The sequence below is a fragment of the Rhizobium sp. 05L429 genome, assembly GCF_056397645.1.
This window is the reverse complement of sequence record NZ_JBFTNV010000013.1, coordinates 115,343-215,214: the sequence shown is the minus strand read 5'-3', so window position 1 is coordinate 215,214 and position 99,872 is coordinate 115,343. Positions and strand designations below refer to the sequence as shown.

At 60.6% G+C, this 99,872-nt stretch carries 86 protein-coding genes and 1 pseudogene (1 of these 87 cut by a window edge); 39 read left to right on the top strand and 48 right to left on the bottom strand.

Features of this window, described 5'->3' with window-relative positions:
* The 9 genes from AC1DNW_RS16360 to AC1DNW_RS16320 all read left to right on the top strand — a co-directional run.
* The coding region (locus AC1DNW_RS16360; protein ID WP_477853608.1) for an LLM class flavin-dependent oxidoreductase at window positions 1-646 on the top strand (646 nt) is incomplete at its 5' end.
* 23 nt (window positions 647-669) lie between these two features.
* Window positions 670-2,019 carry an LLM class flavin-dependent oxidoreductase gene (locus tag AC1DNW_RS16355; RefSeq protein WP_477853606.1) on the top strand — a complete coding sequence of 450 codons (1,350 nt, stop codon included), beginning with the start codon at window positions 670-672 and terminating at the stop codon, window positions 2,017-2,019.
* 18 nt (window positions 2,020-2,037) lie between these two features.
* Window positions 2,038-3,237: a M20 aminoacylase family protein gene (locus AC1DNW_RS16350; protein WP_477853604.1), complete on the top strand. Its 1,200-nt coding sequence runs from the start codon at window positions 2,038-2,040 to the stop codon at window positions 3,235-3,237.
* On the top strand, window positions 3,234-3,791 hold the full coding sequence (locus tag AC1DNW_RS16345; protein ID WP_477853602.1) for a GNAT family N-acetyltransferase: 558 nt from the start codon (window positions 3,234-3,236) through the stop codon (window positions 3,789-3,791). Before AC1DNW_RS16350 ends, AC1DNW_RS16345 begins: the two co-directional genes overlap by 4 nt.
* Window positions 3,792-3,829: 38 nt before the next feature.
* Complete coding sequence (locus AC1DNW_RS16340) at window positions 3,830-5,611, top strand: amino acid ABC transporter permease/ATP-binding protein (protein WP_477853600.1); 1,782 nt, start codon at window positions 3,830-3,832, stop codon at window positions 5,609-5,611.
* Between the two features lie 93 nt (window positions 5,612-5,704).
* Window positions 5,705-6,649 carry an ABC transporter substrate-binding protein gene (locus tag AC1DNW_RS16335; protein ID WP_477853598.1) on the top strand — a complete coding sequence of 315 codons (945 nt, stop codon included), beginning with the start codon at window positions 5,705-5,707 and terminating at the stop codon, window positions 6,647-6,649.
* 99 nt (window positions 6,650-6,748) lie between these two features.
* Window positions 6,749-7,663 carry an ABC transporter substrate-binding protein gene (locus AC1DNW_RS16330; RefSeq protein ID WP_477853619.1) on the top strand — a complete coding sequence of 305 codons (915 nt, stop codon included), beginning with the start codon at window positions 6,749-6,751 and terminating at the stop codon, window positions 7,661-7,663.
* Window positions 7,664-7,674: 11 nt separating this feature from the next.
* The gene (locus AC1DNW_RS16325) at window positions 7,675-8,706 is read left to right on the top strand and encodes an LLM class flavin-dependent oxidoreductase (RefSeq protein WP_477853596.1); all 1,032 of its coding nucleotides are present in this window, start codon (window positions 7,675-7,677) and stop codon (window positions 8,704-8,706) included.
* Between the two features lie 141 nt (window positions 8,707-8,847).
* Window positions 8,848-9,444 carry a DsbA family protein gene (locus AC1DNW_RS16320; RefSeq protein ID WP_113307493.1) on the top strand — a complete coding sequence of 199 codons (597 nt, stop codon included), beginning with the start codon at window positions 8,848-8,850 and terminating at the stop codon, window positions 9,442-9,444.
* A 271-nt stretch (window positions 9,445-9,715) separates the two neighbouring features.
* Here AC1DNW_RS16320 and AC1DNW_RS16315 read toward each other — a convergent pair whose 3' ends face one another.
* The 8 genes from AC1DNW_RS16315 to AC1DNW_RS16280 form a co-directional block, all read right to left on the bottom strand.
* A complete protein-coding gene (locus AC1DNW_RS16315; RefSeq protein WP_477853595.1) occupies window positions 9,716-13,009 on the bottom strand; it encodes a GH36-type glycosyl hydrolase domain-containing protein in 3,294 nt (1,097 codons plus the stop codon).
* A 169-nt stretch (window positions 13,010-13,178) separates the two neighbouring features.
* Window positions 13,179-14,654: a siroheme synthase CysG gene (gene cysG, locus AC1DNW_RS16310; protein ID WP_477853591.1), complete on the bottom strand. Its 1,476-nt coding sequence runs from the start codon at window positions 14,652-14,654 to the stop codon at window positions 13,179-13,181.
* Window positions 14,626-17,283 (bottom strand): nitrate reductase, encoded by a 2,658-nt coding sequence (locus AC1DNW_RS16305; protein WP_477853618.1) that lies wholly within the window; start codon window positions 17,281-17,283, stop codon window positions 14,626-14,628. Before AC1DNW_RS16305 ends, cysG begins: the two co-directional genes overlap by 29 nt.
* Window positions 17,283-17,612 carry a nitrite reductase small subunit NirD gene (gene nirD / locus AC1DNW_RS16300; RefSeq protein ID WP_113296612.1) on the bottom strand — a complete coding sequence of 110 codons (330 nt, stop codon included), beginning with the start codon at window positions 17,610-17,612 and terminating at the stop codon, window positions 17,283-17,285. The genes AC1DNW_RS16305 and nirD overlap by 1 nt, the downstream gene beginning before the upstream one ends.
* Before the next feature lie 11 nt (window positions 17,613-17,623).
* On the bottom strand, window positions 17,624-20,074 hold the full coding sequence (gene nirB, locus AC1DNW_RS16295; protein ID WP_477853589.1) for a nitrite reductase large subunit NirB: 2,451 nt from the start codon (window positions 20,072-20,074) through the stop codon (window positions 17,624-17,626).
* Between the two features lie 16 nt (window positions 20,075-20,090).
* Complete coding sequence (locus AC1DNW_RS16290; RefSeq protein ID WP_113507103.1) at window positions 20,091-21,332, bottom strand: MFS transporter; 1,242 nt, start codon at window positions 21,330-21,332, stop codon at window positions 20,091-20,093.
* A gap of 452 nt (window positions 21,333-21,784) precedes the next feature.
* On the bottom strand, window positions 21,785-23,062 hold the full coding sequence (locus AC1DNW_RS16285) for a CmpA/NrtA family ABC transporter substrate-binding protein (protein ID WP_477853588.1): 1,278 nt from the start codon (window positions 23,060-23,062) through the stop codon (window positions 21,785-21,787).
* Window positions 23,063-23,105: 43 nt separating this feature from the next.
* Window positions 23,106-23,693 (bottom strand): ANTAR domain-containing response regulator, encoded by a 588-nt coding sequence (locus tag AC1DNW_RS16280; protein ID WP_477853586.1) that lies wholly within the window; start codon window positions 23,691-23,693, stop codon window positions 23,106-23,108.
* A gap of 249 nt (window positions 23,694-23,942) precedes the next feature.
* On the opposite strand from AC1DNW_RS16280, the gene AC1DNW_RS16275 reads away from it, so the two are divergent.
* Window positions 23,943-26,246 (top strand): FdhF/YdeP family oxidoreductase, encoded by a 2,304-nt coding sequence (locus tag AC1DNW_RS16275; RefSeq protein WP_477853584.1) that lies wholly within the window; start codon window positions 23,943-23,945, stop codon window positions 26,244-26,246.
* On the opposite strand, the gene AC1DNW_RS16270 is transcribed toward AC1DNW_RS16275, so the two are convergent.
* Complete coding sequence (locus AC1DNW_RS16270) at window positions 26,218-27,252, bottom strand: LacI family DNA-binding transcriptional regulator (protein ID WP_477853582.1); 1,035 nt, start codon at window positions 27,250-27,252, stop codon at window positions 26,218-26,220. The two genes, AC1DNW_RS16275 and AC1DNW_RS16270, sit on opposite strands and share 29 nt — an antisense overlap.
* Window positions 27,253-27,486: 234 nt before the next feature.
* Here AC1DNW_RS16270 and AC1DNW_RS16265 point away from each other — a divergent pair, with 234 nt between their 5' ends.
* The 4 genes from AC1DNW_RS16265 to AC1DNW_RS16250 all read left to right on the top strand — a co-directional run bounded on the left by AC1DNW_RS16265 (window position 27,487) and on the right by AC1DNW_RS16250 (window position 32,215).
* Complete coding sequence (locus AC1DNW_RS16265) at window positions 27,487-28,626, top strand: sugar ABC transporter substrate-binding protein (protein WP_477853580.1); 1,140 nt, start codon at window positions 27,487-27,489, stop codon at window positions 28,624-28,626.
* A 78-nt stretch (window positions 28,627-28,704) separates the two neighbouring features.
* Complete coding sequence (locus tag AC1DNW_RS16260; protein ID WP_477853579.1) at window positions 28,705-30,243, top strand: sugar ABC transporter ATP-binding protein; 1,539 nt, start codon at window positions 28,705-28,707, stop codon at window positions 30,241-30,243.
* Window positions 30,240-31,235: an ABC transporter permease gene (locus tag AC1DNW_RS16255; protein WP_477853578.1), complete on the top strand. Its 996-nt coding sequence runs from the start codon at window positions 30,240-30,242 to the stop codon at window positions 31,233-31,235. Before AC1DNW_RS16260 ends, AC1DNW_RS16255 begins: the two co-directional genes overlap by 4 nt.
* Complete coding sequence (locus tag AC1DNW_RS16250) at window positions 31,232-32,215, top strand: ABC transporter permease (protein WP_113296602.1); 984 nt, start codon at window positions 31,232-31,234, stop codon at window positions 32,213-32,215. The genes AC1DNW_RS16255 and AC1DNW_RS16250 overlap by 4 nt, the downstream gene beginning before the upstream one ends.
* Window positions 32,216-32,221: 6 nt before the next feature.
* On the opposite strand, the pseudogene AC1DNW_RS16245 reads toward AC1DNW_RS16250, so the two are convergent.
* A pseudogene (locus tag AC1DNW_RS16245) lies at window positions 32,222-32,494 on the bottom strand (RpiB/LacA/LacB family sugar-phosphate isomerase); the annotation flags it as partial.
* Window positions 32,495-32,749: 255 nt separating this feature from the next.
* On the opposite strand from AC1DNW_RS16245, the gene AC1DNW_RS16240 reads away from it, so the two are divergent.
* From AC1DNW_RS16240 to dhaL (AC1DNW_RS16205), 8 genes are all read left to right on the top strand, one after another.
* Window positions 32,750-34,228 (top strand): sugar ABC transporter ATP-binding protein, encoded by a 1,479-nt coding sequence (locus AC1DNW_RS16240; protein WP_477853576.1) that lies wholly within the window; start codon window positions 32,750-32,752, stop codon window positions 34,226-34,228.
* Window positions 34,197-35,273: an ABC transporter permease gene (locus AC1DNW_RS16235; RefSeq protein WP_477853574.1), complete on the top strand. Its 1,077-nt coding sequence runs from the start codon at window positions 34,197-34,199 to the stop codon at window positions 35,271-35,273. The genes AC1DNW_RS16240 and AC1DNW_RS16235 overlap by 32 nt, the downstream gene beginning before the upstream one ends.
* Window positions 35,274-35,368: 95 nt before the next feature.
* A complete protein-coding gene (locus AC1DNW_RS16230) occupies window positions 35,369-36,355 on the top strand; it encodes a substrate-binding domain-containing protein (RefSeq protein ID WP_477853573.1) in 987 nt (328 codons plus the stop codon).
* Between the two features lie 59 nt (window positions 36,356-36,414).
* Complete coding sequence (locus AC1DNW_RS16225) at window positions 36,415-37,185, top strand: SDR family oxidoreductase (protein WP_113296599.1); 771 nt, start codon at window positions 36,415-36,417, stop codon at window positions 37,183-37,185.
* A 22-nt stretch (window positions 37,186-37,207) separates the two neighbouring features.
* Window positions 37,208-38,203: a dihydroxyacetone kinase subunit DhaK gene (locus AC1DNW_RS16220; protein WP_477853571.1), complete on the top strand. Its 996-nt coding sequence runs from the start codon at window positions 37,208-37,210 to the stop codon at window positions 38,201-38,203.
* Window positions 38,204-38,217: 14 nt separating this feature from the next.
* On the top strand, window positions 38,218-38,865 hold the full coding sequence (gene dhaL / locus AC1DNW_RS16215) for a dihydroxyacetone kinase subunit DhaL (protein ID WP_477853570.1): 648 nt from the start codon (window positions 38,218-38,220) through the stop codon (window positions 38,863-38,865).
* Between the two features lie 151 nt (window positions 38,866-39,016).
* Entirely contained in the window at window positions 39,017-41,107 is a 2,091-nt protein-coding gene (locus AC1DNW_RS16210; RefSeq protein WP_477853568.1) for a bifunctional sugar-binding transcriptional regulator/dihydroxyacetone kinase subunit DhaK, read from the top strand.
* 56 nt (window positions 41,108-41,163) lie between these two features.
* Window positions 41,164-41,820: a dihydroxyacetone kinase subunit DhaL gene (dhaL, locus tag AC1DNW_RS16205; protein WP_113507091.1), complete on the top strand. Its 657-nt coding sequence runs from the start codon at window positions 41,164-41,166 to the stop codon at window positions 41,818-41,820.
* A 32-nt stretch (window positions 41,821-41,852) separates the two neighbouring features.
* Here dhaL (AC1DNW_RS16205) and AC1DNW_RS16200 read toward each other — a convergent pair whose 3' ends face one another.
* Together AC1DNW_RS16200 and AC1DNW_RS16195 are read right to left on the bottom strand one after the other, a co-directional pair.
* Window positions 41,853-42,611, bottom strand: a complete 759-nt coding sequence (locus tag AC1DNW_RS16200; RefSeq protein ID WP_113507090.1) for an alpha/beta hydrolase — start codon at window positions 42,609-42,611, stop codon at window positions 41,853-41,855.
* A gap of 42 nt (window positions 42,612-42,653) precedes the next feature.
* Complete coding sequence (locus tag AC1DNW_RS16195) at window positions 42,654-44,429, bottom strand: cytochrome c biogenesis protein DipZ (RefSeq protein ID WP_113507089.1); 1,776 nt, start codon at window positions 44,427-44,429, stop codon at window positions 42,654-42,656.
* Between the two features lie 231 nt (window positions 44,430-44,660).
* On the opposite strand from AC1DNW_RS16195, the gene AC1DNW_RS16190 reads away from it, so the two are divergent.
* The 5 genes from AC1DNW_RS16190 (at window position 44,661) to AC1DNW_RS16170 (ending at window position 48,986) form a co-directional block, all read left to right on the top strand.
* Window positions 44,661-45,032: a DUF488 family protein, N3 subclade gene (locus AC1DNW_RS16190; RefSeq protein ID WP_113507088.1), complete on the top strand. Its 372-nt coding sequence runs from the start codon at window positions 44,661-44,663 to the stop codon at window positions 45,030-45,032.
* A gap of 137 nt (window positions 45,033-45,169) precedes the next feature.
* The gene (locus AC1DNW_RS16185) at window positions 45,170-46,210 is read left to right on the top strand and encodes an alpha/beta fold hydrolase (RefSeq protein WP_477853566.1); all 1,041 of its coding nucleotides are present in this window, start codon (window positions 45,170-45,172) and stop codon (window positions 46,208-46,210) included.
* Between the two features lie 137 nt (window positions 46,211-46,347).
* A complete protein-coding gene (locus AC1DNW_RS16180; protein WP_113296591.1) occupies window positions 46,348-47,088 on the top strand; it encodes a response regulator in 741 nt (246 codons plus the stop codon).
* Complete coding sequence (locus tag AC1DNW_RS16175) at window positions 47,085-48,410, top strand: sensor histidine kinase (protein ID WP_113507087.1); 1,326 nt, start codon at window positions 47,085-47,087, stop codon at window positions 48,408-48,410. Before AC1DNW_RS16180 ends, AC1DNW_RS16175 begins: the two co-directional genes overlap by 4 nt.
* A 159-nt stretch (window positions 48,411-48,569) precedes the next feature.
* Window positions 48,570-48,986: an organic hydroperoxide resistance protein gene (locus AC1DNW_RS16170; protein ID WP_113296589.1), complete on the top strand. Its 417-nt coding sequence runs from the start codon at window positions 48,570-48,572 to the stop codon at window positions 48,984-48,986.
* Between the two features lie 296 nt (window positions 48,987-49,282).
* On the opposite strand, the gene AC1DNW_RS16165 is transcribed toward AC1DNW_RS16170, so the two are convergent.
* The 15 genes from AC1DNW_RS16165 to AC1DNW_RS16095 all read right to left on the bottom strand — a co-directional run bounded on the left by AC1DNW_RS16165 (window position 49,283) and on the right by AC1DNW_RS16095 (window position 63,037).
* Entirely contained in the window at window positions 49,283-50,242 is a 960-nt protein-coding gene (locus tag AC1DNW_RS16165; RefSeq protein ID WP_113296588.1) for a trypsin-like peptidase domain-containing protein, read from the bottom strand.
* Between the two features lie 142 nt (window positions 50,243-50,384).
* Entirely contained in the window at window positions 50,385-51,197 is an 813-nt protein-coding gene (locus AC1DNW_RS16160) for a PfkB family carbohydrate kinase (RefSeq protein ID WP_477853563.1), read from the bottom strand.
* A 30-nt stretch (window positions 51,198-51,227) separates the two neighbouring features.
* A complete protein-coding gene (gene phnE / locus AC1DNW_RS16155; RefSeq protein WP_477853561.1) occupies window positions 51,228-52,082 on the bottom strand; it encodes a phosphonate ABC transporter, permease protein PhnE in 855 nt (284 codons plus the stop codon).
* Window positions 52,083-52,085: 3 nt separating this feature from the next.
* Window positions 52,086-53,006 (bottom strand): phosphonate ABC transporter, permease protein PhnE, encoded by a 921-nt coding sequence (gene phnE, locus AC1DNW_RS16150; protein ID WP_477853559.1) that lies wholly within the window; start codon window positions 53,004-53,006, stop codon window positions 52,086-52,088.
* 62 nt (window positions 53,007-53,068) lie between these two features.
* A complete protein-coding gene (phnD, locus tag AC1DNW_RS16145; RefSeq protein ID WP_477853558.1) occupies window positions 53,069-53,983 on the bottom strand; it encodes a phosphonate ABC transporter substrate-binding protein in 915 nt (304 codons plus the stop codon).
* Window positions 53,984-54,038: 55 nt separating this feature from the next.
* Complete coding sequence (phnC, locus tag AC1DNW_RS16140; protein ID WP_477853556.1) at window positions 54,039-54,860, bottom strand: phosphonate ABC transporter ATP-binding protein; 822 nt, start codon at window positions 54,858-54,860, stop codon at window positions 54,039-54,041.
* Between the two features lie 217 nt (window positions 54,861-55,077).
* Window positions 55,078-56,250, bottom strand: a complete 1,173-nt coding sequence (locus AC1DNW_RS16135; protein ID WP_477853555.1) for an alpha-D-ribose 1-methylphosphonate 5-triphosphate diphosphatase — start codon at window positions 56,248-56,250, stop codon at window positions 55,078-55,080.
* Complete coding sequence (locus tag AC1DNW_RS16130) at window positions 56,237-56,977, bottom strand: phosphonate C-P lyase system protein PhnL (RefSeq protein WP_477853616.1); 741 nt, start codon at window positions 56,975-56,977, stop codon at window positions 56,237-56,239. Before AC1DNW_RS16130 ends, AC1DNW_RS16135 begins: the two co-directional genes overlap by 14 nt.
* A gap of 21 nt (window positions 56,978-56,998) precedes the next feature.
* Window positions 56,999-57,832: an ATP-binding cassette domain-containing protein gene (locus AC1DNW_RS16125; protein WP_477853553.1), complete on the bottom strand. Its 834-nt coding sequence runs from the start codon at window positions 57,830-57,832 to the stop codon at window positions 56,999-57,001.
* The gene (locus tag AC1DNW_RS16120) at window positions 57,829-58,743 is read right to left on the bottom strand and encodes an alpha-D-ribose 1-methylphosphonate 5-phosphate C-P-lyase PhnJ (protein ID WP_113296580.1); all 915 of its coding nucleotides are present in this window, start codon (window positions 58,741-58,743) and stop codon (window positions 57,829-57,831) included. Before AC1DNW_RS16120 ends, AC1DNW_RS16125 begins: the two co-directional genes overlap by 4 nt.
* Window positions 58,740-59,822 carry a carbon-phosphorus lyase complex subunit PhnI gene (locus tag AC1DNW_RS16115; RefSeq protein WP_477853551.1) on the bottom strand — a complete coding sequence of 361 codons (1,083 nt, stop codon included), beginning with the start codon at window positions 59,820-59,822 and terminating at the stop codon, window positions 58,740-58,742. The genes AC1DNW_RS16120 and AC1DNW_RS16115 overlap by 4 nt, the downstream gene beginning before the upstream one ends.
* A complete protein-coding gene (gene phnH, locus AC1DNW_RS16110; protein WP_477853549.1) occupies window positions 59,822-60,367 on the bottom strand; it encodes a phosphonate C-P lyase system protein PhnH in 546 nt (181 codons plus the stop codon). The genes AC1DNW_RS16115 and phnH overlap by 1 nt, the downstream gene beginning before the upstream one ends.
* Window positions 60,367-60,825: a phosphonate C-P lyase system protein PhnG gene (locus AC1DNW_RS16105; RefSeq protein WP_477853547.1), complete on the bottom strand. Its 459-nt coding sequence runs from the start codon at window positions 60,823-60,825 to the stop codon at window positions 60,367-60,369. The genes phnH and AC1DNW_RS16105 overlap by 1 nt, the downstream gene beginning before the upstream one ends.
* Window positions 60,818-61,606 (bottom strand): phosphonate metabolism transcriptional regulator PhnF, encoded by a 789-nt coding sequence (phnF, locus tag AC1DNW_RS16100; RefSeq protein ID WP_477853545.1) that lies wholly within the window; start codon window positions 61,604-61,606, stop codon window positions 60,818-60,820. The genes AC1DNW_RS16105 and phnF overlap by 8 nt, the downstream gene beginning before the upstream one ends.
* 285 nt (window positions 61,607-61,891) lie before the next feature.
* Window positions 61,892-63,037 (bottom strand): M24 family metallopeptidase, encoded by a 1,146-nt coding sequence (locus AC1DNW_RS16095; RefSeq protein WP_477853544.1) that lies wholly within the window; start codon window positions 63,035-63,037, stop codon window positions 61,892-61,894.
* Window positions 63,038-63,133: 96 nt separating this feature from the next.
* Here AC1DNW_RS16095 and AC1DNW_RS16090 point away from each other — a divergent pair, with 96 nt between their 5' ends.
* A complete protein-coding gene (locus tag AC1DNW_RS16090; protein ID WP_477853542.1) occupies window positions 63,134-64,432 on the top strand; it encodes an alpha/beta fold hydrolase in 1,299 nt (432 codons plus the stop codon).
* Window positions 64,433-64,465: 33 nt separating this feature from the next.
* On the opposite strand, the gene AC1DNW_RS16085 is transcribed toward AC1DNW_RS16090, so the two are convergent.
* The 5 genes from AC1DNW_RS16085 to AC1DNW_RS16065 all read right to left on the bottom strand — a co-directional run bounded on the left by AC1DNW_RS16085 (window position 64,466) and on the right by AC1DNW_RS16065 (window position 70,650).
* Entirely contained in the window at window positions 64,466-65,563 is a 1,098-nt protein-coding gene (locus tag AC1DNW_RS16085; RefSeq protein WP_113507074.1) for a sn-glycerol-3-phosphate ABC transporter ATP-binding protein UgpC, read from the bottom strand.
* A gap of 10 nt (window positions 65,564-65,573) precedes the next feature.
* Window positions 65,574-67,505 carry a glycoside hydrolase family 127 protein gene (locus AC1DNW_RS16080; RefSeq protein ID WP_477853540.1) on the bottom strand — a complete coding sequence of 644 codons (1,932 nt, stop codon included), beginning with the start codon at window positions 67,503-67,505 and terminating at the stop codon, window positions 65,574-65,576.
* A 29-nt stretch (window positions 67,506-67,534) separates the two neighbouring features.
* Complete coding sequence (locus tag AC1DNW_RS16075) at window positions 67,535-68,404, bottom strand: carbohydrate ABC transporter permease (protein WP_113296571.1); 870 nt, start codon at window positions 68,402-68,404, stop codon at window positions 67,535-67,537.
* On the bottom strand, window positions 68,404-69,324 hold the full coding sequence (locus tag AC1DNW_RS16070) for a carbohydrate ABC transporter permease (RefSeq protein ID WP_477853538.1): 921 nt from the start codon (window positions 69,322-69,324) through the stop codon (window positions 68,404-68,406). Before AC1DNW_RS16070 ends, AC1DNW_RS16075 begins: the two co-directional genes overlap by 1 nt.
* An 81-nt stretch (window positions 69,325-69,405) precedes the next feature.
* The gene (locus AC1DNW_RS16065) at window positions 69,406-70,650 is read right to left on the bottom strand and encodes an ABC transporter substrate-binding protein (RefSeq protein WP_477853536.1); all 1,245 of its coding nucleotides are present in this window, start codon (window positions 70,648-70,650) and stop codon (window positions 69,406-69,408) included.
* A 168-nt stretch (window positions 70,651-70,818) separates the two neighbouring features.
* Here AC1DNW_RS16065 and AC1DNW_RS16060 point away from each other — a divergent pair, with 168 nt between their 5' ends.
* Entirely contained in the window at window positions 70,819-71,838 is a 1,020-nt protein-coding gene (locus AC1DNW_RS16060; RefSeq protein WP_477853534.1) for a LacI family DNA-binding transcriptional regulator, read from the top strand.
* 56 nt (window positions 71,839-71,894) lie between these two features.
* Here the strand turns inward: AC1DNW_RS16060 and AC1DNW_RS16055 are convergent, their stop codons facing one another.
* Window positions 71,895-73,085, bottom strand: a complete 1,191-nt coding sequence (locus tag AC1DNW_RS16055) for an MFS transporter (protein ID WP_477853532.1) — start codon at window positions 73,083-73,085, stop codon at window positions 71,895-71,897.
* A gap of 259 nt (window positions 73,086-73,344) precedes the next feature.
* On the opposite strand from AC1DNW_RS16055, the gene AC1DNW_RS16050 reads away from it, so the two are divergent.
* Entirely contained in the window at window positions 73,345-73,758 is a 414-nt protein-coding gene (locus AC1DNW_RS16050; protein WP_113296567.1) for a cupin domain-containing protein, read from the top strand.
* 815 nt (window positions 73,759-74,573) lie between these two features.
* Window positions 74,574-76,802 carry a methyl-accepting chemotaxis protein gene (locus AC1DNW_RS16045; RefSeq protein ID WP_113307539.1) on the top strand — a complete coding sequence of 743 codons (2,229 nt, stop codon included), beginning with the start codon at window positions 74,574-74,576 and terminating at the stop codon, window positions 76,800-76,802.
* 75 nt (window positions 76,803-76,877) lie between these two features.
* On the opposite strand, the gene AC1DNW_RS16040 is transcribed toward AC1DNW_RS16045, so the two are convergent.
* The 9 genes from AC1DNW_RS16040 to melA form a co-directional block, all read right to left on the bottom strand.
* Window positions 76,878-77,948, bottom strand: a complete 1,071-nt coding sequence (locus AC1DNW_RS16040; RefSeq protein ID WP_477853530.1) for an ABC transporter ATP-binding protein — start codon at window positions 77,946-77,948, stop codon at window positions 76,878-76,880.
* Between the two features lie 71 nt (window positions 77,949-78,019).
* The gene (locus tag AC1DNW_RS16035) at window positions 78,020-79,321 is read right to left on the bottom strand and encodes a D-tagatose-bisphosphate aldolase, class II, non-catalytic subunit (protein WP_477853528.1); all 1,302 of its coding nucleotides are present in this window, start codon (window positions 79,319-79,321) and stop codon (window positions 78,020-78,022) included.
* Complete coding sequence (locus tag AC1DNW_RS16030) at window positions 79,318-80,274, bottom strand: SIS domain-containing protein (protein WP_113307542.1); 957 nt, start codon at window positions 80,272-80,274, stop codon at window positions 79,318-79,320. Before AC1DNW_RS16030 ends, AC1DNW_RS16035 begins: the two co-directional genes overlap by 4 nt.
* Window positions 80,275-80,285: 11 nt before the next feature.
* Window positions 80,286-81,143 (bottom strand): carbohydrate ABC transporter permease, encoded by an 858-nt coding sequence (locus tag AC1DNW_RS16025; protein WP_113307543.1) that lies wholly within the window; start codon window positions 81,141-81,143, stop codon window positions 80,286-80,288.
* Window positions 81,143-82,060, bottom strand: a complete 918-nt coding sequence (locus AC1DNW_RS16020; RefSeq protein WP_477853526.1) for a carbohydrate ABC transporter permease — start codon at window positions 82,058-82,060, stop codon at window positions 81,143-81,145. Before AC1DNW_RS16020 ends, AC1DNW_RS16025 begins: the two co-directional genes overlap by 1 nt.
* On the bottom strand, window positions 82,057-83,313 hold the full coding sequence (locus tag AC1DNW_RS16015; protein WP_477853524.1) for an ABC transporter substrate-binding protein: 1,257 nt from the start codon (window positions 83,311-83,313) through the stop codon (window positions 82,057-82,059). Before AC1DNW_RS16015 ends, AC1DNW_RS16020 begins: the two co-directional genes overlap by 4 nt.
* Before the next feature lie 24 nt (window positions 83,314-83,337).
* A complete protein-coding gene (locus AC1DNW_RS16010; protein WP_477853522.1) occupies window positions 83,338-84,300 on the bottom strand; it encodes an N-acetylglucosamine kinase in 963 nt (320 codons plus the stop codon).
* The gene (locus AC1DNW_RS16005) at window positions 84,297-85,091 is read right to left on the bottom strand and encodes a DeoR/GlpR family DNA-binding transcription regulator (protein ID WP_113296557.1); all 795 of its coding nucleotides are present in this window, start codon (window positions 85,089-85,091) and stop codon (window positions 84,297-84,299) included. The genes AC1DNW_RS16010 and AC1DNW_RS16005 overlap by 4 nt, the downstream gene beginning before the upstream one ends.
* Window positions 85,092-85,281: 190 nt before the next feature.
* Window positions 85,282-86,598 (bottom strand): alpha-galactosidase, encoded by a 1,317-nt coding sequence (gene melA, locus AC1DNW_RS16000; RefSeq protein WP_477853520.1) that lies wholly within the window; start codon window positions 86,596-86,598, stop codon window positions 85,282-85,284.
* A gap of 103 nt (window positions 86,599-86,701) precedes the next feature.
* Here melA and AC1DNW_RS15995 point away from each other — a divergent pair, with 103 nt between their 5' ends.
* From AC1DNW_RS15995 to AC1DNW_RS15965, 7 genes are all read left to right on the top strand, one after another.
* Complete coding sequence (locus AC1DNW_RS15995) at window positions 86,702-87,556, top strand: helix-turn-helix domain-containing protein (RefSeq protein WP_477853518.1); 855 nt, start codon at window positions 86,702-86,704, stop codon at window positions 87,554-87,556.
* A gap of 119 nt (window positions 87,557-87,675) precedes the next feature.
* Entirely contained in the window at window positions 87,676-88,749 is a 1,074-nt protein-coding gene (locus AC1DNW_RS15990; RefSeq protein WP_477853516.1) for an Ldh family oxidoreductase, read from the top strand.
* 109 nt (window positions 88,750-88,858) lie between these two features.
* Entirely contained in the window at window positions 88,859-89,617 is a 759-nt protein-coding gene (locus tag AC1DNW_RS15985; protein WP_113307551.1) for a FadR/GntR family transcriptional regulator, read from the top strand.
* A gap of 23 nt (window positions 89,618-89,640) precedes the next feature.
* Window positions 89,641-90,615 carry a sialic acid TRAP transporter substrate-binding protein SiaP gene (locus AC1DNW_RS15980; protein WP_477853515.1) on the top strand — a complete coding sequence of 325 codons (975 nt, stop codon included), beginning with the start codon at window positions 89,641-89,643 and terminating at the stop codon, window positions 90,613-90,615.
* 64 nt (window positions 90,616-90,679) lie between these two features.
* Window positions 90,680-91,252, top strand: coding sequence for a TRAP transporter small permease (locus AC1DNW_RS15975; protein ID WP_113296551.1), 573 nt, complete (start codon window positions 90,680-90,682; stop codon window positions 91,250-91,252).
* Window positions 91,253-91,256: 4 nt separating this feature from the next.
* The gene (locus AC1DNW_RS15970; RefSeq protein ID WP_477853513.1) at window positions 91,257-92,663 is read left to right on the top strand and encodes a TRAP transporter large permease; all 1,407 of its coding nucleotides are present in this window, start codon (window positions 91,257-91,259) and stop codon (window positions 92,661-92,663) included.
* Between the two features lie 9 nt (window positions 92,664-92,672).
* Window positions 92,673-93,716 carry an L-idonate 5-dehydrogenase gene (locus tag AC1DNW_RS15965; protein WP_477853511.1) on the top strand — a complete coding sequence of 348 codons (1,044 nt, stop codon included), beginning with the start codon at window positions 92,673-92,675 and terminating at the stop codon, window positions 93,714-93,716.
* Here the strand turns inward: AC1DNW_RS15965 and AC1DNW_RS15960 are convergent.
* The 5 genes from AC1DNW_RS15960 to AC1DNW_RS15940 all read right to left on the bottom strand — a co-directional run bounded on the left by AC1DNW_RS15960 (window position 93,713) and on the right by AC1DNW_RS15940 (window position 98,526).
* Window positions 93,713-94,474, bottom strand: a complete 762-nt coding sequence (locus AC1DNW_RS15960) for an SDR family NAD(P)-dependent oxidoreductase (protein WP_477853509.1) — start codon at window positions 94,472-94,474, stop codon at window positions 93,713-93,715. The genes AC1DNW_RS15965 and AC1DNW_RS15960 overlap by 4 nt on opposite strands.
* A 13-nt stretch (window positions 94,475-94,487) precedes the next feature.
* On the bottom strand, window positions 94,488-95,300 hold the full coding sequence (locus tag AC1DNW_RS15955) for an ABC transporter permease (RefSeq protein WP_477853507.1): 813 nt from the start codon (window positions 95,298-95,300) through the stop codon (window positions 94,488-94,490).
* Window positions 95,300-96,166, bottom strand: a complete 867-nt coding sequence (locus AC1DNW_RS15950) for an ABC transporter permease (protein ID WP_115037314.1) — start codon at window positions 96,164-96,166, stop codon at window positions 95,300-95,302. The genes AC1DNW_RS15955 and AC1DNW_RS15950 overlap by 1 nt, the downstream gene beginning before the upstream one ends.
* A gap of 82 nt (window positions 96,167-96,248) precedes the next feature.
* Complete coding sequence (locus AC1DNW_RS15945) at window positions 96,249-97,412, bottom strand: polyamine ABC transporter substrate-binding protein (protein WP_113296545.1); 1,164 nt, start codon at window positions 97,410-97,412, stop codon at window positions 96,249-96,251.
* Between the two features lie 22 nt (window positions 97,413-97,434).
* Window positions 97,435-98,526, bottom strand: coding sequence for an ABC transporter ATP-binding protein (locus tag AC1DNW_RS15940; RefSeq protein ID WP_113296544.1), 1,092 nt, complete (start codon window positions 98,524-98,526; stop codon window positions 97,435-97,437).
* Window positions 98,527-98,716: 190 nt separating this feature from the next.
* Here AC1DNW_RS15940 and AC1DNW_RS15935 point away from each other — a divergent pair, with 190 nt between their 5' ends.
* The gene (locus AC1DNW_RS15935) at window positions 98,717-99,520 is read left to right on the top strand and encodes a helix-turn-helix domain-containing protein (protein ID WP_113296543.1); all 804 of its coding nucleotides are present in this window, start codon (window positions 98,717-98,719) and stop codon (window positions 99,518-99,520) included.
* 29 nt (window positions 99,521-99,549) lie between these two features.
* On the opposite strand, the gene AC1DNW_RS15930 is transcribed toward AC1DNW_RS15935, so the two are convergent.
* A protein-coding gene (locus AC1DNW_RS15930) for a fatty acid desaturase family protein (protein ID WP_113296542.1) crosses the window boundary here: on the bottom strand, window positions 99,550-99,872 show its 3' end. It continues 703 nt past the right edge of the window; only the last 323 of its 1,026 coding nucleotides appear in the window; its start codon lies beyond the right edge, outside the window — the gene reads right to left on this strand; its stop codon occupies window positions 99,550-99,552.

Sequence of the window (99,872 nt, the reverse complement as noted above, 5' to 3'; positions counted from 1 at the left end):
GTCGACACGGGCTCTGCAGGCAGCCTTCGATCCTGAAAGAAAGCCGGATTTCGCCGTCCAGCTTTCCGACATCAACACCTATCTCGCCGCCGATCCCAATTACGAGGGMGCGCAGGCGACACCTTTTCCGCCGACAGCACCCGAGCGTTTCCTTCTTGGCGCAAGCGTCGAGAGCGCAGTGCTGGCCGCCGAGAAGGGCTGGGGGCTGGTATTCGCCGGCCATCTCAACGGCGATCCGGAAAACCTGCGCAAGACCTTCGAAGCCTATGAACGCGCCTCCGGTGGCAAGAAGCCGATCCTGGCGCTCGCTGCCTTCGCAGCAGATAGCGAGGAGCAGGCCCGCGAGCGCGTCGGCAATCTGCGCATCGTCAAGATTTTTCTGCCCAACGGCCAGACCGTGAATGTCGGCAGCGAAGAACAGGCGGCCGAATTCGCAAGGCAGGCCGGTGTCACGGATTATCGCACCGAGGAAAAGGTGCCGAGCGTGCTGCACGGCACGGCCGCTCAGATCCGCAAGGAATTGGACGAGTTGCACCACCGCTACGGGGTCAAGGAATTCGTTCTCGATACACCGGCGCTCGCCGCTTCAGAGCGGCTCTCTTCAATCGAACTGCTCGCCAAGGAACGGCTTTCCCTCGCAGCCTGACCATCCCCAGGAGGATTGAACCCATGGCCAAGAAGAAAATCACTTTCGGTATCATGCTGCAGGGCCCAGGCGGCCATATGAATGCCTGGAAACATCCAAGCGGCCCGGCTGATGCCAGCACCAATTTCGAGTTTTTCGTCAAAACCGCGCGCAAGGCCGAAGAGGCCGGCATTGCATTCGCCTTCGTTGCCGATGGTCTCTATATCAACGAACAGTCGATCCCGCACTTCCTCAACCGGTTCGAGCCGCTGACGATCCTTGCAGCCCTTGCTGCCTCCACATCGAAGATCGGTCTGGTTGGCACGGTTTCCACGTCCTACAGCGATCCCTTCACGATCGCCCGCCAGTTTGCCTCCATCGACCTCGTCAGCGGCGGCCGCGCCGGTTGGAACGCCGTGACTTCGCCGCTCGAAGGGTCGGGCCGCAATTACKGGCGCGAGCATCCCGAGCACGAGCTGCGTTACGAGATCGCCGAGGAATATATCGACGCCATCAAGGGTCTATGGGATTCCTGGGATGACGATGCCTTCGTGCGTGACCGCGAGAGCGGCGTCTATGCCGACAAGAGCAAGCTGCACCGGCTGAACCACAAGGGGCGTTTCTTCCGCATCGAAGGGCCGCTCAATATTGGCCGGTCGAAACAGGGCCAGCCGGTCGTCTTTCAGGCTGGCGCTTCCGATTCCGGTATCCGGCTTGCCGGCAAACATGCCGATGCGGTCTTCACCAATGGCGGGCCGATCGAGGAAGCGCAGGCTTTTTACAAGCAGCTCAAGCAGAGCGCGATCGCGCAGGGACGCCGGGCCGCAGAGATCGGCGTCTATCCCGGCATCGGCCCGATCGTTGGTGTAACAGCGGAGGAGGCGGAAGCCAAATATCAGGCGATCCGCAACCTCGTCACCATCGAAGAGGCGCTTCTCTATCTCGGCCGCTTCTTCGACCATCACGATTTCAGCGCCTATCCGCTCGACGAACCGTTCCCTGACATTGGCGATATCGGCCGCAACAATTTCCGCGCCACGACCGACCGGATTAAGAAGACGGCGCGCGAGAAGGGGCTGACCCTCCGGGATGTCGCGCTCGACAGCGCAACGCCGCGCACCGCTTTCATCGGCACCGCTGAGCACATCGCAGACGAGATCATTCGCTGGACCGACGGCGAGGCCGCTGACGGTTTCATCCTCGGTTTCCCCGTGATCGCCGAAGGCTTCGACGATTTCGTGAAATACGTTCTGCCGATCTTGGAAGAGCGCGGCTATTTCGATCCGGTCCTCAAGGGAGAGACATTGCGCGACCACCTCGGCCTGCCGTTCCGCGAGAGCCGATATGCGGGTGGCGACGAGGCTATCGAACATGGAAAGGCCGTCGGCGCATAACGCGCCGCGGACGTTTCCATGAATGTCATCACCAAGACTTCGCGCAGTCATGATCGGATCGAGGTAGGAATTGCCGCCTATCTCGACGAGTTCATCGCGCTTCGCCACGACCTTCATCAATATCCGGAGCTCGCTTTTCAGGAGCGCCGGACGAGCAAGCTCGTGGCCTCGCACCTTTCCTCCTGGGGCTATGGGGTGGCGACGGGCATTGCCGGTACCGGCATCGTCGCCACCCTGGTCCGCGGGAATGGCAAGCGGACTATCGGCATTCGCGCCGACATGGACGCGCTGCCGATCGAAGAAGCGACCAGCCTCTCCTATGCCAGCAGCAATCCCGGCGTGATGCACGCCTGCGGTCATGATGGCCATACGACGATCCTGCTTGCTGCCGCGCGTTACCTTGCGGAAAGCGGTAATTTCAGCGGCACCTTGCGGCTGATCTTCCAGCCGGCCGAAGAGATCGGCGCCGGCGCTCGCAAGATGATTTCCGAAGGGCTGTTCGAACGCTTCCCGGTCGATGCGGTTTTCGGCCTGCACAATTGGCCGGCCGTGCCTGCAGGCCACTTCGGTTTCGTCGCCGATGCCGCCATGGCGTCCGTCGATCAGGCTGTCATTCGCATCATCGGCAAGGGTGGTCATGGCGCCGAGCCGCATCGCGCCGTTGATCCCATCCTCGCCTCGGCCTCCTTCATCACGGCGTTGCAGAGCATCGTTTCGCGCAATGTCGATCCGCAGGATATGGCCGTCGTCACCGTCGGCTCCATCCATGCTGGGTCAGCGTCGAACGTCATTCCGGAAAGCGTCGAGCTGAAACTCACGATGCGTGCCTTCAGCCAGGCGGTGCGTGACAAGCTCCAGGAACGCGTGCCGGCGCTTGCCCGAGCCCAGGCCGAGAGCTTCGGGGCAACGGCTGAGGTCGACTACCGGCTGGGTTTTCCGGCGCTCATCAACCATCGCGTTGAGACAGCCTTTGCCCGCGATGTCGCGCTCTCCTCCTTCGAGCCGGAAAGCGTTGAAGCGGGGTTCCGACCGCGCACGGCGAGCGAGGATTTCGCCTTCATGTTGCAGGAGAAGCCGGGCAGCTACCTCTTCGTCGGCAATGGCGACAGCGCGCCCCTTCACAGCGCCCACTACGATTTCAACGACGCGATCATTGCGCCGGCCGCCCGCTACTGGGTTCGGCTCGCTGAAACCTTCCTCACTGACGATAACGGGTGACGAACGACATGAGCGATACGTTTCTTTACACCAGTCCTCTCGATCCCCGCGCCAAGCCGCTGATCGACGAGCTGATCCACGAATATGACAGCCGCTACGGCAACTATTTCAGCGAAGAGGGTGCCGCGGCCGAACTCAGTCGCTATCCGCCCGAGGCTTTCGCCCCGCCTGTCGGAAATTTCGTGCTGCTCGTGCGCGACGGCGAGACGATCGGTGGTGGAGCTTTCAAATATTACGACGAGCAGACGGCCGAGTTCAAACGCATCTGGACGCGCTCCGATCTGCGCAGGCAAGGCCTTGCCCGCAAGGTGCTCGTGGAGCTTGAGGTGCAGGCGGCCCGACAGGGCTATCAGCGGGTCTACCTGACGACTGGCTTTCGCCAGCCTGAGGCCGTCGGCCTCTACCTCAACTACGGCTACACGGCACTCTTCGACCCCAAGGTCGACCCGGAAATCTACAAGACGCTGCCTTTCGAGAAGGACATCCGTCACCTCGCACCGCAGCTGTCGGCCAATACCGATCAACCGCCGCTGCAGGCTGCAGCGGGTCGCTGAGCTCAGGCAAAAAACACTCCACAACAAGGGGAAACACGATGGCATTGACGAGTGACTATGCCGGCATCGACACCGGCAGCAGCAGGGCAGGCGATCATGCGCAGCAGGACTACTCGCGATTGAGGATCGTCCCGGCGCGGCATCCCGGCCGGCTTGCCGGCAGCGTATTCGCCGCTGTCGTCATTGCCGCAGTGCTCTATTCGACCTTTACCAATCCGCGCTGGGGCTGGGATGTCTTTGCCGAATGGTTTTTCGCAGCGCCGGTTCTTGCTGGTCTAGGGCGCACGCTGCTTCTGACGCTGCTTGCGACAGTTTCCGGCTCTATCCTCGGAACCGCGCTGGCGCTTGCCCGCGTCTCGAAATCGCCGCTGCTGTCTGGACTCTCATGGGGTTATATCTGGCTGCTGCGGTCGATCCCCGTCATCGTTCTGCTCCTGGTGCTGAACAATCTCGGCTATCTCTATGAGACCATTACCCTCGGCGTACCATTCACCGGCACTGTCCTTTTCGAATATCCGACGACACAGTTGCTGACGCCCTTTGCTGCGGCGTTCCTCGGCCTCACGCTCAATCAGTCGGCTTTTTTCGCCGAGATCGTCCGTGGCGGCATCCTGTCCGTCGATCAGGGGCAGCTCGAAGCGGCGTCGGCCCTCGGTCTGCCGCGTCGCCGCCAGGCCTTTCGTATCGTGTTGCCGCAGGCCATGCGGTCGATCCTGCCAACTGGTTTCAACGAGATCATCGGCCTGACCAAGGCCACCTCCATGGTCTATGTGCTGGCCCTGCCGGAACTGTTCTACACGGTGCAGGTGATCTACCGCCGTAATCTCGAAGTCATTCCGCTGCTGATGGTGGCGACGGTCTGGTATCTCGTCATCATGACGGTTCTGTCGATCGCCCAGCACTATATCGAGCGCTATTTCTCGAAAGGCGCGCTGCGCAACCCGAAGCCATTGCCGTTCCAGGCTTTCTTCCAGCGTTTCAACCGTCCGCTACCTGCAGTTACACCATCGAGCGTACCAGTCCGCACCTCCGGTTTCCGGGATGCAGCGGTGCTGCGATCCGGCGGTGCGGTCCGTATCCACGGCATTTCCAAAAGCTTTGGCTCTCTAAAGGTGCTCGACGGCATCGACCTGACCCTGCCGGCAGGCAGCGTCACCGCCATCCTGGGCCCCTCCGGCTCCGGAAAATCCACGCTGCTGCGCGCCATCAATCACCTGGAGCGCGTCGATAGTGGTTTCATCTCGGTCGATGGCGATCTCGTCGGCTACGAGCAGAAGGGTGACGTGCTCTACGAACTCAAGGAAAAAGACATTCTGAAGCGTCGTGCCGACATCGGCATGGTCTTCCAGAGCTTCAATCTCTTCCCGCATCTGACTGTGTTCGAAAACCTCATCGAGGCGCCGATCCAGGTCCGCGGCGTCAACCGCGAGGACGCCATCCAGCTTGCGCAGGAATTGCTTGCCCGCGTCGGCCTCAGCGACAAGATCAACGCCTATCCGCGTCAGCTTTCCGGTGGCCAGCAGCAGCGCGTCGCCATCGCCCGTGCGCTGGCACTGCGCCCGAAGGTGCTGCTGTTCGACGAGCCGACCTCAGCGCTCGATCCGGAACTTGTCGGCGAAGTTCTCGATGTCATCAAGGAGCTGGCGCGTACCGGCACGACCCTGGTGATTGTTACCCACGAAATCGGTTTTGCCCGCGAGGTCGCCGATACTGTCGTCTTCATGGACGGCGGTCATATCCTCGAAGCCGGTTCGCCGGCCCGCATCTTCAACGAAGCGGAACATCCCCGAACCCGAGAATTCCTCGCCAAGGTCCTCTGAATAGGAGGGCAGGGCGCCAGCAGATCCCGGCCGCGACGGGCGTCCGGAGGGCATGGAAACAACAACAACCCTAAGATGAAGTGGAGAAGGAAAATGGCATTCAGAAATAGAGCCAATTACCTGCTAGCCGGTGTCGTCGCCTTGGCGACACTCGGTCTCGGCACGGCGCAGGCCGCTGAAAAGTTCAATCTCAGCCCGGATACGTCCAACCGCGTACGCGCTGAAAAGGACGAGACGGCCATCAAGGTCATCGCGCCGAACTTCAAGTTCGTCGAACCGGGCAAGTTCACCGTTGCCGTCAATGCCTGGGATCCGCCGATTGCCACCTATGCATCGGATGCTGCGACCGTGGTCGGCGCCGATCCGGATCTGGCGCAGCTACTCGCCGATTCCTTCGGCCTTGAGCTGAACCTCGTTTCAGTCGCTTGGGCTGACTGGCCGCTCGGCGTCTCCTCCGGCAAGTATGATGCGGTCATTTCCAACGTGACGGTCACCGAAGAGCGCAAGGAGAAGTTCGATTTCTCTACCTATCGCAAGGACGTGCTCGGCTTTTATGTGAAGTCCGACAGCAAGATCACCGAGATCAAGGAACCGAAGGACGTCGCCGGTCTCAAGGTGATTACGGGTGCTGGCACCAACCAGGAAAAGATCATCCTGGAATGGGATCGGCAGAATGTTGCCGCCGGCCTGAAGCCGATCGAGGTTCAGTATTATGACGACCGCGCCGCAGCCGACCTGGCGCTGCAGTCCGGTCGCGCCGATATCGAGTTCAATCCGAACGCGACCCAGGCCTACAGCTCTTCCATCAAGGGACACACCAAGCTTGTCGGCATCGTCTMCGGCGGCTGGCCGCTGACGGCTGAAATCGCCGTCACGACGAAGAAGGGCGGCGGCCTTGCGGATGCCGTCACCGTCGCCGTCAACGATCTCATCAAGAACGGAAAGTACGGCGAAGTGCTGAAGCACTGGAGCCTGAACGCAGAAGCCATCGACGAAGCAAAGACCAACCCGCCGGGGCTGCCGAAGAGCGGTTCATAAAGGATGGTCTGACGGACCGGCGTTGGAGGTCGCGCCGGTCCGTCCTCGTTTTCATATATTTTGGAGAGTTCTGTTGTGACGATATTTTCCAGACTGCGMATCACATCGATTGCCACCATTGCCTCGCTGGCAGCCTGCTATGCAGGCATTGCCACGGCTGATGAGTTCGACCTGAGCCCCGAGCAGCCCAACCGCGTGCACGCGCAACGCAACGAGGCGGCGATCGCGTCCATTCCGAAGAATTTCAAGTTCGTCTCGCCCGGCAAATTCACGATTGCGGTCAGCCCCGGCGGGCCGCCGCTCGCCACCTACGCGACAGATGCCAGGACGGTCGTCGGCGCAGACCCCGATTATGCCAGTGCCATCGCCGAAAGCCTCGGGCTGCAGCTTGAGATCGTCCCGGTTGCCTGGATCGACTGGCCGCTCGGCCTGACCTCGGGCAAATATGATGCTGTCATTTCCAATGTCGGCGTGACCGAGCAGCGCAAGGAGAAGTTCGATTTCTCCACCTACCGGAAAGGCCTTCACGGCTTCTTCGTCAAGGCGGACAGCCCGGTGAGCTCGATCAAGGAGCCGAAGGATGCGGCGGGACTGCGCTTCATCGTCGGTGCCGGCACCAATCAGGAACGCATCCTGCTGAAATGGAGCGACGAGGATGTCGCCGCCGGTCTCAAGCCTCTCGAGCTGCAATATTATGACGATGAGGCGGCAAGCCTGCTGGCGCTGCGCTCGGGTCGCGCCGACGTCATCGTCCAGCCGCATGCGCAGCTCGTCTATATCGCCGCGCGCGACAAGAACCTCAAGCGGGTCGGAACGCTGAGCGCTGGCTGGCCCGATCGCTCCGATGTCGCGATCACCACCCGCAAGGGAAGCGGCATTGCCGATACGCTGACGCTCGCCACAAACGGCCTGATCAAGGATGGAACCTATGCAAAGATCCTTGAGCACTGGCAGCTCTCGGAAGAGGCGCTGCCGGCCTCCGAGACGAACCCGCCCGGCCTGCCGAAATTCTGAGTGAGGACAAGATGAGCGGCAATACGCTTTCGATCAGCCATATCGGCTTTCTGACACCCGGAAACTATTCGGATGACGACCCGCTCCCCGGCCTCGAAAAGACATTGCAGCTTCTTGGCTTCGGCGAGGAGCTGGGTTTTGAAAGTGCCTGGGCTCGCCAGCGGCATCTGGAGCCCGGCATCTCCTCCGCGACTGCCTTTCTGGCGGCCGCCACCCAGCGAACCAGCCGTATCGAGCTCGGCACCGCTGTCATTCCGATCGGTTACGAAAGTCCGTATCGGCTGGCAGAGGATCTTTCGACGGTCGACGTTCTGTCAAAGGGAAGGCTGAATGTTGGCCTGAGCGCCGGACGTCCGCTGCATGCCGACCTCATCGGTCCGCTTGCCTTCGACGGCGACTGGCAGAACCATGATTTCTCGCATGAACGCGTGCTGCGCTTCGCCAGCAATCTGAAGGGAACCTATCTCGGCGACGAGAACACCTTCATCAAGACGCCGTTCGGCCCGCAACGCCCGAGGCTGCATCCCTATGCGAGAGGCCTGATCGACCGCATCTGGTATGGCGGCGGCTCGCTGCGCTCGGCCGCCTGGGCCGGGCAGAACGGGTTCAACCTGCTGATCGGCAATGTCACGACCGGCGAGGAGACCGACGATTTCTTTATCGCCCAGTCCCGTCAGCTGGTCGTCTACCGTGCCGCTGGCGGAGCCGATCGACGTGTAGCGCTCGGCCGTGTCATCGTGCCCTTCGACAGTGCCGATGCGGCCACCCGCAGGCGATATGCCGATTATGCCGCCGGGCGTCATGAGCGCACGCTTTCCCCGCAAGGTGAGCGGCGCACCCTTTTTGCCAGCGATCTCGTTGGTACATCGGAGCAGATTCTCGAGCGTCTCCATGCCGATCCCATCCTGCCGCATGTCAGCGAGCTCAGGCTGGAATTGCCCTATGAATTCGAACATGACGAATATCGCCAGATCCTGCATGACTTTGTCACGCATATCGCGCCTGAACTCGGCTGGCAGACAAAGGTCCTTCGGGTGGCCTGATGCGTGATATTGCTATGCGAGTCGCTTGAAAGAACCGAACGAGCAGGTGCATCAATAGCATGTCCCCATCGGCCTTGAATCGAGTGCTGCATTCGACCGCAGCCTCAGTGCGACAAACATCGGAATTGTAGGAATCTCTCCGTGACCAGATTAGTCGAATATTTCATTTCCATAAGCTCACCCTGGTCGTATATCGGGCTGGATGCCTTTGCCGAGCTTGCCGAAAAAAACGATGTGAGCATCAAGCCGTATCTGACGACGGTCGTTGAAGAAAACGGCGGGATTTTCTCTCGCAACCGGCCGGAAATCCGCCGAGCCTACTGGGTCCGGGATCTCAAGCGCTGGGCGGGTGTCCGCGGCAAGACCCTGATCCTCGAAAACCGGCCTGAACTCAGCGATCCAACGCCGGCTTCCTTCTTCGTCATCGCCGCCTATCTCGACCGCCAGGACTGGATCGGCGTGACACGTGCCCTGCAGCATGCCTTCTGGAGCGAGGCAAAGGATATCGGCAGGCCCCATATCCGCGAAGCGATCGTCAATGCGGCCGGTTTCGATGGAGCGGCCTTGCTGCGGCGGCAGGGCGACGGCGATGTTCAGCAGAAATGGGCGGCAGATCGTATTCACGCACGCGAAAGAGGCGTCTTCGGCTTTCCGACCTTTGCCTATGAAGACGAGCTCTACTGGGGACAGGACAACTTGCCCTTCCTCGAGCGCCATCTTCACGGCGACAGGCCGTAAAAAGCCGTCATTCGAACAGCGCGCTTCCGTCGCCGGTAAAACTCTCTCCGGCGGCGAGATCGATCCTGTGTTTTCCAAAGCCGCCGCTGACCGTCTCACCGGACGCAGCGTTCTTTCCGAGCACAGGATCGTGGAGCTCGGCGACAAGCGGAAGTCTATTCGCCGCCGCATCATGCTGGAAGGCGACGTGCCGAGCCCGTCGCACATTCCACCTGGCTGCAGCTTTTCGCTAGCCCTGATCCGATTCTAGTCGCCTGCGCAAAGCCGTCCTTTAATCTTTGCGCTTCGGCGTGTTGGACACAGCGTTCAGCCGGCGCCACGGTGCGTGATCCGTCTTGATCGTGACCAACGCCGAAGATGGCAGAAGCGGCAGCCGCTTGCGCCGTCCGAAGCGGCGTTTGAAGCCAAGTATGTTTTCGACAAAGCTGCGGGCGTAGAGGCCGGGGCCGCTGGAATAGATGCGCCAGCCGCCGTCGACGGCGATCTCGCCCTTTTTGACCTGCTGCCAGTTGCTCGCGGCCTGATAGCGATCCGGGAAGGCGACATCACTGCTGCTGAAATAGGTATTGCGCTGGCGCAGAGATGCTTGCGGCAGGGCATCCGTGACAGCGATCGGATTGACGAGGCCGATCGCCCTCCAGAGGGCTTTTGCATCGTCGGCTATGGCCAGCGTTTCGCAGTAGCGTAGATGCGCATGCACATACATCAGACCGATTTCGCGGCCGAAAAAGGACGAGGATTCGGCGCGGCGGAAGAGTGTTTCCGGGCCGCCTGCATAGGTCGCAGGCTTCTCCATCAGGCGCACGCCATCGGGGAAGAGCAGGTGCTTTTCGATCAGCTTCATATGCTCTTGCCGTTGCCCCGGCGTAAAGAGCTTGCCGAGCATCGCCTGTGTCATCGAGATCAGCGAGTAATGCAGCCCGGTGCGTTGGTCGTCGGGATGCAGCAGCAGTTCGACCCCGTCATGGGTGGGATCGAAGATGCCGTAGCCGGCAACCACGCCGTCGCGGATCAGATGCTTGTTGAAGTCGCGCCGCATGGCGGTTGCGATCTTCCGCAGCGCTGTTGCGCCATCCCCCTTGCCGACGCGGCGCAGGATGGCGGAGTAACGCACGACCTGCTCGTAGAGCAGGGAAACTGTCCAGCTGCTCACCATCCAGTCGCGCAGATGGGGATCGGCTGGCTGCAGGGAATCGTTCCAGTCACCTTCGCCATAGCGGATCAGATGCGTGCCCGGGATGAAGCGTTCGCGCACCGTATCGAGGAGCTTTTCGACATGGATGGCGATCGTATCAGCCGGCGCTTTGCCCATCGTCTTGTCGTCGCGCCAGGCGACTTTCTCCTCAAGGATGACAAGATCGCCGGTCGCTTCGATATAGTCGCATAGTGCCTTGAGCGGCCAGACGACGATGTCGCCGTGGCTGTCGCCGGAGCGGATGTTGGAATAGGGCTCCAGCATGAACCATTGCGGCCAGTCGCCTTTTTGCAGGGACTGCTCGCTGAAGACCGTCTTCACGACTTCTTTGGCTTCGCGATCATGCTCATAAGCGAGCAGGAATTCAATCGGCCCCTGGCAGGCATCTCGGGTACCCCAGGCCGCGCCCGTATATTGCTCAAGCCCGTGCGGAACACTCAAATGCACGATGGCGTCATGCGCCAGCCAGGGAAGGATCGTCGCATGCGCCACGGCTTCGGCTCTTGGCTTGTCGAGCGTCAGGCCGCGGATAGTATCGCGCCAGAAACGTGACGCCGGTGCCAGCATCTCTTCTTGCGTCACGCCGCCTGCATAGCGATCTGCCAGACGTTTGGCCTCCGCCTTGTCCGTCATCGAGCCGACGACGGTGAAGGACAGCGATCGTGTTTCCTTGGACCGCACCGCAATGAAGGCGCCGTTGCGGGCGACGCCATCCTCATAGAGAAGCTCGTCGCCGCCGATCGCCTCAACGGCATCGGGTGTGGAGCTCACCAGCCAATAGCTTGCATCGGGAAAACGCTCACCCCAGAGCCAATGCGGGTCCGGACGAAAGAGGATGCGCTTGGCATCGTCGTCGAATTCGACATGACCGCTCGTATCATATTCCCGTTCGCCGAGGACGAGGTGACCGAAAACCAGGAAACGGCAGGGCTTGCCTTCCACGGAGACCGCCCACTGCATGGCAGGATCCTCGCCGGGGGCCGTGGCCATCACGGTGATGGTGCGGTCGGCAAGGCGATAGATCCAGCGGCAGTCGCTAAGCCCCATCTCGAAGATCGAGGGCACGGCGAGAAGCTGCCAGCCCTGGCCGACATCGACAAGGATGCGCAGCCCGGTGGTGCGCGTCAAATTGTAGGGGTCGCGGGAGACGGAAAGCAGCTTGTGGAAGGATGTATTGCCGATCGTCAGTTGCGCGGCAAAGATGCCCTGCATCCAGCAGGTCGATGCCAGCGTGACATCGTCGAGCAGCATGTTCTGGCCGCTGCGGATGATCGCTCCATGGCGCCGCGCGACCTGTAGCTCCTTTTCCCGTAGCACGATATGCCGGTTGAGAGCCCCCTCGGGCACGAAGAAGGAGAGGAGCTGTCCGTCGACGCGTTCTTCGAGGATGCGGTCAGGATAGAGGCCGGCGAGCGCCTTGTCGCCGAGCGTTTCCACCGTCAACAGCGCAGCATTCTGCAGGATGCTGCGCGGAGGCGTTTTCTCCGCCGGACCAGCCGCCTTCTTCTCGGCGGTGGTCAGATGGTCGAGGCGGGAAAGATCCGCATCGCTTGATGCTGCCTGGTGATCGTTGAGGAACAGGCCGAAGAAGCTGGCCGTCACGCCCTCGGATGAAACGGAAAGCGGCTTCGACTGAAGGGCAGGGCAGGCCATCTCATGCTGCCGGCGCTGGCTTGGCAGGTCGCTGCCGAAGGGGCCGACGAGAAGATCGTTACTGCGAGCGGCTGATTGCACCAGCTGGATTGCATCTGTGGCATAGGCAGCCACACCTTCCAGGCAGCCCTGTGCGAGCCACGGAATGCGTCCGCCACCTTGCTTGAGGTTCTGCCGGTTCATCACCACCAGTCCGAAAGCCGGATGCTCGGCGATGTGATGATCCACATATTGCGAGGCATAAGCCTCGCTGTTCATCAGGAAACCACGATCGCCGAGGCCGACATCCTGAACCAGCACAAGATCGGCCGGCAGCTTATCCTCGCCGGCATGGGTGAGCGTGACATGCCAGAACCAAGTCGCCTCGGAGGGGGCGAGCACGAGGCTGACGTGATAACGGATTTCCCCAGCTTCACCGCTCCAGGTAAAGCCCGTTTCGTGGTGGCCGAAGCGGCCCTTTGCCCGCGGTCCGACGATTTCAGCGAMGACAGGCTCCTTGCCGCCGAGCCGCAGGTAGAGACGTCCRACGCCGCCGGAAAGCGGCGATCCCTGGATCTGGTTGATCTGCACAGATCCGAGACTATCGGCATAATCGATGGAAAAGAGCGTGCCGTTCGGTAGCGCGGATATGGAGAGGCCGGAGCCGTTTGCGATTGTCAGAAGGCCGAGGTCGTCGCGGCGGGGCATCTGCAATTTGCGATTCAGTCTCGAGGGCATGTGAGATCTCGTGTCGCCTAAAAGGGAATCGAAGAATGACGCAAAATGATTGAGGGAAATATTATCTGTTGTCACTGGTGAGATCGTGTCGCGCAGACTGTTTACCGCAGTCCGGATTGCCGAACTGCCGCTCTTCATCCTTTTTTGGGCTAAAAAGGCTCTTACGCCGCTATGCCCTGGCCGCAGCTGGCAGATGGTCTTCTGCTGCTAGACAGCAAGCGGAAAAAACCTCTCCGACACCGATCAGCACTGGCCGGTCGAAGCCCATATCGACCATGGCGATAGCGAGATCTTCCAGATTGCCGCTCCACCGCCTCTCGTCGGCACTGGCGACCGAGCTGACAATAACGACGGGCGTCTTTGTGTCGAGGCCGGCTTCGATAAGTCTGTTCTGTATGGCGCCGGCGGTTCTTCCGCCCATGTAGAAGACCGTCGTCTTTTTCCGATCGGCAAGGGCGTGCCAGTCGATCGTCTCAGGCAGCTCGCCATGACGCGAATGCCCGGTGACGAACTGGACGGCCTGAGCATGATCGCGGTGGGTCAAGGAAACACCGAGCCGTGACGCCATAGCGCTTGCCGCCGTGATGCCAGGGATGACATCGACCGGAATATCATGCTGTTTCAGATAGGCGATCTCCTCGCCGGCGCGGCCGAAGATCATCGGATCGCCGGATTTCAGCCGGGCAACGTTCTTGCCGGCCTTGGCGAAAGTCAACATCATCTCGTTGATGTCTTCCTGCCGGCAGCTCGTGCGCCCGCCGCGCTTGCCAACCAATAGACGTTTGGCCTCACGCCGCGCCAGTTCCAGAACTTCGTCCGACACCAGATCATCGAACAGGATGACATCGGCGGCTTGTAATGCCCGCACGGCCTTCAGCGTCAGATATTCCGCATCGCCGGGACCGGCGCCGACAAGCGTCACTCGTCCGACGGGGCGCGCCTGAGCCTGCCCTTTCATCTCCGCAAGCAGATCGCGGGCGCTTGTCTGCGTCGGTTCAGCTCCGAAAGCGCGATCGACAAAACGCTCCCAGAAGGCGCGGCGCTCAGCGCCGGGCTTCAGACGAAGGGCAATCTCTTCGCGCAATGACTGGGCAAGGGTCGCCCAGGATTTCAGGGATGTCGGCAGCAGCGTCTCGATGCGGCGGCGAATGGCCTGGGCGAGAATGGGGGCGGCGCCATCGGTCGAGATCGACACCACGACGGGCGAGCGGTTGACGATGGAACCGAACTGGAACTGGCAAAAAGCCGGTTTGTCGATCACATTGACGGGAACGCCGGCTCGGCGCGCGGCCTCGAAGAACTCCCGGGCTTCGGCCTCGTCATCGCAGTCCGCTATGGCAAGCGCCGCGCCTGCAAGAACATCCTCGTGCCATGCCATTGGACGGTGGATGAGCGCGCCTTCTGGATGTGGGGAGCCGCGCTCAATGAGGGTGGCACAGACCTCGCTCAGTTGCTCTGCATGGATCTCGACTCTCGCCCCGCAGGCGGCCAGCAGTTCCGCCTTCCAGGCGCAGGCATCCGAACCGCCGGCGACGATCACCCGCTGGCCGGCAAGCGACCAGAAGACCGGCAGCTTGGCGAGCGGCGCCATGCGGGCCGGCGCCCGGTCGGCAACATCATTCGGCAGCGTCTGCAACACAGGCATTGATGATCCCTCTGATTTCAGCGCGGCAGGAGCCGCAATTGGTGCCGKCCTTCAGTTCGCTGCCGATCGCCTCGACACTGCGGCAGCCGGAACGGACGGCGGCGACGATCTGGTTGACGCCGACGCTGAAGCAGGAACAGACGGTGGCCCCTGGATCCGGCATGTCAGCGCCCGGCCTGCCGGCAATGATCGCAAACCGGCGGCGCAGATTGCTGTGATCTGCAGTCAGCTGCGAGACTGCCCAGTTGCGTGCGACAGCAACCGGCTCCTTTGCAAGGAAGAGCGCGGCAAGCAGCCTTTCTCCGTCGAAGAAGGCGATGCGCCGGTCGCCCGATTGCTGGTCGGCATAACCCAAGGGCTCGATATGGTCGGCAATACCGAAGCTTTTTCGGCACCACGCCGTCCAGTCTGCGATGCTGTCACGGAACGCGATCTCCAGTCGCCAGCCGCCATCGGCCTTGGCAAGTGCCCAATAGTCCGCATCGAGCACATCAGGCTTTGTCACGCTGACAGCGAAACCATAAGTGGCAGCGCGATAGCGGCTGACGGCAACCGCGACATTCTTCGAGGCGGGCTGGCCGGAAACCGGATCCGTTGCGGGTTTGACGACAGCGCCGATCCGCCCCCCAGCGGAGTTCTGATCGCTCCAGTGCATGGGCACGAAAACGCTGCCGCGTGCCTGCCGGTCGGTCACAAGCGCGCGGATGATGGCCTTGCCGTAGGCGCTTTCGACCTGCACGAGGGCGGCACCAGCCACGCCAAGCTCGATCGCGTCGCGCGGGTGGATCTCGGCGAAGGGCTCGGCGATATGGGATGACAGCCGCGCGCTCTTTCCCGTGCGCGTCATCGTGTGCCACTGGTCGCGGATCCGGCCGGTATTCAGCGTGAAGGGATAGGCCGCATCTGTCCTGTTGGTTGCCGGCGCTTCGACGGCGATGAAGCGCGCCTTGCGATCGGGATGGAAGAAACCGCCCTCGGCGAAGAACCGCGTTTCCTTTTTCTCCGTTCCGGAAGGTTGCGGCCACTGGAACGGCTTCAGCGCATCATAGGTGGGGGGCTGTATTTCGGCATAGGCGCCGATGTCGAAGTCGCGGCTGCCATCATTCTCGAAGGCGGACAGAGCGGCATGCTCAGCGAAGATGGCGGCCGGCGATGGGTAGTCGAAAGCTTCAGTAAAACCCATCCTGCGGCTGACTTCTGCCATCTGCCACCAGTCGGCGCGTGCTTCCCCCGGCACGCTCAGGAAGGGGCGCTGCCTGGATATGCGGCGTTCCGAATTGGTGACAGTCCCTTCCTTCTCACCCCAGCCGAGGGAGGGGAGCAACACATGCGCGTGTCGTGTCGTATCGGTCTCGCGCAACATGTCCGACACGACGACGAAGGGGCAGGCGGCAATCGCTGCCTCGACCCTGATGGCATTGGGCATTGAAACGACGGGATTGGTCGCCATGATCCAGAGCGCCTTGACATGACCCGCCTCGACGGCTCCGAACAGATCGACGGCCTTCAGGCCGGGTTTGCTGGCAAGATCAGGCGCATTCCAGAAGCGCTGCACCCGGTCGCGATCCCCAGCGTTTTCGATGGCCATATGGGCGGCCAGCATATTTGCGAGGCCGCCGACTTCGCGCCCGCCCATGGCATTCGGCTGGCCGGTCAGCGAAAACGGTCCCATGCCGGGTCGACCGATGCGACCCGTCGCCAGGTGGCAATTGATGATGGCATTGACCTTGTCGGTACCGGAAGCCGACTGGTTGACGCCCTGGCTGTAGCAGGTGACCACCCTTTCGGTGGCTTCAAACAACCGGAAGAATTCTCTCACCTGCATTGCCGGCAGGCCGGTGCGATCGAGCAGATCGTCAGTTGTCAATGTGGAAGCAGCGGCAAAGGTCGCGCCGAAACCTTCCGTATGAGCGCCGATGTAGTTCTGGTCGATGGCCGGGCTTGCCGCGAGATGGGCGAGCAGTCCCATGAAAAGCGCCACATCGCCATCGGGTCGGATGGCGAGATGCAGGTCAGCGATATCGCAGGTCATCGTTCTGCGCGGATCGATGACGACGATCTTCAGGCCCGGTCGGGCAGCCTTGGCAGCCGCCAGCCGCTGGTAGACGACAGGATGGCACCAGGCAAGGTTAGAGCCGGTCAGGACGACGAGATCGGCGAGTTCCAGATCCTCGTAGAGGCCCGGCACGGTATCCGAGCCAAAGGCGCGMCGATGGCCGGCGACCGACGAGGACATGCAGAGGCGCGAATTGGTATCGATATTGGCTGAGCCGATGAAACCCTTCATCAGCTTGTTGGCGACGTAATAATCCTCGGTCAGCAACTGGCCCGACACATAGAAGGCGACGGAGTCCGGCCCGTGTTCGGCGATAGTTTCCGAAAAGCGCTGCGCTACGAGATCGAGAGCCTCATCCCATTCCGCCTGCTTGCCGTCGATTTCCGGATGGAGCAGACGCCCATCCAGATCGATCGTTTCGGCGAGCGCCGAACCCTTGGAGCAGAGCCGGCCGAAATTGGCCGGATGCTCGGGGTCGCCCTTCACGGTCATAGCGCCGGCATCGTCCACCTTGGCGATCACGCCGCAGCCGACGCCGCAATAAGGACAGGTGGTCTTGACCTCTGCTCCCATCATTCCGCCGCCATCATCAGGCTTTCGAGCGCGATATAGAGCGTGCCGCCCTCGTTCTTGAGCGGGATCGTGCGCACCGTGCCGTTATCGGCACCGAGCGCCTTGCCGGTCTCCAGCGAAATCACCCAGTTGTGCAGCGGGCACGTGACGGCATTGCCGTGCACGATGCCTTCAGAAAGCGGTCCGCCCTTGTGCGGGCAGCGGTTTTCGATCGCATAGACTTCATGCTCGCTCGTACGAAAGACGGCGATATTCATCTGCGGGGTCTTCACGCAGCGGGAGCCGCGTAGCGGAATATCGGAAATGTCGCCGATCGGGTGCCAGTTCATGATGGTTCTCCTCACTCGGCCGCCTGATTGAAGCCGATGGTTGCCATCGGCCGGAACTCGTGCTTGTCCTTGCCTGAGACACGCTCCGACCAGGGATCGACCTGTGCGAATTTCTGGGAAAAGACGAAGCGCTCGTAATAGGCCTGGCGCTTTTCATGGTCTTCCATGATCTGCCGGCGGATCTCGTCAAGGCCGATACGCTTGGCCCATTTGTAGATGCGCTCCAGGTAACGGCCCTGTTCGCGGTACATCTGGGTCAGTGCCACGATATGTTCGAGCGCTTCGTCCTCGGTCTTGACGAGGCCGAGTATCTCGGTGCCCTTGATGTCCAGGCCTGCGGCGCCGGCAAAATGGATCTCGAAGCCGGAATCCACGCAGATGACGCCGACATCCTTGCAGGTCGCTTCCGCACAGTTTCGCGGACATCCGGAGACTGCCATCTTCAGCTTGGCCGGTGTCCAGGAGCCCCACATGAATTTCTCGATGCGGATGCCGAGCCCTGTCGAATCCTGGGTGCCGAAGCGGCACCAGTCGGAGCCGACGCAGGTCTTCACCGTGCGCAGACCCTTGGCGTAGGCCTGGCCGGAGACGAAGCCGGCCTTGCCGAGATCTGCCCAGACAGCGGGCAGGTCTTCCTTCTCGACGCCGAGCAGATCTATGCGCTGGCCGCCCGTGACCTTGACCATCGGAATGGCGAACTTGTCGACCACGTCGGCGATGGCGCGCAGTTCGCCGGAATTGGTTACTCCGCCCCACATGCGCGGCACGACGGAATAGGTACCATCCTTCTGGATGTTGGCGTGGACGCGTTCATTGATGAAGCGCGACTGATAGTCGTCGGCATATTCGTCCGGCCAGTCACAGACGAGGTAATAGTTGAGCGCGGGGCGACATTTGGCACAGCCGCCCGACGTCTTCCATTCCAGTTCCTGCATGACGGCGGGAATGGTCTTCAGCGTCTTCGCCTTGATGAGGCGGCGCACGTCGTCATGGCCGAGTTCAGTGCAGTTGCACATCGGCTGCACGGCCTGCGGATTATAGGCATCACCCAGCGTCAAGGACATGAGCTGCTCGACAAGGCCGGTGCAGGAGCCGCAGGAGGCGGAGGCCTTCGTGTGAGCACGCACGTCATCGAGCGATGTCAGTCCCTTGGCCGAGATCGTGGACGTGATCTTGCCTTTACAGACGCCGTTGCAGCCGCAGATTTCCGCATCATCCGGCAAGGCTGCAACGGCCGCCATAGGGTCCAGCGGGGATCCTCCCTGATAGGCCTGGCCGAAGATCAATGTGTCGCGCATTTCGGAGATGTCGACGGCCTTTTTCTTGAGGTCGTTGAACCAGGCGCCGTCCGAGGTTTCGCCATAAAGCACCGTGCCGATGATGCGGTTGTCCTTCAGAACAAGGCGCTTGTAGATTCCTGCAGTCGCATCGCGCAGTACGATTTCCTGCCGGTCGTCGCCGTCGGCGAAATCGCCGATCGAGTAGAGTTCGATGCCGGTAACCTTGAGCTTCGTCGGCGTGTCGGAATGTTTAAAGGCCGGCTTCGTGTCGTCGGACAGATGGGCGGCGGCCACGCGGGCCATCTCGTAGAGCGGCGCGACGAGGCCATAGACCATGCCACCCACCTCGGCGCATTCTCCGAGCGCGTAGATATCGCCATCCGATGTCTGCATGCCGGCATCGACGACGATGCCGCGGTTGACGGCAAGTCCGGCGTCCTTGGCAAGATTGACATTCGGTCGAATGCCGACAGCCATGACGACAAGCGTGGCGGGAATGATCGTGCCGTTGTCGAGCTCGATACCCTCCACTTTGCCGTCGCCGATGATCGCCTTGGTATTGGCCTTGCAGATCACCTTGATGCCACGTTCCTCGACGGCTTTCTGCAGCAGGTAGCCGGCAGCGGGATCAAGCTGGCGCTCCATCAGCGTTGGCATGACGTGCAGTACGGTGACATCCATGCCGCGCTGGGCAAGGCCGGCGGCTGCTTCGAGCCCGAGCAGACCACCGCCGATGACGATTGCCTTTTCGCGCGACTGGGCCGCCAGCAGCATGGCCTGAACGTCGTCGAGATSACGGTAGGTGATGACGCCCGGCAGATCCTTGCCGGGAACAGGGATAATGAAGGGCACTGATCCGGTTGCGATCACCAGCTTGTCGTAGCCTTCGGTGACGCCGTGGTCGGAGGTGACGGTCTTGGCGACGCGATCGATGTTGATGATCTTGTGGCCCTTGTACAGCGTGATGCCGTGCTTGATGTACCAGCCGTCGCCGTGAATGATGATCTGTTCGTAGTCCTTTTCTCCTGACAGGACAGGCGAGAGCATGATGCGGTCGTAATTGACGCGCGGCTCGGCGTTGAAGATCGTAACTTCATAGCGGCCCGGCGCCTGTTCCAAGAGGTGCTCCAGCATGCGCCCAGGCGCCATGCCATTGCCGATGATGACGAGTTTTTCGGTCATATTTACAGGTCCTTGGTCAGGTTGCAGCCACGGGCGCGGAGTGCCCCTGGCGTGACAATTGCTTTACGGACAGGTGCATCCAGATCAGCGAGATCGCGACGATCGCGAAAAGCAGCAGGAAGCAGCTCGACCAAAGGCCGGTCATGTCCTTGAGGAGGCCAAAGGCGATCGGAAGGATGAAGCCGCCAAGCCCGCCCATCATCCCGACGATGCCGCCGACGGCTCCGACGCTTTCGGGATAGTAGGCCGGAATGTGCTTGTAGACGGCAGCCTTGCCGAGGCTCATGAAGAAGCCGAGCACGAAGATGACGACGATGAAAATGACAGGCGTGATGGTAGCAGACGGCAGTGAAAGAATGAGGGTGGCCACGGCCGATACGGCAAACATCGCATACATAACGCTGCGCGCACCCTTCTTGTCCGACAGCACGCCGCCGAAGGCTCGGAAGATGCTGCCCGGGATGGAGTAGGCGGCTGCGACCATGCCTGCAGTTTCCAGGTTGAAGCCATAGACGCCGACCAGATAGCGCGGCAGCCACAAGGACAGGGCGACGAACCCGCCGAAGGCGAAGAAATAGTAGAGCGAGAAGCGCCAGACCTGAACGTTCTGCAGCGGCGCGAATTCCTGGGCAAGGCTCTTGGAAGCAACGCCACGTTCGCGGCGAAGACGGAAGGCCGGATCATCGGTCGTGGTGAACCAGAAGACGATTGCCATCAACGCCAGACAGACGGCCCAGATCTCTGCGACCGCCTGCCAGCCCCAGGCGAGCAGAACGAACGGGGCCGCGAATTTGGTCACGGCCGCGCCGACATTGCCCGCGCCGAAGATGCCAAGCGCCGTTCCCTGCTTCTCCGCCGGGAAGAAGGGCGAGACGTAGGCGACGCCAACCGCGAAGGATCCGCCGGCAAGCCCGACACCGAGGCCGGCGATCAGCATCTGCGAGTAGGTGTGGGCGTAGGAAAGCAGAAAGGTCGCCAATGCGGCGGCAAGCATCGTCAGCGTATAAACAAGACGGCCGCCGTAGCGTCCCGTCCAGATGCCGAGAACGATACGCACGAGCGAACCGGTCAGCACCGGGGTGCCGACCAGCAATCCGAACTCGGCTTCGTTCAGGTTGAGTTCCTGCTTGATGCGGATGCCGATGATCGCAAAGATCGTCCAGACGGCAAAACAGAGAGTGAAGGCGACCGTGGAGATCCACAGTGCTTTGGCTGGTTCGCCGGCGGACATGGGCTGCGCTTTCTCGATGACAGACATGGCTTCTCCGTGGCCCGACAAGGTCGTGCCGATCTATCGCTGGGGGTTAAAACAAAAAGCCGCTGGTCAGGACGCGCATGCACGAGGTGCGCGAAATATCCTGATCAGCGGCTTTGCTGGTGGCGCCCGCCGTTGGACGCCGAATTCATGGCCTTCTGGCCCATCTGCCTCAAGCAATCCGTATGCAGATGCCAAGAGGTAACTCTGTGTCTCTGATGAGCGCCTATCGCGCACATCCTGCCCCGATCGCCCTTGACCAGTGCAGTTTTAGTCTTGCAAGCGGCGTGCCAGTTTGTTCAAGCTACTGCAGGTTATTGAAATAAAAGGAAATTACTTCGACCTACACCCGATGCTGCTTTTGGAAGCACGAAATCGCTCTGCAAAACTTTTGTGCGATTGCTCAGTCGCGGGTCGRAAATGCTGCAAGYGATTTATGCAATGCAGCAGTTCTGTCAGGTCTCATCAGCGTGCGGAATGAAGGGCAAGGCGCTCTTCACGGCAAAGCCCGCAATATAATCCGGCAGTTTCGATGGGTCGAAAACATGGCCGTCCATGAAACGGTCGTCTTCGTCCGCGCCTTCGATGCGCACGTCGGCATCAATGGGTGCGCTCCCCTCGCCAAGGGCGGTGCGGTAAAGGTCCGGGCGATAGGCGGAGGCGGCTGCGCGTGCGGGGTTTAGACCGAGTTCGGCCTGACCCCAGCGGATCATCTGGCTGTAGATCCAGAGTGCCTGGCTCGTGCGAGGATAATTGGCAAAGCCCGAATGGAACATGAAGTAATTATCGATGATGCGCCGGTTCCCCTTTGCATCGAGGCTGAACTCGCCGGCCAGCACATGACGGATGATGTGAACCGGGGCTGCGATGTAGCGGGCATCCGCGAGGGCCTCGGCAAGCGCATCGTGGTTTTCCGGCCGGTCGCACCAGCGCGCCGCTGCGTCGAGAGCAACGATCAGCCGGGAGACTGTTTCCGGATGGCTGTCCGCCCATTCCGGGCGCATGCCGATCACCTTTTCCGGTGCAGATGGCCAGATATCCTGTTTGGCAGCGACGATACGCCCGACACCGCGCTCCGACGCCACCATGTTCCAGGGTGCGCCGACGCAAAATCCGTCGATGCCGCCGGCAGCCAGCGCATCCGACGTCAGCGGCGGCGGCACGACGACGAGTTTGACGTCCTTGTCCGGATCGATGCCCCCGGCGGCGAGCCAGTAGCGGAATTCGTAATTATGCGAGGAAAAGGGATAGGTGACGCCGAAGGTGGGCAACGGCTCTCCGCGCGCTCTCATCTCTGCCAGCACCTTTGCGAGCGCCCTGGCATTTTCTAGTGCATTCGCGGTCTCGGAAAGATCGGCGGCATCCCGCATTCTATCGAACAGGCGGGTCGAAAGCGTGATCGCATTTCCGCCGCGCCCGAGAGAAAAGGGCGTGATCGTCGGCGATGGATTGGAGCCGAGGCCGAGCATGGAGGCGACAGGCATCGGCGAGAGCATGTGGGCGATATCGAACTGCCGGAAGGCGAGGCGGTCGCGAACATTGGCCCAGGAGACATCCTTGACGAGGTCGAGCGTCAGGCCCTCCCGCTGCGCGAAGCCGAATTCTGCGGCAACTATCAGCACAGAGGCATCGACAAGCGGAATGAAGCCGGCCCTCAGTGTTCTCTGGCCTTCGCCATTGAGACGCGCGGGGGCCGGCAGACCGGCGCCGGGATCAAGGTTTTTCGTCATCATATTCACTCCGGCTTTCTCCGGACATCAGCACGCGAGGCCGCCATCACATCAAAAGCCCTGCCGCGGTGACGACGCTCTGGGCGATGTCGGACATCTTCTTTTTCTCGTTCATCGCCGTCTGGCGCAGCAGTGCAAATGCCTCTTCCTCTGACAGGCCGCGCATCTTCATCAAAATGCCCTTGGCGCGCTCCACCACTTTGCGTTCCTCGAGAGCCGATTTGGMATCGGCAAGTTCGCGCTGTAGCCGGCTGAAGGCATTGAAGCGGCTGACCGCCATATCAAGAATGGGTTTGACGCGCTCCTTCTTCAACCCGTCAACGATGTAAGCCGAGACGCCTGCATCCACTGCGGCCTCGATGGAGGCCGTGTCTGAACGGTCGACAAACATGGCGATCGGCCTGCCGACAGTGCGCGTCAGTTGAAATAGATGCTCCATCATGTCGCGATTGGGGTTTTCGATATCAATGATGATGACATCGGGCCGCAGTGTATCGATGATTCTCGCCACGCCTTGAACTTCGTGGATGACCGTCACGCGCGCATGACCAGCCTCCCGCAGCCCCTCTTCGATGATGGAGGCGCGAATGGTGTTTTCATCGATCACAAGAATGGTCAGGTCGAGCCGGCTCATGCGCTATTTATGACGCAACGCAGCAAAGCGGACAAGCTTAAAAGGCAATTTATTAGGCATTTTGTAAAAATGACTAAATAATGGTCTTGTTGCTTTATATATGTGCAGCCGCCTGATTTCCCCGGGGTTTCGAAAGAGATCGCGGCATCCATGCGCCTTGCCGTTGGCTGCGCTACCTATGCCTGAGTATAATGCACCGCCCGGCCGCGCACTGTTATCGTCCGGCTGTCTCGAAGACGGAGAGCTGACATGAGCGACAAGCGTCCTGATGGTGTTGAGGAATACGGGCATCCCGCGGGCGGCTGGGATGCTCTGAAAGCGGTGGCGAAAACGCTGAAGCATCAGCAGATCGTCGCGCAGGGCAGCACGACCCTGCTCAAGGCAAACCAGCCGGACGGATTCGACTGTCCTGGCTGCGCCTGGCCCGATCCGAAGCACACCTCGTCCTTCGAATTCTGCGAAAATGGTGCAAAGGCGATCACATGGGAATCGACTGCCCGCCGTGTCGCGCCGGAATTCTTTGCCGAACATACGGTCTCGGAGCTTTGGGAATGGATCGATCACAAGCTCGAAGACCAGGGTCGGCTGACGCACCCGCTGAAATACAACGGTACCACGGATAAATACGAAGCCATCGAATGGGATGACGCCTTCAACTTGATCGGCGCAGAGCTGAACAAGCTCGCCAGCCCGGACGAGGCTGAGTTCTATACTTCCGGCCGTGCTTCGAACGAAGCTGCATTCCTCTACCAGCTTTTTGTACGCGCCTATGGCACCAACAACTTCCCCGACTGTTCGAACATGTGCCATGAGGCAACGAGCGTCGGGCTGCCGTTGTCGCTTGGTGTCGGCAAGGGCACGGTGACACTTGAGGATTTCGATCATGCCGATGCCATCTTCAGCTTCGGCCACAATCCCGGAACGAACCATCCGCGCATGATGACGACCTTGCATGAGGCATCGCGCCGCGGCGTGCCCATCATCGTCTTCAATCCGCTGAAGGAGCGGGCGCTCGAGCGTTTCGCGGCGCCGCAAAATCCGGTGGAGATGGTGACCTTTTCCTCGACACGCATCGCATCGGCCTATCACCAGCTCCGCACCGGTGGCGACCTCGCAGCTCTCAAGGGTCTGATGAAACTGATCTTCGAGCGCGATGAGGCCGATCTTGTCGCTGGTGGCGAGGGCGTTCTGGACAGGGCCTTTATCGCCGAACACACTGTCGGCATCGATGCCCTGAAAGAGGATCTCGCCGCCGCGCGATGGGCCGATATCCTCAGTGTCTCCGGTCTCACCATGGAAGCGCTGAACAGCGCCGTCGATGTCTATCTCAGCGCCCGCAATGTCATCCTCTGTTACGGCATGGGCATCACCCAGCACGCGAACGGAACGGCGAATGTCCAGCAGCTTGCCAATTTCCTGATGCTGCGCGGCAATGTCGGCCGCCCCGGCGCCGGTCTCTGCCCTCTGCGTGGTCATTCCAACGTTCAGGGCGACCGGACTGTCGGCATTACCGAAATTCCGAACAAAGCGCTGCTCGACGGCATGGAACGCGCCTTTGGTTTCCGTCCCCCTGCAGAGAAGGGCCATAATGCGGTCGAGGCCATCGAGGCGATCGCTGCCGGCAAATCGAAGGCGCTGATCTGCCTCGGCGGCAATCTGGCTGTCGCCATGTCCGATCCTGACGTCACCTTCAAGGCCATGCGCAAGCTCGATCTCGCCGTCCATATCGCGACCAAGCTCAACCGCTCGCATCTCTTGATGGCAAAGACCTCGATCATCCTTCCCTGCCTCGGACGAACAGACCTTGACACGCAGRCATCAGGGCCGCAGTCGGTGACGGTCGAAGATTCCATGTCGATGGTGCACGCCTCGCGCGGCTTCCTGAAGCCGCCGGGTGAGTTATTGAAGTCTGAGCCGGCCGTCATCGCAGGCATTGCAATGGCCACATTGGGCACAAAATATAGCATCGACTGGAGCGGGTTGATCTCCAATTACGACCGCATCCGCGACAAGATAGAATTGGTGTTCCCGGACTTTCACGAATTCAATAGCCGTGTCCGCGTTCGCGGCGGCTTCCGGCTCGATGTTCCCGCTTCTTACCGCGTCTGGAAGACGGCGAGCGGAAAGGCAACCTTCCTCGTCGCCCCCGGTCTCGACGAAGATCCTCGCCTGAAGGACCCGACGACACTGGTGCTGACGACGCTGCGCAGCCACGACCAATACAACACGACGGTCTACGGCCTCGACGATCGCTATCGCGGTATCTTCGGCCGCCGTGATGTCATCTTCATGAGCGGTCAGGATCTTGCTGAACGGGGCCTGCGTGACGGAGACCGGATCGATATCCGCTCAGCCACCCGCAACGGGGGTGGGAAAACCGTCATCGGTTTCACGGTTGTCGAGTATAATATCCCCTTCGGTTCGGTGGCCGGCTATTATCCGGAAATGAATGCGGTGATCGCGCTCGATCACTATGACCGCAAGTCGGGCACGCCGAGCTACAAGGGGGTTCCGGTCACGATCTCTAAGAGCGAGGCCCAAGCTGCTGCCTGATGGTTATGCCTGTACTTTCGCGGGCGATGACTTCGAAGCCAAGATCGATCTGGCTCGGCGGCTGGCGGCTCGTCGAATTGAGGGCCGCCAGTACCTTTTCGGCGGCAAGTTTGCCCGTCTCGAAACGCCTCGTCACGATCGACGAGAGGGAGGGTGACGCACAGGCAGAAAATTCCAGATCATGAAAACCGATGATGGCGATATCGTCAGGCACGCGGATGCCGCGCTTGCGGCACTCCTGCATGGCGCCGAGCGCCACGTTGTCGTCGGTGCAGAAGATCGCTTCCGGGCGGTCGCCACGTTCATGCATCAGGGCCAGGAGATCGGAGCCGAGCGCAACCGAGCTGTGCCGCGGTCGCTGGGTGACGATCTCAAGGTTCTCCAGGCCCGCTTCCTGCATTGCCAGGCGATAGCCGTCGAAGCGGGACTGGGAACGATGGTCGAGATTGCCCGCCAGAAAGGCAATACGCTTGAAGCCGCGGTCGATGAGATGCTGCGTTGCCGCCTGCCCAGCGCGATCTTGCAGCATGCCGATATTGAGGTCGATCGGATCCGGCGACAACTCGAATGTCTCGACAACGGGCAAATGCGCCCGCATCAGAAGCTGATGGGCAAGCGGTGTATGATGAATGCCGGCGATGATGATCGCTTCGACCCGTTGGCCGAGCAGTACCTTGACGGCATTTTCCTCTTCCTGCTCGGAATACCGGCTGTTGACGACGATGACCTGAAAGCCCGCCCCGACAAGCACGTCATGCAGAGCAAAGAGATATTCGGCAAAGATGACGTTATAGAGCGTCGGCACAATGACGCCGATTGCGTGCGTGCGCGACGAGGCAAGCCGGCTGGCCGCAATATTCGGCACATAGCCGAGTTCCTGGACGGCGGCATTGACACGCCGCCGCAGCGCTTCCGAGACCGCGTCGGGCTTGCGAAGTACGCGTGAAACTGTGATCGGGCTGACGCCGGCCAAAGTTGCCACATCGTCCAAAGTTACTCTTCGCATGTGCTCTCGCTCTATACAACAAAGTCGTGCGGATCTGTAATTTATCTCGCAGTTGCGAAATATTGTTCTTTGAATTTGCAGTTGACAGCGCTAGCAAATCCGATTTGACAGCGCTGTCAACTATGTTACGCTAAAATTGCACCGGAAAGGATGGGATGGAACCTTCCGGGAATCAGCATGCCAATAAGACTTTGTGGAGAGGCGGCTCGGTCCGCCCGAGGGAGGAGATATTCAATGCTCAAGGTGAAGAAAGCGAAAATGGCACGTGTCGCCGCGTTTTCGGCGTCGGCGTTTGCTCTGCTCTGCAGCACGGCCATGGCGGAGCCAAAGGTCGTGTCCGGCCCCGCCGCCGATCCGAATTGCATGGTTCCGTGGTCGGCCGAAACCCAGTTCTTGCAATATCCGAAGAAGGATGGTCGTTACCGCATCGCGCTTGCCAACGGCTATATCGCCAACACCTGGCGCATCCAGATGGTGCAAACGGCAAAGGCCTACGCTGCCCAGCCGGATGTCGCCGCCAAACTCAAAGAATTCAAGGTTGTGTCGACCGGCGAGGACGTTCCGGCCCAGATTTCGGCGATCAACAACTTCATCGATGCCGGTTATGATGCCGTCGTCGTCAACGCCCAGAACCCGACAGCCTTCGGTCCGGTCATCAAGCGCGCCAAGGAAGCCGGCGTCGTTCTTGTCGCCTTCGACAATATCCTCGACACCAAGGATGCGATCAACGTCAATGTCGACCAGAAGGGCCTCGGTGTCATCTGGGCCGACTGGCTGGTGAAGCACCTGCCGCAGGGTGGCAAGATCCTCGAAGTGCGCGGCGTTGCTGGAACTTCGGTCGATACGGATCGCCATAACGGCATCCACGAGACGCTGGACGCTTCCGGCAAGAAGTTCACCGTGACTGAAGTCGTCGGCAAGTGGGACGACGGCGTGGCCCAGAAGGCAACGGCCGATGCGATCGCTACCAATGGTCCGTTCGATGGCATCACTGCCCAAGGCGGTGACACCGGCGTCGTGCAGGCGATGATCGATGCGAAGCATGCTTTCGTGCCCTTCGGCGGTGAGACGGAGAACGGCTTTCGCAAATTCTGCGCGGCCCATGCTGGCGACGGTCTGAAATGCTCGTCGGCCGGTACCGGTCCGGCGCAGGTCGCCGTCGCTATCAAGACGGCCATCGCCGCTCTTGAAGGCGAAGTCGTGCCCCAGGCCGTTAAGCTGCCGACGGCACTCGTTTCGGATCCCGATTTCAAGGAAGGTGAGGATTATTACCCCACCCAATCCGACAACTTCTTCGTCGGCAACGCCTTCCCGACCTGCGGTATCAACTTCACCGCACAGGAGATCATGGGGCAGTCCAAGGAAAACCAGTAATCCCCACCATCCGGACCTGACTGCGGGCGCTCGCGCCCGCAGTCTTGATCTCGACGCGACCGAATGGAGGCTGGATGCATGACCCTTTCCGAACCGCTTCTGCGCCTGGAAGGCATATCGAAACGCTACGGCGGCGCGATTGCGCTGAAGGAAGCCAATATCGCAGTCCGCCCGGGCGCGATCCATGCCGTGCTCGGGGAGAACGGCGCCGGTAAATCAACCCTCATCAAGATCATGGCAGGGGTAGTCGCGCCTGATGAGGGGCGCATGCTGCTTGACGGGAGCGAGGTCTCCTTCGCCTCGCCGGCTGCCGCCAATGCCGAGGGCATCGTCTGCGTCTTCCAGGAACTGTCGCTCATTCCCGATCTGTCGGTGGCCGACAACATCGTTATCAGCAATCCGCCGCTTCGTTTCGGCATGATCGACCGCAACAGGCAGCGTCAGATTGCTGAAGCTGCGCTGGCCCGTGCCGGAGCGGCCGATATCCATCCCTCGTCCCTTGTCAAGGACCTGCCGCTTTCCCGTCGGCAGATGGTGGAGATTGCCAAGGCTCTTGCGCGCAAGCCGCGGTTGATGATCCTCGACGAGGCGACCTCGGCGCTAACCCAGTCGGATGTCGAGAAGGTCTTTGGCGTGCTGAAGCAACTGCGTGCCGAGGGCATGGCGCTGATCTACATTTCCCATCGCATGCACGAGATTGCCGAGCTCGCTGATGACTGCACGGTCTTTAGAAACGGCCGCAGCATCGAATCCTATCCTGCCGGCACCAAGACGGACCAGCAGGTTGTGGAACTGATGATCGGACGCGAATATACCAATGTCTTCCCACCCAAGCCGCTGCGATCGAGGGCACATGCGCCGGTGCTCTCCTGCCGCAATCTCTCTTGGGAAGACCGGCTTTCCGGGATCAATTTCGATGTGCGGCCCGGCGAAATCATCGGGTTCGGCGGGCTGGACGGGCAAGGGCAGCGCGAATTGCTGCTGGCGCTTTTCGGTGTGCTGCGCGACCTGAAAGGCGAGGTGGCGGTCAATGGCCGACCGGTAAGGTTGAAGAGCCCAGGTGCTGCGAAATCAGGCGATATCTCCATGGCGCTGATTCCGGAGGACCGCAAGACCGAGGGCCTCATGCTCCCCATGACGGTGCGCGAGAACCTGTCGATCGCCGCACTCGACCGCGTTTCACGCAATGGCGTGATCGACCGGGCCGCGGAGCTTCGCGAGATAGACGAGCTGTTGAAGCTTCTAGCGATCAAGGCCGCGACGATCGACATGCCGGTCGCTTCGCTGTCAGGCGGCAACCAGCAGAAAGTCGTGATCGCCAAATGGCTGATGAACCGCCCGCGCATCATTCTGCTCAATGATCCGACCCGCGGCATCGATGTCGGCACAAAGCAGGAGATCTATGCTTTGCTGCGCAAGCTTGCCGACGCGGGCGCGGCCATCATCTTCTATTCGACGGACTATGACGAACTGGCCGGATGCTGCGATCGCGTGCTCGTCATGTATGATGGCAGCATCGTGCGCATCCTCGAGGGAGACGAGATTACCGAGCGCGAGCTGGTGAGCGCCGCCCTCAACATCGGCGCCGGCCAAGCGCAGCAAAGGATAGCCCAATGAGCAGGCAGGCGGGCGGCGAATGGCGGTACTGGTACGTTCAGCAGAAGGGTACGCTCTTTGCAGCGCTTCTCTTCATCCTGATGTTCATCATCTATGTCTCGAACCATCCGGCCGGCTTCACGCCGAATGTGGTGCAGACGGCCGCCAACAAGGCGACACTGCTCGCTTTCGTGGCGATGGCGCAATGTTTCGTGGTCATCACATCGGGCATCGACCTTTCGGTCGGCATGATCCTCATCCTGTGCAATTGCCTTGCCTCATGGCTCGTCGTCGGCACGCCGCTGCAGACTGGGTTGGGTGTCGTGGCCGTACTTTTGACCGGTMTCGCCTGCGGCCTGCTGAATGGGCTCGTCATCATCTTCGGTCGATTGCAGCCGATCGTCACAACGATTGCKACCAGTGCGGTCTTTTACGGATTGGCGCTGCTGTTGCGGCCCACACCCGGCGGCTCGGTCAATGAAGATCTCGCCGATGTGTTTACCTCGAAACTTTTTGGCGTCATCCCTGCAAGCCTCGTCGTGCTCGCGCTTGTCGTCCTGGTGATCTGGGTGCCGTTCAGCCGTTCGGTGCTCGGCCGCACCGCCTATGCGGTCGGCTCGGCGGAAAACGCCGCTTACATGTCGGCCATGCCGGTGAAACGGGCGAAGCTCGCCGCCTATGGGCTGGCGGGGCTGCTTTCAGCGATCGGCGGGCTTTACCTGACCTTCTTTTCCTATACGGGCGAGGCAGCTTTTGCGAGCGGCAATGCGTATACGCTCTATTCGATCGCGGCAGTGGTGCTGGGCGGCGTTTCGCTGGCGGGTGGCAAGGGAAGCGCCGTCGGTGCCGTCTTCGGTGCGCTGGCCTTCCGCACCATCGGCGACCTGCTGTTCGTCTTCGATCTCGATCCGCTCTGGCAGCCGCTCTTCCAGGGAGTGGTGCTGATGCTGGCAGTCAGTATCGGCTGCATCGGCCTGTCGCGGGTCCGCAATCGCCTGGAGTGGTTCCAATGAGCGAGGATGCTTCCACCATGCGGCAAATTCCCGTGCCCGCCCGGCTGCGCGGTGTCGATCCGGCGGTGGCGATCGCCTTTGGCTGTATCATCCTGCTGCTTCTCGGTGGTTCGCTCTATTCCTCCAACTTCCTGTCGCCGGATTACCTGCTGCAGCAGTTGAAGGTGGCTTCCTTCCTTGGTGTCATCGCAACCGGCATGATGGCGGTCATCCTGCTCGGGCAGATCGACCTGTCGGTGCCATGGGTCGTGACGACAGGGGCGATGATGGCCTGCGCCGCCACTGCTTACGGAACGACGGGTGCGGTTCTCGCAATCCCATTCGGCATTCTCTGTGGTGCTGCGATCGGTCTCGTCAATGGCATCGCGGTTGCCTATCTGCGCATTCCCTCGATGATCATCACGCTTGCAACCAATGCCGTCGCGCAAGGCTTGATGGTCGTCTATACCGGCGGTTTCTCACCGCAGGATTCGGCTTCTGCCGCCATGCGCTTCCTGGCAACCGGCTATGCCATACCGGGGCTTCCGAATGGCGTTCTGGTGTGGTTGGCCGTCGGCCTGCTTGCCGTCTTCCTGCTAACGCGAACGACTTTCGGCAGGGCGCTCTATGCAATCGGCAATCGCGAGCGCGCCGCGTATATGTCCGGCATCAACACTCGCAGGATCACCCTGCTGGCCTTCATCATGTCAGGTGGGCTTAGCGCGCTCGGCGGCGTGCTTCTCGCCGGCTACGCCTCGAAAGCATCCCAATCCATGGGTGACGCCTATCTCTTGCCCTCGATCGCGGCCGTGGTGCTTGGCGGCACACATGTGCTCGGCGGCAAGGGTTCCTATCTCGGAACCGTGGCCGGCGTCATCTTGATCACCCTTCTCCAGTCGATTCTCTCTGTCATGCAGATCGAGGAAGCCGGTCGCCAGCTCATCTATGGGGCGGTCATCATCGGCATGTTGCTGCTTTACGGGCGGCAGAAGGTCTCGTGACGAAACTCAGTACTTCGCTTCATCTAGGCGTTCGATTGCCTTGACGTGTTCGACCGATAGACGATTCGGGTCGAGGCTGCAGGCGAGGTAGGTATCGACGATCGCTCAGGCTGGTTCGGGGCCGACCACCCATGCATCCACGGTGGTGATGACTTGGCGGCGCGCTCGGCAGAATAGGTATCGTGGGTCAGCGCCGCCAGGATGCTCGTTAGCAGAAATCGACACGCCGACGCCCGTTCCGCAGAAGAGCAGGGCGCGATCATAATCGCCGTCGATAATCTCTTTGCGCTACGTCAGCATGATGTTCCGCAAGCCCTCTTTCCCGTCGTGATATCGCTCTTAGCCCCGCAATTGCTGGGTTTTCGGCACCGTTCCTGGCTCTCTGGCACCCTGACATTTAAGTGATTTCATATCGCTTGACATTTGTCGAACGCGAGTCGAATATTGTCAGTATCGACATTCGGGCGGAGGTTTCCTGATGTCGAATGGCGCGTTGGAATTTGCTCGCCAGACGTATGCGTGGAGGAGACTGACGTGGAATTTCTGCTGGAAGTGGAAGGGCTCAAGAAGTCCTTTGGCGGTGTCGCAGCCCTGTGCGACGGCCGCTTCCAACTTCGCGCCGGCTCGGTCCATGCGCTTTGCGGCGGCAATGGCGCGGGCAAGTCCACATTCCTGAAAATTCTGATGGGCATTCACAAGCGCGATGCCGGTTCGATCCGCAGGCGTGGCCAGGAGGTGGATTTCTCCAGGCCGGCTGATGCGCTCGCGTCCGGTATTGCCATCATCGAGCAGGAACTGAGCCCGGTTCCGCACATGACGGTTGCCGAGAATATCTATCTCGGCCGCGAGCCGTCAGCCCGTTTCGGCGGCATCGATTTCCGCACCATGAACCGCGCGGCGCAGAGGCTGCTCGATGGGCTGGAATTCGATATCCGTGCAAACCAGTACATGATGAACCTTTCGGTCGCGCAGATGCAGCTGGTGGAGATTGCCAAGGCGCTCAGCCACGATGCCGAAGTCATCTTCATGGACGAACCGACATCGGCCATCGGCGAGCGTGAGGCCCAGCAGCTCTTTGCGGCGATCCGCCGCTTGCAGGCGCAGGGACGCGGTATCGTCTACGTTTCGCACCGCCTTTCGGAAATCTTCCAGATCGCTGATTCCTACACGGTCTTCCGCGACGGTTCCTTCGTCGGTGCCGGCGCCTTGTCGGAGATCGACCGGCCGAGCTTGATCCGCATGATCGTCGGGCGGGAACTTGCCGAAGAATACGTCAAGACCAATACGCCGACACCGCAGATCGGTCTGGAGGTCAGTKCKCTTTCGTGCCCGAACAAGATCGAGGACATTTCCTTCGCCGCCCGTAAGGGCGAGATCTTCGGCATATACGGGCTGATGGGCTCCGGGCGCACGGAGATTTTCAACTGCCTTTTTGGGCTCGAAAAACCGTCTGCGGGGCGCATCTCGGTCGATGGTGCGGCGATCTCGGTTGCAAAGCCATCGGATGCGATGGCCCATGGTCTCGCGCTGGTAACCGAAGATCGAAAGCAGACGGGGCTCAATCTCTCCGATTCCGTTCGCGCCAATATCTGCATGGCAAGCCTGCCTGAACTGAGCCCAGCCTTTTCCATGGATCATGCAAAGGAAGTGGATGCCAGTAAGCGCATGCGCGAGCAATTTCAGATAAAGGCAGCGCGCGACACCATGCCGGTATCAGGCCTTTCCGGCGGCAACCAGCAAAAGGTCGTTCTCGGCAAATGGTTCCTGCGCAACCCCAAGGTCCTGCTGCTGGATGAGCCGACACGCGGCGTCGATGTCGGCGCCAAGCGGGAAATTTATCGCATCATCTGCAACTTCGCCGAAGGCGGCGGCACCGTGGTGATGATCTCATCGGAAATCGACGAAGTTCTCGGCATGTCGGACCGCATCATGGTGATGCGCGGCGGCAAGAGCGCCGGAATATACAGCCGGGAGGAGACGAATGCCCAATCACTCGTCCACTTATCAACCTGACCAGGGTCAGGGCGTTCGTCCGGCAGCAGAGGAGCAGGCAGTGTCAGTGAGTGAGAACAAAAGTGCGGGCGGCTGGTTCAAKACCGAGCAGCGCCGTTTGATCGTGCAGGAATACGGCATCTTCCTCGCCTTCCTGCTTCTGGTCGTTATCCTGTCGTTCTCGAATGAGTTCTTCCTGACCGGCGGCAATATTTCCAACGTTCTGCTGCAGACGTCCATCAACGGCGTGCTGGCGATCGGCATGACCTTCGTGATCCTGACGCGCGGCATCGACCTGTCGGTCGGTTCTGTCGTGGCACTCGCCGGCATCGTCAGCGCCAGTTTTGCCACCACTTCGGAAACGGCCGGCGTCATCGGTTCGCCCTATCCGGTCGCTATCGGCCTGCTGGTCGGTGTCCTGGTCGGTGTTGTCTGCGGCTCGATCTCCGGCGCGATCGTCTCGCGCTTCTCGGTGCCTGCCTTCGTCGCCACGCTCGGCATGCTTTCGGCTGCCCGCGGCATGACGCTGATCTATGGTGGCGGCCGTCCGGTTCCCGCACTCACACCCGCCTTCCGCTGGATCGGCACCGGCGATGTGTTCGGCCTTCCTGCTCCGGTCATCGTGCTTGCGGTCGTGTTTGCGGTCTCCTGGTGGATCCTCAACCGTACGCGGTTCGGCCGCTATATCTACGCCGTCGGCGGCAATCCGCATGCGGCCAAGACCTCGGGCATCAATACGGGTCGTATCCGCTTCACCGTCTATGTGATCTCCGGCGGCCTCGCAGGGCTTGCAGGTATCCTGCTCAGCGCCCGCACCGGTTCGGGCCTGCCGCAGGCCGGCGTCGCTTATGAGCTGGATGCGATCGCGGCAGTCGTCATCGGTGGCACGAGCCTTTCCGGCGGTGTTGGCCGCGTGACGGGAACATTGATCGGCGCGCTCATCATCGGCGTCATGAACAACGGTCTCGATCTGATGGGCATCCAGTCCTACTACCAGCAGGTCCTGAAGGGTGCGCTGATCGTCGGCGCCGTCATGCTCGACCAGAAACGAAATTTCGGAGCCTGAGCTCATCAGCAGAAATTCGGGGCAGGCGCTTCGTTCGCCCCGTCCGACAGGCAAGCCATGCCGGCAGCCTAAACCCAAAGTGGAGGAGAATTAAAATGAGAAAGCTTCTGATTGCGCTTGCTTCGGCAACGGCGCTGCTGGCGACGTCCGCCGCAGCCCAGGAAAAGATCAAGATCGGCGCAGCACCCTACGGCTTGAATGCGGAGTTCATGCAGATCTGGACCGCAGCCCTGCAGGATCACCCGGCCGTCAAGAGCGGCGAGGTCGAACTGACGGTCTTCGATGGCCGCTATGACGCATTGGTCCAGCAGGACCAGTTCAAGACGATGATCACGCAGAAGTACAACGCTATCATTTTTGCGCCGATCGATGTCGACGCAGGTGCATCTGCCGTTCAGTCCGCCGTCGATGCCGGCATTCCGGTCATCGGCTCCAACACCCGCGTCAATTCCGACCAGCTGACGTCCTATGTCGGTTCCGACGACACGGTTTCCGGTTATCTCGAAGCCAAGAGCGTGCTGGACAAGATCGGCTGCAAAGGCAATGTCGTGATCATCGAAGGTCCCGTCGGCCAGTCGGCACAGATCCAACGCCTGCAGGGCAACAAGAAGGCTTTAGCCGAATGCCCTGACGTCAAGGTTCTCGAAGACCAGACTGCAAACTGGTCGCGCGCCGAGGCCCAGACACTGATGGAAAACTGGCTGACGTCGCACCCGAACCAGATCAACGGCATTATCGGCCAGAATGATGAAATGGCGCTCGGTGCCATCGAGGCGATCAAGGCTGCCGGCCTCGACGTCAAGAGCTTCGCCATCGCCGGTATCGACGGCGTCACAGATGCGCTACGGGCTGCCAAAGCCGGTGAGATGACCTCGATCCTTCAGGATGCCCGTGCCCAGGCGCAGGGCGCTCTGGATCTGGCGATCTACAATGCCAAGAAGGGCGATTATAAGCCGGAATCCGATATCTGGACCACCTACAAGGATATGCCGTGGAACGACGGCAAGGATAAGACCTATAATGTCCCGTGGACCCCGGTGACGGCTGAAAACGTCGATAAGCTGCTTTCCACCCGCAAGTGATCCTCCCTGGGGCGGGAGGAAGATCCCGCCCCATATCCCGACAGGTTGAGAAGAAAGCCATGACTGATTCAAAACAGGTTGATCTGAACTTTTCCCTGAGCGGCAAGGTCGCTCTGATCACGGGCGGTGCGTCCGGCATCGGTAGCGCCATCGCATCCGCCATGGCCGCGAAAGGCGCGATTGTCGGCGTGGTCGACATCAATGAATCGGTCGCAAAGGCCAAGGCCGACGAACTCGGTAACGGGGCGAAATCATTCGTCTGCGACGTATCGAACCCGCAATCCGTCGAAAAAGTGGTTGCCGATGTGGTGGCCGCGTTCGGTCACATCGACATTGCCGTCAACAGCGCCGGCGTCGTCATGCTCGCGCCTGCAGAGGAACTCAGCCTTGATGCGTGGGACAAGACCATCGCCATCAATCTCAAGGGCACGTTCTTGATTTCTCAAGCTGCCGGCCGCGCCATGATCAAGGCGGGCAGGGGCGGCAAGATCATCAATATGGCGTCCCAGGCCGGCACTGTCGCCATCGATCAGCATGTTGCCTATTGTGCCTCGAAGTTTGGCGTCATCGGTCTTTCCAAGACGCTGGCTGCCGAATGGGGAAAGCACGGCATCAACGTCAACACGATCTCTCCGACCGTCGTCCTGACCGATCTCGGCAGGAAGGCATGGGATGGCCCGCGCGGTGAGGCGCTGAAACAGCGTATCCCATCCGGACGCTTCGCGTTCCCCGAGGAAATTGCGGCGGCGGCGGTATTCCTGGCGTCTAACGGCGCCGATATGATCAATGGCGCGGACCTTCTGGTCGATGGCGGCTACACCATTATCTGACGCGCAGTAGATAGGAGTTATAATGCAGCGGTTTATCAATAATCCGGATGAGGTCGTCGAAGATACGGTCAAGGGTTTCGTCAAGGCCCATGCCGACATCGTCAGGCTATCCGCACAAAATTCCCGTGTCATCACCGCCCGTCACACGCCGGTCGCCGGCAAGGTCGGCGTCATCACCGGCGGCGGTTCGGGCCATGAGCCCGCCTTCATCGGTTATACTGGCCGCAATATGTTGGATGCTGTTGCCGTTGGCGAACTCTTTTCCTCGCCGACCGCAAAGAGCTTCCTCGATGCCGCCCGCGAGGCGAATGGCGGCAAAGGTGTCGTCTGCCTTTACGGCAACTATGCCGGCGACAATATGAATGTGAAGATGGCGATGAAGCTTGCCGCGAAGGAAGGCATCGAAATCGCCACCGTCGTCGCCAACGACGACGTCTGTTCAGCAGGCCCCGAGGAGCGTGAAAAGCGCCGCGGCGTTGCCGGCGAAATCTTCATGTGGAAGTGCGGCGCGGCTAAGGCTGCCGAAGGTGCTAGCCTCGAAGAGGTGCGGGCGACCGCGCAGAAGGCGATCGATAATTGCCGTTCGATCGGCGTCGGCCTCGGCCCCTGCACACTGCCCTCCGTCGGCCATCCGAATTTCGTGATCGAACCGGGTACGATGGAAGTCGGCATCGGCCATCATGGCGAGCCCGGCGTGCGGGTCGAACCGCTGAAATCGGCCAAGGAAGTCGCCGAGGAGATGGCCAGGATCGTTCTCGATGACCACCAGCTTGCCGCAGGAACGGAGGTGGCAATCATCGTCTCTGGTCTCGGCGCCACGCCGCTCAACGAACTCTACATTCTTCATGATACGCTCGAATCTGAKATCACCGGACGCGGACTGAAGATCAGCAAGGTCTACATCGGCAACTATTTCACGTCGCTGGAAATGGTCGGCGCAACGCTGACGGTCATGGCACTGGATGATGAACTGAAGCGGCTACTGGATGTCGACGTTCAGTGCCCGGCGATGCTCTGAAGGAGGCAGGCAGAATGCAGCAATTTCAGAATGCCGGATCTGGCGATATCGTGCTCTCGGTCGCGAGCCTGATCATCGAGAATCGCGCCTACCTCAGCGAAATCGACGGCAAGATCGGTGATGGCGACCATGGCGTCAACATGGCCAAGGGATTCGGCATGGCTGCCGAACGCATCAAGGGGGCGGACATGTCGCTGGCGCAGGCCCTCGATACCCTCGGCACGGTCCTGATGACGGAGATCGGCGGGTCGATGGGGCCACTCTATGGCGTCATGTTCACCCAGTTCGCCGAAACCATTGAAAAGTCTGACGCCATCGATACCGCGACCTTCAGCAMCATGCTGCACAATGGCCTCGACGGCATCAAGGCGATCGGCTCGGCCAAGGTTGGCGACAAGACGCTGCTCGATACGCTGGTACCGGCGATCACCGCATTCGATGCGGCTATCGGCAATGGCAAGTCCTTTGGCGAGGCGCTTGAGGCACTTGTCGCGGCAGCCGAAGCCGGACGGGACAGCACGCGCGATCTCGTGGCCAAGATCGGTCGCGCCAGCCGCCTTGGCGAACGTTCGCTTGGCGTGCTCGATGCGGGCGCAACCTCCTGCGCATTGATCCTGAAGTCGCTGTCTGATGGTGTGGAGACGAGGCTCCAGCCCGCTTGACAGATCGGGCTTTGGTGAGAGCCCGCGATCCTCCCTTGCATCACCGTCCCGGCCGCTGAGGCGGCCGGGAACAATCAGGCGAGGGCATGTTGAAAACTGCAGCTTTTACGCTCATCTTCGCCGTCGATTTGGATGAGGGAAACCAGGCAGGATGGTCGCAAAGACATCATCGGCACGAAAGAACGGTACGGCTGATATCGCGGCTGAGCCTATTCCGTTGCGCTACGGGGACGATCCCTACGTATGGGCGTGCTGGCTTTACTACGAAGACGGCATGACCCAGGGCGATATCGCCGAAACGATGGGTATTTCGCGGGCGACGGTGAACAGTTACCTCGCCGATGCACGCGCCCGCGGCATCGTCAATATTTCCATCGAGCCGGCGCGGCTAAGCTCGCTGACCATCGCTCAGGAGCTGAAGCGGCACTTCGGGCTGCACGACTGTCTGGTCGTGCCGAGCGACGACAATGCCCGTCCATTGATCGAACGGCTCGGCTCTGCGGGCGCCCAGGCGCTGCAGAAGATCCTGAAATCCGGCGACACGCTTGCGGTCGTCTGGGGGCGTACGATCATGGCGGTCGGCGAGCAGGCCTCCATATCGGGGCTGCAGGATATGACCGTCGTGCAGGCAACGGGTGGAACGAGCGCGACCTTCACTTATACGCCAGAGCTTTGCGCCGCGGCCTTTGCCGATGCCGTCGATGCCAAGCTCATCAATATTGCAGCACCCGCCATCGTCTCCAGCCCTGCGGTGCGCGACGTGTTCTTGCGTGAACCGCTGATCGACCGGCAATTCGAAGCGCTTTCGCAGGCAAACAAGGTGATCTTCGGTATCGCCTCCATGCGGCCGAATTCCACGATCCACACAAGCGGCTTTTTCGATTCCGTGTCCCTGCAGGAGTATCTCGCCAAGGATGCGACCGGCGTGGTGGCTGGCCGCTTCATCGACGGTCATGGACGCCTTGTCGCGGGGCCGCTGGACGACCGCACGGTCGGCATCTCCCTTGACCTGCTGAAGAAGATCAAGATGCGCATCGCCGTTGCAGGCGGTTTCGACAAGGTGCCGGCCATCCTTGCTGCGCTTCGCGGCGGCTATGTCAGTGTGCTCATTACCGATGCCGCCACCGGCCGGGGCATCCTCAATGCCGATGGTGTGACGGAGGTCGATCAGAAGCATTCGCAGCGGCCAAAGGTCGACAACGAGATCACCACGCCGCTGACTGGCTTCCGCACCCACATCAAGAAGTTCCTGAACGACCCCGACGATGTCGTCGAAGAAATGCTCGACGGCGTCGTCAAGGCGCATGCGCATTACCTTCGCCCGGTCGACAGTTCCAATCGGGCGCTCGTTGCCCGTTCAGGCCCGCGAGCCGGCAAGGTCGGTCTGGTCGTCGGCGGAGGGACGGGGCATGAACCGGCCTTTCTCGGCTATKTCGGCAAGGGGCTCGCCGATGCGGTCGCGGTCGGCAATATCTTCTCCTCGCCGCCGCCGGGGCCGATCCTGCAATGCGCCAAGGCGGCATCGGGCGGAGCGGGAGTACTCTTCGTCTATGGCAATTACGCCGGCGATGTCATGAATTTCGAGATGGCCGCCGAAATGGCCGCAGAGGACAAAATCGAGGTCCGTACCGTCGTGACGACCGACGACATCTCCTCCTCACCGTTGGAGGATCGGGACGGTCGCCGCGGCGTTGCCGGTAATTTCTTCATCTTCAAGGTCGCCGGTGCTGCCTGTGACCGCGGTCTTTCGCTCGATGCCTGCGAAGCAGTGACCCTCAAGGCCAATGCACGGACCTTCACCATGGGTGTTGCGCTTGAACCCAGTTCGCTGCCTCAGACGCGTCGCCATAACTTCGAGATCGGCCCTGATGACATCGAGATTGGCATGGGCATCCATGGCGAGCCTGGCGTGATGCGCGAGAAGATGATGAGCGCCGATGCCGTCGTCGACGTCGTCATGGACAGGATTTTTTCGGAGATGAAGGTTGTATCGGGAGATCGTGTCGCCGTGCTGGTCAATTCCTTCGGCGGCACGCCGCTGATGGAGCTCTATATTCTTTTCAGGCGTGTGGAACAGCGGCTGAGCGCAAAGGGCATCAAGATCGAGGCCAATTGGGTGGGGCATTATTGCACATCGCTCGACATGGTCGGAGCATCCATATCGATCCTGCATCTCGACCGGGAACTGACGGATATGCTGCACCATCCCTGCGATACGGCATTCCTCAGGGTCGTTAACTGAAAAAAATGGAAGACAGCATCCCAGGGGGCTGGGCTGCATGAATTGGGAGGATAATCATGCCGGCAAACGCGGCCCGCAGCCTCAGCAGGATGTTTCACCGGATATCGGTGGCGATTTCGGCTGAGAAAGACCATCTCTCCGATCTGGACGGGGCGATCGGCGATGCCGACCATGGCATCACCATGGCGCTTGGCTTCCAGGCGGTGAATGGCGAACTGGCAAAACACGACCTCGATGAAACGCTGCCGTCGGAGGTGTTTTCGATCGCAGCGTCCGCTTTTCTCGATGCCGTCGGCGCATCGACAGGGCCGCTCTATGCCACGGCCTTTCGCAAGGCAGCCCAGGTGCTGAAGCAGGACGAAACGCTGTCAGCCGCCGGGCAGGCGGCAATCGTCGAGGCGATGACATCAGGGATCAGGGACCGAGGCAAGGGCCAACGCGGCGACAAGACGATGCTGGATGCCTGGATCCCGGCAACCGAAGCCGCTGCCGCTGCCCGCGACCGGCAGGCGAATGTTTCGGACATGTGGCGCGAGATTCTCGAGGCTGCCGATACTGGTGCACGCTCCACGCGCTCCATGGTCGCCACCCGCGGCCGCGCCGCTCGTCTTGGGGAGCGATCCCTCGGACATATCGACCCCGGGGCCGCATCGGCCGTCATCATCATCAGGGCGATGAAGGACACATTCACGGAAAACGAGCCGGTGGAGTGATCCACCGGCTCCGGTCACTGCTTTTGACCTGACTACTTGCCGGCTGCCTCAGCAGCCTTCGCGATCACATCGGCGACCTTTTCCGGCTGAGACGCGAAGACGGCGTGGCTTGCCTTGATCTCGGTGACATCGCTTCCTGCCCGCCTCGCCATGTCGCGTTCGAGGTCGGGATTGATCGAACGGTCTTCGGTGGCGACGATCGTCCAGCTCTTCTTTGTCTTCCAGGCGGGATCGCTGACCTTGGCCGAGAAGGCCTCCTTGGAGGCGAAGACCTGCGACTTTGCGAGGAACGCAGCCTCGTCCTTCGGCAGGTCGGCGGCAAAGTCGCTGGCAAAGGCGGCAGGGTCGAGATAGAGGTATTTTCCGTCCTTCGTCTCACGAATATTCATGCCGCCGGCCGGCTTGGAACTCGCCAAGCTGATGAGGCTTTCACCCTGGTCCGGCTGGAAGGCCGCGACATAGACCAGGCCCGCGACATTGGGGCTGTTGCCGGCTTCGGTGATCACCATGCCACCGTAGCTGTGGCCGACGAGCAGGGTCGGGCCATCCTGCAGGTCAAGCACCCGGTTGGTTGCGGCGACATCATCGGCAAGCGAGGTGATCGGTTCCTGGACGATGGTGACGTTGAAGCCGCGGCCTTCGAGGATATCGCTTGCCTTGCGCCAGCCGGAACCATCGGCGAGTGCACCATGGACGATGACGATGTTTTTCACCTCGGCCGCCTGGGCAGCAAAAGCGATGGCACTGGTGGCAAAGGCAAGGGCGATAGTAGAAAAATACTTGTGTTTCATGGTCATTGCTCCTGTTGTTCAAGTAGAATGTGAGAACGAATGTCAACCGAATGTGAAGGCGTAGGCCTGGACGTCTGGATCGAGGAAATGGATCTCGAAGTTGCGTGCTTCCACGTCACCGGACTGGCGCACGAGCTGATAGAGTTTGGTCGATGTCACCGTTCCGTTTCCATCGGCATCGATATCGCTTCCATGGTCGGCGCCTGGCGCCTTGCCGTCGATCGTCACCTGGAAGCGGATCGGTTTGCCGTCAGCACTTGGGCCAAGAACGAGATGTAGGTCGCGGGCGCTGAAGCGGTAGGAGATTCCGCCGCCTGCCTGATCGAGGGTCGCCTCTTCGGCGCCGACAGTCCATTTGCCCGAAAGACCCCACTGGTTGAGACCCGGCTGCTTGACCGAATAGTCCCTGGTAGCATCGGCGCGCATGCTCTCGTTGGAGGCAAAGCCGGTGGCCTGCTTGTAGCCGATATAGGTCTCGCCGGAGCCGATGTCCTTCAGGTCCGGGCTCATCTCGGCGCCTTCGGCATCCGGCACGACCGGTGTGCTTGTCGCCATCTCGCTGCCAGCTTCGTGCAACAGGTCCTGGATCGCCTGCTCGGTCTGCCGGTAGTTGCCTTCGCCGAAGTGATGTTCGCGGATCTGGCCCTTGGCGTCGATCAGGTAATGGGCCGGCCAGTAGCTGTTATCGAAGGCACGCCAGATCTTGTAGTCGTTGTCGATTGCGACCGGATAGCCGATGTTGAAGTCGCCGATGGCCTTTTTGACATTGTCGATCTTCTTTTCGAAGGCAAATTCCGGGGCATGCACGCCGATCACAACCAGGCCCTGGTCTTTGTATTTTTCAGCCCAGGCGCGGACATAGGGGATAGTACGGATGCAGTTGATGCAGGAGTAGGTCCAGAAATCGACGAGTACGACCTTGCCACGAAGCTGTTCCATGGTCAGCGGTGGCGAGTTCAGCCATTCGACGGCGCCGTCAAGTGATGGCGCACGGCCTTCGACAGGCAGATCGCTATGGAAAGGTTTCTTCGCATCGGCAAGRCCGATCATCTTGTCGTTGCTTGCTACCTCGGACGATGCTCCATCGGTTGGCTTCACTTTCGCGGTGTCGAGAACGGCCTGTTCCAAGGATGCGGTGCTGGCATAGGAGAGCTGCGACAGCAGGCCGGTGTCGAGACCGAGTGCGATAACGACGACACCTGCAAGCACGGCAGCACCAAGGCCCTGACGAATTCGCTCGCTGACGCCAAGTGACTTCTTCATGCCGGCAAAGATCTTGCCGCCGACGGAGAGGGCGATTGCGAGCGAGGTAGCCGCACCCGCCGCATAGGCCAGCAGCAGGAAGGTCGTCTGCAGATTGGCGCCCTGAAGTGCCGCCCCCGTCAGCACGAGACCGAGGATCGGCCCGGCGCAGGGCGCCCAGAGCAGACCAGTCGCAATGCCGAGGATAAAGGCGCTCACCGTTGTCGGCGCAGAACCGGTCTTGCCGGAAGTGTTCAGCAGGCGATTGCCGAAATTGACGACCGGCTGGGTGACGAAGCTTGCAATACGCGGTGAAATCAGGCCGACGCCGAAGACGGCAAGCAGGGCCAGCGCGGCAAGACGGCCATATTCATTGGCGTTGATCGCCCAGCTGCCGCCAACGGCGGCAAGGGTCGCCACAAGTGCAAACGTGGCGGCCATGCCGATCAGCATGGGCAGCGTGCTGCGCAGGAATGGTTGTCCGGCGCGGGCAAAGACGAAGGGAAGAATCGGGAGGATGCACGGGCTGAATATGGTCAGCGCCCCTCCCAGATAGGCAATGATAAGAAGCGTCATCATCGTTTCCTTTGATACCGGGTTGTCAGGCTCTGGAGGGCGATGCGGCCCGACCAGCGATGGCGCCAATCTGGTCGAGGCGATGTATCTCGGATGTGTCCGGTTTCTCGGCAATATGTACCGAAGTGTAGGAAGCGCTCCGATGAGGGCTGCGCTATCTTCCATGGATAAGCGCTTCACCCAGCCGGGATCCCGCAAGAAGAGGGATGATCGGTGAATGAGGAGGATCAAATGACAGTCAGAGCTGAGACGATAAAGCTCAAGCGGGTCTATGCGGCCAGGGTGGATGCGGATGGCGCCCGACTGCTGGTCGATCTCATCTGGCCGCGCGGTCTCAGCAAGGAGCGTGCTGCACTGGCTGCGTGGCTAAAGGATGTCGCGCCAAGCAACGAGCTGCGCCACTGGTTCAATCATCAGCCTGATCGCTGGGAGGAGTTCCACCGGCGCTACACCGCAGAGCTTGAGCACAAAGAGGAAGAGCTGAAGCCCGTGACCGATTTCGTAAGGAAGGGYACGGTCACGCTGCTTTATGCCACCAGCGATGACGAGCACAACAATGCCGTGGTGCTCCGTGACTTCCTCATCCAACGGATTTTCGATTGAGAAGGCAGCCAATTGTATCAGAACGTATCCGGAAGGCCGGATGCTACATTCCCATGCAATTGAAGCGGATACCCGAAACATCGGGGATACATGCGCGCTGTTTTTTCCTTGCCATCAACTTGAAACGGAGAGAGCCAATGTCCAGCGAAATCAATCTTCAGCGTCGTCGTTTTTTCGGTGTTGCTGCCATGACCATGGCGGCGGTCGAATTCGGCCTGACCAGCGCCGCCGGTGCCCAGTCACAGGCTACCGCGCCCGCCATCACGGCAGGCTCGCATACGTCCTTTGCACCGCTGAAGCAGATCAAGGCTGGCGTACTTAATGTYGGCYATGCAGAAGCCGGTCCCGCAAATGGCCCAGTTGTTCTCCTTCTTCATGGCTGGCCCTACGACATCTACAGCTTCGTCGATGTAGCGCCTGCGCTTGCCGATGCCGGCTACCGGGTACTGATCCCCTATCTGCGCGGCTATGGCTCAACCGAATTCCTCTCCGCAAAGACACCACGCAACGGTCAGCAGGCTGCMATCGCCACCGATATTATCGCCTTCATGGATGCGCTTGACATCAAGCGTGCCGTGATCGGCGGTTATGATTGGGGCGGCCGCACCGCGGACATCCTGGCCGCTGTCTGGCCGGAGCGCTGCAAGGGCTTGGTCTCGGTCAGCGGCTATCTGATCGGCAGTCAGGAGGCGAACAAGAAGCCGCTTCCGCCGCAGGCCGAGCTGGCCTGGTGGTATCAGTTCTACTTCGCCACTGAACGCGGCCGCGAGGGGTATGAAGCCAACCGGCATGATTTCGCAAAGCTGATTTGGAAGCTTGCTTCGCCGCAGTGGAAATTTGATGACGCAACTTTCGACCGCTCTGCCAAAGCCTTCGAAAACCCCGACCATGTCGCGATCACCATCCACAACTACCGCTGGCGCCTTGGTCTTGCCAATGGCGAAAAGAAGTATGATGCATTGGAAAAGAAGCTCGCTGCTTTTCCTGTTATCACCGTACCGACCATCACCATGGAAGGCGACGCCAATGGCGCGCCGCATCCGGAGCCTTCGGCCTATGCCAAGAAGTTCACCGGCAGGTACGAGCATCGCAACATCGCCGGCGGCATCGGCCACAACCTGCCGCAAGAAGCACCGCAGGCCTTTGCGCAGGCCATCCTGGATGTCGATCGCTTCTAAAGCCTGCMTTGGCTGCCGCGAACGGAATTCTCTGTTTCGCGGCAGCCAATTCAGAGTCAAAACAGTAAGCAGTGAGTCTGCGTCTGAGATAACAATTCTGCTGCACGCCAACAGATAGAGGATCCGAAAGTCCTGCCATGGAGCACGTCGACCACATCCTGATCGTCGATGACGATCGTGAAATCCGCGAACTGGTTTCGAGCTATCTGAAGAAGAACGGGCTTCGGACGTCAGTCGCCGCCGATGGCCGCCAGATGCGCAGCTTTCTCGAAGGCAATACGGTCGATCTTATCGTGCTCGATGTCATGATGCCGGGCGATGACGGGCTCGTGCTCTGTCGTGAGCTGCGTGCCGGCAAGCACAAGGCAACGCCGATCCTGATGCTTACAGCCCGCAGCGACGAGATGGACCGCATCATCGGGCTGGAGATGGGCGCCGACGACTATTTGCCGAAACCCTTTGCTGCGCGCGAATTGCTGGCACGCATCAAGGCCGTCTTGCGGCGCACCCGCGCGCTGCCGCCGAACCTGCAGATTTCGGAGGCGGGACAGTGGCTTCGCTTCGGCGACTGGCGCCTGGATACGGTCGGCCGGCATCTTCTCGACAGGCAAGGAACGGAGATCGCACTGAGCGGCGCCGAATATCGGCTGCTGCGCGTCTTCATCGACCATCCGCAGCGAGTGCTCAACCGCGACCAACTCCTGAACCTCACACAGGGTCGAGATTCGGAACTTTTCGACCGCTCCATCGACCTGCTCGTCAGCCGCGTTCGCCAGCGACTGGGGGATGATGCCCGCGAGCCGACCTATATCAAGACGGTGCGCAGCGAGGGTTACGTCTTTTCCGTTCCGGTGGAGATTGAAGAGGCCAGGTCATGAGCGCGGGGGCTGCTCTTCGCTCCGGGTTCTGGCCGAGCACGCTGCGGGCTCGGCTTTTCTTCATTCTGCTGGCGGGCCTGGCGATTGCCTATGGCCTGTCCTTCACAGTCCTCTTCGTCGAGCGTTCCATGTCGGCCAAGGCCGTCATGCTCGGCACGCTCGAAAGCGATGTCGCGACCTCGATCGCCGTTCTCGACCGCCTGCCGGCGGATCAACGCAGCGACCTGCTCGATCGTCTCAGCCGCGGCAATTATCGTTTCGAACTTGGGCCGGGTCTGCCAGGCGTGCCCGACAATTCCAGCAAGGGCAGGGAAATCGGCGGCAGGATCGAAGAGGCGATCGGCGGCAACTATCCGATCCGCATGGAAACCATTCCAGGCGATATCAGCCGATTGCAGGCACATCTGACGCTGAGCGACGGAAGCCCGCTGACGATCGACATCACGCCGCGGCCTCCCATGCCGATTGCGGCATGGTTGCCCTATGTGCTTGCCATCCAGATGGCCTTGCTGGTGCTCTGCACATGGTTTGCCGTGCGTCAGGCGATCCGCCCGCTTGGCGCACTTGCGGCGGCGGCGGATGCGCTTGATCCCAACAAGAAAGGTCCGCCGCTCGCCGAGACTGGGCCTAGCGAGGTTGCGCATGCGGCGCGTGCCTTCAACGCCATGCGCGAGAGGATCGCCCACTATCTCGAAGAGCGAGTACAGATTCTCGCGGCGATATCCCACGACCTGCAGACGCCGATCACGCGCATGCGGCTGCGCGCCGACATGACTGACGATTCGCCCGAGAGAGACAAGCTGGTGAGGGATCTCAGCGAGATCGAACGGCTCGTGCAGGACGGCATCGCCTATGCCCGCAGCGCTCACGGCAATGGCGAGAAGTTTTCGCGCATCGACCTCTCATCCTTCATCGACAGTATCGCCTATGACTATCAGGACACCGGCAAGGCTGTCAGCGTCGTCGGTATCGTCCAGGGCATTGCGTCGACAAAGCCGCATGCGCTTCGCCGCATTCTCACGAATTTCGTCGACAATGCGCTGAAATTTGCCGGTGCTGCGGAAATCAGCGTTGAGCGGAAAGGCGAGGGGGATATTGCCATTACGGTGATGGATCGTGGTCCGGGCATTCCCGATGCCATGCTCGAAGCCGCCATGCAGCCCTTCTTCCGGCTGGAGCAGTCGCGCAATCGCGAGACCGGTGGCACGGGCCTCGGCCTTGCCATCGCCCAGCAGCTGGCAGCCTCGATCGGCGGCTCGGTGCGGCTCCATAACCGCGAGGGCGGCGGGCTCGCGGCCGAAATCACCATCCGAGCCAACTRATTTTTTCGCGGCATTTGTATGCGAAAATGTCCAGATAGACCGGTGCTACGCTTTGATACAGTTCGGCCGATTTCAGAAACATGCGGGATACGTCAGACCTCCAGAAACCACTCCGTCACAAGATGCCGCAGAGAGCGGCATGAACCAAGGAGTGCACTCATGACGACGATTGAAAAGGTTCTCTACACCGGCAAGACCCACACCACCGGCGGCCGGGACGGCTCCGCCCGCAGCAGCGATGCACAGCTTGATGTGAAGCTGTCCCCTCCCGGCAGTACCCATGCCGGCACCAATCCCGAGCAGCTTTTCGCCGCCGGCTGGTCGGCCTGTTTCATCGGCGCAATGGGCCTTGCTGCCGGCAAGCGCAAGTTCCGGCTTCCTGCCGATACCGCCGTCGATGCCGAAGTCGATCTCGGCATGACCGGCGAGGGCTACTTCCTTCAGGCCCGCCTGAACATCAGCTTGCCCGGCCTGGAGCCGGAAGTGGCCCGCGCTCTGGTCGAGGAAGCGCATCAGACATGCCCCTATTCGAAGGCGACGCGTGGCAATATCAATGTCGAGCTGAATCTCATCTAAGGCATTCAGTGCAAATGGGGCGCAGCTCGGCTGCGTCCGCGGAGGTTTCGATGAAAAGGGTCATCATCTGCATTTTGGCAGTAACCGTTCTTGCAGCTCCCTGCATCTACGACGTGTTCTCTAGCGAACCATCGCCGCTGCTGGGCCTGCTTGCGGCAGCCTCGGCAACGCCTGGATTCCTATAGTCATCGCGATCTGATATCGCGAGAAGCAGACATACAAGGCACCCGCCGAGAAACGGGTGCCTTGTCTTTTTCAACGGCTGATTTTCCCAGCGCATTGATGGTGGAGCTTATTTACTGCGCTCGTTTCGCAGGGCGAACAGAGCGTTGTTCTATCCGGCCAGCGACAGAGAAGATCAGCACATCGACGTCGGCATCGATGGTGGCCCCGTCCAGAAGCCGGACGACATCATCGATCCCTGATACCGGCTGTCCACCGATTGCGAGCAGATAATCACCCTCGCGAAGACCGGCCCGTGCGGCGGGGCCGCCGTCTTCGACACGACGCAGGCGAACGGTCGTGCGTTGTGAAACGCCGGCCTCGAGCGCGATGCGCCGATGCAGCTCGACTGTATCGGCCGCAATACCGATATATCCGCGGCGGACCTCACCGAAGCGCAGAATGTCAGAGACCACATGCTTGGCGGTGTTGGATGCGACGGCGAAGGCGATGCTCTGCGCCCCTTGGATGACGGCGGTGTTGACACCGATCACCTCACCCGACGACGAGACGAGCGGACCGCCCGAGTTACCGGGGTTGAGGGCCGCATCAGTCTGGATGATATCCTCCATCAGGCGTCCGCTGGCAGCGCGCATCGAGCGCCCGAGCGCAGACACCACGCCCGCCGTGACCGTCCATTCGAAACCGAGCGGATTGCCGATCGCGACAGCGATGTGCCCGCGCTTCAGCTTCTTCGAGTCGGCAAGCTGTGCCCAGGCTCCGGACCAGTCATTGGCCCTGATGAGGGCAAGGTCGGTATCCTCGTCGCGGCCAAGGACGCGGCCTTCGACAACCGCGCCGTCGGGTGTCTTGATGGTCACGGCTTTCGCATCGCCGACGACATGATTGTTGGTGACGACGAGGCCGTCAGGCGAAATGGCAAAACCGGAACCGTGTCCTGCCCGCCCGCCGACGCGTTCAATACGGCTGACAGCCGGGCCGACTGTATCAACGGCGTTCGACACCGTTTCGGAATAGGCATCCAGCAGCCCGGCATCGGATGACGGCTGAATGTCGCGATCAATGAATCCCATGAAATTTCCTCCGACGCCCGACGCGTCGATGTTGAGGACCGGCAGCGATTGCTGAAAGCGAAGGGCTGTCAGTTCGACAGTTGAACAATGGAGGATATCAAGTGAGATTTGCGAGACCGTGTTTCAAGAGCCGCGTGGGGGACTAGCCTTCAGGGCCGTCATATCCGGAAGTGGCAAGCCGCGACGCGGCGATCTTACAGGCGGCGAGCGCTGCCGCGCCGGCATCGAGACCTCTGACGATGGCATCGATGTAACCGCCGGCAAAATAGTCTCCCGCGCCCGTCGTATCGCGCACCGGGGCGGCTGGCGGCACCTCGACGACAACGGAATGCTCCTGGCTGACGATCTCGATGGGTTGCATGCCGCTCGTCAGTACGAGCGTTTCAAGACGCGGCGCGGCAATTTCGGCAGCAGCCTGCCAGGCGCTTTGCGCTCCCTGCACGTCCGAGCGTGAAGCGATAAGGACATTCGCCGGCCGGCGTTCGGTCGAGAGCGGATACTGTGAAACCACCCGGTCGAAATCCTCCAGCTGCCGCAAGGCGGCCGAACTCATCTGCCGTGTATTGAGATAGACGAGCGACGCTTCGATCGATGGAAGGGTCTCGATCCCTGGTCGGCGGCGACTGGCCGGCGCGATGATGGTGCGTTCCCCGTTGGAGTCGACAAGAATATCGACTGCTGCCGTAGCGCCGGGCACGAGGCTGACAAAATCGGTATTGAAGCCGCGCTTGTCGAGATCGTTCAGATAGGCGCGTCCTTCATCGTCGTCGTAAAGGCGGGTGACCAGCACAACCTCATGGCCGAGGTCGAGCAGGACCAGGCCGGTGTTGAAACCGCCGCCACCATAGCGTTTTTCGATCGACTGGCAGGAAAGCCTTCCACCCGGCACGAGCGGCCGGTCGAGCCACCAGATCCGGTCGACATTGGCATTGCCGACCACCATTATTCTTGCCATTCCGTTTCCCTCGCCGCGCCTTTCCTCCGCTTAGCGCGCGCTGTCGTTCTTGCCAATGATCCTGCCGCGCAGCCAGKCGGAGGAAAGATCGATAGCATAAACGACAGCGACGATCAGGAAGATGATCGTCCAGGCTTCCGGCCAGTGATAGGCGGCAATGCGGTCCGCCAGCAGAAAGCCGATCCCACCGGCGCCGACAATGCCGAGGATGGTGCCGGAGCGGGTGTTGGATTCGAAATTATAGAGCATGATCGACAGGATCACCGGCATAGCCTGCGGCATGATGGCAAGCCGGATGGTCTGCAGAGGCCCGCCGCCTGACGCTAGAACACCATCGACGGGTTTGCGCGAAGTGTTTTCGATCGCTTCCGAAAAGAGCTTGGCGAAGGTGCCGATTTCCGAGACGGCGATAGCGAAAACGCCCGGAAGCGGGCCGAGGCCGAAGGCGCGGATGAAGATCAGTGCAAGCACGATCTGTTCGACGGCACGCAGTGCATCGAAACCGCGGCGGGTTGACAGCCGCACCCAGCCGAGCGGCATGATGTTCTTCGCGCCAAGAAACGCGAGCGGAAAGGCGATGATTGCGCCAAGCAGCGTTCCGAGGAAGGCCATCGAAATCGTCTGGCCAAGGCCGATGAGTACGTCGCTCCATTCCTGCCAGGTCGTCCAGATATAGGGCGGGAACATGAAGGAGAAGATCATGCCGAGCCGCGTGAGACCATTCAGGATACGGGTTGGCGAAAAGTCGAAGAGATAGAGGCCGGCAATKAGCGGCAGGATAAGCGCTGCAGCACCGGCATAGCGCATCAGCCGCACGCGCGGCGCCACGGTGAAGGCGCCCGGAACGCGCTGATGCAGCTCGGAAAGGGAAGAGGTGTCCGTCATGTCTCAGGTACTCCGGCCTTCGATGCCGATGATGCGGTGACGCAGCTTCTCGCTCAGGAAATCGATGATCACGACCGTGACGAGGATGATCACAAACAGCGCCGAGAGATCGGTATATTCCTGAAGCGACATGGCGGTGCGGATCTCCTGGCCAAGGCCGCCGGCGCCGACATAGCCGATGATCGAGGATGAGCGTACGTTGATCTCGAAGCGCAGCAGCGTGTAGCTGATGATGTTCGGGATGACCTGCGGCACGACCCCATAACGCATCTGCTGGAACCAGGTGCCCCCCGAAGCCCTGACGCCTTCCAGCGGCCGCATGTCGATATTCTCGTTGACCTCGGAATAGAGCTTGCCGAGCGAACCCGTCGCATGGGTGGCAATCGCCAGCACACCGGCAAGCGGTCCGACGCCGAAGCAGAAGACGTAGATCAGCGCCCAGACGATATCAGGGACAGTGCGGATGACCTCCAGATAGCGGCGGGAGGCGATCAGCAGAAAGCTGTTGGGGCTGAGGTTGCGAGCKGCCGGGAAGCTGAGGATGAAGGCGCCGAGGACGCCGAAGAACGTGGCGACATAAGCGATCAGGATCGTTTCGCCGAGTAGTTCGAGCCAGACCGGCCAGCGCCAGAACCATTCGGYAAGGTCCGAACCGAGCGTTTCGATACGCAAGTGTGGCAGCGTCTTATAGAGATATTCGCCGAGCCGGGGCAGGGAGGCCCATAATTTCCAGGTCGTGATGCGTTCACCCGAGGGCAGGTTGACCTCGGTCATGTCGAAGAAACCGCCCGTCCAGGCGGTCAGCAGGACGGCGGCAGCAAAGAGTGTGACGGAAATGAGCTGCACGATTTTGGCGCGGCTGCGGATAAGGCGGTATTCGGCCTCGAACTGGCGGATGGTAATGGAGGGTGTCGCTGTCGTCATGTCGGATCCCGGTCGTGGGAGCGCCGGATATACGGCGCTCCCGTACCTGACGTGGAGGGATATCAGCCGTTACGGCGCTGCTTCTTCAGCCAGTCGCGCATGTCGACGATCCACTGGTAGCGCTGGTGATTGACGTCGACATAGCCCTTGGAGGTGGAATTGTCGCCCCCGCTCATCTCCTTGAAGGCATCAGGCGCCTTTTCCGGCGTTGCCTTTACCGCCGCCTTGACGTCCGCAATCATATCGGCAGGCAAGTTGGTGCGGGTGGCGAAAGGTCCGTTGGTGATCTCAGGCGACTGCCAGATACGGCAGATCTCGCCCTTCGGTATCATGCCCTTGGATTCCATGCGCTGCGGAATGCCGCTGACGTCGTTGTTGATATAGGTCGCGGCGGCATCGAACTGCTTGTTGGCGACGGCCATGACACCGGTTTCGTGGGCGCCGGAAAAGGGAACGGCCGAGAAGAAGGTCTTCGGATCGTAGCCCTGCTTGACGAGGTTATAGTAGGGCACTGCATAGCCGGAGGTGGAATCCGGATCGGCGAAAGCGAGTACCTTGCCCTTGAGGTCGTCGACCGACTTGTAGCCGGAATCGCAGCGAACGGTGATGACCGAATAGTAGCCAGTCGAGCCATCCTGTTCCTGGCCGGCGAGCAGCGGCTCAACGCCGCCATTGGTTTCGGTATAAGCGGCAGCATAGGCCGAGGAGCCGAGGAAGGCGAATTCGATCTGGTCGGAGGCGAGCGCCTGGATGACGCCGTCATAGTTGCCGGCGGTGAAGATCTCGACCTTCACGCCGAGTTCCTTTTCCAGATATTGCTGGAAGCCAACGCGGCGTGCAATGCGGTCCTTTTCGTTCTCGCCCGAGAGAACGCCGAGGCGGATCGTCTTGTACTGGTCTTTCCAACCGTCGGCGTGGGCCTGGTTGGAAAGGGCAAGCGCAGCCGTTACGGCCGCAAGCATGAGGACGTTTTTCATTCCAACTCTCCTGTTGCAAAAAAAGCCCGCGGCCTTGCGGGGCCGCGGGCGAAACTCATACCGCCTGGTAAACCTTCTCTTTTGGGGTTCGGCCTGCGTTGAATGCGGTGGATGTCACGGCCTCGTCGATCTCTGCATCGAAATCGTCAGTGCCATAGATTTCGCGAACCCGTTCCTGGGTGAGATCCGCCGGCGCGCCGTCAAAGCGCACCCGCCCGGCCCGCATGGCGATGATGCGTTCGCAATAGTTGCGGGCAGTGTCGAGCGTATGAAGATTGACGAGAACGGTAATGCCGTCCTCGCGGTTGATCTTGCGCAACGCCTCCATGACGCGCGTCGCATTGGCGGGGTCGAGCGAGGCGATCGGCTCGTCGGCAAGCATTATCTTCGGGTTCTGGACCAGCGCCTTGGCGATCGCGACACGCTGCTGTTGTCCGCCGGACAATGTGCCGGCCCGCTGCAATGCCTGCGGTACGAGATCGAGCCGATCGAGCGCGCGGATCGCCATTTCCTTTTCTTCGTCCGTGAAGCGACGCAGCATGGACGAGAGAAAGCCGTGTTGGGCAACCCGGCCGATCAGCACATTGGTCAACACATCCATACGCTCGACCAGATTGAACTGCTGAAACACCATGGCGCAGGAGGCGCGCCACAGGCGCAGCTCGCGGCCGCGCAGCTTGGTAATGTCCTTGCCCTCGAACATGATCGTGCCGGATGTCGGATCGATCAGGCGATTGATCAGCCGGAGCAATGTCGATTTGCCGGCGCCGCTGCGGCCGATGATGCCAACCATCTGGCCCGCGTCGATGGACAGGCTTACGTCGTCGACCGCGTGTGTTTGACCGAAATTCTTCTTGAGGGAGTGAAGTTCAAGCACCGGAAGCCCCCTGCTTGTCAGCGCCATCAGAGACGAGGTTGAATTGTACTTAACTATCAGTCTATGAAACGAAATATATCATCGCAGTATGACACTTTTATAAAGTAATTATCCAATAATTKCCGCTAGTTATGCCATTTTTGTGAAGTAATACATCCGGAAATTCCGAATGTATTTTGTCGAGAGAAGGCGGCGGGGTATCTTCGCCGCAGGCTTTTTATGCAGCCTGTTGGAATCGCGAAACAATTCCGTCCGAATAGACCTGCCTGCCGTTGGAGAAGGTGGCGCGCACCCGCGGAAGACGACCGCGTTCGGCAATGACGAGGTCGGCCCGCAGCCCGGTCTCGATTGCGCCGCGATCCGCAAGGCCGAGCGCCCGCGCCGGATTGGCACTGACCAATGCGACAGAGGCCGGTAATCCGCCGGATCCGGCTTCTGCAAGCGCGATGATTGCCGGCAGCATGGCCGAGGGGTGATAGTCGCTGGCCAGGATATCGAGAACGCCGCTTTCATAGGCTTCGCGGGCAGAAAGATTGCCCGAATAGGAAAGACCGCGAAGCGCATTCGGTGCACCCATTGCGGTCGCAAGCCCAAACTTGCGTGCCTCCTGCGCAGCCGCCATCGTCACCGGAAACTCGCTGATGCGCGCGCCCAGTCCCTCGACGATTGCGACCTTCTCGACGCTGTCGTCGTCATGGGAGGCGATGATGACACCGTGGTCGCGCGCAGTCGCCGCGATGCCCTGGAGATTATCGACTGCGTCGTTGTTCTGGGCGCGGTTTTCCATGCGCTGCTGGACACGCTGGGCGGCCTRTTCGAGGGTGATCTTGTTATTGCGCGCGATGCTCTCGATATGACGTTCGACATCGCGGTACTGGCCCTGGCCAGGCGTGTGGTCCATCAGAGAGACGAGATCGAGAGCGCCGGCCCGCAGCAGGTCTTCGATCACGGTGCGGGCATGGGTGAAGGTGATTTCGAAGCGTGCGTGAACCTTATGGTCGATCAGAAGATCGCTCTTCCGGAGCTCGACCAGCGTCTGAATGATCGAGCGCGAATGTTCTTCCGAGCGGATGTGGCCGTAACTGCTGTTGGCGTGGAAGGACAAAGCCGCATAAGCCGTCGTGATGCCGTTGCCGGCGAGTTTCTTGTCGAGCTCGAAGATACCGAGCTCCAGCGGAAAGCGCACATTCGGCCGCGGCTCGATCTCGCGCTCGATCATGTCTCCATGCATATCGATGAAGCCGGGCAGCAGAAGCCTCCCGTGGCCGGAAATATCGGCTGTCGCCACCGGCTCGTCACGCACCTCTGCAATCATGCCGTCTTCGATCCTGACTGCGCCACGCGGTATTATTCTATCGCGCAGCACGATCTCGAAATCACTCAGCCACATTCTCTGCTCCATCCTGGATCTGTCGGGTTTGAAGGCTGATTTCGCGGTCGATGAGATCCGCGACATCGTCGGGGTGGTGAAAGACGCCGATCATCGCGACGCCTGCGGCTTTCAACTCTGCGAGACGCACAACGAGTGCACGGCGCGCATTCTTGTCGAGCGAGGCGGTTGGCTCATCGAGGAAGAGAAGCCGCTGTGGCAGGATGAGCGCACGCGCCAGATTGACCTTCTGCTGCTCGCCACCGGAGAAGGTGGAGGGATAGGCGGCCCACAGCCCCGGCTTGACGCCGAAGGCGGAGAGCCAGCGGCGGGCCTCTTCGATCGCCTCGTCATAGGGCCGGCCGGCAAGGCGCAGGGGCTCGGCGACCAGCTCATCCGCCGCTACGCGCGGACGGGCCTGCAGGAACTGCGTCACGAAGCCAATTTCCCGGCGTCGCAGAAGGGCGATATCGACATCGGCTGCGACCGTCAGGTCGATGACGCCTTCGCGCGTGTGATAATAGGCGTGGCCTGATCGCGGCACATAGGAGCGGTAGAGCGTGCGCAGCAGGGTCGATTTGCCGGCGCCGTTTTCGCCCGTCAGCAGGATGAACTCCCCTTCGCGTAGCTCGAAATCGACATTGTCGAAAGCGTGCAGGGTGCGTTTCAGATGGTGCATCTCGAAATGCTTGGCCAGGCCCTGAACGGAGAGGATCGTCTGCGCAGAAGCGGCAGGATGTGTGTGCATGTTCACCGGCTGGGTCTCCTGTCAAAGCTTCGCATGCACGAGCTGCTGGGTATATTCATGCTGCGGATCCTGGAAGATCTGGTCGGCGAGGCCCTCTTCCACAGCTTCCCCATTGCGCATCACCATCACACGGTCTGCCATCGTGCGGATAACACCGAGATCATGCGAGACGATGACGATGGTGATCCGGCGTTCACGCTGCAGCCGCTTCAGCGTGTCCAGCACCAGCGCCTGGACGCTGACATCGAGCCCCGTCGTCGGCTCGTCGAGCAGGAGCAGGGCCGGCTCAAGCGCGATTGCCTTGGCAAGCTGCACGCGCTGCTGCATGCCGCCCGAGAGTTCCGCGGGCCGGGCATCCATGCGCGCGACCGGGAATTCCGAAGCATCGAGCGCGCCCCTGGCGCGGGTACGAAGTGTCGCGAAATTCCGCTCGCCGGCAATCAGCAGCCGCTCTGCGACATTGCCGCTGCTCGTGTTGTTCATCCGGAGCCCGAGATGCGGGTTCTGGTAGACGATGCCGATATGGCGTGCTCGCAGCATGCGCCGCTCGAAACGGTCGAGCGTGAGGAGGTTGAGATCCTCGCGGCCGGGCAGTGCCAGCCTGTATTCGCCGCCGTCGGCTCTGTCTTCGAGGTTCATCATACGCAGCAGCGTCGATTTACCCGAGCCGGATTCGCCGACGATGCCGAGCACTTCGCCAGGATAGACGGTGACATCGACGCTGCGCAACGCCTGCACATCGCCAAAGCTCTTGCGGATGCCGCTCATCGTCAGGATGGGCGAGGACAGCATCAGCCGCGGCGGCTGGCGCCCGGAAGCAGAAAGATTGGAAGCAGAAAGATTTGCGGCACTCATTGCTCGATCCTGCCTTGCTTGTAGTAGGTCTCGCCGATGGCAACGGCCTCGCCATCCCGCTTTTGGATATGCTTGACGCCGTACTGACTGTCGGAGACCTCGAAGGCCGAAGAGCCGTCGTCTTGCGGCAACTCGTTCATGAAGTAGCCTGTTACGCCGCTGCGGTGACAAATCTTGTCAGCATGATCCTCGACCCGGTAGGGCACGTCGTCGAAGACGAGCGGTTCGACGCGCGTGTAGGGCGGCACCGCGTGGATACGTTTTTCGCGGCCGGCGGAGAGGATCGTAAGGTTCGCCGCCTGGTTCATCTTCGGCACGTCCCAGCGTGGGATCGGCGACGGTGTCATCACATGCCGGCCGTTGACCATGCTCGGATAGCTGGAGCCCTGCATGATGCGGCCGGAGCGCACGAGCTGTTCGTAGAGCGTCAGCCAGAGCTGGCCGTAATCCGCATCGCCATGCATGATACGGGCTTCCGACATGTCCGGCTGGACGGACCGCAGCGGCTCGGGATTGGGAACCTGCAGCACGAGGATCTGGTCTTCGCGCAGCTTCTCCTCGGGAATGCGATGACGCGACTGGATAATATCGGCCTCCAGCGTATCCAGCGTCTCGCGCGCCGAGCTGACGCGGCGCAGGAATCTACGGATGCTGCTTGCATTGACGGAATCGTCGGCCCCCTGGTCGATGACCTTGACGACGGAGGTCGGTTTGAGAAGGGTCAGCGTTACCTGCAGCCCGCCGGTGCCCCAGCCACGGGCAATCGGCACCTCGCGGCTGGCATAGGGGACTTGATAGCCGGGAATGGCGATGGCCTTCAGGATGCGGCGGCGCATCTCGCGCTTGGCGGATTCGTCCAGGAAGCCGTAGCTGAAGGCCGCCCAGGGTTTGGTCAGTTGATCGAGTTTCACGGCATTGCCTTTTCGAGGTCGGCCTGCTTGGCCGCGCTGGTTTCATTGGCTGCCTTGTCGGCCTTCACGCGCCTCAGTGCATCGAGGCTCGACTGGAAGGTGACATAGTGGGGTAGCTTGAAGTGAATGCAGAAGCCCGAGCTTTCGACGGGTTCCGTATGGTAGAGGACGAACTCCTCATTCGAGGCCGGATGAGGATTGGGCTGATTGGATGCGAGATCGAGCGAGGCGGCGGCGATGACCTTCACCTCGTTCCAGCCGAAGGTGGCGGAAAAGCCGAGCTCCAGGCCCTTGCTCTTGGAGATGACTTCCGTCTGGCTGACACGCACGCGTCCGGCGCTGAAGAGCGTGCCGCGCGGGTGGCGGATGCGCACTTCGGCTTCGGCGAGCCGCAATTCGTTGACGGTCGGATGTACGCTTCCATAGCCGCGCATGGTGGAGTAGCCGAGCGCCAAGGTGCCGCCGGTATCTGCACGCGCAAGGCTCTGCAGCTTGTGCGCGCGGCTTGCCGGGAAGAGCAGCGGCTCGCGGGTGACATCGGGGATCTCGTCGAGCGGCACGTTCTCGGTCGGCGTCTCCGCGATCAGGCCCTGCGCCTTCTGCCAGTCCGTCAGCGACGGCTGCGTGGCCGGCGCCGGTTTATCTGCCGCCTCCACAGGCTCGGGAACGAAAGCCGCACCGTTCAGCACGCCGACATTCAGCAGCCGGTGCGAATAATCGAGCGTCGGTCCGAGAATCTGGCCGCCCGGGATGTCCTTGAAGGCGGCCGAAATACGCCTGACGGTGAAGAGATCCTGCTGGCGAACCGGTTCGGCGATCGTCAGGCGCGGCTGGGTGGTGCGATAGGCGCGCAGCAGCAGCACAGCTTCGTAGAGATCGCCGCCGGACTGGGCGAGCGCAAGTGCGGCAAGCTCCGGCGCATAGAGCGATGCCTCGCCCATGACGCGGTCGACGAGATAGGGCAGGCCTTCGCCGATTGCGTCGACACGGGCCTTGTCGATCTGCCCCAATTCTTCGCGATAGAGGCGTTCGGATTGTTCAATGGCGTGCTCGCCACCACGTGTTGCAACATAGGCCATCAAAGCACCTCTATCTTTATAGAGCGGGGAATGCCGACCAGGCTTGCACCGTCGGCAAGATAGATGTCCCAACCAAGCGGATAGCGGATTGCTTCGGCGCGGAGTGCCCAGAAATTCGGATGCACACCGCCGATATCGATATCGATGGAACCGTTCACGCCGGGGCCGGCCAGGCGAAGCCGAGTTCCTGCACCGATCTGTGCCTGCGCGAAGATCGTTGCCGATGCATCAGGATAGAGAAGGTTGCCGGACAGCATCGCCGAAAGTGCCGACACCGCGGTGCTATCGCTGATCGATGCGAAGACATATTCCGCCTGCGGCAGGGCAACGGCGTTGGCGCCGGTTCTGGTGATATCGGCTTTCAATCTTTCGTCTGCGCAAAAGAAGCTGCATTCGCGATCGAGCAGGCTTTCGGCCAGTGCGAAAAGGCCCGGAACGGGCAGGGGTTGGACGCGACCGGGGCGGGCAAGTGCCCAAATCAGCGCTTCGAAGGTGGCGTTGGAGCGCATGTCTTCATCAGTCGGAAGGAGCAAGCTCTGTGTCATCAGAAGGTCTCCATGCGCACGCGCGTCGCTTCGACCTTGCGCAGCTTGATGTCGTCGTCCTCTGTCTGGCGATGCTGTGCGCTGGTCAGAAAATTCTCGATGCCGGCCTTGCCGATCTCGGCTGTGAAACTCGCATCGATGACGGCCATGGCCATCGCATGTTCGAGATCGCGCCCGATGATAGCGCCATAGCCTTCCACGCCATAATCCGGCAGGCGGATATGGGCTTCGGACATCAGCACCTCGCCGAGGTGGAAGGCGATGTTCTGCACGGTATCGGTATAGGGCAGCATCGCGAGGCCGGTGCGGTTTACGAAAACCTCAACCGGTCCGAGTTCATCGAGCAAATCCTCTGCGACGGCCTTGATTTCTTCGGCATMGGCCCTCGCAAGTATGTCGAGCATGCTCGCATGGCTGAAGCTGGCAGGGGGCGCGCCGGCTTCCGTGGTGTCATTCATCGTCCTGTCCTTTCGCCGGGGTCGCAACGCGATCCTCCGGCTCGTTGTCAATGCTGAATTGCACGCGTTCGCCGGCCCAGACCGTCTCGGAATAAGCGATCGGCCGGGCTTCCATGTCGACGTCGGTCTTCTGGACGACGAGCACCGGCTGCTGCTGCGACTGTGCGAGAAGCTGAGCCTCATCGCCAATCGCGCGACGAGTGAGGATCATCGTGCTCTGCCTGATATAGTCAGGAATACCGAAGGCAGCGTAGATGCTGGTGACAGATTCACCTGCGCGACGCCGCAGATGCATGTTCGGGAAACGTTCCACCGGATGGTATGAGTGACTGAGGCTGATCGGCACGTCGTCGGCAAAGCCGCGTCGGGCGATCATGTAGACCTTTGCGCCTTCGGGAAGCTTCAGCGCCGCAGCGACGCCGGGCGGCGCCACGATCTCGGACTCCGAGACCGGCTGGCCGGAGGGGACGCGTCCCTGTTCGAGCAGGTTTTTGCGGAAGCGTGTTCGCCGGGCGATATTGTAGGTGAGGACCGAGTGCTCTTCCACAAAAGTGCCGCGTCCCTGTTCGACCCGCACCTTGCCGGCTGAGGCAAGCTCTGCAATCGCCCGCCGCACGGTGTGGCGGCCGACGCCGAACTGCTCCATGATCTCGGTTTCCGTCGGCAAGCGGCTTCCCGGTTGGAGCGCTCCCGACGCAATATCCCTGTTGATCTGTTTCTCGACGATCTGCCACTGGCCAGACCGTGATCTCCCGTCGATCGAATGTTGTTCTTCAATCATTCGGATGAATCCTAAATTCATTCGGATGACTTAACATAACGGCGATCGGTGACGCTTTTGTGTAAGTGGCGGAGATGCGTAGTGTCACTAACGAACCTAGCCGTCGTGACAAGGCGGGGCGAGCCGATCCGCAAGGTCTGGGCTGACGGATCAGATCATCAGCCGCTGCGCAGCGACATCGACCGATAGGCGTCATCGGCTCACGCCAATGCCCGACGCGCAACCCCGTTACGACGGACCGGTGGCGTCAGGTGGCCTTGTTCGGGCACGCTTGCGAAACGAGACTTAAACCGCGCAGGGATTTTCTGCCGGCACTGTGAACCAGTGCGGGCCGTCTTCGGCCATATAAATGTGGTCTTCGAGGCGAACACCGAATGCGCCGGGGAAGACGACCATCGGCTCGTTCGAGAAGCACATGCCAGGTGCCAGTGGGGTCTTATTGCCCCGGACGATATAAGGCGCCTCGTGGATTTCGAGGCCGAGGCCATGGCCAGCGCGATGCGGCAGGCCGGGCAGGCTGTAGTCCGGGCCGAGGCCATGCCGTGCCAACACGTGGCGGGCTGCAGCATCGAGGCTTTCACAGGGCGCACCAAGTTTTGCTGCATCGAAAACGGCCTGCTGTCCCTCGCGCTCGATTGCCCATGCACGTTCGAATGCGCCATAGCCGCTGTCGAGCATATAGGTGCGCGTCAGATCGGAGTGATATCCATCGATGCGGCAGCCAGTATCGACGAGAATGACGTCACCAGCCTGCAGGATCTGTTCGCCATCCGCCCCGTGCGGCAGCGAGGTGGCTTCGCCGAACGAGACGATGCAGAAGCTTGAGCCACCCTCCGCACCTGCAGCCCGATGCTGCTGGTCGATGAAGCGCACCACATCCGAGGCGGCCACACCAGGCGTGATCATATCGTGGACCTTGCGATGAACATCCAGCGTGATGCCCATCGCGTAGCGGATGATCGCGATCTCCGCAGGCGATTTGGTGGCCCGCAGCGCGCGGATCATTGGACCGCCGTCAACAAGACGCGCAGCGCCCATCACGCCGGTAAAAGCGTGATAGAAGGCAAGCGGCAGCGCGTCGTCGAGCGCGAGCTTGCCGGACGGGCCGACCAGCCGCGAGACCAATGCGGCAGGGCTTTCCTCTTCTTCCCAAACGGCAATGTCGCCCGGCAGATGCGGCAGGGTTTCGACGCGGCTACACTCGAAGCCGGGTACGATGTAGGTGAGCTTGTCGTCGGTCACGACCGCGCCGAGCAGCCGCTCGCTCAGGTGCCAGACGAGGCCGGTGAAATAGCGTAGACTTTCGGTCGGGCCGAGCAGGGTGGCGGCAATGCCGTCGGCCTGCATACGTTCGCGCAGGCTCGACAGGCGGCCGCTTCTTTCTTCGTCTGTGATAGCGGCGACAGGATGGGACCAGATCGGAAGAGACACGCTATATATCCGTAATTTTTGCCGAAATTGAGTGCTTGATTCCAGCATAGGGCAATTGTAGGCACTGTGTCGACAAACATTCCACAGGATTTCACCATGCTCGTCAGCGAATACACGATACCCGGCGTCCATGTCCGCGACCATCTCGTCGACGTACCGCTCGACTGGAAAAGGCCCGATGGCGCGTCGATCAAGGTCTTCGCGCGCGAGGCCTGTGATCCCGCGCGCAAGCAGGAAAAATTGCCTATCCTGCTCTTCCTGCAAGGCGGCCCAGGCGGCAAGTCGCCACGGCCGATCGGCGGCGGTCCATCTTGGCTTGGCGAGGCGCTCAAGACCTATCGTGTCGTGCTGCTGGATCAGCGTGGCACGGGCAGAAGCACGCGCATAGAGAGCGCCACCATGGCAGCGTTTGCGGATGGAAAGGCAGGAGCAGATTATCTCAGTCATTTCCGCGCCGACAGCATCGTCGCCGATTGCGAGTATTTCAGGAAAAGCGTGTTCGGCGGTACGCGATGGGAGACGCTCGGCCAGAGCTATGGCGGATTCCTGACGCTCACCTATCTGTCGCATGCACCCGAAGGGCTGGCTGCTTGTTATGTCACGGGCGGTCTTGCGGGGCTCTCAGCCACTGCGGATGACGTCTATCGCCGCACCTATCCGCGCGTCGCCGCCAAGAACCGGGAGTACTACAAGCGTTATCCCGCCGATCGTGATCGCATTGCCCGGATCGCCGAGCGCATCGACGCCGAAGATGTCCGACTGCCTGACGGGGACCGCCTGACTGTGCGCAGGCTGCAGACCATCGGCATCGATTTCGGCATGGCGCCGGGTTACGAAAATGTGCATTGGCTGGTGGACGAAGCCTTCTCCGATCCGGAGGAAACGCGGTTCTCCGATGCCTTCCTCGCCTCGGCCTTGTCGCTGACCTCCTACGACGGCAACCCGATGTTCGTGGTGCTGCAGGAGAGCATCTACGGACAGGGCAAGGGCGCGACCGGCTGGGCGGCGGAGCGCATCCGGTCGGAGTTTGCTGAATTCGGTGAGGGGAGCCGGCCGCTCTATCTGACCGGCGAGATGATGTATCCGTGGATGTTCGAGGAAATCCGCTCGCTGCGGCCATTCCGCGATGCGGTGGAAGCGCTGGCGCGCTACGATGGATACGAGCCRCTCTATGATCCAGCCCYGTTGATATCGAACGAGATCCCCGTGGCCGCCGCGGTCTATTTTGACGACATGTATGTAGACGCGGAGCTATCGCTTGCGACCGCGCGTGATGTCGGCAACGTCCAGACCTGGGTGACCAACGAATTCGAGCATGACGGCGTGCGCCAATCGCCTGCGGTCTTCACCCGTCTGAGGCAGATGGTACGCGATCGCGGCGGTCCCCTCGGCTAAGCCGAGGGCGTTCGTCGCTGCACCCACCGGAGATCAGGTCGAAAGAGACCTGCCGCCGACGGGATCGAAGAGATGCATGCGGTTCATGTTGAAGGAGAGCGGCATTTTCGTGCGTGGGCGCGGATCGCTCTCCGGATCGACGTTGGCGCACATGATGACTGAGCCGATGTCGAAGTAGATCATCGTTTCCGGACCCAGCGGCTCGACGAGATCAACATTCGCCTCGATGGTTTCAAAGCCGGGTTTCGGCGTCAGGCTCGATATCGATTCCGGGCGGATTCCGAAGACGACCGCCTCGCCGGCATGCGCCCGGTATTCCTGGGCGCGCGTGGCAGGGACCGCAAGCCGGCTACCGTCTTCCAGGACGACAACCAGCCCGTCGCCCTCAGCCTCAAGCGTTGCGTTGAGAAAATTCATGGATGGCGAGCCGATGAAGCCGGCCACGAACTGGCTGACAGGATGATGGTAAAGTTCCTGCGGTGGTCCGGCCTGTTCGATAATGCCGCCATTCATGACGACGACGCGATCGGCCATGGTCATGGCCTCAACCTGGTCGTGGGTGACATAGACAGTCGTGGTCGGCAGCAATTGATGCAGGCGCTTGATCTCGGTGCGCATCTGCACGCGCAGCTTGGCATCGAGGTTGGACAGTGGCTCGTCGAACAGGAAGACCTTGGGATTGCGCACGATGGCGCGCCCCATGGCCACACGCTGGCGCTGCCCACCCGAAAGCTGGCCGGGGCGCCGCGACAGAAGCTCGGTAATATGCAGGGTCTCGGCCGCGCGGCTGATGCGCTCGTCGATCTCCGCCTTCGGCAGTTTCTGCTGCTCAAGGCAGAAGGAGATGTTTTCGCGCACGCTCATGTGCGGATAGAGCGCGTAGTTCTGGAATACCATGGCAATGTCGCGCTTGCCGGGCCCAAGCCGGTTGACGACCTGATCTCCGATGACGATATCACCGCCGGTGATGTGCTCCAGGCCGGCGATCATGCGCAGCGTCGTCGATTTGCCACAGCCTGACGGGCCGACGAAGACAACGAATTCATTGTCCTCGATATTGAGGTTGATGCCCCGCACGGCTTCGTAGATGCCGTAGGATTTCACCACGTTGCGCAGTTCAAGGCGTGCCATTGTGATCTCCCTACTTTTCGTGCAGCCAGACAGCCATCGCGCCCGGCTCTCGGTTTGCCCAGAGATGGTAGGGGATCGCCCTGAACCGCGTCGTCTTCAGCGCCGGTGGCTGAGTGCGATAGAGCGTGTCCCGCCAGTCCGAAGCATCAGCTTCGAGCGCATCGCCTTCGAGAACCGTGGCGCCGCCGAGAAGCGTTGCGTCGAAGCTTGCGGCAATCTCGCCCTGTGAGGGCAGCCTCAGGCGCTGCGGCTCGGTGCCGAGATCGGCTTCCTCGACGCAGAAGATCACCGGCCCGCGCCGCAGCGCAAAGCGGCCGTTATCTTCGGTCGCGGCAGGATGGGCATAAAGGCGATCGATGGGCATGTCGAAGGCCAACCGAACCTCGTCGCCATCCTTCCATTCACGTGCGATGGCGGCATAGCCCTTGCTGACATCGAGCTTGATGGCCTCGCCATTGATGAAAGCCTCGGCATGGCGGCACCAGCCGGGAATGCGCAGGCGCAGCGTGAAACGCTTCGGCTGGTCAAGGCCGAGCGAAATTCTGACATCGCCATTCCACGGATATTCGGTGTTCTGCTTCAGGCGCAGGAAGGCGTTGTTGACCGAGAGCTCCGCGGCATTTTCACCGTAGAGATGGATCGCCACTTCATCAGCCTTGGTCGAGTAGAAATACTGGCCGAGCGAAGTGATGAAGCGGGCGATATTCGTCGGGCAGCAGGGGCAGTAATGCCATTTCCAGCGGCGGTTCTGGCCGTGGCTTTCGAGCACATTCTCATAGAAATAATGTTCGCCGTCGCGCGAGATGCCGGACAGCGCGCCGTTGTAGAGCACGGTTTCGAGCCTGTCGGTGAACTTGCTGTCGAGTTCGATCTGAGCCATGCGATGGCTGAAGAAACCGAGGGCTACCGCAGCACAGGTCTCGGCATAGGCAGTCTCATTCGGCAGGTCGTATTCGCGGGTGAAGCCTTCGTTGGAAGCCGAGGGACCGAGGCCGCCGGTGATATAGAGCTGGCGTCCCACCAGATTGTCGAACAGCCGGTCGCAGGCGCTCTTCAGGCTCTCGTCGTMATTCTCGAAGGCCAGATCGGCCATCGCCGAGAACAGATACATGGCGCGCACGGCATGACCTACGACCTGCGTTTGTTCACGAATCGGCATGTGTGCCTGGCTGTAGGCATAGGTCTGGAAGACGTAGCTGGCCGGATCGTCGCCGCGCTTGCGCGCCTCTTCGTCATAATAGGAGGGCATCTGGCCCCGCTCGTCGACGAAATAGGTAGCGAGCTTCAGGTGACGGGGATCCCTCGTCACCCGGTAGAGCTTGACCAGAGCCAGTTCGATTTCCTCATGGGCGTCGTAGCCACGCAACTTGCCCGGTTCGCTGCCGAAGGTGTCGATGATATGATCGACAGCGCGGATCATCACGTCGAGGAAACGGCGCTTGCCCGTCGCTTCGAAATAGGCGACGGCGCCTTCCAGAAGATGGCCCATCGAGTACATTTCGTGCAGGTCGCGCAGATTGGTCCAGCGCTTTTCCGGTTCGCGGCGGATGAACCAGCTGTTGAGATAGCCGTCGTCCATCTGGCCATGTTCGAGTTTCTCGACGATCGCGTCGATCTTTGCCTCGATGTCAGGGTTCGGATTATTCTTCAGCGTATAGCTTGCTGCCTCGATCCATTTGCCGAAATCGGAATCGAAGAAATGCTGCATAGACAGGCCGMTCGGCTGGATCGGCCGAGCCAGCGGCCCGGCCGGCTTGTCGAAATCAAGCACTTCGAGAAAGCCTTCCTCGTCGAGCCGCATGTGCTGCGTCGGGATGGTCACGTTGCGGACGGTCTCAGTCCAGCTCCTCCAGAAGCCGCCGTTGAAGATGACGCGCGTATGGTCGGCCGGCACGTAACGGTCGATCGGGGATCGTGATTGGGATTTCTGGGCGATGGGCATGGGAACTCCTTGAGCGGGCGGGCCGCGTCTCATTTCACGGCGCCGGCCGTCAGGCCGCGCACATAATAGCGTTGAAGAAGAAGGAAGAGGATGATGCAGGGGATCATGGTGACCACGATGCCGGCCTGCAGCGCGCCCCAGTCGATGATGCCGTAGAGGCCGGAGGACACGTTCACCAGCATGATCGGCAATGTGAACTTGTTCTGGTCCGACAGGAAGATAAGCGCGGCCAGGAACTCGTTCCACGAATTGAGGAAGGCAAACATCGCCACCGTTGCCACGCCGGGCAGCGCAATCGGCAGCATGATGCGGCGCAAAATCGTCGCCTGCGATGCCCCGTCGATGCGCGCAGCCTCGATCAGCGCCTTCGGCACGGCGTCAAAGGCATTGCGCATCATGAAGACGGAGAACGGCAGCTGGAAGGTGACGTAAATCAGCACCAGGCCGAACAGGTTGTTCTGCAGCCCGAGCAGTTTCAGGATCAGGAACAGCGGCGTCAGGATCGACTGGAACGGGATCATCATCGTCGCCATGATCAGCACGAAGAGGATCGACTGGCCCGGAAACCTGAACTTGGAGAAGCCGTAGCCGGCAGGCACGGAGACGATAATGGTCAGCAGGACAGTGCCGATCGCGATCATCACCGAATTGGCAGCATAGACATACCAGCCGGCGCCCACATTTTCGAGCCGCCGGTAGTTCTCCAGCGAGAAGGTCTTGGAAAACAGTGCGGCCGGGTTGGCAAGTGCTTCGGCCGCCGGCTTGAAGGAATTGGCGAGCGACCAGACGATCGGCATGATGAAGAAGATCGCAAGCAGGATCGATGCGAGCAGGAAGAGCAGATAGCCCGTCTGGCCACCGCGCGGATTGCTGTTTGTACTGGATTGCGTCGAGGTCATTAGCCTTCCTCCGGGCGCTCGCGCAACAGCACGAATTGAATGGCGCTGATGGCGACCAGCACGATCAGCAGCGCAAAGGAGAGCGCTGAGCCGTAGCCAAGCCGATAGGACGAGAAGGACGCCAGGTAGATCGAGAATACCGCCGAGATCGTGCTGTTTTCCGGCCCGCCCTGGGTGATGATGAAGAACTGGTCGAAGGCGAGCATGGAGGAGGTGACGTTGAGCACCAGCGCCAGTACCAGCGAATTGCGCATCAGCGGCAGGGTTATGCGGCGAAAGCGGCTGAAGACGCTGGCGCCATCGATCTTGGCGGCCTCGATGACATCGTTGGAGATGCCCTGCAGGCCGGTCAGCAGAATGACCATGGTAAAGCCGGCGGTCTTCCAGACGACCATGAGGATGATCACGGCCATCGCCGGCCAGAAGCTTTCGAGTGGGCGCGGAGCCGAGCTGATCAGGCCGATTCCGCGCAGTACCTGCGCGAAGACGCCGCTATCGGGATTGAGCAGCCACATCCAGAGTGTGGAGGCCGCGCCGAAGCCGATCACGACAGGCATGAAGAAAATCGTGCGGAAAAATCCTGCCGAGCGCAGCGGGCGATCGACGAGCAATGCCAGTGGAAAGGCCACCACGAAAATCGCGGTCGTCACCAGCACGGTATAAAGCATCGTGAAGCCAAGCGAATGCCAGAGCTGCATGTCGCCAAGGAGTTCGCTGTAATTGGCAAAGCCGATGAATTTTTTTCGGCCGAGCAGCGGCCAGTTGTAGAAGCTCATCCATATGGTCATGGCGAGCGGAATGAGAAACAGCACCAGGATGAAGAGGAAGCCGGGCAGGATGAAGGCCAGCCCCAGCCAGCCCTTCGGCTCCGGCTCCCCGGAGATCGGCTGTTTGGTATGAGTTGTCGGCGTGTCGACCACTATTTTTCCTCGAAGATTTCAAAACCGCGTGTCGGCAATCCGGGATGTGCGGGGCGGAAAACCGCCCCGCTTCAGATGCAGTTACGGATTGGTGCGGTCGAGGATCTTGGTGAAATCGTCCTGCGCCTTCTTGATCGAACCATCGACATCGTCGCCGAAGATCGTGCCCTGGATCAGGTTGAGGAACGGGCCCGTACGGCTGACGAAGAGCTCATCCGAGGAGAAGGTGTAGGGCGTGCGTGCCTTGGCCAGAATGTCGTAGGCAATGAGATTGCGCTGGTCGAACTTGGCATAGGCTTCCTTGGCAAGATCGGTGCGCGACGGCATGCCGGATTCCTGCGTGATGTAGACCTGCTGCTCGGGCTCCATGTAGAACTTGACGAAGTCGAGAGCGACCTTCTTCTTCTCTTCGCTGATGCCCTTGATGAGCGCTACCGTATCGCCGCCCGCAAAGCTCGATGCGCCGCCCTTCGGGCCCGGGATCGGGGCAACCGCGAACTTCACGTCGGGGTATTTGCTGGTCAGCAGGTTGACGATGTAGGAGCCGGTCATGAGGATGCCGACCTTGCCGGAGGCGAAGGCTTCGACTGCGTTGTTGCCATTGCCCGAACGCGAGGTCGGGTGGATGGCGCCTTCCTTCCACATGTCGCGATAGGCGGCAATAGTGTCGCGCATCGCCGGCGTATCGACGGTGGCAGTGCGGCCATCTTCGCTCAGTACGTCGGCATTGGCGGCCCACAGATGCGGCAGGAAGTCGTAGATCAGCCAGCTGCCTGAATTGGCGACGAAGTAGAAGCCGTAAGTTTCCTTGTCGAGCGCATGGATCTTCTTGGCATCAGCAGCGATCTCTTCGAGCGAGGCCGGTGCCTTATCCGGGTCAAGGCCAGCTTTCTTGAAGAGGTCGGTATTGTAGGCGATGATGGAGGCATCAGGCAGCGCCGGCACGCCGTAGACCTTGCCGTCATAGGTGGCGAGGCGGATGTGCGACGGGCTAAGTGCAGCCGCGTAAGGCAGACCCTTTACGAAATCGCTGATGTCTTCAAGGCTGTCATTGGCTGCAAAGGTCGGCAGGTAGATCAGATCGAGGACTGCACCATCAGGTGCAGCGCCGCCAGCGATTGCGGCGCCAAGCTTCGGCACCATCTGTTCAGCGGTGATCTGGGTGACATTGACCTTGTCGGAATGCGCGGCATTATACTTTTCGGCCAGGCCTTGAAGCACCGCGCCCGATGATGTCCGCACCCAGAGCGTGATTTCTTCGGCGCTGGCGAGAGAAGAGCTCGCCAGCAGCGCAACAGCGGCAATCGTGGTTTTCAAATGTAGCATGTGGGTTCCCCTTCTCTTATGCGAGGCTCCTCTGCCTCGAGACAAACACAACGTTAGATGAGAAAATTTTTCATGTCGACAGGCTGTATGCATCGAATGGCCATGTTTTTGTTAAAACCTTTTAGCAACTAAATTATTTCTGCTAAAAGGTTTTAACAAGTCAGTTGAATGGGTGCGAATTTGAAGGAATCGGGTGGCGGCCGGCATACGATCCGTGACGTGGCGAAGGCCGCGGGGGTGAGTATTTCAACGGCTTCGAACGCGCTGAACGGCACTGGAAGAACCAATGCCGAGACGCGCGAAAAGGTGAGGCGGATTGCCGAGGAGATCGGTTTTCGTCCGAATGCGCTCGCGCGTGGGTTGTTGACCAAGCGCAGCCATGCGATCGGCATGCTGACCAACGATACCTACGGGCGTCTGACACTGCCGATGGCGAGTGGCGTATCGGAAGTGCTGGTCGATCATGGCGTCTCGCTTTTCCTCTGCGCCACCAACAACGATCCGCGACTTGCGAAACTGCACCTCGAAGCGCTGCTCGACAGACAGGTCGACGGCATCATTTTCACCGCGACACGCATCGACCTGGAGCCGCCGCCAGAGCTGACCAGGCTGCGCATCCCGGTCGTCTATGTCTTCGCGCAAGGACCGCCGGACAGCGTCAGCTTCCATCCCGATGACGCACAGGGCGCGCGGCTTGCGGTCGAGCATCTCCAGGGTCTCGGCCGATCGCGTATCCTGCATATCACCGGCGAGCAGAATTATCGCGCCGCCTGCATTCGCGCCGAGGCCTACCGAGAGCTCGTCGGGCCGACGGCCGAGGTCATGTTCGGCGACTGGTCGGAAGAATGGGGGCACGCGGCGATCGAGACCGTCTTCGCGCGATCCGGGGCGAAACCGGATGCGATCTTCTGCGGCAGCGACGAGATCGCCCGCGGCGTCATCGATGCGCTGCGCGACAGAAATATTTCGATCCCCGGCGACGTCGCAGTCGTGGGTTTCGATAATTGGGAAGTCGTCTCACGGCAGACGCGTCCGCCCCTGACGACTGTTGACATGGAGCTCAAGGAACTCGGTCACCGGGCAGGGCTCGCGATCCTCGGCCTGTCGAAAGGCGAGAAGGTCGATCCAGGCGTCGAGAGATTACCCTGTACGCTCGTCTATCGCCGTTCTGCCGGGCAAGCGGATTAGAGCCGAGCCTTTAACGGATTACGTGCTGCCGCGGTACGGCGACCACGATCGGGCGTTTAACCGCGTACTGCCTGATCGGCTGTGTTCTCGATGCCCGTCTTGTTTTCAGCCTCACGCGGCTTCAGCGCTTTCGTCAAACACAGGGCGGCAATGATGACCGGCAGGCAGACGAGATAGGAGACCCTGATGCCCGCATGCTCGGCAACGAAGCCGAGCAGTGGCGGCGCCAGGAAGAACACGACGAAGGACATTTGCCCGAGGGCCGCGACATTGAGATGGGCCGGGCGATCGGTCCGCTGCGCTGCTGCGGAAACCGCCAGAGGGTAGACCGCGCTGCAGCCGCCGCCCATCAGCGCAAAGCCGAACAGCGCCACATAAGGGTGCGGCGCAAGCCATACGGCGCAGAGGCCCGCCACTGAGAAAACCAGCAGAAAAGTGGCTACGGCGCGCGCGCCAAACCGGTCGACGAGCGGATCGACGAATAGGCGAGCCACGGCCATGAAGAAGGTGAACAGCGTCAGCCCAAGGCCGCCGATAAAAGGTTCCACTGCGAAGGCGTCGCGCATGTAGATCGCCGACCAGTCGATGCCGGCGCCTTCCACCAGAAAGGCGGCAATGCCAATTACGCAGAGCGGCATGAGCCCCCAGGTCGGCAGCGCTATGCTCGGTCCTTCCACATGCTCGAGCCCGGCGCGGGCCGGTGCGTTCTTCATACCTGAGATGACAACCGTGCCGACAATCAAAACGAAGACTAAGGTCAGCGCAAGATGTAGTTGCATGGGCACGCCGGCCTGACGAACGGCCGAGGAGACGAGAGCGGTCAGGAAGAATCCAAGGCTCCAAAAGCCGTGTGCCCTGTTCATCACACCCCGCCCGAGCTGGGCTTCGATGCGGTCGATCTCGACATTGAGATTGATCTCCAGCGCTCCCGCCAGCAAGCCCTCACAGAGAAGAATGAAGAAGACCAGCCAAGCGGCATTGGCCCAGGGGATGGTTGCCAGCAGAGCGGAGGTGCCGAGTACCGTCAGGAATGCTGTCTTGCGCGCCCCGACCCGAGCGATGAGCGGCGACGCGAAGGTCAGGGAAATAAGCGCACCGATCGCCGCGCCGATCAGCGTGAGGCCGAGTTCGGACTTGTTGACACCCAAAGCGTCCTGAAGATCGGGCAATCGTGAGAGCAGCGCGCCCATCGAGATGGCGAAGAGAAAGAAGCAGATATAGATCCGATGTTGCGGCTGGATATGCATTCGATCGCTCCGGGATGGGATCGGTTGGGATTTTGACCTCAATCGCAACGATGGCGAAAAAGACAATTTCGAGTGGCATTTCCGAGATATATGTTGTTAGCGGCAACCGCAACAACAACCTTAACTGGTTCTCGACCGCCCCTCGGAATGTGTTCTGGTGGCCGCGGGCTTGGACAGCAAACTATCGTATATCTGATCTTCCGCCGTGTATGGATTTAGCTTGGTTGCATCGTAGCGAGCCCCACAGGAGAAAGATACGATGCTCAAGTCCATGACCATTGCCGTGCTGGCGCTGACCCTTGCTACAGCCCCGGCCATCGCGGCCCAGCAGGCCCACAACGCCAAGATCACAGTCGTCTTCGATCATGAATTACCGAATGTCCCAGGCAAAAGCATGCGCGGCGTCCTCGTCGAATATGGACCAGGTGGATATAATCCGGCGCACACCCATGCGAAGAGCGCCTTCATCTACGCCACGGTCATCGAAGGCGAAATCAGAAGCAAGGTGAACGACGGCAAAGAAAAGGTCTTCAAGACCGGTGAGAACTGGATCGAAGTGCCTGGCGATCATCACCTGGTGAGCGCGAATGCCAGCAAGACGAAGCCGGCAAAAATTCTGGCCGTATTCGTCGTCGATACCAAGGAAATGGAGCTGACAACCGCCGATCCTTGATCGCGAAGCTGATACGATGAGCGGGAAGGGGTGTTGACTCATCACCTTCCCGTATTTTCGGTTTTTTACAACGCCCTTCGTTGTCGCTCGGCGATGGAGGCGGGATTACGGCCGACCGGGCCTCGCGGGAACGGAAGCCACCAACCGCGCAAATGCCGCTTGAGATCGCACACCTGTCCTGGGCAGAAGCCTTGCCGTATGCGTTTCGACCGTGTTGGGAGAAAGGGCAAGGACTCTTGCGGTCTCCGGAACCGAGCATCTTCTGCCGACGAGCACAGCAACCTTCGTTTCCGCAACGGTCAGGCTAAAGAGGCTGCGAAGCTGTTCCGCCTGCSCGTGGCCCCGGCTTTCCGCATCGACGATCTGAAGAAGCACGCGGACGCCGGAATCTGTCGAATCCCAGGCGACGAGAGAATTTGGCGGCAGGGGAGTTACCTGTGCGAGATAGGGCGGCAGGCCTGACGGACGGTGGATCTGGATCGCCCCGTGCAATTGCGTGGGTTCCGCTTGCGACTTCGACGGCTTGCCGTATCGCCTGTGCCAGGGCCTTGGAACTGCTGGAAACGCTCGTCAGCGCCGAACGTTCATGCTTGTTGATGGAGAGACCGTTGCCCCCTTAAGGTGGCGGTTTCGAAATCAACAGGACAGCAAATGATCAGCAGCCTATATGAGAGCTTGGTCGTTTTTCCACGGCCAACGCCGCATTGGCAGCGAGATAACCTATGAGTTGTTTGGATAATATTGACTATTCAAAATTAAGTAAAAAACAAGTTTTTCCCTCAAGGATTAGGCTATTCGACGCATGAGGGAATAATATGAGTGAAGAGCAGATTAAGCGGCCGATTTGGATCCGCATCACAGCCTACGGGTTCGCCGCCGTTTTGTTTGCAAGCGTGGCAATCGGTGGTCTTGCCTGGTATCGCCAGAACGTGATGAGCGATCAATCGCTTCAGAAGGAGCTCTCGGCGGACCTGCACGTGATCCAGGCGGACATGGAGGCTCAGAAGCGGGCGGCAGCCGGGCTTGCGGTAGCCCTTGCCGGTGAGCCTGAAACTGCTGATCTGATTGCCAAGAATGATCGAGCAGCCATCCTGGCAAAATACACGGCCAGCCTGCCGGCAATTAAGGTGCAAGGTCTTCAGCTCATTACCTTCAGCAATTCCGACGGGTCCGCGGTCGCACGTATCCATTCGCCCGATACCTTCGGCGACGACCTCAAGGGACGTCGCAAGATGATCGTTGCGGCGCTGACGCAGGGCAAACTGAATGCCGGCATCGAACCTGGACGCACCGCGGTCAGCATGTTTGCCTCGGCACCAGTCATCAAGGACGGCAAGACTGTCGGTGTCGTCGATGTCGGCACGTCGCTCACGAATGACTATTTTGCTCCCCTGGCAAATGCCGTCGATGCAGAAGTTGCGGTCCATATCCTGCAGGACGGGAAATTTGTGCCGCAGGCTTCGACCTTCGGCGACAAGACGATCCTCACTCAGGAGCAATTGCAAGAGGGTTTCAACGGCGACCGCGTCCGAGTCCATGCTTCTCTCGGCGGCAAGGATTATGAAGTTGCCGCCATTCCCTTCGAAGATTTCTCCGGCCGCAAGATCGGTGTTTTTGAAATCGGCTCCGATGTGACGGAGATCGTGGAAGCATCGCAGCAGGCGCTCTGGATGGCGGCGATCGGCGCAGTTGTCGTTTCGCTCATTTCACTGCTCGGTTTCCTCGTCTTTGCGCGTTCGATTGCGTCGGTCATGAAGAAGACGACCGGCACAATGGCACGTCTGGCCGCAGGCGATATCAATGTCGAGGTCGAAGGTCAGGCCCGACCTGACGAAATCGGCGCAATGGCCCGTGCCGTGCAGGTCTTCAAGCAGAATGCGATCGAGCGGGTTCGCCTCGAGCAGGAGGCAGAAGCCAATCGCAGCATGAGCGAAAGAGAGCAGATCGAGCGCGAGAAGGAAAAGGCGAAGGATGCTGCCGATGTCCAGTTTGCCGTCGACAATCTCGCTGCCGGCTTGTCGAAGCTCGCCGACGGCGATGTGTCCTACCGGATCGCGCAGCCCTTTGTCACAAGACTCGATGGCGTGCGCAGCGACTTCAATGACTCCGCCGACAAGCTGCAATCTGCGTTGAACCGGGTATCGCAGAATGCTCGCGGCATCGATTCGGGAGCAAACGAGATCAAGTCGGCTGCCGACGATCTCGCCAAGCGCACAGAGCAGCAGGCGGCAGCACTCGAAGAGACGGCTGCGGCTCTCGAAGAAATCACCACGACCGTCAAGGGTTCCAGCAAGCGCGCCCAAGATGTAGGTCAGCTCGTGGCGCGTGCCAAGACCGGCGCCGAACATTCCGGCGAGGTGGTCCGCAAGGCCGTGCTCGCCATGGAGCAGATCTCCAAGTCTTCCGGTGAAATCGGCAACATCATCGGCGTCATCGACGATATCGCCTTCCAGACGAACCTGCTGGCGCTCAATGCCGGTGTTGAAGCAGCCCGCGCCGGCGAAGCGGGTAAAGGCTTTGCCGTCGTCGCGCAGGAAGTCCGTGAACTGGCACAGCGCTCCGCAACGGCTGCCAGAGAGATCAAGGATCTGATCACGGCCTCGAATGCGCAGGTCCATGCAGGCGTGCAGCTGGTCGACGATACCGGCAAGGCGCTTCAGGCGATCGTTTCGGAGGTTCAGGAAATCAACCGCCATATCGCTGCGATCGTCGAAGCATCGCAGGAGCAGTCGTTGGGCCTCGACCAGATCAACACCGCCGTCAATCAGATGGATCAGGATACGCAGAAGAACGCTGCCATGGTCGAAGAGTCGACCGCTGCAAGCTACAATCTTGCGAAGGAGGTTGCATCGCTCAACCAGCTTCTGGCTCAGTTCAAACTGAACGATGCAGGCTATGCTTCGCATTCCGCGCCTGTTCGTGGCGCCGGGCGAAACGATGCGCCGGCGCCGTCACCCGCCCGGGCGCTCGGCCGCAAGATTGCCTCCGCATTCTCGGGAAATGCCGCACTCGATACGAAGGGCGGCAACTGGGAAGAGTTCTGAGGTTCGACCCGTCAAAGCAAGCTACGGTGCGGCGTCATCGCCGCACCGTTTTCATTCGGTGACTCAACGCAGCCGCTAGTCGATCGACAGGCGCTTTTCGGTCTTGGCGTCGAAGAGGTGCAGTTTGCCGATATCCGGCGTCATCCTGACAGTGTCGCCGGCGCGTAGCGAAAGCCGCTCCCTGACAGTGGCCACCAGCGGATCCGATCCGAGCCTGGCGTTAATCTGGGTTTCGGCTCCGGTCGGCTCGATCACCGCCACCTCGGCACTCACGCCGTCCTGCGTGATAATCAGGTGCTCCGGCCGAATGCCGTAAACCACCTCCGCGCCGCGCGCAGCCGCAGCGCTCTCCGGCAGTGGCAAGCGGGCCCCTCCGTCGGCGATGAATTCAAGCGGTCCGGACGCGCTGATCTTGCCCTTGATGACATTCATGCCCGGTGAGCCGATGAAGCCGGCAACGAAGAGATTGGCCGGCCGATCGTAAAGTTCGAGCGGCGAGCCGATCTGTTCTACGTAGCCGTCCCGCATCACGACGATCCGGTCGGCCATGGTCATGGCTTCGATCTGATCGTGCGTCACGTAGACCGTCGTCGTTTTCAGCCGCTGGTGCAACTGCTTGATCTCCGCGCGCATCTGCACGCGAAGCTTGGCATCGAGATTGGACAGGGGCTCGTCAAAGAGGAAGACTTGCGGCTGGCGGACGATGGCGCGACCCATGGCAACACGCTGACGCTGGCCACCGGAGAGGTTTCGCGGATAGCGGTCGAGCAGATGTTCGAGGCCGAGGATCTGTGCCGCATCGCGGACACGCGCCTTGATCTGCTCCTTCGGGGCTTTCGCCAGTCGCAGCGAAAATCCCATATTCGCTTCGACCGTCATATGCGGATAAAGCGCATAGGATTGAAAGACCATGGCAATGTCGCGCTCCTTCGGGGCGACATTGTTGACGACCTTGTTGCCGATAGAGACGTTGCCACCGGAGATTTCCTCGAGCCCCGCGATCATGCGCAGCAAAGTCGACTTGCCACAGCCGGAGGGACCGACGAGGATGACGAATTCTCCGTCGCGGATGTCGACGTCGACCCCGTGTAAAACTTCGAGGTGACCATAGTTCTTGCGGACATTTGCCACGTTGACGGACGCCATAACTGTCTCCGGCTGAAAAATCTGATTTCGGATCTGCGCTCGCTCGGAAAGAGCGACATGCGATGCTTCTGTTACCGAGGCGCCGTCGCGGTGGCGTAAGGAGCCAGCGCCGCATCAATGGCGGCTAGGCAAAGATCGCGGGCTTTCGGCGCGACACGCTTTTCGACCACATCAGGGTAGAGGCGGGCGAGATGCTGGCTGATCAGCGTTTCCGGGATTGCCTCCGGCAGCCGGGCGAGCAGTTCGTCGACTGCCGTTGCTGCCCGCGCGTCGGGCCAATAGTACCGGATGCGATCGCTATAACTGAAATGTCGCTGCAGGCGCTGTTCGTCAGTCGTGCCGCTGTAATGGCCGGCCCAGTGGCTGGGCCGAGCAAGCATGATCTCTTCCATCGTCGCCGCCAGCCCGCCGGCTCTCTGGCCCCCGGAGAGAATATCGGCGATCGCGTCGAGACCGTAGAGCGCCTCCCGCAATGCAAAGGTCAGGCCGGGACCGACTTTCAGGATCGCAAACCCGCCATCGACCAGCGTCGAAAGCGCGGCTGCCGGCTGGTAGTCGGTGGAATGGGCCTCGAACAGCAGTCCCTTCATCTCATCGAGCGCGGAGATCAGCTTCCGTGCACGCTCGGGCCTGTAGAGCGCGACATTGGCGTTGCCGAACTCGACGCCCGGCTGAACGACGATCGCGATGACGCGTTCCATCGCCGAACTTACGCCGGCTTCGGCAAAGGCCTGGCGGTGAACATCAAGCGTCCTGAGAGCTGCTTCCCGTCGCGTGATCTCCAGCTCGTCCAGCGCATGCGTCGCGCCACCGGGCGGTGGCACCTCGGTGCCGATGACATAGACCGGCAGACGTCGACCACTCCGACGAGCCGCCTCTTCGGCAGCTTTCGCCAGACGTGCTGCTCTTGCGGCGGTCAGTTCGTCGGCAAGCGCCACAGGCTCGCCAGCACAGCCCATCGAAGTGTCGAGATGCAGCTTCTCGAACCCGGCTTCGACATAGGCCGCCACCATGGTTTCGGCGCGCGCCATCGCATCCTCTGCAGCGAGCTTTCGCCATGGGTTCGGGCCGAGATGGTCGCCCCCGAGAATGATGYGTTCGGCGGCGAAGCCGACGCTTGCCGCGATACGCTCGATGAAGGTTCGGAAGTCCGCCGGCTTCATGCCGGTATAACCGCCTTCCTGATTGACCTGGTTGCAGGTCGCTTCGATCAGGACCGCCTCATTCTGCAGCACCGCACGTCGCAACGTAGCCTCGATGACCAGCGGATGGGCAGAACAAATCGATGTGATGCCGCGGGGCAGGGGCAGGTCTCTTGCGCCGAACAGCTTTGCCAGGGCGATCTGGCGGTTCGGATCGATGGCCGCGCTCATACCAATGTCACCACCTTGGTGAGATGACGCGGCGAGACGGTATCGATCTGCCTTGCCTGTGCGGCGCGTTCGCCGAGGATCTGCAGTGCCGGCAGAACGACGAGACCTGCAAGCGACAGATCGACGTCGACCTTAAGCTCCAGATCGCCTGGGCCGCCGAAACCGATAACGACGGCGCCTTTTTCGCGAAGCTCACCGGCGAGCTTTGCCTCGGCTTGTCTCTGGTCCGAGCTGTAGAGCATGATGGCGGCCGTCTTCTCGTCAACAAGGCTGATCGGCCCGTGGCGATATTCGAGCGGATGAAAAGCCTGCGTCATCAGCTGGCTCATTTCCATCAGCTTGAGCGCGCCCTCGAGCGCAATGCCGAAAAGCGGGCCGCCGCCCAGAAAGACGAAGTGTGAACGATCCTTGATGATGTCGGGCAGAGCGGCATCGAGCGTATTGGCGAGTTGACGTGCCGATGCAACGGTCGAGGCAGGCACGGTCTGACCGATCAGCTGCAGGCTGAGCAACACCATCAGGCTTGCCGAAACCGTCATGACGATGCCCTCTTCGGGATGGGTCGGGGAGCAGATCAGCTGGTCACAGTTCTTGGCAAGGGCGCTCTCGGGCTCGACCGTCACGGCAGTCACGAAGGCACCGGCGGCGCGACTTGCCTTTGCCGCGGCGACCGTTTCCGTCGTCTCGCCACTGCGCGACAGCGCGACTACATGGGTCTTCTGCCATTCCGGCCAGAAGTAGGCGGGTCGGTTCAACCATTCCGCGCCCGGAACCGCGATCGCCTTGCGCTTCAGGCTGTTGGCATAGGCGGCCAGAGACAAGGCGAGGTTGAAGGAAGTGCCGCAGCCGACGAAGACAAGGAGATCGTCCGCGCTGCCGCTTGCCGTATTCGAACCGATGGCTGTTTCCCAATAGGGAAACTGCTCGAAGATTACCTTTTCGGTCGTGTTCATGATGTCTCYGATTATTTGACCGAACCTGCCAGCAGGCCGCTGACGAGGTACCGGTTGAGGAAGATGACGACCAGGGCAGGGATGACGATGGCGATCGATCCGCTTGCCGTGATCAGTCCGTAGTCGATGAAGTTCTTGGTGACGAATTCGGGAATGAGAACCGTCAGGGGTTTCGTCGCTTGCGGCGAGAAAATGAGGGGAACGAGGTACTGGCCCCAGGCCCCCAGGAAGGTAAGGATGGCCGCCGCCGTCAGGCCGGGTCCGGCGAGCGGCAGCACGATGTTGAAGAAGATGAAGAGGCGGCCCGCGCCATCGAGCTGTGCTGCCTCTTCGAGGGCGATCGGAAGCTGCTCGAAGACGCTGCGCAACAGCCAGAGCGAGAGCGGCAGATAGGCCGAGACATAGATCAGCGAGACGCCGGTATGCGTGTCGACCAGATGCATCTTGATCATGATCTGATAGAGCGGGATGAGCACCGCATAGGCGGGGATTGCGAGTGTCGCGACGACAGCACCGAACAGCAGGTTACGCCCGGGAAAGCGCATCCTGGTGAATGCATAGGCGCCGAGCGCCGAGATCGCGACGCAGAGAGCCGTGGCGGCGGCCGACGTGATCACGCTGTTGAGCAGCGCAGCGCGGAACTGCTTCCACACCTCCACACCCCCAATCCGCGAAATGTTGATGCCGAGCAGGCGCGAATAATGGTCGAGCGTGAAATGCTGCGGGAAGAAATGGATCGGCCGCGTGGAAAAATCTTCCGTCGGCGTCACGGAGCTTGCGATCGTCCAGTAGATCGGGCCAAGCGACCAGATCAGCAGCACGGCAAGACCCGTCCATATCATCAGGCGATAGAGAATGGTTGGTTTCATCAGTCGAACCGTGTGTTGCGATAAACGCGGAGGACGTAGACGAGCGAGACGAGCAGCGAGACCAGCGTGATGACGACCGACAGAGCCATGCCGTAGGAGAAGCGAAGGTTCTGGAATGTCTCGAGATAGATCTGCACGAGGATCGGCCGCGTTTCGAGGCTTGATCCGGCGAGCACCCAGGCCTCGTCGAAGAGATTGAAGGCATTGACCGTCGCATTCGTCATGGCAACGGCGATGGCGCTGCGCACGAGCGGAAGTGTGACCAGGCTGAACATCTGCACGCGCGTCGCGCCGTCGATGCGGGCAGCCTCATAGAGATGCGCCGGGATGCTCTGCATGGCGGCGAGCACGATGACGATCGTCAGCGGCATCATGCGCCAGACATGCACGACGGTGACCGCGACGATGGCACTCGTCCGGTCGTTGAACCAGACATGATTTTCGAAAGGCAGGCCAAGCGCGACGAGAATGCCGTTCAACAGGCCGGCGCCGGGCTGATAGATCCACAGCCAGATGACGGAGTTGACGACGCCGGGTAAGGCCCATGGCAGGATGACAGCCGCAAGCACCCATTGGCGCCCGACTTTCATCTGATTGATGAGAGCCGCAGCAAGCACGCCGAAGACGGTCTCGGCAACGACGGCAAGGACGACATAGATGAGCGTGTTCGCCCAGGTCGTCGCCAGCTGGGCGTCCGACAGCATGCGTGTGTAATTTTCCAGTCCGACGAAAGGCGTTCCGGCCTGCATCGGATTGACCCGGTGCAGCGAGTCCCAGACCGTCCGGCCCATCGGATAGAAGACCAGAGCTGCCATCGTCACGAGGATCGGCAGCACCAGCAGCAGTCCGAGCATGGTGTCGGCGTTGAGGCCGACACTACGCTTGGCTGCGACACCTTGGGCGGTGACGACTGTCATTGCGCCATCGCCTGCTTGGCTGCATCGGCGATGCTCTGCATGGCCTGATCAACCGTGACCTGGTCCTTTGCCGCGCTGTTGATCGCCGTGTTCACCGCGCTCGAAAACTGCGGATACCACGGCGGCGTTCCCTGCTGGARCAGAGGCTCGACGGTCTTGGACTGGGCAACAAGTGCGTCGCCGCTCGTCAACTTGCCTTCCGTATTGAGTTCGGAGAGAGCCGAAGTGCGGGTCGGCAGGAAGCCGTTTGCCGCGTTCTTCTTCTGGAACTCCTTGCTGGTGAACCACTTGACGAAGGCGACCGCCGCTTCCTTGTTCTGCGAAACATTCGGAATGGCAAGCGCTTCCGGAAGGCCGAAGCTGCGCGTCTGACCGCTTTCGGTCGGCACGAGGATCGCTTCCACCTGGCCGGCGACCTTGGACTGCTTCGGATCGTTCATCTGGCCCAAGCGACCCGGCTCACCCGAGATCATGATGCTGGTGAGGCCCTGGGCAAACATGCTCTCATTGATCTGGCTGTCCTTGAGACCTGTCGAGGCCGGGTCGACCAGACCGTCCTTCAAGAGTTTCAGTTCGAAGGCGAGCGCCTTGTAGCCGGCTGAATCCGGGGTGAGGAACAGCGGCTTGAAGTCCTTGTCGAAGAGTTCGCCGCCAAAAGCCTTGGTCAACAGATACCAGCTCGTCGAAGCGCCTTCGGTTGCCGAGAGCGGCAGGCCGATCGGATAGGTCGAAATACCCTTCTCCTTGATCTTCTTTGCCGCCGTGACCAGCGCGTCAAGCGTCTTCGGCATTTCGGTAATGCCCGCATCCGCTAAATGCTTCTTGTTGACGAGCATCACGCGGAAGTCGTTGGTATAGGGCACGCCGAGCAACTGACCACCGACGGTGAAGATCTTGGCAACGCCGATATCCTCGATTGATTCCTTGTCGATCACATCATTCAGCGGCATGTACCAGCCGGCGGCGCTGAACTGACCCGTCCAAGACCAGTCGAATTCGGTAACATCGGCCGGCGCCGTGCCGGCGACCAGTGCCGTTACCAGCTTTGGGCGAATATCATCCCAGGAGAGGGTCTGGAGATCGACATGAATGCCGGTCTCCGCTTCAAAATCTGCCGMAACCGTGGCCCCCTGCGGCGATGGCATGAGCACGGTGATCGATTGGCCGGCAAGCGGCTTGGCGTCGTCGGCCATGGCGGGCAGGGCAATCGCAAGGGCGGCTGAGGCAAGCAAAGGTAATATGAATTTACGCATGTTCCCATCCTTTATCGTTGACAGTCATTGTCTTGATCGCGCGATCACGGTGTCGGCCGCAGCCGCGATTTGCCCGAACCAGCGCTCGTTCAGCGGCCAGTCGAGAAGTTGGGCGGCCGCCAGAAGCGCGCCGCCAATGGGAGGAAGTACGGGTGAAATCGCCCGCCGGCCGATCCGCCGTTCGACAGCTTCAAGCAAAAGGCGGCTGGAAAAGGTGCCGCCTGCATAGGTCCAGTCGGAGCCGGTTTCACAATGGCCCGATATCGCCCAATGGTGCTTGGCAAGCTCCTCGGCAGCCTTCTCGATCAGGTCAATCGCCATTTCGTCGCCTTGCTGAGCGGTTCGGTCGACGAGAATGGAGAGCGCGGCGATACCAGCGCGCGGCCTCGCAAGCCCGTTGATCCAGCCACCGAGAGCATTGATCGGATCGGAAATATCGAGCCGGAGGTGATCATAAATCGCCCTCGCCAGCGCCGTCGGCTTGCCACGTCCATCGAGGCTCTGGCTGATGAGATGCAGGGCTGCACGACCGATCCAGTAGCTGCTGCCCTCGTCGCCGATCAGATCGCCCCAACCGCCGGCGCGTGCGGAGGCTCCTGCTCCGTTGCGCGCCCAGGACATGGAGCCGGTCCCCGACAGAACGAGGATGCCCGGGCGACCGGCAAAGGCGCCGAGATGGGCGGCATCGACATCGTTGAGGACGGTCCTGAGGGTATCCGGAAAAGCTTCGTCGATGCATTGCTTCTGGAGAGCGGAGAGATGCGCAACTTCGCCATAGGCGGGCAGGGCAGCGCCGACGGCTGCCAGTCCCGGCTCATTGCGGAAGGGTTCGATATGCCGCTCCAGTTCCCGTCGCCAGTCCGGATTGTCCATCGGATTGACGCCGCCGCCGAGCGCGGCTCGCAGAATGTGGCCGTCCTTATTGGTCAGCGTGACGAGCACCTTGCTGCCGCCGCCGTCGATGCCGAGGATCAGCTCGTCGCTCATTCCTTTGCTCCCAGCTCGGCAAAGGTCGCATCGACACCGAAATTGGTGAGCTCGGAACGCCATTGCGGCGTCAGGCTCTTGTCGGTGATGAGCTTCGCAACATTCAGCGGAGCGACCTTGTAGGTGGCCATCGTCCCGAATTTCGAGGAATCGGCGAGCACATAGCCGTTGGCAGAACGGGTGAGCATGCGCCGGTTCAGGCTGGCTTCGGCACTGTCCACGCTGTAAATCGCGCCGTCGGGGCTGATGGCGCTGGCTCCGAGAAACAGCTGATCGAACCAGATCGTTTCGAGCATCGCCTCGGCCTGCGGGCCGACGAGCGAAGCGTTTTCGCTGCGCAGCTGGCCGCCGAGAAGGACGACCTCAAGGTTCGGAATGTTCAGAAATTCCTGAGCGACGATCAGGCCGTTGGTGAAGATGCGCAGCGGTATCGGGTTGATGCGGATGAGCCGGGCAAGCTGAAGAACCGTCGTCCCGGCGTCGAGGAAGATAGCGGTTCGGGGCAGCAGCAGCTCGTAGGCCGCATTGGCAATCGCGCGCTTGGCCGAAAGCTGGCGCTTTTCCCGCTCCTGGAAGGCCATTTCGACCGAGGAACCCTCGGCGATGCGGGCGCCGCCATGCACGCGGTCGATTGCTCCATCCTGTTCCAGAATCTGCAGGTCTCGGCGCACGGTGGCCAGCGAAGCACCCACCGCATCGGCCAGATCCTGAATGGTGGAAAAGCCATTCGCATAGAGATGGCTTCTGATGGCATCGAGCCGGTCAGTTTTCACTCCGCCACTCTGGTTCACCGACCATCCCCTGTCGTAATTTCGTTTATTTGCGTCAAAGTTCTCACTCGATACGATCAATGTCAATCATAATTATGATCGTTTATGATTTTTTTGATAGCGCCAGCTGAGCGCTGAAAAAGCAAACGAAAGGCGCGCCGTCCCGAAAGACGGCGCGCCTCATGATGGATCTGGAAGCCTCTGACCGGGCTCAGTGGTACTTCGGCAGAAGGTCGCCATGTTCGTCGATCAGGTCGTCGACCAGGCTCCAGATCTCGTCTGGCGAGAGTTCGGCCGATGTATGCGGATCGAGGAGGGCTGCCTGATAGATGCGGTCGCGTTTCCCCGTCAGCGCTGCCTCGACTGTCAGCTCCTGAACCGAGATGCTGAGCTTCATGACAGCGGCGAGCTGCGAGGGGATCCTGCCGATGCGGGTCGGCTGGATTCCGTTCCTGTCGACATGGCAGGGCACTTCCACGATGCATTCGGCCGGAAGGTTTTCGATCAGGCCATTATTGGGAACATTGCCATAGATCAGTGCCGGATTGCCGGTAACGGCGGMGTGAATGATGCCGGCTGCATATTCGTTGCTGCGGCAGACGTCGATCGGTTTGTCGCCTTCGAGCTCCCGGCGAAGGGCATGCCATTCGGATATCTGCCTTTCACAGCGGCTGATATATTCGTCGAGCGGGATGTTGAGCTTTTCGATGAGCTCAGGGCGCCGGCCCTTGATATACCAGGACGTATATTCGGAGAAATGTTCGCTCGATTCCGTCACGAAATGGCCGAGCCGCTTGAGTACATCGAAGCGCACCCGGTCATCGGATGGCACGCGTCCCTCGCCGGCCAGAGCCCTCAGGCGGGGATAGAGATCCTCGCGTCTGCCATCGGCATGCAGTTTCTCGTATTTCAGGAAAAAGGCGACATGGTTGATGCCTGCCGAAATGTAGTTGATGTCGGCGATATCCTCGTCGAGGCACGAAGCGAGATGAGCGGCCGTATGCTGGACGCTGTGGCAAAGGCCGACCGTGCGGATGGATGGCGCCAGCTCCTTGATTGCCCAGCAATTGATCGCCATCGGGTTCACATATTGCATCAGCAGCGCATCGGGGCAGACCTCTTCCATATCGCGGCAGATTGCCTCCAGCACTGGAATGGTGCGAAGTCCGCGGAAGATCCCGCCGATGCCGAGCGTATCGGCAATGGTCTGCCGCAGACCGTATCTCTTCGGCACGTCGAAATCCGTCACGGTGGCGGGCTTGTAGCCGCCAACCTGCATCATCAGGATAACGAAATCCGATCCGCGCAGCGCTTCGCGGCGATCAAGGGTGGCCTCGACCTTGACCCTCTGCAGATTGAGCGCCTCGCAGATGCGGCGCGCAACGATCTCCGATGTCTTCAGCCGTTGGGGATCGATATCAAACAGGCTGATCACATAGTCGCTGCCCGAGGGGGTAGAGAGCACGTCCCCCAGAATGTTCTGTGCAAAAACGGTGCTGCCGGCACCCACGAGGCAAATCTTCGGCATTTCGGTCTCCCGCGATTTAAAGGTGCMATAGTCGTGCCTCTTCCAAATCAGAATTTCTTCCTGTTATTGAAGGGAGTATTCCCGGATTGAAGCGTGGCTGAGCATGAAAGACGATCAACACAACAACAGCGGCGAGTGGACGGGGTCGCCACGAGGCTTCCTGATCGAGCGTCATACGGCCGATGCCATGAGCGCCGCGCACTGGCACGATCATGTCGAGATCAACCTGCTTCTCGATGGCGCCATGACCTATCTCTTCAATGGTCGGCAGGAACGGGTTGAGGCCGGGCGCCTTGTCCTCTTCTGGGCGGCCATTCCCCACCAGACGATCCTGGTGACGCCGGAGGCGCCGCTCATCTGCATCTACCTTCCGCTCGTCGACTTTCTCGCTCTCTCCATCGACAAGAAGGCGAGACAGGCGATCATGCAGGGTGCCTTCGTGGTCGAACCCAGTCGTCGCGAGACGACGCCGCTCAATGTTTCTGCCTGGGCCGAGGAGTGGAGCGGGGGCGATCCCGTCCGGCGCCAGCTGATCGCCGAGGAGGCCAAGCTCAGGGTGCGTAGGCTCATCCTCGATCACGCCACTGATCAAGGCTCGTCCATTGCAGCCGTTGTGACACCCGTCAGCCCCGCCATCCGCCATTCGGAGGTGCTGACCGACCTGATCAACCGGCATTTTTCCGAGCCGCTCAACCTGGCGGATCTTGGAAAACGCGCCAATGTGCATCCAACCACCGCCAACCGGGCATTTCGCGACGTGCTCGGCATTTCTGTGATGGAATATCTGACGCGCTATCGCCTCGCGAGAGCAATGCAGCGGCTGGTCGAGACCGAGGACGCAATCCTGGAAATTGCCCTCGATTGCGGTTTCGGCTCCAGCAGCCGCTTCTACGACATTTTCAAACAACGGACCGGCTCGACACCCAGGCAGTTTCGCCTATCGCTCGGCAAGTCGTGAGGCATGACAAAGTTGGATCAGAATTTCGGCGAGGCGCAGCTTCGGGACGATGCGGCTATCGAATCTTCTCGCCAGCGCGCTAGAGTTTGCAGAGGATCCACCCGAACGGATTGAGGCCCATGACAAGTGACAGCAAAGATCCCGCCGGCACCCTGGCGTCCCTGGCAACGATCGAGGACTTTTGCCGAAAGATCTTCCTCGCCGCGGGTGCGGACCAGCAGACGGCGGATGCGGCGACACGGGGGATGCTGCATGGCACGCGCTACGGCATCGACAGCCACGGTGTGCGCCTTCTCCCACATTATGTGAAGGGCTTGACGGAAGGACGCCTCAATCCACGTCCTCATGTCGCACTGGCAAACACGTTCGGTGCCGTCGCCTCGCTCGATGCGGACAATGGCCATGGTGCGCTCGCGACCTATACGGGGATGGAGCATGCGACGCGCCTTGCCGGGGAATTCGGGATCGGTGCGGTTGCTATCCGCAATTCTTCGCATTTCGGACCGGCAGGTGCCTATGCATTCCATGCCGCCCTGCGTGGCTTCATCGGCTTTGCCTTCTGCAATTCCGACAGCTTCGTGCGTCTGCACGATGGCGCCATGCGCTTTCATGGCACCAATCCGATTGCCTGCGCCGTGCCGGTCAGGGGTGGTAACCCGTGGCTTTTCGACATGGCGACGAGTGCCGTGCCCTATAACCGGGTGCAGCTCTATCGCAGCCTTGGCCGCCAACTTCCCGAAGGCGTCGCCTCCGATGAGCGGGGTTACGACACGACCGACCCCGATGTGGCCGACATGCTGGCGCCGCTCGGCGGGGAATTCGGCTTCAAGGGCGCGGGGCTTGCGGGTATTCCGGAGATATTGAGCGCAGTGCTGACAGGCATGAAACTGAGCTTCGATATCGCTCCGATGCCCGGCCCTGATTTTTCGACGCCACGCGGCCTCGGTGCCTTCGTCATCGCGCTTAATCCCACCGCTTTTCTCGACATTGAAACCTTCGATGCCGCCATGAAGCGCTACGTCGAAACCTTGAGATCTTCCCCGGCGCGCGAAGGCTTCAGGGTGCTGGCGCCCGGAGACCGCGAATGGGCCGTCGCCGCCGAGCGGGAAATGCATGGCGTTACGCTCGACCCTGCGACAATCGAAGCCTTCAGAACGCTTGCTGCCACTTATCAACTGGTCAGCCCGGCCTGAATGCTTGCGACAGATTGACGCACAACTTTCCCAATGATACCTTTGGTCTAATTGGTCAGGCCAGTTGACCAGTTGTGCGCTTGAGGAGAAGCGCGCCGGGGAGGCCACAATGTTTTCGGCAGTTGAATCACGCCGCCTTTACAGGCAGGTGGCAGATCAGATTCGTCTGATGGTCATCCGGGGCGAACTCGTCGTCGGCCAACGGCTTCCCGCCGAGCGGGAGCTCGCGGAGCAACTTTCGGTTTCGCGCCCTACGCTGCGCGAGGCGCTGATCGTGCTTGAAGTCGAAGGCTACATCAACATTCGCATGGGCTCCGGCATCTACATAACGGGCAAACACGCCGCCGAAGTGACCGGCAACGAGCGTGAGCCGGCAGAAGGCCCTTTCGAACTGCTGCAGGCACGCGCCATCATCGAATGCGCGATATCGGAGGAAGCAGCAAAGAGCGCCCGTCCGGAAGACATTGCTGTTCTCGACGAGGCGCTGAGAGCGATGAGCGGCGTGGTGGAGGATGCACGCGCCGTACTTGTCGCCGACCGCGCCTTTCATACCGGCATCGCCGCAATTATCGGCAATGCGACCTTGATCCGAGTCACCGGCGAAATGTTCGATATGCGCATGACGCCGTATTTCGAGAAGCTCGCCAGCCATTTCGAAGGGCCGGTGTCGTGGCGCAGCGCGCTGGAAGAGCACCGGGCTATCCGCGACGCGATCGCCGCGGGTGACGCGGCGGGGGCAAAGGCGGCTATGCGCACGCATCTCACGAATTCGCAGAAGAGATTTTCCGAAAGCTTCGGGGAGGAGTTTTCGGGCGAGGAGGGGCGCGGCCACGCGGCCGGGCCAAACAAGGGAAAAGCAGCCACTTAACGAGATCTCAAGAGGAGAGAGCGATGAAGTTGAAACTGACGACGATACTCTGCACTGCCGCCGCAATCATGGCGACGACGGCGATCGCACATGCCCAGACGGTACTGAAGTGGGCGCATGTCTACGAGACCTCGGAACCGTTCCACACCGATTCCCTCTGGGCCGCGGAAGAGATCAACAAGCGCACCAACGGCCGTTACAAGATTGAAGTCTATCCGGCCTCGCAGCTCGGCAAGGAAGCCGATATCAACCAAGGCCTCAAGCTCGGAACGGTCGACATCATCATTTCCGGATCGAGCTTTGCCGCCCGCGACTACAAGCCGATCGGCGTCACCTATTTTCCCTATATCTTCCGCAGCCCGGAACACCTGATTGCCTATACCAAGAGCGATGTCTTCAAGCGCCTCGCCAAGGGTTATGAAGACAAGACCGGCAACCATATCGCCGCCGTCAGCTATTACGGCACACGCCATACCACCGCCAACAAGCTGATCGCCAAATGCGCCGACATGCAGGGCCTGAAGATCCGCGTGCCTGACGTTCCGGCCTATCTCGCCATGCCGCGCGCGTGCGGCGCCAACACCACGCCGATAGCCTTTGCCGAAGTCTATCTCGCTCTTCAGAACGGCACGGTCGAGGCCCAGGAAAACCCGCTGACGACGATCGAGGCCAAGAAGTTCTACGAAGTGCAGAAGAACATCATTCTGACCGGTCATATCGTCGACCACCTGAATACGGTGATCTCGAAGACGCTTTGGTCGAACCTTTCGGACGAAGATAAGAGGACCTTCGGCGACGTCATGCAGGAGGCGGCCGAGCGCACGACCAAGACCATCGAAGGCAAGGAAAACAGCCTGATCACAACCTTCAAGGAGAAGGGTCTGAGTGTGACCGAGGTCGACAAGGCCGATTTCGAGAAGACGGTTGCGGAAAAGGTCAAGTTCGAGGATTTCGGCTACGAAAAGACCGATTGGGAAGCGATCCGCGCGATCCAGTAAGTGCCCGGGGGCGCGCCGCCTGAGCGCCGCGCGCCCTTCCTTCCCAACCGGAACAAGGCCGATCATGTCACAAGAAGTCCATACGCAAGTCACTGCCGAGGAGATCGGCCACGAATTCGAAGGGCATGCGCCCACCGCCAATATCTCGGACTACGCCATCGAAGACTGGATCACCCTGATCGTCTTCTGGCTGATGGCTGGTTGCGTCTTTCTGCAGTTCTTCACCCGCTATGTTCTGAACAACAGTTATGCCTGGACCGAAGAGATCGCCGTCAACTGCCTGATCGGCGTCGTCTTTCTCGGCGCCGTCATGTGCGTGCGCACATCGCGCCATATCCAGGTKGATGTCTTCTACCACTACATGCCGGCAGGCCTCGCGCGCGTGCTCGCAACCTTCGTGGACATCGTCCGCATCGGCTTCTTCACCTATGGCTGCTATCTGATGTGGCGCTATGTGCAGATCGTCGCCGACGAGCAGATGGTCACCGTCGACCTGCCGCGCAACATCGTCTTCTACAGCGTGCTTGCAGCCTTCGTGCTGATGCTGATCCGTGCGGTGATCGTCTTCATCGCCAATATGCGCCGCGGCTACTCCGTTCTGGAGCGCCCCGAAGAATTCCACGCTGTCGAAGGATGACCTGATGCTGCTCTTGCTTGGCTCATTTCTGGTACTGATGCTGATCGGCGTGCCCGTCGCGATCTCAATGGCCGTCGCATCCGTTCTCTATATCGTCCTTTACGGCGTTGCGCCCGACATCATTGTCGCCCAGCGCATGATCGCAGGCGTCGAAAGCTTCCCGCTTCTCGCCGTGCCCTTCTTCATCCTTGCCGGCAACCTGATGAATTCTGCGGGTGTCACAGGCCGCATCTATTCCTTCGCCGTCGCGCTTGTGGGCTGGATGAAGGGTGGTCTTGCACAGGTCAACATTATCGGTTCCGTCATCTTCTCAGGCATGTCGGGCACCGCGCTTGCCGATGCAGCCGGCATCGGCACAATCGAGATCAAGGCGATGAAGGATCACGGATACCCGGTTGAGGCCGCGGTCGGAGTGACGGCGGCATCCGCAACGCTTGGTCCGATCTTTCCGCCATCCTTGCCCTTCGTGATCTACGGCATGATGGCGAATGTCTCGATTGGTGCTCTTTTCATGGCCGGCATCCTGCCCGGCATCGTCATGACGCTGCTGATGATGATCACCGTCGCCGCTTTTGCTTATGTGAAGCGCTGGGGCTCCGATGCGCCGTTCGACGTCAAACAGCTCCTTTCCGCAGGTTTGGAGATCGTCGTCGTTCTGCTCGTGCCGCTGTCGATCTACGTGATGATGCGATCAGGCGTATCGATGAACGCTGCGGCCGGCATTGCCCTTGCCGTGCTTCTGGCGCTCGACTGGTATTTCCGCTTTTCCGCCGTCATGGCGCTGATGACGCCGGTCATCCTGATCGGCGGAATGACGATGGGCTGGTTCACGCCGACTGAGGCTGCCGTCGCCGCTGTCCTCTGGTCCCTGTTTCTCGGCCTAGTGCGCTACCGAACGATGACGTTCTCGACGCTTGCCAAGGCGAGCTTCGACACGATCGAGACGACAGCCTCCGTTCTCTTCATCGTCACTGCTGCCTCGGTCTTCGCGTGGTTGCTGACGGTGAGCCAGGCCGCACAGCTTCTGTCCGATACGATCCTGTCCATCACTGACAATAAGTGGGTTTTCCTGATCCTGGTGAATCTGTTGATGCTGTTCGTCKGCTGCTTCCTGGATACAATTGCTGCTATCACCATCCTCGTGCCGATCCTTCTGCCGATCGTTGCGAAGTTTGGCATTGATCCGGTGCAATTCGGCCTCATCATGACCCTGAACCTGATGATCGGGCTCTTGCATCCGCCGCTCGGCATGGTGCTCTTCGTGCTATCGCGGGTGGCGAAACTTTCCGTCGAACGGACGACGATGGCGATCTTGCCCTGGCTGGCACCGCTCTTCATCGCCCTGATCCTGATCACCTTCATTCCCTCCGTATCCCTCTGGCTGCCACAGCAGCTCGGATTGCTGAAGTAGGAGGGTTCGATGCAGACTCGGCTGGCACGGCTTTATGCAAAGGGCGATCTCAGGATCGAGACTGATCCGGTCGCAGCCCCCGGCCCGGGCGAGGTGCTTTTGAAGATGGCAGCCGCAGGTATCTGCGGCTCCGACCTGCATTATTACCAGGATGGCGGTTTCGGGCCGGTCAGGGTTCGCGAGCCGATGATCCCCGGCCACGAGGCCGCCGGAACCGTGGAGCAGGCAGGTGAGGGCGTCACCCTGAAGGCCGGAGCGCTGGTCGCAGTCAATCCGAGCCAGCCCTGCGGTGCTTGCGAATATTGCCGTATCGGCTTGCCGATCCACTGCCTCGAAATGCGCTTCATGGGCAGTGCGATGCGCCTGCCGCATGAGCAGGGCATGTTCCGGGAATGGCTGGTGGTGCCGGCCAGACAATGCGTCGAGGTTGGAGCCTCGACAACACCGGCGGAAGCGGCCTGCAGCGAGCCGTTATCCGTCTGCCTGCATGCCGCAACACGTTCGCCCGGCATTGCCGGCAAAAAAGTCCTGGTGACGGGCGCCGGACCGATCGGTTCCCTGATGGTTGCCGTTATCAGACATTATGACGCCGGCGAGATCGTCGTCACCGACCTTGCCGATGCGGCGCTCGCGCGGGCGAAAGCAATGGGAGCCAGCCGCACGATCAACGTGGCGCGGGATACAGCTTCATTTGCCGAATTTCAGACGGGAAAAGGCTATTTCGATCTCGTATTCGAATGTTCTGCAGCCGCTCCGGCCATCCACAGCGCAATCGCCGCAATCCGYCCCCGCGGCACCATCATCCAGGTCGGCGTCACCGGAGACGTTCCGTTGCCCCTCAACGCCATCGTCGGCAAGGAGCTGCACATCCACGGGACGCAGCGCTTTCACGAGGAGTTTACKACCGCTGTCGACCTGATTTCCCGCCGGAAGATCGATGTGCGGCCGATCATCAGCCACAGCCTGCCGCTCCAGGACGCCGTTTCAGCCTTTACCATTGCGGGCAACCGTTCGCTGGCCTGCAAGGTGCAACTGACTTTCCAGTCGTCCTAGACAACGGTCTCGCCGCCATCGACGACGAGGATTTGGCCCGTCATGTAGGAGGAACGGTCCGAGACCAGGAACAGGATCGGTTCGGCGATCTCCGAAACATCCGCCCAGCGGCCGAGCGGTACCTTTTCGGCAATGTAGCCTTCGATCGCTTCGCGGCCGCCCATCTGCGCAATGAATGGCTCATTGAATGGCGTGTCGACCCATCCGGGGCAAAGCGCATTCACGCGAATGCCGAATTTCGCATAGTCGCCCGCCATCTGCCGGGTCATGGCGATGACAGCATGTTTGGTCGTCGTATAAGCGATCATTTCGCGGTCGTAGAGCACGCCCGACGACGAGGACGTGTTGAGGATTACGCCTTTGCCTGCCTTTTTCATTATGGGCATGACGAAGCGCGCGGCCATGAAATGCGCCCGCACATTCAGGCTCCAGGACCTGTCGAAGCCTTCGACAGCAACCTGTTCCAGATCGCCGGCCACCTGTGCGCCGGCGTGATTGTGGAGGATGTCGATCCGGCCGTGGCGCGCGGCAACAGCGGCAATGCCGGTTTCAAGCGCCTTGTCATCGGTGACATCGACCACCAGGCTTTCGGCGCTGCCGCCCGCCTCGGCAATCTGGCTGACGGTCTCTTCAGCGTTCCGGAAATCGATATCCGCAGCGACGATATGGGCGCCTTCGCGCGCGATGATCAGCGCGCCGGCCCGCCCGATGCCTGAGCCTGCTCCGGTGACGATTGCAACGCGATCTCTCAGTATCATGGCATTTCCCCGGTCAGTTTGTCGTTGTCTTTTCGCGCATCAGGAAGCGCGCGATGAGAATGAGGGCAAGCGAGGCGATCAGCACCATCGTCGCGACTGCATTGATTTCAGGTGTCACGCCGCGGCGGATGGAGGCGAAGACATAGATCGGCAGCGTCGTGTTGGAGCCCGCCACGAAGAAGGCGATGATGAAATCGTCGAAGGAAAAGGTGAAGGCGAGCAGAAAACCCGCCAGGATCGACGGCATGATCTGCGGCAGTACGATCTGCCGAAAGGTCGTGAACGGTGTCGCGTAGAGATCGCTCGAAGCCTCGACGATATCGCGCCCAAGGCTCGCGATGCGCGCCTTCACGATCATCGTCACCAGAGCCATGGTGAAGAGCCCGTGGGCGGCAATGATCGAGCCATAGCCGAGTGCGAGCTTCGGAGGCTGGTCACCCGGCCAAAGAGCGGCGATAGCAGGGTTGATGAAGCCGAAGACTTCGACGAGGGCAACCAGCGTCGCAATGCCGATGACGACACCGGGCACGACGATCGCCGCAGCAAAGAGACCGTCGAAGATGGCGCGCGTCCGGGCACCGAGCCGCTCCATGCCGATGGCAGCCATGGTGCCGAAGATCGCGGCGAGTGCTGCGCTGGTAAAGGCGATGATCAGGCTGTTGCGCAGCGCTTCCATCAGGAAGGTGTTGGAAAGCGCTCGACCATACCATTGCGTCGAGAAGCCGGTAAACTCGCTGGCATTGCGTCCCGCGTTGAAGGAGAACAGCACGACGAGCGCGATTGGCGTGTAAAGGAACAGATAGACGAAGATCACGAGTGCGCGCATCAGATGAGATCCACCTGGCGGGTACCTGCGACGCGCCAGGCAATGCGCATGGCGACAAGCAGCACGATGACGACGACGGCAACCAGTGTGACGGCAATCGCCGATCCAAAGGGCCAGTTGCGTGATTGCAGGAAGAGGTCAACAAGTGCATTGCCGATGAAGAACACCTTGCCGCCGCCGAGAAGCTGCGGGATCAGGTACTCCCCGAGAAGCAGGATCGTCACCAGCGCAACGCCGGTCATGACACCCGGTAGCGACAGGGGCAGCGTGATGCCGAAGAAGGTCGAGATAGGCTTCGCGCCAAGGTCGGCCGAGGCTTCGAGCAGCCGGCGGTCCAGCTTTTCGAGGCTGACATAAATCGGCATGATCATCAGCGGCAGGTAACCGTAGACGATGCCGAGCAGCACGGCGCCGGGCGTATTGATCAGCCTGATATTTTCGATGCCGACGAATTCAAGCAGATGCGGAATGCCACGGGCGCCGAGCAGATACATCCAGGCATAGGTGCGCACCAGAAGGCTGGTCCAGAAGGGAACGACGACCAGCGAGACGAGCAGCAGCCGGCGCTGCGGGCTCGCCTTGACCGCCAGGTAATAGGCAACCGGATAGGCGATGATGAGGCAGGCGGCCGACCCGATCGGCGCCAGGATCAGCGTATTGACGAAGGCGGCCGACCGCGCTCCGAGATTGGCAAACTGCTCGAAGGTGAAACCCGCCTGATAACCGCCTTCCGGCGCCCGCTCGCCAAAGGCGAAGACGATGATGGCGATAAAAGGCAGCACCAGGAAGACGAATAGCCAGGCGCTTGCCGGGCCGACAAGGGCGACGGTGATTAAACGCCGTTTGGTGGCATGGGTCAGGGACATGGCTGGTGTCGTTATCCGCCGGATCTGAGAGCTGAACCGGCCCCCATGGCAAAGTGTGGGGGGCCGGAATTCAAAGATGGAATTATGCGGACTTGAAGCGCGCCATCAGTTCGGCACGACCCGGATCGGTGAGCGTCACGGCGGCGCCGAATTCCAGCGGGGTAAGTGCTGCTTCGTCAGGATAGACGATTTTGTTGGACGTGACCTCCTTCGGCAGCAGCGCGATGACGCGGCTGTCGGTGGTCGGTGCACCGTTGGCGATGTGCTCCTTCACCGCGTTCTGCGGGTCCATCAGGTAGTTGAGCAGCGCATAGCCAGCAGCCTTGTTCGGCGCATCCTTGGGGATCGCATAATAGTCGGTCCAGATTTCGCCGCCGTCGGTGCCGAGGATATAGGCAAGTTCCGGCATGTCCCGGTTGAGCTGCGCGCCATCATTGGTCCAGCACATGGTGAGCCACGCATCGGTGGAGCGCATCGACGGCTGGTAGTCGGAATTGATTGCGAAGAGATGCGGCTTGACCTTGATCAGCAATTCTTCCGCCTTGGCAAGCTCGTCGGCCTTGATCGAATTGAAGTCATAGCCGAGCGAGACAAGCGCACTGCCAATCGTCGTCAGCTGGTAGTCGTGCACCATGGCACGGCCGTCGGCTTCCGTCTGGGCGATCTCGAAAAAGTCCTTCCAGCTCGAAAGCTTGGTCTTGATCTTGGACGTATTGACGGAGAAGCCTGTCGTGCCCCAGTTCTTCGGCACGGCATAGGTCTTGCCGTCGATCTGGCCCTCCTTGGTGAAACGCGGGCTTTCGCTTGCCTGGCTGAAATTCGGGATCTTCGAAAGGTCGAGTTCCTCGATCAGGCCGAGCTTGTGATGGGTCGAGATCGTGTAGTTGGTCGGCACGAAAAGCGACCAGCCGGAGGCGCCGGCCTGAAGCTTGGCAAGCATTTCCTCGTTCGAACCGAAGACGTTGACTTCGACGGCAACGCCGGTTGCCGCCTTGAAGTTCTCGAAGGTTGCCGGATCGTGATAGTTCGGCCATGTGGCGATCGACATCTGCGTGCCGAGGTCGTCTGCCGCATAGGCAGGCGTCGACAGTGCGCCCGGGAAGCGCGACAGCACGGCGGTCGCAAGACCGAGGCCGGTGATCCCGAGGAAGTGGCGACGACTGACTGAGCCGCGCTTCAGGCGCATGAACTCGTCCATGAAGCCTTCGGCGGAAATGGGGAGATTGTCCTTATAATCCTTGCTCATGATGCTGTTCCCTTGTTTTGGTTTATGCATTCGACGCTGGAAAGACATGGATGGCTGCAGGGTCGAAACCGAGGAAAACCTCCTCGCCCGGCTCCACGAGATCACTCTCGTTCATGCTGCGGCGATCGGCGGTGATCAGGAAATCGCCAAGCCCCGGCACGCTCACGGCATATTCTGCCGATGAGCCGAGGAAAATGCGGTGCGTCACAGTTCCCTTGAATGACGTGCCTGTTACCGTCGCCTGACGCGTCAGACGGATTGCCTCAGGGCGAAGAGCCGCAATGACCTCTCCTGGCGCGAGCCGTTTGCCGGAGGCGATTGCTGAACCATCGGCCAGCCGCAGCGTGGCGCCATCAGCCTCCATCGCCGCAGTGATGCGGTTCGTCTTGCCGACGAAGTCGGCGACGAAAAGATCGGCCGGGCGGTCATAGACTTCCTGCGGGCTGCCCAATTGTCGGATGCGTCCGGCACTCATGACGCAGACGACATCGGCCATCGAAAGTGCTTCCTCCTGGTCATGGGTGACGAGGACGAAAGTGATGCCGAGTTCGCGCTGCAGGGTCTGCAACTCGATCTGCATCGCCGAGCGCAGCTTCTTGTCGAGTGCGGCCAGAGGTTCGTCGAGCAGCAGCACGGAAGGCCGGTTGACGATGGCCCGGGCAAGCGCCACGCGCTGTTGCTGGCCGCCCGACATTTCATGAATCCGCCGCTTGGCAAAGCCGCCGAGCCGGACCATCTCGAGCGCCTCGGCGACACGGCGGTCGATCTCGGCCGCTCCGATCCTCGGGCGCATTTGCTTCAGGCCGTAGGCGACATTCTGCTCGACGTTGAAATGCGGAAACAGCGCGTAATGCTGGAACACCATGTTGACGGGTCGGCGATAGGCCGGAACGCCATTCATCTCGTGCCCGTCGATCAGCACCGTGCCTTCGCTCGGCTGCTCGAAGCCGCCGATCATGCGCAGGCAGGTCGTCTTGCCGCAGCCGGAAGGCCCAAGCAGCGCCAGAAATGCGCCCTTGGGCACAGTAAGGTTGATGTCCGTTACAGCGGTCACGGCGCCATAGTTCTTTGTGACCGAACGGAATTCGATATCGTTCGTCGAAGCGGATGCCACGTCTGTTCCCTGCGGTTGGTTGGAATGGCAGTCTATCGCTGCCTTATTGCCACCGTCGTTAAGGAAAGAGTAAGCCTGAGCTTCCTGCACGGTATATACCCCGAGAGAGGTATTTTGGCGCACAACGTTTCGTGGAAGGTGTATATCCGGGCTGCGGGAAATTGCGTGGAACGGCGGAGGGGAAGGGCTAGTGAGTATCGAGCTGGAGACGCTGTTTGCCGCCTTCAAAACCACGGTCGGCAAGTCGGCCATGGCGGATGCGGGCTTCGGCGATACATTCCGCCAGATGATGGCCGCACTGGTGCGCTTCGACTATGTCGTCGTCTTCGCCTATCGGGCAAAAGAGCGGCCGATCGATCTTTACAGCACCTTCGATCGCGAAGAGAACGTCGTTTTCGTGACGCTCTATCAGGCAGGACCTTACCTGCTCGATCCCTTCTACCACACTGCTCGGGAGCGGCGCGAAGGCGTCTTCCGGATGCGCGAGCTTGCGCCGGACCGGTTCTTTTCCAGCGAATACTATCGCACCTATTATGTGCAGACCGGACTAGCCGAAGAAATTGGCTTCTTCGTGCCCGTCGATGGCGATATCACAGTCGTGCTGTCGCTGATGCGGCGCGAAAAGACCGGCGCTTTTCCGCCCGCCGAATTCGCTACTCTGAAGAAGGTCGAGCCGCTTGTGGCCAGCATGGTGAAACATTATTGGGCCGGACTTGCGCCACGCTTCGACGCGCAGCTTGCGGCAAGAGGCAGGAGCCGCCGCAAAAACGAGGGCATCCCGCGCGTCGATACTGTCTGGCACGACCTCAACCTCACGGGCCGCGAAACGGCCATCGTCGAACTGGTGCTGCAGGGCCACTCGTCGGAATCGATCGGACTGAAGCTCAACATTTCGACKGGAACCGTGAAGGTTCACCGCCGAAACGTCTATCGCAAGCTCGGCATCTCCTCGCAGACGCAACTGCTCTCGCTCTATCTGAAAAATCTGAGCTGACCGATCGCGGTGTGCGCCTGAACCTGCTGTTAGGTGCGCACCTCTGCCTCACGCAGTGAAATCAGCCGTCGTGCCGTCTCGTCCCAGAGGATGAGCTTCACGCAGCTGAGGCTGTCGCGAATATTGATGCGCCCAAGCTTCGCCAACTCCGGATAGTCACGCAGCACTTCCGGCAACCTGTAAAATGGCACTCGGCTCGACAGATGGTGGACATGGTGCATGCCGATATTGGCAGTGATCCATCGCAGGGGGCGCGGTAGATCATAATGCGAGGCGCCATGCATGGCGGAATAGGGGAACGTCCATTCCGGAGGTTTGGACCAGTGCGTGTCTTCGAATTGGTGTTGAACGT

Excerpts from the sequence above, each read along its gene's own strand:
- dhaL (WP_113507091.1), top strand. The coding sequence starts at position 41,164 with ATGCCGGCAAACGCGGCCCGCAGCCTCAGCAGGATGTTTCACCGGATA.
- AC1DNW_RS16125 (WP_477853553.1), bottom strand. The coding sequence starts at position 57,832 with ATGAGTGCCGCAAATCTTTCTGCTTCCAATCTTTCTGCTTCCGGGCGC.
- AC1DNW_RS16030 (WP_113307542.1), bottom strand. The coding sequence starts at position 80,274 with ATGAACACGACCGAAAAGGTAATCTTCGAGCAGTTTCCCTATTGGGAA.
- AC1DNW_RS16050 (WP_113296567.1), top strand. The coding sequence starts at position 73,345 with ATGCTCAAGTCCATGACCATTGCCGTGCTGGCGCTGACCCTTGCTACA.
- AC1DNW_RS16285 (WP_477853588.1), bottom strand. The coding sequence starts at position 23,062 with ATGATGACGAAAAACCTTGATCCCGGCGCCGGTCTGCCGGCCCCCGCG.
- AC1DNW_RS16055 (WP_477853532.1), bottom strand. The coding sequence starts at position 73,085 with ATGCATATCCAGCCGCAACATCGGATCTATATCTGCTTCTTTCTCTTC.
- AC1DNW_RS16260 (WP_477853579.1), top strand. The coding sequence starts at position 28,705 with ATGACCCTTTCCGAACCGCTTCTGCGCCTGGAAGGCATATCGAAACGC.
- AC1DNW_RS16160 (WP_477853563.1), bottom strand. The coding sequence starts at position 51,197 with ATGGCAAGAATAATGGTGGTCGGCAATGCCAATGTCGACCGGATCTGG.
- AC1DNW_RS15945 (WP_113296545.1), bottom strand. The coding sequence starts at position 97,412 with ATGAGCAAGGATTATAAGGACAATCTCCCCATTTCCGCCGAAGGCTTC.
- AC1DNW_RS15985 (WP_113307551.1), top strand. The coding sequence starts at position 88,859 with ATGTTTTCGGCAGTTGAATCACGCCGCCTTTACAGGCAGGTGGCAGAT.
- AC1DNW_RS16025 (WP_113307543.1), bottom strand. The coding sequence starts at position 81,143 with ATGAAACCAACCATTCTCTATCGCCTGATGATATGGACGGGTCTTGCC.
- AC1DNW_RS15950 (WP_115037314.1), bottom strand. The coding sequence starts at position 96,166 with ATGTCCCTGACCCATGCCACCAAACGGCGTTTAATCACCGTCGCCCTT.
- AC1DNW_RS16045 (WP_113307539.1), top strand. The coding sequence starts at position 74,574 with ATGAGTGAAGAGCAGATTAAGCGGCCGATTTGGATCCGCATCACAGCC.
- AC1DNW_RS16075 (WP_113296571.1), bottom strand. The coding sequence starts at position 68,404 with ATGACCTCGACGCAATCCAGTACAAACAGCAATCCGCGCGGTGGCCAG.
- AC1DNW_RS16200 (WP_113507090.1), bottom strand. The coding sequence starts at position 42,611 with ATGAAACACAAGTATTTTTCTACTATCGCCCTTGCCTTTGCCACCAGT.
- phnH (WP_477853549.1), bottom strand. The coding sequence starts at position 60,367 with ATGACACAGAGCTTGCTCCTTCCGACTGATGAAGACATGCGCTCCAAC.
- AC1DNW_RS16230 (WP_477853573.1), top strand. The coding sequence starts at position 35,369 with ATGAGAAAGCTTCTGATTGCGCTTGCTTCGGCAACGGCGCTGCTGGCG.
- AC1DNW_RS16085 (WP_113507074.1), bottom strand. The coding sequence starts at position 65,563 with ATGGCACGCCTTGAACTGCGCAACGTGGTGAAATCCTACGGCATCTAC.
- AC1DNW_RS16270 (WP_477853582.1), bottom strand. The coding sequence starts at position 27,252 with ATGCGAAGAGTAACTTTGGACGATGTGGCAACTTTGGCCGGCGTCAGC.
- AC1DNW_RS16020 (WP_477853526.1), bottom strand. The coding sequence starts at position 82,060 with ATGACAGTCGTCACCGCCCAAGGTGTCGCAGCCAAGCGTAGTGTCGGC.
- nirD (WP_113296612.1), bottom strand. The coding sequence starts at position 17,612 with ATGAACTGGCACCCGATCGGCGACATTTCCGATATTCCGCTACGCGGC.
- AC1DNW_RS16115 (WP_477853551.1), bottom strand. The coding sequence starts at position 59,822 with ATGGCCTATGTTGCAACACGTGGTGGCGAGCACGCCATTGAACAATCC.
- cysG (WP_477853591.1), bottom strand. The coding sequence starts at position 14,654 with ATGCCTGTGTTGCAGACGCTGCCGAATGATGTTGCCGACCGGGCGCCG.
- AC1DNW_RS15995 (WP_477853518.1), top strand. The coding sequence starts at position 86,702 with ATGAAAGACGATCAACACAACAACAGCGGCGAGTGGACGGGGTCGCCA.
- AC1DNW_RS16350 (WP_477853604.1), top strand. The coding sequence starts at position 2,038 with ATGAATGTCATCACCAAGACTTCGCGCAGTCATGATCGGATCGAGGTA.
- AC1DNW_RS16250 (WP_113296602.1), top strand. The coding sequence starts at position 31,232 with ATGAGCGAGGATGCTTCCACCATGCGGCAAATTCCCGTGCCCGCCCGG.
- AC1DNW_RS15990 (WP_477853516.1), top strand. The coding sequence starts at position 87,676 with ATGACAAGTGACAGCAAAGATCCCGCCGGCACCCTGGCGTCCCTGGCA.
- AC1DNW_RS16340 (WP_477853600.1), top strand. The coding sequence starts at position 3,830 with ATGGCATTGACGAGTGACTATGCCGGCATCGACACCGGCAGCAGCAGG.
- AC1DNW_RS16130 (WP_477853616.1), bottom strand. The coding sequence starts at position 56,977 with ATGCACACACATCCTGCCGCTTCTGCGCAGACGATCCTCTCCGTTCAG.
- AC1DNW_RS15960 (WP_477853509.1), bottom strand. The coding sequence starts at position 94,474 with ATGATACTGAGAGATCGCGTTGCAATCGTCACCGGAGCAGGCTCAGGC.
- AC1DNW_RS16165 (WP_113296588.1), bottom strand. The coding sequence starts at position 50,242 with ATGGGATTCATTGATCGCGACATTCAGCCGTCATCCGATGCCGGGCTG.
- AC1DNW_RS16180 (WP_113296591.1), top strand. The coding sequence starts at position 46,348 with ATGGAGCACGTCGACCACATCCTGATCGTCGATGACGATCGTGAAATC.
- AC1DNW_RS15980 (WP_477853515.1), top strand. The coding sequence starts at position 89,641 with ATGAAGTTGAAACTGACGACGATACTCTGCACTGCCGCCGCAATCATG.
- AC1DNW_RS16040 (WP_477853530.1), bottom strand. The coding sequence starts at position 77,948 with ATGGCGTCCGTCAACGTGGCAAATGTCCGCAAGAACTATGGTCACCTC.
- AC1DNW_RS16060 (WP_477853534.1), top strand. The coding sequence starts at position 70,819 with ATGGGTGCGAATTTGAAGGAATCGGGTGGCGGCCGGCATACGATCCGT.
- AC1DNW_RS16170 (WP_113296589.1), top strand. The coding sequence starts at position 48,570 with ATGACGACGATTGAAAAGGTTCTCTACACCGGCAAGACCCACACCACC.
- AC1DNW_RS16065 (WP_477853536.1), bottom strand. The coding sequence starts at position 70,650 with ATGCTACATTTGAAAACCACGATTGCCGCTGTTGCGCTGCTGGCGAGC.
- AC1DNW_RS16290 (WP_113507103.1), bottom strand. The coding sequence starts at position 21,332 with ATGTCTGTCATCGAGAAAGCGCAGCCCATGTCCGCCGGCGAACCAGCC.
- AC1DNW_RS16225 (WP_113296599.1), top strand. The coding sequence starts at position 36,415 with ATGACTGATTCAAAACAGGTTGATCTGAACTTTTCCCTGAGCGGCAAG.
- AC1DNW_RS16010 (WP_477853522.1), bottom strand. The coding sequence starts at position 84,300 with ATGAGCGACGAGCTGATCCTCGGCATCGACGGCGGCGGCAGCAAGGTG.
- AC1DNW_RS16325 (WP_477853596.1), top strand. The coding sequence starts at position 7,675 with ATGAGCGGCAATACGCTTTCGATCAGCCATATCGGCTTTCTGACACCC.
- AC1DNW_RS16265 (WP_477853580.1), top strand. The coding sequence starts at position 27,487 with ATGCTCAAGGTGAAGAAAGCGAAAATGGCACGTGTCGCCGCGTTTTCG.
- AC1DNW_RS15955 (WP_477853507.1), bottom strand. The coding sequence starts at position 95,300 with ATGCGCGCACTCGTGATCTTCGTCTATCTGTTCCTTTACACGCCAATC.
- phnF (WP_477853545.1), bottom strand. The coding sequence starts at position 61,606 with ATGATTGAAGAACAACATTCGATCGACGGGAGATCACGGTCTGGCCAG.
- phnD (WP_477853558.1), bottom strand. The coding sequence starts at position 53,983 with ATGAAAAACGTCCTCATGCTTGCGGCCGTAACGGCTGCGCTTGCCCTT.